Origin of the sequence: Maribellus luteus, from assembly GCF_003576475.1 — a bacterium.
Taxonomy (GTDB): domain Bacteria; phylum Bacteroidota; class Bacteroidia; order Bacteroidales; family Prolixibacteraceae; genus Draconibacterium; species Draconibacterium luteum.
The window spans coordinates 57,672-173,014 of the sequence record NZ_QWGR01000004.1; the positions used below are offsets into that span (position 1 = coordinate 57,672).

At 43.3% G+C, this 115,343-nt stretch carries 92 protein-coding genes, 1 tRNA gene and 1 pseudogene (2 of these 94 cut by a window edge); 37 read left to right on the forward strand and 57 right to left on the reverse strand.

Going from position 1 to position 115,343, the window contains the following annotated elements:
- Positions 1-802 carry the 5' portion of a glycine C-acetyltransferase gene (kbl, locus tag D1614_RS08425; protein ID WP_119437476.1) on the reverse strand. Its footprint begins 386 nt before the window's first position, so only the first 802 of its 1,188 coding nucleotides appear in the window; its start codon is at positions 800-802; its stop codon lies beyond the left edge, outside the window.
- A gap of 71 nt (positions 803-873) precedes the next feature.
- The gene (locus tag D1614_RS08430) at positions 874-1,248 is read right to left on the reverse strand and encodes a four helix bundle protein (protein ID WP_119437477.1); all 375 of its coding nucleotides are present in this window, start codon (positions 1,246-1,248) and stop codon (positions 874-876) included.
- A 248-nt stretch (positions 1,249-1,496) separates the two neighbouring features.
- On the opposite strand from D1614_RS08430, the gene gltX reads away from it, so the two are divergent.
- Positions 1,497-3,023 carry a glutamate--tRNA ligase gene (gene gltX, locus D1614_RS08435; RefSeq protein ID WP_175579273.1) on the forward strand — a complete coding sequence of 509 codons (1,527 nt, stop codon included), beginning with the start codon at positions 1,497-1,499 and terminating at the stop codon, positions 3,021-3,023.
- A gap of 114 nt (positions 3,024-3,137) precedes the next feature.
- Positions 3,138-4,307 (forward strand): ATP-binding protein, encoded by a 1,170-nt coding sequence (locus tag D1614_RS08440; RefSeq protein WP_119437478.1) that lies wholly within the window; start codon positions 3,138-3,140, stop codon positions 4,305-4,307.
- A gap of 94 nt (positions 4,308-4,401) precedes the next feature.
- On the opposite strand, the gene D1614_RS08445 is transcribed toward D1614_RS08440, so the two are convergent.
- The 5 genes from D1614_RS08445 to D1614_RS08465 are packed head-to-tail and all read right to left on the reverse strand — an operon-like array spanning position 4,402 to position 10,460.
- On the reverse strand, positions 4,402-4,644 hold the full coding sequence (locus D1614_RS08445; protein WP_119437479.1) for an LPXTG cell wall anchor domain-containing protein: 243 nt from the start codon (positions 4,642-4,644) through the stop codon (positions 4,402-4,404).
- Between the two features lie 11 nt (positions 4,645-4,655).
- Positions 4,656-6,608: a tetratricopeptide repeat protein gene (locus D1614_RS08450; RefSeq protein ID WP_119437480.1), complete on the reverse strand. Its 1,953-nt coding sequence runs from the start codon at positions 6,606-6,608 to the stop codon at positions 4,656-4,658.
- The gene (locus tag D1614_RS08455) at positions 6,601-7,581 is read right to left on the reverse strand and encodes a glycosyltransferase family 2 protein (protein WP_119437481.1); all 981 of its coding nucleotides are present in this window, start codon (positions 7,579-7,581) and stop codon (positions 6,601-6,603) included. Before D1614_RS08455 ends, D1614_RS08450 begins: the two co-directional genes overlap by 8 nt.
- Positions 7,582-7,586: 5 nt before the next feature.
- The gene (locus tag D1614_RS08460; protein ID WP_119437482.1) at positions 7,587-8,927 is read right to left on the reverse strand and encodes a Gfo/Idh/MocA family protein; all 1,341 of its coding nucleotides are present in this window, start codon (positions 8,925-8,927) and stop codon (positions 7,587-7,589) included.
- A 12-nt stretch (positions 8,928-8,939) separates the two neighbouring features.
- Positions 8,940-10,460 (reverse strand): SUMF1/EgtB/PvdO family nonheme iron enzyme, encoded by a 1,521-nt coding sequence (locus tag D1614_RS08465; protein ID WP_119437483.1) that lies wholly within the window; start codon positions 10,458-10,460, stop codon positions 8,940-8,942.
- Between the two features lie 232 nt (positions 10,461-10,692).
- On the opposite strand from D1614_RS08465, the gene D1614_RS08470 reads away from it, so the two are divergent.
- On the forward strand, positions 10,693-13,209 hold the full coding sequence (locus tag D1614_RS08470) for a LamG-like jellyroll fold domain-containing protein (RefSeq protein ID WP_119437484.1): 2,517 nt from the start codon (positions 10,693-10,695) through the stop codon (positions 13,207-13,209).
- Here D1614_RS08470 and tnaA read toward each other — a convergent pair.
- The gene (gene tnaA, locus D1614_RS08475; RefSeq protein ID WP_119437485.1) at positions 13,206-14,585 is read right to left on the reverse strand and encodes a tryptophanase TnaA; all 1,380 of its coding nucleotides are present in this window, start codon (positions 14,583-14,585) and stop codon (positions 13,206-13,208) included. The genes D1614_RS08470 and tnaA overlap by 4 nt on opposite strands.
- A 389-nt stretch (positions 14,586-14,974) precedes the next feature.
- On the opposite strand from tnaA, the gene D1614_RS08480 reads away from it, so the two are divergent.
- The gene (locus tag D1614_RS08480; protein ID WP_206609960.1) at positions 14,975-15,742 is read left to right on the forward strand and encodes a beta-phosphoglucomutase family hydrolase; all 768 of its coding nucleotides are present in this window, start codon (positions 14,975-14,977) and stop codon (positions 15,740-15,742) included.
- A gap of 17 nt (positions 15,743-15,759) precedes the next feature.
- On the opposite strand, the gene folK is transcribed toward D1614_RS08480, so the two are convergent.
- From folK to ileS, 8 genes are all read right to left on the reverse strand, one after another.
- The gene (gene folK, locus D1614_RS08485) at positions 15,760-16,128 is read right to left on the reverse strand and encodes a 2-amino-4-hydroxy-6-hydroxymethyldihydropteridine diphosphokinase (RefSeq protein ID WP_119437486.1); all 369 of its coding nucleotides are present in this window, start codon (positions 16,126-16,128) and stop codon (positions 15,760-15,762) included.
- The gene (locus D1614_RS08490) at positions 16,125-16,478 is read right to left on the reverse strand and encodes a dihydroneopterin aldolase (RefSeq protein ID WP_119437487.1); all 354 of its coding nucleotides are present in this window, start codon (positions 16,476-16,478) and stop codon (positions 16,125-16,127) included. The genes folK and D1614_RS08490 overlap by 4 nt, the downstream gene beginning before the upstream one ends.
- Positions 16,479-17,210, reverse strand: coding sequence for an SDR family NAD(P)-dependent oxidoreductase (locus tag D1614_RS08495; protein ID WP_119437488.1), 732 nt, complete (start codon positions 17,208-17,210; stop codon positions 16,479-16,481).
- A gap of 103 nt (positions 17,211-17,313) precedes the next feature.
- On the reverse strand, positions 17,314-17,925 hold the full coding sequence (locus D1614_RS08500) for a riboflavin synthase (protein WP_119437489.1): 612 nt from the start codon (positions 17,923-17,925) through the stop codon (positions 17,314-17,316).
- A gap of 125 nt (positions 17,926-18,050) precedes the next feature.
- On the reverse strand, positions 18,051-19,529 hold the full coding sequence (gene cysS / locus D1614_RS08505) for a cysteine--tRNA ligase (protein ID WP_241558094.1): 1,479 nt from the start codon (positions 19,527-19,529) through the stop codon (positions 18,051-18,053).
- A 78-nt stretch (positions 19,530-19,607) separates the two neighbouring features.
- Positions 19,608-20,264, reverse strand: coding sequence for a lipoprotein signal peptidase (locus tag D1614_RS08510; protein WP_119437490.1), 657 nt, complete (start codon positions 20,262-20,264; stop codon positions 19,608-19,610).
- An 85-nt stretch (positions 20,265-20,349) separates the two neighbouring features.
- Positions 20,350-20,727 carry a TraR/DksA family transcriptional regulator gene (locus tag D1614_RS08515; RefSeq protein ID WP_119437491.1) on the reverse strand — a complete coding sequence of 126 codons (378 nt, stop codon included), beginning with the start codon at positions 20,725-20,727 and terminating at the stop codon, positions 20,350-20,352.
- A gap of 92 nt (positions 20,728-20,819) precedes the next feature.
- Positions 20,820-24,254, reverse strand: coding sequence for an isoleucine--tRNA ligase (gene ileS / locus D1614_RS08520; protein ID WP_119437492.1), 3,435 nt, complete (start codon positions 24,252-24,254; stop codon positions 20,820-20,822).
- 176 nt (positions 24,255-24,430) lie between these two features.
- On the opposite strand from ileS, the gene D1614_RS08525 reads away from it, so the two are divergent.
- Positions 24,431-24,928, forward strand: a complete 498-nt coding sequence (locus tag D1614_RS08525) for a hypothetical protein (protein WP_119437493.1) — start codon at positions 24,431-24,433, stop codon at positions 24,926-24,928.
- Between the two features lie 106 nt (positions 24,929-25,034).
- A complete protein-coding gene (locus tag D1614_RS08530; RefSeq protein ID WP_119437494.1) occupies positions 25,035-25,433 on the forward strand; it encodes a hypothetical protein in 399 nt (132 codons plus the stop codon).
- A gap of 147 nt (positions 25,434-25,580) precedes the next feature.
- Here the strand turns inward: D1614_RS08530 and D1614_RS08535 are convergent, their stop codons facing one another.
- Together D1614_RS08535 and D1614_RS08540 are read right to left on the reverse strand one after the other, a co-directional pair.
- Positions 25,581-26,702: an aldose epimerase family protein gene (locus D1614_RS08535; RefSeq protein WP_119437495.1), complete on the reverse strand. Its 1,122-nt coding sequence runs from the start codon at positions 26,700-26,702 to the stop codon at positions 25,581-25,583.
- A gap of 171 nt (positions 26,703-26,873) precedes the next feature.
- On the reverse strand, positions 26,874-27,662 hold the full coding sequence (locus D1614_RS08540) for a BtpA/SgcQ family protein (protein ID WP_119437496.1): 789 nt from the start codon (positions 27,660-27,662) through the stop codon (positions 26,874-26,876).
- Positions 27,663-27,815: 153 nt separating this feature from the next.
- Here D1614_RS08540 and D1614_RS08545 point away from each other — a divergent pair, with 153 nt between their 5' ends.
- Together D1614_RS08545 and D1614_RS08550 are read left to right on the forward strand one after the other, a co-directional pair.
- Positions 27,816-28,523, forward strand: coding sequence for a 3-keto-disaccharide hydrolase (locus D1614_RS08545; RefSeq protein ID WP_147384121.1), 708 nt, complete (start codon positions 27,816-27,818; stop codon positions 28,521-28,523).
- 127 nt (positions 28,524-28,650) lie between these two features.
- Positions 28,651-29,589, forward strand: a complete 939-nt coding sequence (locus tag D1614_RS08550; RefSeq protein ID WP_119437498.1) for a CPBP family intramembrane glutamic endopeptidase — start codon at positions 28,651-28,653, stop codon at positions 29,587-29,589.
- Here the strand turns inward: D1614_RS08550 and D1614_RS08555 are convergent.
- The 6 genes from D1614_RS08555 to D1614_RS08580 form a co-directional block, all read right to left on the reverse strand.
- Positions 29,586-30,404, reverse strand: a complete 819-nt coding sequence (locus tag D1614_RS08555) for a hypothetical protein (protein WP_147384123.1) — start codon at positions 30,402-30,404, stop codon at positions 29,586-29,588. The two genes, D1614_RS08550 and D1614_RS08555, sit on opposite strands and share 4 nt — an antisense overlap.
- A 150-nt stretch (positions 30,405-30,554) precedes the next feature.
- Entirely contained in the window at positions 30,555-31,316 is a 762-nt protein-coding gene (locus D1614_RS08560; RefSeq protein WP_119437500.1) for a succinate dehydrogenase/fumarate reductase iron-sulfur subunit, read from the reverse strand.
- 40 nt (positions 31,317-31,356) lie between these two features.
- Positions 31,357-33,297 (reverse strand): fumarate reductase/succinate dehydrogenase flavoprotein subunit, encoded by a 1,941-nt coding sequence (locus D1614_RS08565; protein ID WP_119437501.1) that lies wholly within the window; start codon positions 33,295-33,297, stop codon positions 31,357-31,359.
- Positions 33,298-33,310: 13 nt separating this feature from the next.
- Positions 33,311-34,000 carry a succinate dehydrogenase cytochrome b subunit gene (locus D1614_RS08570; protein WP_119437502.1) on the reverse strand — a complete coding sequence of 230 codons (690 nt, stop codon included), beginning with the start codon at positions 33,998-34,000 and terminating at the stop codon, positions 33,311-33,313.
- A gap of 295 nt (positions 34,001-34,295) precedes the next feature.
- Positions 34,296-35,183, reverse strand: coding sequence for a homocysteine S-methyltransferase family protein (locus D1614_RS08575; RefSeq protein WP_119437503.1), 888 nt, complete (start codon positions 35,181-35,183; stop codon positions 34,296-34,298).
- An 11-nt stretch (positions 35,184-35,194) separates the two neighbouring features.
- Positions 35,195-35,863, reverse strand: coding sequence for a cobalamin B12-binding domain-containing protein (locus tag D1614_RS08580; RefSeq protein WP_119437504.1), 669 nt, complete (start codon positions 35,861-35,863; stop codon positions 35,195-35,197).
- Positions 35,864-36,067: 204 nt separating this feature from the next.
- Here D1614_RS08580 and D1614_RS08585 point away from each other — a divergent pair, with 204 nt between their 5' ends.
- The 4 genes and pseudogenes from D1614_RS08585 to D1614_RS08605 all read left to right on the forward strand — a co-directional run bounded on the left by D1614_RS08585 (position 36,068) and on the right by D1614_RS08605 (position 39,243).
- Positions 36,068-37,426 (forward strand): GntP family permease, encoded by a 1,359-nt coding sequence (locus tag D1614_RS08585; RefSeq protein WP_119437505.1) that lies wholly within the window; start codon positions 36,068-36,070, stop codon positions 37,424-37,426.
- An 81-nt stretch (positions 37,427-37,507) separates the two neighbouring features.
- A pseudogene (locus tag D1614_RS26465) lies at positions 37,508-37,872 on the forward strand (endonuclease domain-containing protein).
- A 169-nt stretch (positions 37,873-38,041) separates the two neighbouring features.
- On the forward strand, positions 38,042-38,494 hold the full coding sequence (locus D1614_RS08600) for a GNAT family N-acetyltransferase (RefSeq protein ID WP_119437508.1): 453 nt from the start codon (positions 38,042-38,044) through the stop codon (positions 38,492-38,494).
- Positions 38,495-38,499: 5 nt separating this feature from the next.
- Entirely contained in the window at positions 38,500-39,243 is a 744-nt protein-coding gene (locus tag D1614_RS08605; protein WP_147384127.1) for a hypothetical protein, read from the forward strand.
- Here D1614_RS08605 and D1614_RS08610 read toward each other — a convergent pair.
- Positions 39,240-39,656 (reverse strand): zinc ribbon-containing protein, encoded by a 417-nt coding sequence (locus D1614_RS08610; protein ID WP_119437510.1) that lies wholly within the window; start codon positions 39,654-39,656, stop codon positions 39,240-39,242. The two genes, D1614_RS08605 and D1614_RS08610, sit on opposite strands and share 4 nt — an antisense overlap.
- 144 nt (positions 39,657-39,800) lie before the next feature.
- Here D1614_RS08610 and D1614_RS08615 point away from each other — a divergent pair, with 144 nt between their 5' ends.
- From D1614_RS08615 to D1614_RS08640, 6 genes are all read left to right on the forward strand, one after another.
- Entirely contained in the window at positions 39,801-40,364 is a 564-nt protein-coding gene (locus D1614_RS08615) for a peroxiredoxin (protein ID WP_119437511.1), read from the forward strand.
- A 39-nt stretch (positions 40,365-40,403) separates the two neighbouring features.
- On the forward strand, positions 40,404-40,811 hold the full coding sequence (locus tag D1614_RS08620) for a hypothetical protein (protein ID WP_147384129.1): 408 nt from the start codon (positions 40,404-40,406) through the stop codon (positions 40,809-40,811).
- Positions 40,812-40,889: 78 nt separating this feature from the next.
- On the forward strand, positions 40,890-44,255 hold the full coding sequence (gene mfd, locus D1614_RS08625) for a transcription-repair coupling factor (RefSeq protein ID WP_119437513.1): 3,366 nt from the start codon (positions 40,890-40,892) through the stop codon (positions 44,253-44,255).
- A gap of 137 nt (positions 44,256-44,392) precedes the next feature.
- On the forward strand, positions 44,393-45,112 hold the full coding sequence (locus D1614_RS08630) for a fibronectin type III domain-containing protein (protein ID WP_119437514.1): 720 nt from the start codon (positions 44,393-44,395) through the stop codon (positions 45,110-45,112).
- 150 nt (positions 45,113-45,262) lie between these two features.
- Complete coding sequence (locus D1614_RS08635; RefSeq protein ID WP_119437515.1) at positions 45,263-45,658, forward strand: BlaI/MecI/CopY family transcriptional regulator; 396 nt, start codon at positions 45,263-45,265, stop codon at positions 45,656-45,658.
- Positions 45,643-47,283 carry a M56 family metallopeptidase gene (locus D1614_RS08640; protein ID WP_119437516.1) on the forward strand — a complete coding sequence of 547 codons (1,641 nt, stop codon included), beginning with the start codon at positions 45,643-45,645 and terminating at the stop codon, positions 47,281-47,283. The genes D1614_RS08635 and D1614_RS08640 overlap by 16 nt, the downstream gene beginning before the upstream one ends.
- A gap of 47 nt (positions 47,284-47,330) precedes the next feature.
- Here D1614_RS08640 and D1614_RS08645 read toward each other — a convergent pair whose 3' ends face one another.
- The gene (locus tag D1614_RS08645; protein ID WP_119437517.1) at positions 47,331-47,984 is read right to left on the reverse strand and encodes a transposase; all 654 of its coding nucleotides are present in this window, start codon (positions 47,982-47,984) and stop codon (positions 47,331-47,333) included.
- A 130-nt stretch (positions 47,985-48,114) separates the two neighbouring features.
- Here D1614_RS08645 and D1614_RS08650 point away from each other — a divergent pair, with 130 nt between their 5' ends.
- Positions 48,115-48,684 (forward strand): YdeI/OmpD-associated family protein, encoded by a 570-nt coding sequence (locus tag D1614_RS08650; RefSeq protein ID WP_119437518.1) that lies wholly within the window; start codon positions 48,115-48,117, stop codon positions 48,682-48,684.
- 343 nt (positions 48,685-49,027) lie between these two features.
- On the opposite strand, the gene D1614_RS08655 is transcribed toward D1614_RS08650, so the two are convergent.
- The 5 genes from D1614_RS08655 to D1614_RS08675 all read right to left on the reverse strand — a co-directional run bounded on the left by D1614_RS08655 (position 49,028) and on the right by D1614_RS08675 (position 58,055).
- Positions 49,028-50,890 (reverse strand): alpha-amylase family protein, encoded by a 1,863-nt coding sequence (locus D1614_RS08655; RefSeq protein WP_119437519.1) that lies wholly within the window; start codon positions 50,888-50,890, stop codon positions 49,028-49,030.
- Between the two features lie 83 nt (positions 50,891-50,973).
- The gene (locus D1614_RS08660) at positions 50,974-52,812 is read right to left on the reverse strand and encodes a glycoside hydrolase family 13 protein (protein WP_241558095.1); all 1,839 of its coding nucleotides are present in this window, start codon (positions 52,810-52,812) and stop codon (positions 50,974-50,976) included.
- Between the two features lie 82 nt (positions 52,813-52,894).
- On the reverse strand, positions 52,895-55,204 hold the full coding sequence (locus D1614_RS08665) for a family 65 glycosyl hydrolase domain-containing protein (RefSeq protein ID WP_119437521.1): 2,310 nt from the start codon (positions 55,202-55,204) through the stop codon (positions 52,895-52,897).
- Positions 55,205-55,213: 9 nt separating this feature from the next.
- Positions 55,214-56,734: an MFS transporter gene (locus D1614_RS08670; protein ID WP_119437522.1), complete on the reverse strand. Its 1,521-nt coding sequence runs from the start codon at positions 56,732-56,734 to the stop codon at positions 55,214-55,216.
- Positions 56,735-57,035: 301 nt separating this feature from the next.
- Positions 57,036-58,055 carry a LacI family DNA-binding transcriptional regulator gene (locus D1614_RS08675; protein WP_119437523.1) on the reverse strand — a complete coding sequence of 340 codons (1,020 nt, stop codon included), beginning with the start codon at positions 58,053-58,055 and terminating at the stop codon, positions 57,036-57,038.
- A 430-nt stretch (positions 58,056-58,485) separates the two neighbouring features.
- Between D1614_RS08675 and D1614_RS08680 the strand changes: the two genes are divergently transcribed.
- From D1614_RS08680 to D1614_RS08700, 5 genes are all read left to right on the forward strand, one after another.
- The gene (locus D1614_RS08680; RefSeq protein ID WP_119437524.1) at positions 58,486-61,455 is read left to right on the forward strand and encodes a SusC/RagA family TonB-linked outer membrane protein; all 2,970 of its coding nucleotides are present in this window, start codon (positions 58,486-58,488) and stop codon (positions 61,453-61,455) included.
- A gap of 19 nt (positions 61,456-61,474) precedes the next feature.
- On the forward strand, positions 61,475-63,037 hold the full coding sequence (locus tag D1614_RS08685; RefSeq protein ID WP_119437525.1) for a RagB/SusD family nutrient uptake outer membrane protein: 1,563 nt from the start codon (positions 61,475-61,477) through the stop codon (positions 63,035-63,037).
- A 21-nt stretch (positions 63,038-63,058) separates the two neighbouring features.
- Entirely contained in the window at positions 63,059-64,144 is a 1,086-nt protein-coding gene (locus D1614_RS08690; RefSeq protein ID WP_119437526.1) for a SusF/SusE family carbohydrate-binding protein, read from the forward strand.
- Positions 64,145-64,146: 2 nt separating this feature from the next.
- Positions 64,147-66,171, forward strand: coding sequence for a SusE domain-containing protein (locus D1614_RS08695; RefSeq protein WP_119437527.1), 2,025 nt, complete (start codon positions 64,147-64,149; stop codon positions 66,169-66,171).
- Positions 66,172-66,252: 81 nt separating this feature from the next.
- Positions 66,253-69,018, forward strand: coding sequence for an alpha-amylase family glycosyl hydrolase (locus D1614_RS08700; protein ID WP_119437528.1), 2,766 nt, complete (start codon positions 66,253-66,255; stop codon positions 69,016-69,018).
- Positions 69,019-69,084: 66 nt separating this feature from the next.
- On the opposite strand, the gene D1614_RS08705 is transcribed toward D1614_RS08700, so the two are convergent.
- From D1614_RS08705 to D1614_RS08720, 4 genes are all read right to left on the reverse strand, one after another.
- Positions 69,085-69,588, reverse strand: a complete 504-nt coding sequence (locus tag D1614_RS08705) for a DUF4252 domain-containing protein (RefSeq protein WP_119437529.1) — start codon at positions 69,586-69,588, stop codon at positions 69,085-69,087.
- A gap of 92 nt (positions 69,589-69,680) precedes the next feature.
- Positions 69,681-71,252, reverse strand: coding sequence for a PspC domain-containing protein (locus tag D1614_RS08710; protein ID WP_119437530.1), 1,572 nt, complete (start codon positions 71,250-71,252; stop codon positions 69,681-69,683).
- Between the two features lie 33 nt (positions 71,253-71,285).
- Entirely contained in the window at positions 71,286-71,618 is a 333-nt protein-coding gene (locus tag D1614_RS08715) for a PadR family transcriptional regulator (RefSeq protein WP_119437531.1), read from the reverse strand.
- A 62-nt stretch (positions 71,619-71,680) separates the two neighbouring features.
- Positions 71,681-72,097, reverse strand: coding sequence for a hypothetical protein (locus D1614_RS08720; RefSeq protein ID WP_119437532.1), 417 nt, complete (start codon positions 72,095-72,097; stop codon positions 71,681-71,683).
- Between the two features lie 781 nt (positions 72,098-72,878).
- On the opposite strand from D1614_RS08720, the gene D1614_RS08725 reads away from it, so the two are divergent.
- The 4 genes from D1614_RS08725 to nadA all read left to right on the forward strand — a co-directional run bounded on the left by D1614_RS08725 (position 72,879) and on the right by nadA (position 80,882).
- Positions 72,879-76,145, forward strand: a complete 3,267-nt coding sequence (locus D1614_RS08725) for a TonB-dependent receptor (RefSeq protein WP_119437533.1) — start codon at positions 72,879-72,881, stop codon at positions 76,143-76,145.
- A gap of 67 nt (positions 76,146-76,212) precedes the next feature.
- Positions 76,213-77,679, forward strand: a complete 1,467-nt coding sequence (locus tag D1614_RS08730; protein ID WP_206609961.1) for a BACON domain-containing protein — start codon at positions 76,213-76,215, stop codon at positions 77,677-77,679.
- A gap of 174 nt (positions 77,680-77,853) precedes the next feature.
- Positions 77,854-79,758 carry an endonuclease gene (locus tag D1614_RS08735; RefSeq protein ID WP_119437535.1) on the forward strand — a complete coding sequence of 635 codons (1,905 nt, stop codon included), beginning with the start codon at positions 77,854-77,856 and terminating at the stop codon, positions 79,756-79,758.
- A 134-nt stretch (positions 79,759-79,892) separates the two neighbouring features.
- Complete coding sequence (gene nadA / locus D1614_RS08740) at positions 79,893-80,882, forward strand: quinolinate synthase NadA (protein WP_119437536.1); 990 nt, start codon at positions 79,893-79,895, stop codon at positions 80,880-80,882.
- Positions 80,883-80,921: 39 nt separating this feature from the next.
- Here nadA and D1614_RS08745 read toward each other — a convergent pair whose 3' ends face one another.
- The 6 genes from D1614_RS08745 to D1614_RS08775 form a co-directional block, all read right to left on the reverse strand.
- Positions 80,922-81,383 (reverse strand): helix-turn-helix domain-containing protein, encoded by a 462-nt coding sequence (locus D1614_RS08745; protein ID WP_119437537.1) that lies wholly within the window; start codon positions 81,381-81,383, stop codon positions 80,922-80,924.
- A gap of 478 nt (positions 81,384-81,861) precedes the next feature.
- The gene (locus D1614_RS08755) at positions 81,862-83,517 is read right to left on the reverse strand and encodes a S41 family peptidase (RefSeq protein WP_119437539.1); all 1,656 of its coding nucleotides are present in this window, start codon (positions 83,515-83,517) and stop codon (positions 81,862-81,864) included.
- A gap of 42 nt (positions 83,518-83,559) precedes the next feature.
- On the reverse strand, positions 83,560-83,985 hold the full coding sequence (locus tag D1614_RS08760) for a deoxycytidylate deaminase (protein WP_119437540.1): 426 nt from the start codon (positions 83,983-83,985) through the stop codon (positions 83,560-83,562).
- Positions 83,986-84,191: 206 nt separating this feature from the next.
- A complete protein-coding gene (locus D1614_RS08765) occupies positions 84,192-84,671 on the reverse strand; it encodes an SPOR domain-containing protein (protein WP_119437541.1) in 480 nt (159 codons plus the stop codon).
- A 134-nt stretch (positions 84,672-84,805) separates the two neighbouring features.
- On the reverse strand, positions 84,806-85,078 hold the full coding sequence (locus D1614_RS08770; protein WP_119437842.1) for a hypothetical protein: 273 nt from the start codon (positions 85,076-85,078) through the stop codon (positions 84,806-84,808).
- A gap of 102 nt (positions 85,079-85,180) precedes the next feature.
- Positions 85,181-86,005, reverse strand: a complete 825-nt coding sequence (locus D1614_RS08775; protein WP_119437542.1) for a 3'(2'),5'-bisphosphate nucleotidase CysQ family protein — start codon at positions 86,003-86,005, stop codon at positions 85,181-85,183.
- A 209-nt stretch (positions 86,006-86,214) separates the two neighbouring features.
- On the opposite strand from D1614_RS08775, the gene D1614_RS08780 reads away from it, so the two are divergent.
- Positions 86,215-88,593, forward strand: a complete 2,379-nt coding sequence (locus D1614_RS08780) for a Bax inhibitor 1 family protein (protein ID WP_119437543.1) — start codon at positions 86,215-86,217, stop codon at positions 88,591-88,593.
- Here the strand turns inward: D1614_RS08780 and recO are convergent.
- From recO to D1614_RS08800, 4 genes are all read right to left on the reverse strand, one after another.
- A complete protein-coding gene (gene recO, locus D1614_RS08785; RefSeq protein WP_119437544.1) occupies positions 88,587-89,312 on the reverse strand; it encodes a DNA repair protein RecO in 726 nt (241 codons plus the stop codon). The two genes, D1614_RS08780 and recO, sit on opposite strands and share 7 nt — an antisense overlap.
- 192 nt (positions 89,313-89,504) lie before the next feature.
- The gene (gene porZ / locus D1614_RS08790; RefSeq protein ID WP_119437545.1) at positions 89,505-91,823 is read right to left on the reverse strand and encodes a type IX secretion system anionic LPS delivery protein PorZ; all 2,319 of its coding nucleotides are present in this window, start codon (positions 91,821-91,823) and stop codon (positions 89,505-89,507) included.
- Positions 91,820-92,410, reverse strand: a complete 591-nt coding sequence (locus D1614_RS08795) for a non-canonical purine NTP diphosphatase (protein ID WP_119437546.1) — start codon at positions 92,408-92,410, stop codon at positions 91,820-91,822. The genes porZ and D1614_RS08795 overlap by 4 nt, the downstream gene beginning before the upstream one ends.
- A 131-nt stretch (positions 92,411-92,541) precedes the next feature.
- Positions 92,542-92,844 carry an ArsR/SmtB family transcription factor gene (locus tag D1614_RS08800; protein WP_119437547.1) on the reverse strand — a complete coding sequence of 101 codons (303 nt, stop codon included), beginning with the start codon at positions 92,842-92,844 and terminating at the stop codon, positions 92,542-92,544.
- A gap of 171 nt (positions 92,845-93,015) precedes the next feature.
- Between D1614_RS08800 and D1614_RS08805 the strand changes: the two genes are divergently transcribed.
- A complete protein-coding gene (locus tag D1614_RS08805) occupies positions 93,016-93,990 on the forward strand; it encodes a polyprenyl synthetase family protein (RefSeq protein ID WP_119437843.1) in 975 nt (324 codons plus the stop codon).
- Between the two features lie 188 nt (positions 93,991-94,178).
- On the opposite strand, the gene D1614_RS08810 is transcribed toward D1614_RS08805, so the two are convergent.
- From D1614_RS08810 to D1614_RS08820, 3 genes are all read right to left on the reverse strand, one after another.
- Positions 94,179-94,976, reverse strand: coding sequence for a DUF2797 domain-containing protein (locus D1614_RS08810; protein ID WP_119437548.1), 798 nt, complete (start codon positions 94,974-94,976; stop codon positions 94,179-94,181).
- Between the two features lie 69 nt (positions 94,977-95,045).
- Entirely contained in the window at positions 95,046-95,813 is a 768-nt protein-coding gene (locus tag D1614_RS08815; RefSeq protein ID WP_119437549.1) for a hypothetical protein, read from the reverse strand.
- Positions 95,814-95,958: 145 nt separating this feature from the next.
- On the reverse strand, positions 95,959-97,434 hold the full coding sequence (locus D1614_RS08820; protein ID WP_119437550.1) for a M28 family peptidase: 1,476 nt from the start codon (positions 97,432-97,434) through the stop codon (positions 95,959-95,961).
- Positions 97,435-97,644: 210 nt separating this feature from the next.
- Here D1614_RS08820 and D1614_RS08825 point away from each other — a divergent pair, with 210 nt between their 5' ends.
- A complete protein-coding gene (locus D1614_RS08825) occupies positions 97,645-98,055 on the forward strand; it encodes a hypothetical protein (RefSeq protein WP_119437551.1) in 411 nt (136 codons plus the stop codon).
- A gap of 88 nt (positions 98,056-98,143) precedes the next feature.
- Here the strand turns inward: D1614_RS08825 and D1614_RS08830 are convergent, their stop codons facing one another.
- The 4 genes from D1614_RS08830 to D1614_RS08845 all read right to left on the reverse strand — a co-directional run bounded on the left by D1614_RS08830 (position 98,144) and on the right by D1614_RS08845 (position 103,613).
- Positions 98,144-99,049 (reverse strand): glycyl-radical enzyme activating protein, encoded by a 906-nt coding sequence (locus D1614_RS08830; RefSeq protein ID WP_119437552.1) that lies wholly within the window; start codon positions 99,047-99,049, stop codon positions 98,144-98,146.
- A 93-nt stretch (positions 99,050-99,142) separates the two neighbouring features.
- Complete coding sequence (hypD, locus tag D1614_RS08835; protein WP_119437553.1) at positions 99,143-101,605, reverse strand: trans-4-hydroxy-L-proline dehydratase; 2,463 nt, start codon at positions 101,603-101,605, stop codon at positions 99,143-99,145.
- A gap of 258 nt (positions 101,606-101,863) precedes the next feature.
- Positions 101,864-103,000 carry a formylglycine-generating enzyme family protein gene (locus tag D1614_RS08840; protein ID WP_119437554.1) on the reverse strand — a complete coding sequence of 379 codons (1,137 nt, stop codon included), beginning with the start codon at positions 102,998-103,000 and terminating at the stop codon, positions 101,864-101,866.
- A 538-nt stretch (positions 103,001-103,538) separates the two neighbouring features.
- A tRNA-Arg gene (locus D1614_RS08845) sits at positions 103,539-103,613 on the reverse strand.
- Positions 103,614-103,749: 136 nt separating this feature from the next.
- On the opposite strand from D1614_RS08845, the gene pheS reads away from it, so the two are divergent.
- Positions 103,750-104,769: a phenylalanine--tRNA ligase subunit alpha gene (gene pheS, locus D1614_RS08850; protein ID WP_119437555.1), complete on the forward strand. Its 1,020-nt coding sequence runs from the start codon at positions 103,750-103,752 to the stop codon at positions 104,767-104,769.
- A gap of 333 nt (positions 104,770-105,102) precedes the next feature.
- Positions 105,103-105,270 carry a hypothetical protein gene (locus tag D1614_RS25645; protein WP_155523334.1) on the forward strand — a complete coding sequence of 56 codons (168 nt, stop codon included), beginning with the start codon at positions 105,103-105,105 and terminating at the stop codon, positions 105,268-105,270.
- 84 nt (positions 105,271-105,354) lie between these two features.
- On the opposite strand, the gene mgrA is transcribed toward D1614_RS25645, so the two are convergent.
- Complete coding sequence (gene mgrA / locus D1614_RS08855) at positions 105,355-106,341, reverse strand: L-glyceraldehyde 3-phosphate reductase (protein ID WP_119437556.1); 987 nt, start codon at positions 106,339-106,341, stop codon at positions 105,355-105,357.
- Between the two features lie 141 nt (positions 106,342-106,482).
- On the opposite strand from mgrA, the gene rbfA reads away from it, so the two are divergent.
- The 4 genes from rbfA to rsgA all read left to right on the forward strand — a co-directional run bounded on the left by rbfA (position 106,483) and on the right by rsgA (position 110,317).
- The gene (gene rbfA, locus D1614_RS08860; protein WP_119437557.1) at positions 106,483-106,827 is read left to right on the forward strand and encodes a 30S ribosome-binding factor RbfA; all 345 of its coding nucleotides are present in this window, start codon (positions 106,483-106,485) and stop codon (positions 106,825-106,827) included.
- Positions 106,828-106,858: 31 nt separating this feature from the next.
- Positions 106,859-108,091 (forward strand): ABC transporter permease, encoded by a 1,233-nt coding sequence (locus D1614_RS08865; RefSeq protein ID WP_119437558.1) that lies wholly within the window; start codon positions 106,859-106,861, stop codon positions 108,089-108,091.
- A gap of 138 nt (positions 108,092-108,229) precedes the next feature.
- On the forward strand, positions 108,230-109,258 hold the full coding sequence (gene tdh / locus D1614_RS08870; protein ID WP_119437559.1) for an L-threonine 3-dehydrogenase: 1,029 nt from the start codon (positions 108,230-108,232) through the stop codon (positions 109,256-109,258).
- Positions 109,259-109,366: 108 nt separating this feature from the next.
- Complete coding sequence (gene rsgA, locus D1614_RS08875) at positions 109,367-110,317, forward strand: ribosome small subunit-dependent GTPase A (RefSeq protein ID WP_119437844.1); 951 nt, start codon at positions 109,367-109,369, stop codon at positions 110,315-110,317.
- A 16-nt stretch (positions 110,318-110,333) separates the two neighbouring features.
- Here rsgA and mnmA read toward each other — a convergent pair whose 3' ends face one another.
- The 4 genes in view from mnmA to mnmG are tightly spaced (at most 27 nt apart) and all read right to left on the reverse strand, a layout consistent with a single transcriptional unit that may run on beyond the window.
- Positions 110,334-111,389: a tRNA 2-thiouridine(34) synthase MnmA gene (mnmA, locus tag D1614_RS08880; RefSeq protein WP_119437560.1), complete on the reverse strand. Its 1,056-nt coding sequence runs from the start codon at positions 111,387-111,389 to the stop codon at positions 110,334-110,336.
- A complete protein-coding gene (gene uvrC, locus D1614_RS08885; RefSeq protein WP_206609962.1) occupies positions 111,376-113,205 on the reverse strand; it encodes an excinuclease ABC subunit UvrC in 1,830 nt (609 codons plus the stop codon). Before uvrC ends, mnmA begins: the two co-directional genes overlap by 14 nt.
- A 3-nt stretch (positions 113,206-113,208) precedes the next feature.
- Positions 113,209-113,730 (reverse strand): adenine phosphoribosyltransferase, encoded by a 522-nt coding sequence (locus D1614_RS08890; RefSeq protein WP_119437561.1) that lies wholly within the window; start codon positions 113,728-113,730, stop codon positions 113,209-113,211.
- Positions 113,731-113,757: 27 nt separating this feature from the next.
- On the reverse strand, positions 113,758-115,343 hold the 3' portion of the coding sequence (gene mnmG, locus D1614_RS08895; RefSeq protein WP_119437562.1) for a tRNA uridine-5-carboxymethylaminomethyl(34) synthesis enzyme MnmG. Its footprint extends 295 nt past the window's final position; 1,586 of the gene's 1,881 nt are visible here — the last part of the coding sequence; its start codon lies beyond the right edge, outside the window; the stop codon is at positions 113,758-113,760.

Consider the following 115,343-nt stretch of genomic DNA (forward strand, 5'->3'; position numbering starts at 1 on the left):
GACGCGAACGCTGACGCAACATATCAATGATTTCTTTGCGGCCCGAAGTACATCCTCCGTTTCCGCCACCCATTGCTTTTCCGAAAGTGGTGGTGATGATATCTATTTTTCCAAGCAGATCATAGTGCTCTGCCGTACCGCGGCCAGTTTTGCCGATGTAACCCGTAGCATGCGATTCATCTACCATAATCAAAGCATCGTATTTTTCAGCGAGGGCAACAATTTCAGGCAGTTTTGCCAGGTCACCGTCCATTGAGAAAACACCGTCAGTAACAATCAGTCGGTAAGTGGCTCCGGCAGCATCTTTCAAACACTGCTCCAACTCTTCCATGTTCGAATGCTTGTAACGAAAACGCTGCGCCTTGCACAAACGCACACCGTCAATAATCGAAGCATGGTTCAGTTCATCAGAAATAATGGCTGAATCTTCGCCCAGCAATGGTTCAAAAACCCCGCCGTTGGCATCAAAACAGGCACAGTACAAGATGGTGTCTTCGGTTCCCAAAAACTCAGAAACCTTTTCCTCCAGTTGCTTATGAATATCCTGGGTTCCGCAAATAAAGCGCACCGACGATAGTCCAAAACCCCAGTCGTTCATAATATCCTGTGCAGCTTTCACCACCTCCGGATTGTTGGCCAGTCCCAGGTAATTATTGGCACAAAAATTCAATACTTCTTGCCCCGTAGACACACTAATTTCTGAACTTTGAGAAGAAGTAATGATCCTCTCTGTTTTATACAAGCCCTGCTCTTTCAGCTGTTCAAGCGTTTGCTGAAGGTCCTCTTTAATTTTTCCGTACATGTTTCTATTTAATTTTTTGAATCCTAATCAATTGAATGAAAATTGGCAGTAGGCAAAATACAGTAAGCAAGTTATGAACGCGGCATATACTTCTCAGGATTCTCTACCATATGATGCAACAAACGACCAACTTCTTCTGACTTTTCCAATAAAGTTTTGTATTCCTCTTCGGAAACATAACCACAATTTAAAGCAAAATCCAATGAGACTTGTGTTTCCGTATTCTCCATATCCGAATCGCTCATTTTGCTCGAAAAGTGTTTCGGATATTGACGTTTTCGGTAACCTTCTCCAATCGCCCGACATACTGCACGTGATGATCTTCTGATTTGGTCCGTAAGCTCATATTTTTCCTGGGATGGAAACTTCTTTGTTATTTCAAAAATCTCCATGGCAAGATCAAAAGCTTTTCTGTAAACCGTTAGTTTTCGAAATCCACTTACCATTATCTCGACTCATTCTTCAATTGCCTATTGCAACTCTGCCAATTGCCAATTTGCAATAGCCACGCCACAAAATAACAAAACCCCCAATAAATAAAGAGTGATAAAAAGCAGAAAATAAGTTTCACCTCAGTAGTATTAACACAACACTCGTTTTTACAGATACATTTTCCATTTCTTTAGAGGAATGCAGATTCCAATCTTTAATCATTCCTAAATTTTTATCTTTGCACCGAATTAATACCAAGATAATGAGCGAAAGAAAAGTGAGGGTACGTTTTGCCCCCAGTCCAACAGGACCTTTGCACATGGGAGGTGTTCGCACTGCCCTTTTTAATTACCTGTTTGCCAAAAAACACGGAGGTGATTTCATCCTTCGTATTGAAGATACCGACCAAAACCGTTACGTACCCGGCGCCGAAGAATACATCATTGAAAGCTTGACCTGGTGTGGACTAAATCCGGTGGAAGGCCCCGGAATTGGCGGAAACTTTGGCCCCTACAGACAAAGTGAGCGTAAAGAAATTTATAAAAGATATGCTGATCAGCTGGTTGAAAGTCGCTGGGCTTACTATGCTTTCGACACTCCGGAAGAGATTGAAACACTGAGAAAAGAGGCAGAAGCCAACAAAGAAACATTCTCGTACGGAATTGGTACCCGCGAGCAACTCAACAACTCATTGAAGCTTTCAACAAAAGAAGTTGAGGATAAAATTGCCGGTGGGGAAGCCTATGTTATCCGTTTTAAAATGCCCGAGGACACTGATGTAACGGAAGAAGATTTAATTCGAGGCAGTGTAACTTTTAATACCACTAAAAGTCTGGACGACAAGGTTCTTTTCAAATCTGATGGAATGCCAACTTACCACCTGGCCAATGTGGTGGATGACCATTTGATGGAAATCACACATGTTATCCGCGGCGAAGAATGGTTACCATCGATGCCATTACACGTTTTGCTTTACAAAGCATTCGGATGGGAAGATACCCGTCCGCGCTTTGCCCATTTACCCCTGATTCTGAAACCAGTTGGCAAAGGAAAACTTAGCAAACGCGATGGCGATAAAATGGGCTTCCCCGTATTTCCACTGCTTTGGACCGACCCGGAAACAGGCGACATTTCACGCGGTTACCGCGAAGATGGCTATTTCCCGGAAGCATTTATCAACTTGCTGGCTTTGCTGGGCTGGAGCCCGGGCAACGACCAGGAGTTCTTCTCAATGGAAGAATTGAGCGGATTGTTTAGCCTCGACCGTGTGGTGAAATCAGGATCGCGCTTTGATCCAGAAAAAGCCAAATGGTTCAACAAACATTACTTTCAGCAAAAGGCAGCAGAAGAATTGGCTCAGCTATTTAAGCCCGTACTTGAAAAGAAAGGCGTAACGGCATCCGACGAAAAGATACTTGCGGTGGTTTCAGAGGTAAAAGAACGCTGCGAATTTGTTACTGACATCTGGGAACAGAGTTCGTATTTCTTCCTGGCGCCTGATTCGTACGACGAAAAAACCATTAGCAAACGCTGGAAAGAAGATACCCCGGAGAAATTACTCGCCATTGCAGATGTTTTTGCTTCGGTTTCTGAGTGGAAAGCCGATGCGATAAAAGAAGCATTTTCAGCCTTTATGAACGAAAAAGAATGGGGTTTTGGCGTGGTTATGAACCCGCTTCGTCTGTGCCTGGTAGGAGGTAACATGGGGCCCGATCTGTTTGTAATCTGCGAACTTCTTGGACAAGAAGAGTCCATTGACAGAATAAAAAATGCGATTGAAGCCATCTGAGATTTAAATCATCTGTAGATAGTAAATATTGATTATCCGCGAAAATTTAAAATCACATTTTAAATTTTCGCGGATAATTTGTATATTCTACCACAGTATATTAAAATCAAGGACATGAATCTTATTCCCCGTAAACTACTAGAGGACCTAAAAAGTTCACTTTCGTATTTCCCTGTGGTAGCCCTAATAGGACCAAGACAAGTTGGAAAAACCACTCTGGTTAAACAACTTATGACAACCTTGGGAAAAGAATGCATATATCTTGACCTTGAAAAAGCATCGGATCTAAACAAGCTGACAGACGCGGAATTGTTCTTCTCCCAAAACCGCAATAAGCTAATTGTTATCGACGAGATTCAGATAAAGGGGGAACTTTACACCACGCTACGATCAATCATTGACGAAACCCGTAACCCGGGACAATTTATCCTTTTAGGCTCAGCATCACCTGAACTGATTCGCGAAAGTTCTCAAACATTGGCAGGAAGAATCGCCTATCACAGACTGTATCCACTAAGTCTGGCAGAACTCCCAAACGAATTCACTCAAAATGAATTATGGATAAAAGGTGGTTTTCCGAATTCACTGCTTGCTCCAAAACCGGAATTATCCTGGCAATGGATGGAGAATTTTATTTACACATATCTAAACCGCGATTTGCTACAATTAGGATTGAATGCGCCAAGTAAAACAATCCGAAACCTTTGGTCGATGCTGGCACACTCTTCCGGTCAAATTCTGAATATTTCCACATTTGCAAAATCATTGGGCATTACTTCACCAACAGTAAAAAAATACATCGATTTTTTAGAAGACGCATTCCTCCTGCAAACTTTACCACCATTTGCTGAGAACCTGAAGAAACGACTGGTAAAAAGTCCCAAGATTTACCTCACCGACACAGGTATTCTACATCACTTTATTGGTATTGAAAGTTTTAATGAATTGGCCGGAAGACCCAATGCAGGAGCTTCGTGGGAAACGTTTGTTCTGTCGCAAATTATGGCAGGAAAAAAACCGGCACAGAAATTATTTTTCTATCGGACGCATCATGGGGCTGAAGTTGACCTTGTGATAACAAAAGGAGAAAAAGTAATAGCCACAGCAGAGATAAAATTCACAAATTCACCAAAACTAAGTAAAGGAAACTATATCGCTTTTGAAGACCTTGGTGCCTCAATCAACTTTATTATCACACCTTCTTCTGACAACTATTTAATCGCTGAAAAAATTAGAGTTTGTCCTCTAAAAACATTTATCAACGAATACCTTCCTGTGTTGTAAATGCTACAAATGCCATTGATCCGGGACACACAACAAAAAACCCGGTCTTAAAGCCGGGTTTTTTATTTCAATCACTTGATAAAGAAATAATTATTTACTTTTTCTTTTTCTTCAAAAGGAAAAATGCAACAGCGGCCACAACTACCACCACCACGATTACAATAATTACGGTTGAATTTGAACCCGATGACTGTTGAACCGGGCTTAACAGATCCTCTTCCATGTACGAACTGTCCTGCGCTCCCAAATTTTCAATGTAGGTTCCCTGTTCCTGGGCCATTAACAAAGTGGGTAAACTCATAATAAACAATCCGATCAAAGCAATTACTCTTTTCATTTCAACGTTTTTTAATTCTGATTTATACTTAATTTTTCTTTCACTTTTCTCAACAAAGGGCCGGCACTTGCATACCGCGGATTTACTTCTATCAACTGGTTCAAAACGGCCATACTCTCCGGGTAACTTCCCTGATCGTAAAGCTTTTGTGCCTCGATCAGATACAAGGGTTCATAAAACGGATGTATAGCCCTTCCCTTTTGAAGCCACTTGTCCACCTCTGCAAACTTACCCTGAGCCAGTTTAAGGTTGGCCAAATTTACACAGATCCAAACATTATTCGGCTCATCTTCAAATGCTTTTTGTAATATTTTCTCCCCTTCGTCCCAGTTCCCGCTTTTTAGGGCCTCTATCCCCCACAGATCGTCTTTTTCTCCGCGCTCCAGCAAAACCACCAACGGATTTCCCATGTGATAAAATACTTTTTTGATTTTTGCCGGCTGCCAGGTATCATGTTTCAGCTGCCATGGATGAATGTAGTTTACTCCAAACAGGGCATAATCCCAGTCGCTTGAGCTACGTTCAAGGTAGCGGGTGTATTGAAACGAAACGTTGGGTATTTTTTCAAAATAATTCGGCAACTGACAATTCATAGCCACTATCACGTTTTCATCGCCTATCTCATCTAAAAGATAGTCGGTAGCCTCCTTCATCCCATGGAAATAGTAATCGTATTCAAAGTTGCTCCAGGCCTTTTTATTTCCACCGTTTACATGGTTAAAATACACATAGTCGACCGGGAAAGTCTTTGCCTGATGCACCATCGGCAACAACATCAATCCAAAAAACAAAAGCAAATAAGGAATCTTTCTTCCCCTGTTTTTTTGCGACCGTATCATCTTGTAAAAACCAAGCGAGGCCAATACGACCATTACCGGCACAACAAACAACATTTGACGTATTCCGCTGTAAAGATTCGAGCCTATAACAATGACGTAAACAACCGGGAAAACCAGCGTAAAAAACACGAACAACTCTAAAAAGAGTTGTTCGTCAAATAGCTTAGTAAACATATAGGTTAAAAAGGCGATAAAATATATCAAACCCAGTAAGACAAACTCGGGTGTTGCTATCCAAAACCAGTGTGGAAGATACTTCCACGGCAACTGTGTACTCCAGTTTACCGATCCTTCAAAAATCTGTTTGATGCTCACCTTGTAGTGTTCCATCATTGAAAGACTTTCAAGCGGATGGTGCCAGACATCCTGCAAGGCGAAGGGCCAGAATAACAGCCCGATAAAGTAACCGGTAACCGCTATTACTGTAATCTGGCCCGCAAGCCTTACAAAACAAGATTTAGTTGAAATAAAATATTTAAGTAAAAAAGGCTTTACAAATAAGATAGCGAGTAATCCCAGGCCCAGATAGGCAAAGAGAATCAGCCCGCCAATGCGCACCGAACAGGTAAAGGCAATGCTTAATCCCAACAGAATGGCTGTTTTCCATTTGGGTTGCGGCAGTTCTTTTAGAAAACGAATGATAAACAGTACCCCGGCCAGGTATCCGGTGGCAAACGGAATGTCTTTCAGATTGCCAAAGGCCTGTCCGAAAAGCCGTGGTGTTACCATCAGCGAAAGCACCACCAGCGCCGACACCCAGTACGAGCCACTCAATTCTTTTCCCAAAAGTCCAGCTGCCAGAAGTAGCAACCAAAAGAAAAATGCGCCGGTAAAATGCCGGGTAAGAAATTCATTATCAACCGAGAAAATACGATTAAATAACGCTGTAAAATTGTCAACCGATTGCCCGTAATACTTGAGATTGTCAACCGGCGTATCCAGACACGACGCATCCTCACCGCCCGTATAGTACCAGTTTACTACTTTTTTAGCGTGAGGATAGTGTAGCATTTCATCCACATTCACAGCGGCTTTGGGAGCCAGCAATGCCAGTATTGCCCCCGCCAAAATCAGGCTGAAGACAAACATATTACGTGCCGTGAATATGTCGGATGTTTTATGCATCAGATCTTTTTGTTGGATTTATTTTAATATTGACTTCATGGTCGTTTGCAGTATCATCAAAAACCTGTTTCACCAGGTACACAGGCCGCTTTTGAACTTCTTTGTAGATGCGGAAAATGTATTCGCCAATCAGCCCCAGGAAAGTAAGCTGCACCGATCCAAAAAAGCTAATGGCCAAAAAGGTGGAAGACCAGCCAAAAGGAGCAAGCCCGGTGAATTTCGAAACAAGCGTATAAACAATGGCCAGCAGGAAAACGACCACTCCCAGCAAACCCAGGTAAAGGCAGGCTTTTATCGGCCACTTCGAGAAGGAATAAATAGCATCGGCAGCCAGCGAGAATAATTTTCTGCTGGTCATCTTTGCTTCTCCCTCAGCACGGTCGGCACGGTCGTACATTACAAACTCGTGCTGAAACCCGATGAAATTCCGGATACCCGGAAAATACCGGTTTCGCTCCGAAAAAGCCAAAACAGACTGAACGGCTTTGCGGCTTAACAAACAGAAATTTCCGCTTTGCTCTACCTGGTTCCCTTCCGAAATGTTGCTGAATATTTTATGAAAAACTCTGATAAAGAAACGCTTGCTGAAGTTTTCCATTCGCTTGCTGCGAACGGCAGAAACAACATCGCAATTGGTTTCTTTCATTTTCTGAAGAAGCTGCGGAATCACTTCCGGAGGATCCTGTAAATCGCCATCCATAATCACTACCCTTTCTCCTTTGGAAAACTCCAGTCCTGCGGTTATAGCAGCCTGTAGACCAAAGTTTCTGGACAACGAAATCACTTTCACCTCCGGAGCTTCCTTTCTGAACATCAATAATTTGCTCAGCGTATCGTCTGTACTTCCGTCGTCAACACACACCACCTCGAACGGCTCTTTTTCAGCCTTTACATTTTTGATCACCTTCTGCAAAAGTCGGTCGACCAAAATGCTTTCGTTGTAAAGCGGTATCACTACGGAAATCATTTTCATTCTTTCTAAGCTTTATGTGCCGTTCCGGGCACCGGCACCGGAAATTCCATATCCACTGCTCCCATTTCATATTTTTCAGGCCCCAGTTTCATGTTCGAGGTCATCATCTCTTCCCACGTTACTTTCTGCCCCGTATAAGCGGCTGTTCTTCCCATAATGGCCGTTAACGTAGAAACAGCTGTCCGTTCTGCTTCCACCACCGGCTTGTTGGTTCTGATAGCTGTAACCAGGTGAATATGCTCCTGTACATAGGGTGAAACTTTTACCACTCCGGTTGAGCGGCCATCTTTATCTTTCGGATATTCGTAGGTCCACTTAACCGACCCGTCAGGATTGTAAATCGTATTTTTACAATTGGTGTAGCCTTCCGTTCCCATAATCAGCTCGCCCAATTGGTTGGCACATCCATCAATCTGACGCGAAAAACTATGAGAGAAAACACCGTTTCCAAAATCAAAATCAATGGAAAAGTAATCGTACTGGTCGCCGGTCAACCGGTGAGCGCGGCCCCCAAAACCGACCGCCTCTTCCGGATGTTTTCCCATAAACCAATTTATGATATCGATATTATGTACATGTGTATCCAGGATATGATCGCCACACAGCCAGCAGAAATTATTCCAGTTGCGCAGCATGTATTCCATGTCGCTCCAGCCCTCTTCGCGGGTCCGGAACCAAACGTGCGACTGCATCCAGAAAGCTTTGGCAGCAACCAGATCGCCGATTGCACCACCTGCTACCTGTTTGTAGGTTTCCAGGTAATCGCGCTGATGGCGCCGCTGCGTTCCGGTGATTACAGTTAATCCCATGTTCTCCGCCTTTTTAGCCGTAGCAATAATCTGGCGGGCTCCCACCGGGTCAACACAAACCGGTTTTTCCAGAAACACATTCTTTTTGGCCTGAATGGCCGCATCGAAATGTGCCGGTCTGAAATGCGGAGGCGTTGCCAGGATCACCACGTCCAAATCCAAAGCCATCAATTCCTTGTAAGCATCAAAGCCCCAAAAACAATTTTGCTCCGGCACTTCCACCCGTTGTTTCATCAGCTTATTCCGGCAATCCCACACTTTGTCTTCAAAAACATCGGCCAGGGCTACCAAATGTAAATCATGCCCGGCTGCCAAAAAGTTAAGTGCCGCACCGGTTCCCCGGTTTCCGCACCCCACCAAACCCGCCTTTAAAGGCTTTCCGTCGGGTGCCAGGTCGAGCAATGGAGGAAATTCATAATCAACCGTTTGGTTTTTGGCAGAACAAGAGCTCAATGCACTCATTCCGATCACACCGGCTGCTCCAATTATGGCCGATTTTCCGAGAAAATTTCTACGTGATAGTTGATTCTTATCCATGGTTGATTGTTTTTATTTTTCTGTATTTTTTAATTCATCAGGATGGTACTCGCAAAGCACCCTAAAACCTACACTCTTAACATCGGAGTACCACCAGATGCTTTTGGGTATTTGCGGGTCGGTTACCAGCCAGTCAGTAGTTCTGGTAAAATCGCGACGTGCCAGCCTTAAATCCTTAGGTGTATTTTTGAACGAGCCTCCGCGAACCACATGCTCGTTACCGCTCCTTGGTCCGCGCGGGTTATGAACGACTCCCTTGGGGTACTTTCCGTAAACCGAAGGATCGTAATAATCCAGACAGAATTCGGCTACGTTCCCTAACATATTTTTTAACCCAAATGGATTGGCCTCCACAACATCAGGCTGTTGTGTTTTCCCGGGGCTGTTGCCGTTCCAAACCACGTACTGGCTGAATAATTCGGTGTTGGCCCCCAGCAGCTTTTTCAAGAAACCTTCGGCCTCATAATCTTTCGGAGAACCCTCAAAGAAATAAGCAGTCTGGCTTCTGCCGCGTGCAGCATATTCCCATTCGGCCTCTGTTGGCAGACGGTATTTCCTGCCGGTTACCTGGCTCAACCAGCGACAGTATGTTTCTGCGGCATGGTGGCTCATGGTAATTGCCGGACGGCTTCCTTTTCCCCAGCCCTGATCGGGTGCACCCCAGGGTGGTGTTGCGCCTGAAACTCCATCGGTTTCTTCATCAACTTCAACCGTCTCTTTTCTTCCCTGCGAACTCGTAGCCGAGAAAAACGCCAGGTACTCATCCCACGAAACTTCAATCTCTGCCATCCAGAAACTATCAACGGCCACCTCACGCACGGGTCCTTCATCTTTCCTGCGGTAAGGCTCGTCTTGCGGACTACCCATTTTAAATTGGCCCCCTGGAACTGCCATCATCTTAAACGACACATCTGTTCCCGGAATCTTCTCTTCAAAAGTTGCGAAATCTGTTACAACCGTAAGTTCTTTAAAAACTTCTTTCGGAGTTTCGTTGTCCTCATCAGCAAAGCCGGCATTTTCACCCCGGTAATGCCCCATCTCGTGATGACACTGTAAACAAGAATTTTTTTCAGGTTCGCGAATGTATTTTAAGTGTTGCTGTCCGCCCTGTGCACTCAATGTACTTGGGAAAAGATTTGTATGACATTTTACACACCCGTCTTCGTAAACGAACCGTTTAGCCGCCTCGTTTGATCGCTTGGCTTCCCAGTCAATCTCATCGGCATCTTTTGTAAGATATACATACAAATCGTGAAATCCGTGATAGGCTTTTCGGGTAAGGTAATAGGCTGTTTGATCTTCTGGAGGCAAATGACAATCGACACATCTTACCGATACACCGCTTGAGGTATTGTTATGAACCGATAACCGCCAGCTTGCCTCTGCGTGTGTGTGAACATGACAACTGTTACAAAACTCATCGGTAGAAGTATATTCTACGGTTTTGTTAAAAAGCAATATAAAAAGGATAACGCTTAGTCCTCCCGCTATAAAAATAAGGTAATGCCTTCGTTTGATTGTTTTATCTGTCATCCCAAATTAAAATTGAAGCACCAATATACACGCACACGATTAGCACGACCTTAACCAAAACACCATCGACAACTTAAATAGGTCTTAATTTTCTATTAATATGAAACGCAAATTATTGATTAAAAATTTATTACAAAAACTTAACTTTTATTGTCAAATATTTCAGTTATGCTCATTTTTGATATATTTGAGGGAAAAATAATAGCAAATTAAGGAATAAGCGACTGTTAAGATGAACAAGACCAGCTGTTATATCGGAATCATTTTTACCTGGATGAGTCTGTTTCTGACCATTTCATCCAGCGCTACTGATTTTGCCGACAACACTTTCCTTATTGCCAACATCAGCGAAAATGATCTTTCCAATAACCGCTTGTGGAGCTTTGTGGAGGCGAACGATTGGGTAGGTATTGAGCTTGAAATAGACAGCACCGGAAGTTATGCCTACCTGCAAAACAGCACCATCGAAATGACAGCTGTTTTGGACAGAATAAGAGGTATAATAGATAAAGAAGAATCCAAAATAGTTCCGATCTTCATTCATTTCGACGGGAACATTCATTTTCTGGACTCAGTAATTAACGCCTCTTCGATCTCTGATCGTATTTTCTATTTGCCGCAGGGAGAAACATGGCCCTCCATCAATTACCTGGTACAAGCGAACCGCCGTATTATATTTTTTGTGGAAGGCAACACCACCAACGAAAGCAGAATCCTTCACCCGGTAAAAAATTATGCACTGGAGATATCGGCCAGTCAGATTACACCCAACTCCGTAATTCTGAGTTCCGAGTCAAACATCAACAAAGAGCTTTTTAAGATCAATGATTTCCAGAACCTTCCGACGGGTGTTGTACCCAACAGGCTGGGAAAAAACCAGGTGCCCGATTATGTGAACTTTCTGCTTGACAGCTGGACCAAGTACGGCAAGAAACCCAATTTCATCAGTGTTGGCAATGCGATCATTAGTTTTGATTTTTTGGTATCACAGCTAAACTCATTCAACGATGTAAAAGGGCAGGTTCGTACGGTTGGAAAAAACCTCGAACGCGTTTACTGGAAAAACCCCGAAGTTCTGATTTCAGGCGGTAAATTCAGTTTTCCGATACGCGGAGGAGAAGAAGTAATTCTTTCACCTTTTGCTCCCGGTTACAGCATGACGCCCGCTCAACTAATTGTTACCGCCGAAATGGCGCTGCCCGAGGAATATTCGGTATTGGCCTCGCCGCTTGGACTTAACCAGGGATTAACCGCCAATTTCAACTTCGACGGAAACCTGACGGACAATGTCAATCCGGAGAAAAAATATACGGGAACCAATTATTCTTTTAGCCAGGATATTGACAGAGGAACTGTTCTGAAACTTCCTGAAAATGCACGAGTTTTTATCGGAAATCCGGAATTGTACAGGCTCCCCAACAGCAGTTTTACGGTTAGTTGCTTTGTTAAATTCACAGATATCCTGGAATTTGGAGACAACGCTATTTTAGGCAACAACGAGCAGGGCTATCGTCGCGGTATGCACTTGGTTTTGCGCTCTGGCCATCCGTATTTCGGCTTGTGGTCGAACGATTACATGTCTGACGAAGTATTGAAAAGCAATGTTTGGTACCACCTAACCTGGCGTTATATTATTGAAACCGGGCAACAAGCTATTTTTCTGAACGGAAAAAACGTTGGCGGCTCCGATGGCCATCCACCGTATTCGGGCACAAGCGACCTGCACATAGGTAGTGCACTTTCGGATGGTGCAAGCATGCGGGGATACATCGATAACCTGAACATCTGGAACCGTCCGCTTGGAAACGAGGAAATCAGCCGGCTGGCGTTGGATGAAGAAATCCTCGCATTACCGGAGAAGGATAAGAAACAACGAAATTTTATTCAACCACTTTATATAGGTTTTTCCTTACTGATCCTCTTGGTATTTGTCCTTCTTTTCTGGGTAATGATCATCCGGAGAAAGACAAAGAACCACTACCAAAGATTTGAAGTACAAAAACCCAGCTCCGAAAATCACATACGTCTTTTTGGTGATTTTCAGGTAATGAACAACAAAGGAGAGGACATTTGCTCCTTGTTCACCCCAAAGGTAAAAGAGCTCTTTATTTACGTCCTGATAGGCTCAGTGCGCAACAAAATGGGGGTTCCGATTTCGGATGTTGATTCTTGCTTGTGGGCAGGAATACAGGACCGAAAGATTGCCAATAACCGGGCAGTAACGCTTAATAAGCTCCGTAAAATACTTGTTCAGTTAAATACGGTTGAAATCAACTCGAACAATGGCTTTTTACAATTAAAAGTTTCCGGCAACCTGTCGTGCGACTACCTGGAAGCCTTTAAGTTGTGTACAATTCCTGAAGGAATGACCCGAAAACAGCTCGATACTTTTTACTTGCTGGTGAAAGATGGCAGCCTTTTAAAAGGAATTGACTGGCCCTGGCTCGACGATATTCGCGGATTTATCGGAAACCAGGTGATGGACCACCTGTTGAAACTGGGAACCTATTTGCAAAAAGAAAACCGGATCAACGAGGTGGAAAAAGTAGCCCAACGGATGCTCGATTACGACGAGCTAAGCGAAGAAGCCGTTTCGCTGCAAATTTGGGCGCACCAGCAGGCCAACAATCTGTACCTCGCCAAGTTTCAATTTGAGTCGTTTTGTACCCGTTACAAAAAAAGCATGGGGGAAAACTATGGCATGAACTTCAACGAGTTCATTGAAGAACATGCCATGAAAAAGAATTAATCGATTCTTTCAAGCTCCACCGTAAAGTGCCGCATAATGGGCGCTTCTTTTTCAATTCGGAAGCCGTGAACGATCTTTTCCCGGCGGTCAAAGATATTTTTCAGCGCTACTGCCACCACATCCATGTGGTTGTTGGTGTAGGTTCGGCGCGGAATTGCCAGGCGTAACATTTCAAGTTTCGGGAAACGGTTTTCCCCCGATTTCGGGTCGCGGTCAGCCAGCAAAGTACCTACCTCAACCCCGCGCACACCCGCTTCAAGATAAAGTTCAATCGCCAGGGTTTGCGCAATGTATTCTTCTTTCGGAACCTGTTTCAGAAATTTCCGGGCATCCACAAAAACGGCATGTCCGCCAATTGGTTTCTGAACCGGAATCCCCCACTCCATCAACCTGTTTCCCAAATACTCCACCTGTTTAACACGGTTTTCGAGGTAATGCTCGTCGGTTACTTCGTTCAAGCCAACAGAAAGCGCATTCATATCGCGTCCGGCCATTCCGCCGTAAGTATTAAAGCCTTCGTACATAATGTTGAATACCGAAGCATTTTGAAATAGCTCCTCCTCTTTCATGGCAATAAAACCACCGATGTTTACAATGCCATCTTTTTTGCTGCTCATGGTCATTGCATCGGCATAGGAAAACATTTCAGCCACAATTTCACGAATGGATTTTTCTTTGTACCCTAGCTCCCGTTCCTTGATAAACCAGGCATTCTCTGCAAAACGGGCCGAGTCGAATACGACTTTAATCCCGTATTTTTTTGAAAGCCTGGAAACGTCTTTCAAGTTCTGCATCGACACCGGTTGCCCGCCCGAGGTATTGCAGGTAAGCGTAACAATCACCATCGGAATTTCATCGTGCTGATAAGTGGAATAAACACTTTCCAGCTTTTCCAGGTCGATATTGCCCTTAAACGGATGCAGCGATTCGGTATCGAACGCCTCGTCGATTGTGCAATCAATTGCTGAAGCATTTCTGAACTCGATGTGCCCTTTGGTGGTATCAAAGTGACTGTTTCCGGGCACCACATTTCCGGGTTTCACCAAAACCGAAAACAAAACATTCTCGGCTGCCCTTCCCTGGTGTGTCGGAAGAAAATACTCAAAGCCCAAAATAGCACGAATGGCATTTTTCAGGTTGTAATACGACGAAGATCCGGCGTAACTTTCATCTCCCGTCATCATAGCAGCCCACTGGTTGTGGCTCATGGCACCGGTTCCGCTGTCGGTAAGCAAATCGATGTAAACCTGTTCGCTTTTCAGGTTAAATAAATTGTAATGCGCTTCTTTGATCCACTGTTCTCGCTGCTCGCGGGTACTTCTGAAAATGGGTTCCACCATTTTTATTCTATATGATTCTGCAAAAGGTAATTCCATTAAAATCTGATTTATGAATGATGATCAACGATTGAAGAACTATGATGGTTCCATATAAAACCAAACATGCAATTCGAAATCGATGTTCTTTTGTAAGAAAATTAAATAATGATTTACGAAATAAAATTACGATGGTTAACTGCATACGAAATCTGAAATCCTAAATCACGAATCTGAAATCTACAATCTAAAGGAATCCCTGTTTTTGATATTCAGGTAGCGGCGGTTGTGAAGAAATATGGCCAGTAAAAAGTTAAACATGTCCAGTATTTCGAACAAAGGTAAGAAGCTTTCCGGCAATTTCCACAGGACAAATATCAGTTTTGCAGTCATTTCATTATCATCTAAAAAAACCACTAATTTTGCACAGGAAATAAAAACAACAGAAAATGGGAAAACTGGCATTCGAAACGGTAATTTTTGACATGGACGGGGTAATCACCAAAACAGCCATTACACATGCGGCTGCCTGGAAAAAAATGTTTGATGAATTTCTTCAGGCCCGGGCAAACAGGAACAACGAAAAGTTTAATGAATTTACCCAAAGCGATTACCTCGCTTATGTCGACGGCAAACCGCGCTACAAAGGTGTTGCCTCATTTCTAGAATCCAGGAAAATTTCCATTCCTTTTGGCGATCCTTCGGATGAAGCGGGAAAAGAAACCATTTGCGGTCTCGGAAACCGCAAAAACGATGCTTTTAACGAAGTAATTGCACGCGACGGAGTGGAGGTTTACGAATCCACCGCAAAGTTGCTGAAGGACCTTACAGCTGCGGGAATTAAACTCGGAGTAGCTTCGTCAAGTAAAAACTGCGCGCCCGTTCTGGAGGCTGTCGATCTGTTGTCGGCATTTGGTGCCCGTGTTGACGGCGTGGTTTCTGCAGAGCTCGGATTACATGGAAAACCAGAGCCTGATATTTTTACCACAGCCTGCGAAATGCTGGGATCAACACCTGCGAAATCAATTGTGGTGGAAGACGCTGTTTCGGGTGTTCAAGCCGGTGCAAAAGGCAAATTTGGATTGACGCTCGGTATTGCACGCGAGAACAATGAAAAGGAACTCGCCGAAAACGGGGCCGATTTCGTAGTAAGCGATCTGGAGGAAATAAACGGAATAAACGGTCTGAACGAACTGTTCCTAAAAAACCAGGCGTAGCAGGAGGCTCGCAAGCTTCACTGAACTTCTTCTACACTTTTCTGTAAAAAATCGCGTGTGTAGTAGTCCTTATCTACTATTTCACCGTTCCAAACCACAATGTCGAGATCCATGGTCCGGGGCCCGAATTTAGGCCCGGTCCGGTCGCGTCCCAGTTGGTCTTCAATCGATTTTAACAACTTCGTCAGGTCCTTCCGGTCTCGCTCCGTATTTATTTTTACCGCACCATTGGTGTAGTCCGGCTGATCGGTAATCCCCACCGCTTTGGTTCGGATCATATGTGAAACTTTTACTACTTCCACTTTCGTACGAAGTATTTCCATCATTTGGGGAATGTTTTTCTCAGCATTGATGTTCGATCCAATGCCGACAATCACCGTATTCATCTTTTAGCCTCCATTTCCAATGAAACCGATTCGGCAAAACGCAAGGCATGTGGCTTGTCTACTTCCACTTTTGCCCGAATGACACGCTCATCCTCCATCACCAGATCAAGAATATTCCGCGTCAATACTTCCAGCAACTTAAACCGCCCTTCCTGAACAAAAACAATTACTTTTTTGGTGATGGTCTTGTAATCAAAAATACCATCCGGTTCATCCGACTCCAGCGCCGAAGCCGGAATATCTGTTTCAATTTCAATATTGATCACCACATCCTGCTTGTTTACCAACTCTTCAGGATTGAACCCGATGTAGGTTCTGATCAACAGCTTTTTTACACGTATTATCGCCATCTATTCAATGTTTTTTCCAAGGTTTTCACCCCCGTCTGCAAACAAAAGCTGCCCGGTCAGGTGCGTATTTTTCAGAATAAAATCAATACTGTCCAGAATCGGTTCCACACCACCCGGCTTTTTCATCGGGATATTTTGTGCAAGATTTTGAAGGTAGTTTTCATCCTCGTCAACCGGAGCCAGTGTAACCCCTGGGGCTATGGCATTCACCCGAATTGCAGGCGCAAACTCCAAAGCTGCCATTTTTGTCAGCTCCCACAAAGCCTTTTTCGACAGGGTGTAAGCTGCAAAATTGGACGTGTTTCCGGTAATTCGGGTATCCACAAAATTGATGATGTTTCCTTTTTTACAATACACTGCAAAGTCGCGAATCAGCAAAAACGGAGCCTTTAGATTGACATCCAGCTGGCTGTCGAACAGCTTTTCCGATGTTTCGCGCAGGTAAGCTTTGTCAAAAACCGAAGCATTGTTGACCAGCAAATCAAAAGGACCTGATTTTGAAACAATACTCGGAATCAGGCCTTCCACTTCATGCCCTTCGCTCAAATTGGCTGTAACCGATGAAAACAGTTGTTTCGGGTACTTTTCGCCCAACTCCCGGACAAGGGTGATCGCATCTTCTGCCGAACGGTTAAAATGAATGATTACGTTCCATCCGTTTACTGCCAGATGTTGCGAAATAGCCTTGCCTATTCGTTTAGATGCGCCTGTTATGAGTGCTGTCGGATTCATGTCTCTAAGTTACCCAATCTTCCGCAAATAACAGATACTTGTGCGCTTGGTTCAAAAAAAAGGCCCGAAAAACGGGCCTTCTGCTATTTCTTTTTGAAATTACTTAGCTACTGTAAGAATTCAACTTGCTCAGGTATTTTCCGATGATGTCGAATTCGAGATTGATCACCGACCCTTCTTTAAACGTATGAAAGTTGGTTACTTCATGCGTAAACGGAATAATCGCCACCTGGAACGAATTGTCCTTTGAATTCACCACGGTAAGGCTGACACCATTAACAGTTACCGAACCCTTTTCTACGGTCATATAACCTTGCCTTGCCTTTTCGATATCGAAATCGTATTCAAAAGTGTAGTACCAGCTGCCATCAGCTTCTTCCACTTTTCTACACACAGCAGTCTGATCCACATGTCCCTGAACGATATGGCCATCCAGACGGCCATTCATCATCATGCTGCGCTCGAGGTTTACTTTTGAACCCACTTCCAGTAAGCCCAGGTTCGACTTCAAAAGCGTTTCCTTAATCGCTGTTACTTTGTATTTTTTCTCTGCCTTATCCACCCAAACCACGGTTAAACAAACGCCGTTGTGCGATAAGCTCTGGTCAACTTTCAATTCATCGGCAAACGAACAGGTAAGTGTAAAATGAACGTTCTCCTGATCCTTTTCGATGGCAACCACTGTTCCGTATTCTTCTACTATTCCTGAAAACATAACTAGTTTAAAGTTTAGAGTTTAAAGTTCAGAGACTCTCTTACTCAGTTTATTTTTTCAATGTTACAACGAATAAAATACCTTCGTCAATCATCAATCGTTAATCATCATTCTAAAATCTGCCTTTATTTAAGGCTCCATTCCACCCCGTCCTTGGTGTCTTTCAGCTCAATACCAATGGCACTCAAATCGTCACGGATTTTATCGGCAGTAGCCCAGTCTTTATTGGCTTTTGCGTCCCTGCGAAGATTAATCAGCAATTCCATCGCTCCTGCCAAAGCCTGGTTATCCCCCGCATCGGCAGCTTCCTCTTCTTTCAGACCAAGCACATCAAAAACAATGTTTTGATAGAAAGTCTTGAGCTCTTCCAAATCACTCGCCGAGATCTTCTCGTTTCCGGCCTTTATTGAGTTGATCATTTTCACTCCGTCGAAGAGATGAGCAATCGCAATCGGACTGTTCAAATCGTCGCTTAAGGCAGCAAAACACTTGTCTTTCAGCGAAGCCACATCCACGGTCGACTGATCAGATGCACTTAGCTCACCCAGCGTTTTTACCGACGCCATCAGTCGTTCCAAACCTTTCTCTGACGCCTGTAACGCTTCGTTGGAAAAATCGATGGTACTGCGGTAATGCGCCTGCAAAATAAAGAAGCGAATCGTCATGGGTGAATACGCTTGCTGCAACATGGCGTGCTTGCCCGAAAACAGCTCTTTTAACGTAATAAAATTACCCAGCGAACGCGCCATCTTTTGTCCGTTGATGGTGATCATGTTGTTGTGCATCCAGTACCTTACCGCTTCCCGGCCGTTACTGGCTACGTTTTGTGCAATCTCACATTCATGGTGCGGAAACGTTAAGTCCATTCCTCCCCCGTGAATATCAAATTGTTCGCCGAGGTATTTGGTACTCATCACCGAACATTCGAGGTGCCAGCCCGGAAATCCTTCGCTCCATTTCGACGGCCAGCGCATAATGTGCTCAGGCGAAGCTTTTTTCCACAAAGCAAAGTCGAAAGAGTTTTTCTTTTCGCTTTGCCCGTCCAGTTCGCGGGTATTGGTTTTTATATCGTCCAGGTTACGGCCCGACAAAATCCCGTATTTGTACTTCTGGTTGTATTTTTCCACGTCGAAATACACCGACCCTTTGGATTCGTAAGCAAAACCATTGTCGAGTATTTCCTGAACCATTTGCTGCTGCTCAATAATGTGGCCGCTGGCACGCGGTTCGATGCTCGGAGGTAACACGTTCAGGTTCTCCATATTGTGAACAAAGGAGTTCAGGTACTTCTGAACCACTTCCATTGGCTCCAGTTGTTCGAGCCTTGCTTTTTTGCCGATTTTATCTTCGCCGCTTTCTTCCGCTTCGTTTTCCAGGTGACCAACATCTGTAATGTTACGGACATAGCGTACTTTGTAACCTAAAAACGTTAGGTAGCGAAACAAAAGGTCGAAAGTGATGTTCGGACGGGCATGTCCGAGGTGCGAATCGCTGTAAACCGTAGGACCGCATACATAAAGCCCCACTTTTCCTTCCACCAGCGGTTTAAATTCTTCCTTCTTCCGGCTTAAGGTATTGTAAATAAATAGTTGATTTTCCATCATATCTTATGATTCCCAATAATGGTGCAAAGGTAAGATAAATAAGGGATTTCCGGCCCAAGAAAACAATCCGGGGCGCTCCTATTCCTGTGTTGCCGGATCAACGGCTTTGCTTTCTTCTTCGTGCATTTCAGCCTTGTTGAAATACCTGCGGTAAAACAACAAAATGGAAAAAATCCCTACCGTAATCGAAGAATCGGCAATGTTAAACACCGGGCGGAAAAAGATAAAGGGATTACCTCCCACACTTGGCACCCACTCCGGATAACGGCCTTCAATCAGTGGAAAGTAAAACATATCTACCACCTTGCCGTGCAAAAAGCTGGAATAGCCACCTTCGGCCGGGAAAAGCGTTGCCACCTGCCCCCAGCTGTGATTGAAAATGATTCCATAAAACAAGCTGTCGATGATATTACCTATGGCACCGGCAAAAATCAATGAAATACATGCAATGAATCCGAACGGAATTTCCTTGTTTTTGGCAAGTTTGAACAGATACCAGCCAATGGCGACAACCGCCAGTATACGAAAAATACTCAAAGCCATTTTACCGTATTCTCCGGCAAACTCGAATCCAAAAGCCATTCCGTTGTTCTCTACAAAATGGAGGATAAACCAGTCTTTAAAAACGACGATTTCATCACCTATTGCCAGGTGTGTTTTGATCCAGATCTTTAGGACCTGATCTACTATCAAAATCAGAAAAATTATAAGCAGCGCTTTTTTGGTCCGCGACATATTCTGTTACATTAAAATAAAATGCTCTCCGAATGTCAGTTCATGCTGGTTTCGAAGAGCAAATTAAAATCTTTGTTTCATTTACTCAGGCCTGTCCTTTTTTCGCGTCAATACTGAGCGTTGCATGGGGGACAGCCCGCAATCTTTCTTTTGATATCAATTTGCCCGTTTCGCGACAAATACCATATGTTTTGTTTTCGATACGAACCAAGGCAGCCTGCAAGTGTTGAATGAACTTTTGCTGACGTTGAGCCAGCTTTCCTGCTTCTTCTTTCGAAAGGGTGGCTGCTCCTTCTTCCAATACCTTAAACGTTGGCGAAGTGTCCGAAATATCGTTCCCATCGCCCTGAGTGATCGAATTCTTGTACATCTCGTAATCGGCCTGTGCTTTTTCAAGCTTCCTCAGGATAAGATCTTTGAATTCAACCAACTCGTCATCCGAATATCTGTTTTTAACTCCCATAGCTCTTGGGTTTTAGTTCATTTCTGTTTTTCAAGAAGCTCCTAAAGTAATAAAAAAAACCTATCAAATCCGGCGCTTCTGTGCAATTATTTCTACAACCTTTCGATTTCGATTTTTGCCATTACATCTTTGTCGATCTCCACTTCTTTTGCAAGTGCCTGATCTGCTTTATCCACCAGTGTCAGGGCATCCGCAAGTGTTTGCGAACAAATGTATTCGCGGTGGTTTTTCAGGGCTTCTTCAAAAGCTTCATTTTTTTCGATCGAAAGTTTAATCCTGTCGGTCACTTCAAAGTTGCTTTCCTTGCGCAGGTTCTGAATTTTATTGATGAATTCGCGCGCAACTCCTTCCTGCCGCAACTCTTCGGTTACATTAATATCCAAAGCAATGGTCATCTGCCCTTCGGTGGCTACTGTCCAGCCCGGAATATCTTCTGTCTGAATTTCCACATCTTCGAGTGCCAGCATCACTTTTTCGTCTCCCACCACCAACTCGTATTCACCGTTGCTTTCGATCGTTGAAATGGTAGCCTGATCAAACTGATTCACCGCTGCTGCGATCTGTTTCATGATCTTGCCGTATTTCGGCCCAAGTGTTTTGAAATTCGGCTTGATCTTCTTTTTGATCACTCCCGCAGTATCCGTCAGGAATTCAACTTCCTTCACATTTACTTCTGCCAGAATGATGTTCGCAACTGCTTTGAACTGCTCTTTAAAGTGAGGATTCAATACCGGCACCATAATTTTGGCCAGCGGCTGACGTACTTTCAGTTTCTCTTTGCGTCGCAGTGCCAGGATCATTGATGAAGCACGTTGTGCTATGTCCATTTTTTCTTCCAGATCCTTATCGATCAGTGTTGCGTCATACCCCGGGAAATCGAGCAGATGCACACTCTGATCCGCTTCTTTTCCAGTCACTTTGTTCAGGTCAGAGAAAAGCAGGTCGGCATAAAACGGTGCAATCGGCGCCATTAATTTGGCTACTGTTGTCAAACAAGTGTACAAGGTCTGGTAAGCCGAAATTTTATCCTGAGAATACTCACCACCCCAGTAACGTTTGCGGCTCAAACGCACAAACCAGTTACTCAGATTTTCGGTTACAAACTCAGAAATAGCACGGCCTGCACGGGTTGGCTCGTAGCTTTCGTAGCTTTCGCCCACCTCTTTTACCAGCGAGTTCAGCAGCGAAATAATCCAGCGATCGATCTCCGGACGCTGAGCCACCGGAATTTCGTCTTCGGCATATTTAAAGCCGTCAACATTGGCATAAAGCGAGAAGAAACTGTACGTATTATAAAGTGTTCCAAAAAACTTACGTTTTACTTCTTCCACCCCGGCAATGTCAAATTTCAGGTTATCCCACGGTTGCGCATTGGTGATCATGTACCAGCGCAGCGGGTCGGAACCGTAGTTCTCGATGGTTTCGAACGGATCGACTGCATTGCCCAGACGTTTCGACATTTTCATGCCGTTTTTGTCGAGCACCAGCCCGTTCGAAATAATATTTTTGAAAGCTACCGATTCGTCGATCATAGTAGCAATGGCATGCAAAGTAAAGAACCAGCCACGTGTTTGGTCAACACCCTCGGCAATAAAATCAGCCGGGAACACACTCTTGAAGTTCTCTTTCCACTCAAAAGGATAGTGACGCTGTGCATACGGCATCGCACCCGAATCAAACCAAACATCGATCAGGTCCGATTCGCGGTACATTTTCTGCCCGCTTGGCGCAACCAAAACGATTGGGTCAACATGCGATTTATGCAGGTCTATCTTTTCGTAGTTCTCCAGCGAGTTGTCGCCCACTTCAAAGCCATCAAACGGATTTTCGGTCATGAAACCGGCTTCCACCGACTTCTGAATTTCGCTCATCAACTCTTCTACCGAGCCGATACAGATTTCTTCTGAAGCATCTTCGGTACGCCAGATCGGCAGCGGAGTTCCCCAGAAACGTGAACGGCTTAGGTTCCAGTCCACCAGGTTTTCGAGCCAGTTTCCAAAACGGCCGGTACCTGTTGAAACGGGCTTCCAGTTGATGGTTTTGTTCAACTCCACCATCTTGTCTTTCACCGCGGTTGATTTGATGAACCACGAATCCAGCGGATAATACAACACCGGCTTATCCGTACGCCAGCAGTGCGGGTAACTGTGCACATGCTTTTCTACTTTGAAAGCTTTGTTTTCCTGCTTCAGCATTACGGCAATGTCAACATCCACTGTCGAAGCATCTTCTTCCAGCTTATCGTCGTATTCGTTTTTTACCGGGCGACCGGCAAATTCGTGATAGCTTTCGGTGTTGACATATTTTTCAACAAACTCCGGATCCAAATCGATGGTCGGGTAAAAACGTCCTTTTCTATCTACCAGCGCCTGCATTTTCCCGTCGGTGTCTTTCACTATCAGCGGAGAAATTCCGTGTTGTTTGGCCACGCGGTCGTCATCTGCACCAAACGTTGGTGCAATGTGAACGATGCCGGTACCGTCTTCGATGGTTACAAAATCACCCGTAATTACTTCGAAAGCTTTTCCTTCCGGTTTTACCCAGTCGATCAGCTGCTCGTACTGAACACCTTTTAGTTGCTCGCCGGTATATTCAGCCAGCACTTTGTAAGGAATATTTTTATCGCCCGGCTTGTATTCTTCCAATGCCAGCTCGGCATTTTTTGCGGGAAAATAAACCGGGAAAAGGTCTTTTGCCAGGATCAAAGTCACCGGCACTCCGGTGTATGGATTGAACGACCGAACTTTTACATAGCGGATATTTGGCCCCACACACAAAGCGGTGTTCGACGGCAAAGTCCATGGAGTAGTCGTCCACGCCAAGAAGTGCAGATCGGTATCCAGCCCTTCAAACAAAAATTCGGAACGCTCGTTGCGAACCGCTTTGAACTGCGCAATGGCAGTGGTGTCTTTCACATCGCGGTAACAACCCGGCTGGTTTAGCTCGTGCGAACTCAAACCTGTTCCAGCGGCCGGCGAGTAGGGCTGAATAGTGTAGCCTTTGTACAATAATCCTTTTTGGTAGATCTGTTTCAGCAACCACCAAACCGACTCAATATAGCGGTTGTCGTAGGTAATATACGGATCGTCCATATTGACCCAGTAGCCCATTTTACGGGTGAGTTCTTCCCACTCGCGGGTGTACTTCATCACCTCCTTTTTACAGGCCTGGCTGTATTCTTCAACGGTAATTTTTTTGCCAATGTCGTCTTTGGTAATACCCAGCGCTTTTTCAACGCTCAGTTCCACCGGAAGTCCGTGCGTATCCCAACCGGCTTTGCGGTGAACACGAAATCCCTGCATGGTTTTGTAACGACAGAAAATATCTTTGATAGCACGCGCCATTACGTGGTGAATGCCGGGCATTCCGTTCGCCGATGGCGGGCCTTCGTAAAATACAAAAGTAGGGTGCCCCTCACGCGTTGAAATACTCTTGTGAAAAGTATCATCATTTTCCCAACGCTCCAGCACATCTTTATTGATCTGCGATAAATCTAATTGTTTGTATTCCTGAAATTTATTACTCATAAGAAACTCTTCCTAATCTGCTGATTTTAAAAAATATGCAAATATAGAAATTTTTTTAGGGGCTGAACTTAAAAATGAGCTTATTGGCAGAATGTTAATTGCACACTTTACAAATTAAAAACCGATGTCACGCAACCAATCCTTGGCAGAATTCATCTTTGGAAAAACAAGCCAACATGAGAACGACCAAATTATTAATATTCTCACTCTCATTACTTTTACTTATTTCCTGTCAAGAGAGCCCTGAGTCAGAATCAACCTGTTACAGAAAAAGTGATCCCCCAAGAAATTCGGAGAAAGTTACAATAGAACAGGGATTATGGGGAGACGTTTGGTTTTGGAGCGGAGACTTCATGCCTGTTGGTCGGGGTGAGATATGCCAGATAATACGGAAGGTTTTGATTTACGAATTAACGACCAACGAAGACGTAGAAAAAGTTGATTATTCACCCTTTTACACAAAAATCCATACAAAATTAGTTACATCTGTTTATTCCGACAGCCAAGGTTTCTTCGAGCTTGAACTAGAGCCAGGTACTTATAGTATTTTTATCCAGGAAGGCGATAAAATCTATTCGAATCGTTTCTCTTCTCAGGGTATTTTCCCGGTAACCGTTAAATCCGGAGAATTGAGTGAGATCAGATTTGATATCAACTACGAAGCAACATTCTAATTCAAAAAAATGAAATGAGCATGATGTTAATTCAACATGATTATCCATCAATTGACAGATTTATGAATTACAAACCATCGCAGTAATTACAAACAAATTCAATCCTATGAAACAGCTGATCACTCTTTTATTACTTTTTGTTGTTTTGAGTTGCTCCAAAGACGATGACTCTCCGAACAAACAAATCATTGGCAAATGGGAATGGACGGAAACGATAAATCCCTGGACCGGAATAAAATACACTCCCCAATCGGAAGGTTATAGCCAAATCTCAGTTTATAAAGCTGATAATACTGTGGAGTATTATAAAAACGGGGAATTGACCGGAACAGAGTCCTACCAGATCGAAGAAATTCAAAATCCGCCCGAAAGCTCAATCGGTGCAAAAACCACTTTTTTAATTATCAATACTACAAAAATCCCATTCACGATTCAGAACGATTTCTTGGTTCTTAATCAGGCTTATGTTGACGGGCCGACAAGCATTTACAAAAGAATCCAATAATCAATGAAGTGTAAACACCATATAATCGCCCCCTTTCACCAGCTATACTTCTGGTAAACAAGCAGCAATATCAAACTTGCAATCTAATCTAGAAAACAAAAAGGCCCGGAAACCTCCGGGCCTTCGCAATATCTTTGAAACAAGGTATTATTCCACACCAAATTTATACACACAAATGGAGTAGTATTCGTTTCCCGGCTCCAAAATAGTCGACGGGAATTCGGGTTTGTTCGGACTGTCAGGAAAGTGTTGGGTTTCCATGCAGAAAGCACCTCTGAATGCATAAGGAACACCTTCTTTTCCAACCGCCTTTCCATCCAGAAAATTACCTCCGTAGAACTGCATACCGGGTTCGTTGGTATAGACTTCCATGGTACGTCCGGTTTGTGGTTCCACTACTTTAGCGGCAAAAGTAAGACCGTTGGCCGCCTGGTTTAGCACCCAGTTGTGGTCGTAACCGTTACCCAGTTTCAGCTGCCCGAAATCATCATTGATACGGGCGCCAATAGCTGTCGGAGTTCTGAAATCCATGGGAGTTCCTTCCACCGGAGCAATTTCACCGGTTGGGATCAATCCTGCATCTACCGGCGTGTAATTATCGGCATTGATCTGAACGACGTGCTCGTTTACATCGCCTTGCCCGGCGCCTTTCAGGTTAAAAAACGAGTGGTGAGTCAGGTTCACCGGAGTCGCTTTATCGGTAGTTGCCCAATATTCTATTTTCAGTTCGTTGGCGTCGGTCAGTTTATACTGAACTTTCACATCCAGGTTTCCGGGGTAACCTTCTTCCCCGTCCGGAGAATGATACATAAGTACCAGCGTTTGATCATCGGGTTGCTCTGCATCCCAAACCACGTTGTTGTACCCCACAATACCTCCGTGCAAGGCATTTTCGCCGTTATTTTTAGCCAGTGTATAAACGGTGTCATTCAAAGCGAACTGCCCGTTGGCAATCCGGTTTCCGTAACGGCCGATCAACGAACCAAAGTATTTCTCACTGGTTTTCAAGTATTCATCTATTGTATTAAAGCCCAGCACAACATCGCCAAAGTTCCCTTGTTTGTCAGGTGTCCACAACGACACAACCTTTCCGCCAAAATTAGTGATTTGTGTTACCACGCCCTGACTGTTTTTCAGGGTATAAAGATTTACCGGTTTTTCATCTACTTCTTTCTGAAAATTAGCAGCAGGTATCAGTTCCGGCATTTTTTTTTCAGGAGCACATGCAAACGAAAGTACTAGCAACAGAGCTACAATCGAGTTTTTCATAGTAGTTTTTTATAATTATTTTGAACTGTAAATTTAATGCGAATACAACGCTATACCCTATTTGATACGCCTAAAATTAATCAGGATAAATTATACGACAAAACCGCCTGCTATTAACAAGCAACCCGGCAGAGCAAGTACCCACAAGTGCCAGGTATCAAATTCCATAAGTTATTTGCTAAGTTGGTTTATAGTTTTTATAAAATGTTTCACACGTTCCCGCTCTACTTTGTTCTCCCAGTTTCCGTCTTTCTTTAGCGACGATCCTACAATAAATCCATCCGCCCAACTCCAGTATTCGTGGATATTCCCGGCGTCGATGCCCGAACCGATCAGCACCGGAATTTTAACCGAGCGTCTCACTTCTTTTAACTCCTTCAGCGATGGTTTTTCCCCGGTTGAACTTCCGGTAACAATCACCCCATCCGAAAGAAAAAACCCGGCCGCTTTGGCCGTTTCTGCAATCGAAACATCAGCCGAAACAGCGTGCGAGGAATGCTTCTTTTTAATATCCGTGAATATTTTCACCCGTTCAGCCCCTATATGTTTCCGGTACCGCAGCAATTCTCCGGCGTCACTGTTCATCATTCCTTCGTCGGCCAAATGCCCGAAAACAAAACCTTCGGCCCTGATAAAATCAAAACCGGCAGCCAAAGCTACCGCAAGTGCCGCTTTGTTGGCACCCGCCAGAATTTGTATCCCCAATGGAATTTTTATTAGGGAACGCAGTGCACAGGCAATCGCGGTCATCGACGCAACGATCTCGGGCCCCACTTCCCGATTCAGGTAGGGCCTGTCGTGCATGTTCTCGATCATGATGGCACCTACGCCTTCTTCCTGAAGCACTTGGGCATCGGCAAGTGCATCGGCAATCATCTGTGCAAGCGAACGATCGTTTCGGGGTGTGCCGGGCAAAGCCCCCACATGCACCATCCCGATTATGGTTTTATTCAGTTCCAAGCTTTACTTTATTTTTGATATTGCTTAAAATTAATCGGAATCCTACTAAATACCGCATTCTTGCCCCAGAAAAAGAAAGCGTTTTTGCCCGGCTTGTTTCATACCGAATTTGTATTTTTGAAGCTTATTAGAAATCCTAAATTCAGTTACCTAATGAAAACATTTACCGGAATTTTTGCACTTGGAATTATTTTGCTGTTTGCTTCGTGCCAAACAGAAGAAAAGCCGAACACGCTTACCAAAAAAGAGATCAAAGAAGGCTGGGAGCTGCTATTTGATGGCAATTCGCTCGACAACTGGAAAACCTTTAACGGAGGTAAAGTTACCGGCTGGAAAATTGAGGACGGCGTATTACACAATTCAGGTGTTGGCTCTGACCACGGTGGCGACATTGTTACCAAAAAAGAATTTACCAATTTTGAACTGTACCTCGAATGGAAGATTGCGCCCCAGAGTAATTCAGGCGTTTTTTACCATGTTCAGGAAGGGCTCACCAACGCTATTTACGAATCGGGTCCGGAGTATCAATTGATCGACGGGAAAGGCTGGCCGGGTCAATTGGATGCCGACCAATACTCGGGCGCCAACTACGCAATGAATGCTCCCCAGAATGCAGAAGTTAAACCTGTGGGAGAATGGAACACCACCCGTATTGTTGTGAACGGACCGCATGTTGAACACTGGCTCAACGGAACAAAAGTAGTTGAATACGAATTGTGGTCGGATGCATGGGTAGCCCAAAAAGCCAACAGCAAATGGGCCGATGCACCCGAATACGGAATGGGCAAAAGCGGCCACATCGGCTTGCAGGACCACGGCGGCTTAACCATGTTCAAGAATATTAAAATCAGGGAAATATAGTTCAGCACAATAGTCATTCCCACTTTCGTGGGAATCTTAAACATGAGCAGATTCCCGTTGACACGGGAATGACTAACGCTTTTCTGAACTCAGGCAAAAAATTATCTTTACTCCAAAAACAAAAAATATGGCAATTACTGCATTCAGGGGCATGAAGCCTTTTCCCCAACTTTTATTCTCCGCTTTTGTAATTTTGGTGTGTTTTCTGGCTTTCCTGATCCTTTCTTTGATAATTGCCGTTCCCGTTTTTGGATTCGACTCCATACTCAGTCTTCCCACTCTTGGCGATCTGGAAAATCCGCAGAGCCTGATCGTATTAAAATACTTTCAAACCGTTCAGGCCATCGGTTTATTTATTCTCCCCCCGCTAATTCTCGCTTACCTTTACCAAGGCAGCATTTCGAAATACCTTTACCTGAATAAATCATTCCAGGGTTCCTCTTTTCTGATGGTAATTGTGTTGATGGTTTTTATGATGCCCTTTATCAATTTCACCGCCGAACTAAACAGCCGTTTGTCTCTCCCCAGCTGGTTGTCGGACGTAGAGCAATGGATGCGCAACTCGGAAGAGGAAGCTGCCCGTTTAACCGAAGCATTTTTGAATGTGAGAACCATTCCGGGACTGGCTTTCAACCTGTTTATGGTGGCGTTTTTACCGGCTATTGGTGAAGAGTTGTTGTTCCGGGGAGTTATTCAGAAAATTTTTACCCGGATGACCCGCAACCACCACTGGGGAATCTGGATCTCAGCCATCCTTTTCAGTGCCATGCACATGCAGTTTTTTGGCTTTATCCCGCGCATGGTTTTGGGCGCTGTTTTTGGGTATCTTTTGGTGTGGAGCGGATCGATGTGGCTCCCGATGCTGGGACACTTTCTAAACAATGCAATCGCTGTTACCGCCATGTTTTTGGTGAACAACGGAACCATTGGTGAAGGAGTGGAAGATTACGGTTCCACCAGCTACTACGCGGCTACCATCAGCCTTGTAATTATTGCTGCACTTTTATTTCTGATAAAAAGGGAAAACGCCGGCAACAAGATTGTTGCAAGCGAAATTTTGTACTAGTTAAACTGCATAAAAAGATCGCGCTGCACAAACGTTGGCTTTTCTTCTGCTTTGCCTTCCAATGAAATTTCTTCTTTTGGCTCCTCAACGTTTTCAACCTCCTCCTGTTGTTGCAGCAATTTTCGTTCTTTTCTGCGTAATACGTAAACAATCCCAAACTCTTCGGCCAGGGCACGTTTTTCTTCTTCCGACCCCGCTTCCAACTCCAGGTGACTTTCTATTTCGGTCCACAACTGAGAGATAAAGTCGTTGGTGGTTTTACGTAGCTGCTGCATTTTCTCGAAGGCTCTCAGCGTATTTCGTTTCAGATTTTGCTGAAATATAGCTGCATCGCTGAACTCTTCCAATTTGAATTTTACCAACGCAATCGACGGGCTGTAAATGGCACTTCCGCCCTGCCGTACACGGTTTTGTTCTCCGTTAACAATAGTACGCCCCCATTCCAGTATTTCCTGTTCTGTATTCAGCGCAGGAACTTTACCTCCCAAGTCCAAAAGGCTGCCATAATATTTTAATCCGCCATTTATTTCGCCTCTTTCCGAAGCAAATAACAGTACCTGGATAAAATGAGAAAGATACAGACGTGCGGTTTCCTGGGTGGCTTTATAATGTTTGTTATTGTCCGATTGCTGTTTGATATTCAGCTCGTAATGCTTCAACGTATTTTCGAACTGGTTTTTTACGCTCTGCAGCTCTTCGATCGAATGTTTGGCAAAAGGGATATTTCGGGTTGTAATGGCGTTTACTTTTTTCAGGGCTGCTTCCAACGCGCGAAGCCTTGCCTTGTCCGTCGTGGGTAATCTTCTGTATGGCATAAGTCCTCCTTGTTTTTGCGAATTTAAAGAATCGCAAGCTCAGATACAGGCCTTCGCCTTGTAACTTATGCACATCCGGTTGTGAATTATATGAAAAAAGAAAGCCTTTTCCGCAAAGAAAAGGCTTTCAAACTATGATAAGTTAACAAACTATCTGCTCAAACGTGCTTTTAAGTACTCGCGGTTCAGGCGGGCAATGTTCATGATAGAAATGCTTTTGGGGCACTCAGCTTCACAAGCGCGGGTGTTGGTACAACCGCCGAAACCAAGTTCATCCATTTTTGCTACCATGCTCATGGCACGTGTATCGGCTTCCACTTTCCCTTGCGGCAACTTGGCCAGGTGAGAAACTTTTGCAGATACAAACAACATCGCCGATGAGTTTTTACAAGCCGCTACGCAAGCTCCGCAACCAATACATGCAGCTGCATCCATTGATTCTTCCGCATCTTCGCGCGACACCGGAATAGCGTTTGCATCGGGCACACCACCTGTGTTAACCGACACGAAACCACCGGCCTGAAGAATTTTCTCAAAAGCACTGCGGTCTACCACCAGGTCTTTAATTACCGGGAAAGCACGCGCACGCCAGGGTTCAATAATGATGGTTTCGCCATCTTTGAACTTACGCATGTGCAACTGACAGGTAGTTACCTCGGTGTCTGGTCCGTGCGGGCGTCCGTTGATGTACAAGCTACAGGTTCCGCAAATACCTTCGCGGCAATCGTGGTCAAAAGCGATCGGGTCAATTCCTTTTTCAATCAGGTCGTTGTTTAAAATGTCCATCATTTCAAGGAAAGAAGATCCGGTCGAAATATTCTCGATCGTATAAGTCTCGAATCTTCCTTTGGATTTAGCGTTCTTTTGCCTCCAAACTTTTATTTTGAGTTGTTTCAGAATTTTATCAGCCATTTCTTTTCGATTTTAAGATTAATAGATTTGAGTCGTGAGACTACTTGTAACTACGTTGTGTGAGTTTCACATTCTCAAAAACCAAATCTTCTTTGTGTAATACCGGCTCCTGGCCTTCTCCCTTGTACTCCCAGCACGAAACGTAAGTAAACTGTTCGTCGTTACGTTTTGCTTCGCCCTCTTCGGTTGCCGATTCTTCACGGAAGTGACCTCCGCAAGACTCGTTACGATCCAGTGCATCGCGTGCCATCAGTTCGCCAATATCCAGGAAGTCAGCAACACGACCTGCTTTTTCCAGTTCCGGATTCAGGTTATCCAGTTCTCCCGGAATACGAACGTCTTTCCAGAATTCTTCGCGGATTACCTTGATTTCCTCAATGGCTTTTTTCAGACCTTCTGCATTACGCGACATTCCCACGTAATCCCACATAATATGTCCCAGCTTTTTGTGGAAATAATCCACCGGCTTGGAACCTTTTACATTGAATAGCTTTTCAATTCTGTCAGTCACCGCTTTTTCTGCTTCCACAAATTCCGGAGCATTTACATCGGTTTTCGGCGTCATAATTTCGTCAGCCAGGTAATCACCAATGGTGTAAGGCAATACGAAATATCCGTCAGCCAATCCCTGCATCAAAGCAGAAGCACCCAAACGGTTGGCACCGTGATCCGAGAAGTTGGCTTCACCAATCGAATACAAACCGGGAACGGTTGTCATCAGGTTGTAGTCAACCCAGGTTCCACCCATTGAATAGTGAATAGCCGGGTAGATCATCATCGGCTCTTTATACGGATCAGTATCGGTGATCTTTTCGTACATCTGGAACAAGTTTCCGTAACGGGCAGTAATCACATCTTTACCCAATCTTTCGATCGAATATTTGAAATCGAGGAATACAGCTTTTCCTTCGGCGTTTACACCAAAGCCTGCATCGCAACGCTCTTTGGCAGCACGCGAAGCAACGTCACGCGGAACCAGGTTACCGTACGAAGGATACCTTCTTTCGAGGTAAAAATCGCGATCCTCATCAGCAATATCATTCGGGCCGATCTCGCCCTTCTGCAATTTTACTGCATCTTCTTTTTTCTTCGGAACCCATACACGACCGTCATTACGCAACGATTCCGACATCAAAGTCAGTTTTGATTGCTGGTCGCCGTGTACCGGAATACAGGTCGGGTGGATCTGTACAAAACAAGGGTTCGACATGAACGCTCCTTTTTTGTAGCATTGCCAAGCTGCCGATCCGTTACTTCCCATCGCATTGGTTGAAAGGAAGAATACGTTTCCATAACCACCGGTTGCCACCACTACTGCGTGTGCTCCAAATCTTTTGATTTTTCCGCTTACCAGGTCGCGGGCAATAATCCCACGAGCTTTTCCATCTACAACAACCACATCCAGCATTTCGTGGCGGTTATACATTTCCACACTGCCTTTGGCAATCTGACGGTTCAAAGCCTGGTACGCACCAATCAGCAACTGTTGTCCGGTTTGTCCGCGCGCATAAAACGTACGGCTTACCAACACCCCACCAAATGAACGGTTGTCAAGCAAACCGCCGTATTCGCGACCAAACGGAACACCTTGTGCCACACACTGGTCGATAATGTTGGGTGAAACTTCGGCCAAACGGTAAACGTTGGCTTCGCGGGCACGGTAGTCGCCCCCTTTGATTGTATCATAAAACAACCGGAAAACCGAGTCGTTATCGTTTTGGTAGTTTTTTGCAGCGTTGATACCACCCTGTGCTGCAATCGAGTGCGCACGACGTGGGCTGTCCTGGTAACAAAATGCTTTTACCTTGTATCCGAGTTCGGCCAGTGAAGCAGCTGCCGAAGCACCTCCCAAACCGGTTCCAACCACGATAACTTCTAATTTACGCTTGTTTGCAGGGCTCACCACTTTGATGGCCGATTTATGCTTGGTCCACTTTTCGGCCAATGGGCCCTGAGGTATTTTACTATCTAAAATGCTCATAATTCTTTCCTTTTTAATTGTTCAATCCAAACATGAAATAAAGCGGAATAATCGCAAAACCAAGGGCCACAACTACGGCATAAATCTGGCCAATAACCTGCCATCTTTTTAACCAGTACTTGTTGTTCAACCCCAGTGTCTGGAATGATGACCAGAATCCGTGTGAAAGGTGTACACCCAACAAAATTCCACCGATGATGTAGAAAATGCCCAGCGCAGTGCTTTGGATAAATGCTGTAGATACAAGTGCATACGCATTTTCCATGTGAACTCCCTTAACCACTACTTCTTCCAGCAAGTGATGCCCGGTGAATTTCATTTTCACAAAGAAATCGAGGATGTGAATGATCAGGAAAACCAGCACCAATCCACCCAGCACCAGCATGTTACGCGAAGCCCATGTACTGGCACCACTCATGTTCTTTTTGGCGTACTTCACCGGACGTGCTTTCCAGTTCTGGTACTCCAGCATGAACGACCATAAGATGTGAACTATGAATCCCAATCCTAAAACGGGTTCCATTACTTTAATAAGTGGGTTGGTTGCCATAAAATGAGCCCCCTGATTAAACAAATCACCACTGTCATCAAAAATAAGTAACAGGTTGATGCCTAAATGGACCGCAATGAATACCATCAGGAAAAGACCCGACACACTCATTATGAACTTTCTTCCAATTGAGGCAGTTAAAAATTTGCTCATAATCTATTTATATTTTGGTTGATTTAATAACTCTTTAAAAGAGCATCACAAATGTAGATGAACCCCCTATTATCCGCAAAAAAGGCGATCTAAAATAGCTAATTTAAAATGTTTCTACAAACAATTTAATTTTGGGTTTAAATTGAAGTTTGAACTAGAGTGAGTTATGCCGTAAATAATGGAAATATTGCATAAACAGAAGCGGCAATTTTTCACCTAAAAGCGCATTTGGCAATTTTTAAGCTCCAGAAAATACTCTTCCGTTGACCGGCGCAGTATGATTCTAATCGCAAAATCAACACCGAGTACTACTCAATACCTCCCGCACCTTGCGGATATGTTCAGGCGTTGTTCCGCAACAACCGCCGATAATATTCGCACCGGCACGCAGTAATTCCGGAACAAGTCTCGCCATTTCTTCGGGTGTTTCCGGAAAATGGGTTTCACCGTCGCAATAAACCGGCATTCCGGCGTTGGCATGTACCAGCACCGGAACGGCAGAATTTGCCTTTCGGATTTCTTCTACAATACCGATCATATTGGCAATGCCGTTGCCACAATTGGCACCTATCAGTTCGGCGCCGGCATCCACCAGCGTGTTTACCATATCGGTTGGGGAGATTCCCATCATCGAGCGAAATTCTCCGCTAAGCGTTTTCTCAAACGTCATGGTGCAGAAAACTTCGCACTGCGTATTTTCTTTTGCTGCCCGGATGGCAATTCGTGCTTCGTCCAGGTCGGTCATCGTTTCAATCATAATCGCATCGGCCCCACCGGCCTCCAAGCCCATCGCCTGCTCTTTAAAAGCTTCATACATCTCGTCTTCGCTTACATCGCCCATCATCAGGATTTTTCCGGTAGGCCCTACCGATCCCAACACAAACTTATTGCCCGCTGCCTTGCGACTTAGTTCAGCAGCTGCCTTGTTCAGCTCAAAAACCTTATCCCCCAGGCCATATCTTCCCAGCTTAAAACAAGTACCTCCAAAACTATTGGTTTCCACCATATCAGCACCCGCTTCAATATAACTTTTGGCAATGTCATACACATCATCCGGATGCGAAAGGTTCCACTCTTCGGGGCATTCGCCGGCTTTCAATCCTTTTTGCTGAAGAAATGTTCCCCAGGCTCCGTCCGACACCAGGATCCTTCCCTGCATGATCTGATCAACGATCTTTCCCATTTCTGATTGTTTTAAGCAACTAACGAATTCAGGAACTCCACCAACCCTTGGGGATCTGCCGAATAGGCATCGGCACCAATCCGGTCACAAAAGTCCTGCGTTACCGGCGCTCCGCCCACCGCAATTTTTGCCTCCGGAATTTCAGCCCGGATCGCTTTGGCAATCCGCTCCATATTTACCATGGTAGTAGTCAGCAAGGCCGAAAGCCCCACAATCGCATTTTCATGTTTCTTTAGCGCTTCAATAAAAGTTTCGGCTTTTACATCAATTCCCAGGTCAATCACCTCCCAGCCATTGCCTTCAACCATCATCGACACCAGGTTTTTGCCAATGTCGTGCAGATCGCCTTCCACCGTACCGATGATGAAAGTTCCTTTTTGCTTTACTTCCCCTGTCAGAAAAAACGGTTTAAGATGGACCAAGGCCGTACTCATGGCTTTTGCCGCCATCAGCACCTGCGGAACAAAAACCTTGTTTTCCCGAAACTTTATCCCGATTCTCTCCATTCCGGGCATCAATCCCTTGGTCAAAATATCCTGGGCCGAAACGCCCTCTTCCAGCGCCTGCCGCGTGAGTTCATCGGCACCCTCCTGATCTTTCATATGAGGAGGATAGGGCGCTGCCCTGTTAATTTTGCCGAATTCCACACACCCGGCAATTTTAGATAAGATCTCGTTCATGGTCGTATTGTATCTGCTTGTGTAAAGATTATGAAATCGTTTAGATAATCGAAAAAAAGCACCGGGAAATTTTGAAAAGGATAAGCACAAAATCAACGAAAAACATCCGAAGGTGCCAAAGTACTTTTATTACGTTCAGCATCTACATCCGGTTGGAATAAACCGACTGAAATTCTAACTTTAGCACCACTAAATCAAAAACCTATGAGTACGCCTTTCCTTTTGTTTATTATATTTTCGGCGGTAGCACTGCTTCTTTTCCTGGTACTGAAATTCAAGATCAGCGCTTTTATTTCCCTGCTGATCACAGCCATCTATGTTGGAATTATTTCCGGAATGCCACTGAAAGACATTTCAACTTCCATACAAGAGGGAATGGCCGGAACATTGGGTTTTGTAGCTACGGTGGTGGGGCTGGGAGCCATTTTCGGACAAATGCTGGAAAGTTCGGGCGGAGCAGAAGCACTGGCGCACTACCTGGTCAAGAAATTTGGCACCGACCGTGCTTCGTGGGCCATGGTTATCACCGGGTTTATTGTGGCTATCCCGGTATTTTTTGACGTTGGTTTTATCATCCTCGTGCCAATTATTTATGCTTTGTCGCGCGACACAAAAAAATCACTTTTATACTACGGAATTCCCTTGCTGGCTGGTTTAGCTGCCACGCACAGTTTTATACCCCCCACTCCCGGACCGGTGGCTGTGGCCGATATTATTAATGTACAACTTGGCTGGGTGATTCTTTTTGGCGCCATTATCGGTTTTCCAACCGCAGTAATTGCTGGCCCGGTTTGGGGAAAATACATTTCAGGAAAAATATACCTCACGCCCCCGCCCGAACTGGAAGCCAACAATGAAAAATCGTACGATCCGAACGCGCTACCCTCCTTCCGGCTGATTGCCGCCATGATTGCGATCCCGTTGTTACTGATTCTTGTGAATACTTTTACCGGGCTTGCTGTTCAAAAAGAGATAATCGCCCCATCTGTCTGGACAGATTTGCTCGAATTTCTCGGACACCCCTTCACAGCCCTTATTATTGCGACACTGGCAGCTATCTACTTTCTGTGCATCCGTCGCGGAATGGACAGGCAGAAAATACTCGACCTAAGCACCAAAGCACTGGGCCCCGCAGGAATTATCATTCTGATAACGGGCGCGGGTGGCGTGCTCAAACAAATGCTGGTTGACAGCGGAATCGGAAAAATAATGGCCGAGTCCATGGCGAACTCAGCACTTCCGCCCATTGTGCTGGCCTGGTTGCTGGCAGCCGTTGTTCGTGTTACGCAAGGCTCTTCAACTGTTGCCATGATCACCGCCGCCGGAATTATTGCTCCCGTTCTCGAGGAATTTGCGTTAAGCGATCCGCACCGCGCACTGGTGGTGATTGCCATTGCTTCGGGCGCTACTTTGCTTTCGCACGTAAACGACAGCGGATTCTGGCTGGTCGGAAAATATTTCGGGATGAACGAAAAACAAACCCTCCGCTCGTGGACCGTCATGGAATCGATCATTGCCGTGTGCGGACTGATTTTTACCTTGCTGCTGAGTTTATTCTTCTAAATTTATACGAGAAAGAAGTTCAGAAACGCTCCCTTTTTAAGGGGAGCTCCCGACAGGGTGAGGGGTAAAAAAATAAACAAAATGCGCTACGAACAAATAAAACAAACCGCCCGAAAGTTAAGACACGAAGCTACTCCTGAAGAACGAAAGCTCTGGAGATACCTAAGACGCAATCAATTAAAGGGTAGGAAATTTCTACGACAACATGCCATTATATACGACTCCATCGGAGATGAGCATTTTTTCTATGTTCCTGATTTTTACTGTTTCAAAGAAAACCTGGCGATTGAACTAGATGGAAAGATTCACGAATTCAACAAAAAAAGGATCAGAGACGCGATGAAATTTTGAAAAACATGGGTATAAAAATACTTAGATTTAAAAACGCAGAACTCGATAATATGGACAAGGTTGTACAACGAATTATTTCAGCCTTTACTGCTTAATTTTCTCTCTCTCTACCCTTTTGTCTGTCGACATTTTCCCTTACAAGGGAAAAACGAAGAAAGTAAGAACACCATCTAATTACCTCATTGTCTGCAAGAAATAAATATCTCTAAGTAGATTCCATTCTAATAAGAATTTTTATAGTCTTGAAATTTCTAACTTCGACTCATGAAATTCGAATTCAAACATTTTTCGGAGCTTACAAACGAAGAGCTTTACGGTATTATGCAACTTCGGGCAGAAGTTTTTGTGGTGGAACAAAACTGTGTTTACAACGACCTGGACGGCCACGACAAAGAAGCCATTCACCAGTTTCTCAGAAAAGACGGAGTTGTGGTTGCCTGTTCCAGGCTTCTAAAACCCGGGTCACGGTTTAGCGATTATTCGATTGGGCGGGTAGTGGTAAAAGAGTCGGAACGGGGAACGGGCCTGGGAATTCAAATGATGGAGGAAGCCAAAGATTTCATGTTAAAGGAATGGAACGCTGAAAAAATAAAAATCAGCGCACAAAAATACCTGCAGAAATTTTACGAAGAGCTTGGATTTGTTGTAATCACGGAAGAATACCTGGAAGATGGGATTCCTCATTTCGGCATGTTGCTCGAATATAAAAAGCAGTAACCCAAATGGCGAAGAGCTTTTTCACCAGCCTATTTCTTCTTCTGCTCATCCCTTTGCACCCTAAAGCACAGGATGACCTTAACAACCGTATTTTTCGATTAACCTACAACCAGCACTACGACTCGGCCACCGTTCTGCTGACTTCCAATCAGCCAATCATCGATGCCTATTACTACGCAGTACTCGACATTGACCTGAGCTACTGGAAAAACGTAACCGGAACTGACACTCCCAACTACCCGGCGTTTGAGCAAACACTCACCAAATACAACCTTCGTTCGGTTGAAACCTTTGATCAAAAAGCAATTCAGCTGATCATGCTTTCTTACCAATTGCGTTATCAGCTAAAACGTTACCGGGTTTTTGACGCCATATTGACCCGGAAAAAGACATTGATTCTTTTCAACGAATTAAAGGACCGATCAACACTGCTTACTTCCGACCAGCAGGAACTATTTCGCTTATACAGTGCATTGATCCTGTATTTCGACAATTACCTGAAGCCATTTTTCATCGCCAATAAAAAGGAAAACAGAATTGCAGCGCTCACTGAAATGGAAAAACTCACCCATTCGGAAAACAACATCACGGCCACCCTTTCAACCTATTTTGTTGGAAAGATTTACCTGGATTATGAAAAAGAATTCAGAAAAGGAGCTCAGCATTTCCAAACACTTAGTGCCGATTATCCGGCCAACAACCGGTTTAAGAAATTATACGAAGACTGCCTCAGCAAAGCCGCCAATTAATCCCACAAAGCCAGATAAGTGTGATTTCGATGAAAGGTGCGCCGGTGACACTTGGGGCAGATCGCTTTTTTAAGGCGGTGAATATTGGTAAGTTTCAGACGCGATTTACATTGATTGCATCTGAATTCCGTTTTGTGCACCACCTCATCATCATCATAAACCGTTACTTCAATCTTGTCGTGCAACGTTTTACAGTGCGGACATTTATAAATCTGGAAACCGGCTTTTAAAAACAAGGGCCTGTTTTCCTGCGCCAGTTTTTGCAGCAAGCGATGGGTTTTATAGTGAAAGATCTGCAAAGGCTGCTTCAGATAGTCGCGTAAAGGCTGGGAATGGACCAAAAACCCGTGTCCCTGGTTAAAATTTTCCTCGTATCCACAGTGATCGCATTGATATGAATAAGCTTGCCCCATGCAACAGTGATTTTGCTAAAGTTAATCATTTTCAGATGGTTTAAAAACCTTTCAAAGCAACAGAAAGTAGTTTTATAACAGCATTTTGCAAGAACTTTTTTTATTTCTGTTTGTATTAATAGCAAAAGTTGAAAAATTATAACAATGAAAACAATTTTTGCACTTATGATACTACTATCGGTTTTTGCAACAAACGCTTCTTCGCAGGAGTTGAATCCGGGTGATATGGCCCCTGAATTCGTAACACTGGCCGACGACGGATCAAGTTGGGATCTGAAAGATTACGTTGGAAAAAAGTTCATCGTTGTGTATTTCTACCCCGCTGCAATGACAGGCGGCTGTACCAAACAGGCTTGTGCTTACCGTGATTTCAAAACTGAAATCTCCTCAGCCAATGCTGTTGTAGTGGGAGTTAGCGGCGACAATGTGGAAGGTCTGGCACTCTTCAAAAAAGCAAACGACCTGAATTTTACGCTTCTTTCGGACGCGGACGGCAGTATTGCCAAAAAATTCGGAGTTCCGACACGCGAAGGAGGCAGCATCACCCGCGAAATAGGCGGGCATGATTTTGACCTCGTCCGTGGAGTTACCGCCAGCAGATGGACATTTATCATCGATAAAGCAGGCAAAATCGTCTATAAAAACACCGAAGTAGATGCCACAAAAGACACCCAACAAATATTAGAATTCATTAAAAACAATTCTTAAATTAGCACTGATTTGCAGCCCTGCTTAAAGATTGTGATAATGAAGAAAATAATCTTTCTATTCTTAGTAAGCTTTGTGCTGATGTTTGCCAACGAAGCAAGATCCCAGGCAGTCGTAGATTTTTCAAAAACATTAACCTTGCAGATTCCACACCCCGACCGGGATAGTCCCAAGATCGAAATCGAGGCTCTTAGTTACACTACCGTTGTGTCGCCTTCGGGAAACATTACAAAAATTGCGCACTTCCAACTACCGGACGGTAATTTTCTAATCCCAAAAAACGGCATGAATTACATTGCATTGACACATCCGCTAACTTTCGATGACACTGGAAAAGCCATTGAATTTATGGTTGACGACAACGTAAAAATCAATAGCAAAGGTGAGTTTCGGGTAAGGTTCCACTCTAACGGAGCAGGAAATGTATTTCCAAACTGGACTTGGTAAAAGCTAATTTTATATTTAGATACCAAAGGGGCATTATTGCTCCTTTTTTTGTTCCGGACTTTCGGGTAAAAACTATCTTTGCGAAAAATTTTGGTTTTGGAAACCAACTCGTTTTTAAAATATTTCGAAGGGCATCCCGGCTTTTCAAAAATTGAAAAGAAGCTGCTTGCCCCCCCGGGTGAAAAAGTTCACCTGCAGGGGCTTATTGGCTCTGCCAAAACCATTTTGCTCGCCAAACTCTTTCAAAACACCGGAAAGAATTTTGTAGTTCTGCTTAACGACCGTGAAGAGGCAGCTTATTTCTACGACGATCTGAATAACCTGGGACTGTCGGACCAAATGCTGTTTTTTCCTTCTTCGTACAAACGCTCGGTGCAGTACGACCGGCCCGAACAGGAGAACATTGTTCAACGTACCGAAGTACTCAACCTTCTGTCGAAAAAAGAGAATTCGTATTTACTGGTTTCTTATCCCGAGGCTTTGGTTGAAAGGGTGATTTCGAACGAAGGCCTTGAAAACAATACCTTGCAGGTAAAAACCGGCGATAAACTCTCGATCGAATTTGTCAACGAGTTTTTGTATGAATATGGCTTTGAACGCGTTGATTTTGTGTACGAACCGGGGCAGTTTTCGGTGCGCGGAAGTATCGTCGATATTTTTTCGTTTTCGCACGAAGATCCGTATCGTGTCGATTTTTTTGGCGACGAAATTGACTCAATCCGCAGTTTCGACATCGAAAATCAGCTGTCAAAAAAACGGTTTGACAAAATAACGATTGTTCCCAATATCCAGGATTCGGAGATAGAAGGCAACCGGGTATCGCTGGTACAATTTATTCAGGACGATCCGTTTTGGTTTGGCAACGGCCTTCATATCTTTTTCGACCGTGTTTCGGATATTCACCGACAAACAATTATAAGCCGGGAAGAGGAGGATTTTTCAAGCCTGATAATTTCAGGAAACGAACTGGAGAAAGAATTTGCTTCTTTAAGCGTTTTTGACTTTGGCACCGATCTGGCTTTCACCCCGGCTGAAAAAATCAGTTTTTCCAACTCGGTTCAGCCCGTTTTCAATAAAAACTTTGAACTGCTGGGCGCCAACCTGGTGGAACATCAAAACAATGGGTACGAGCTTTTTATCTTGTCGAGCCAGGAAAAACAATTTGAGCGTTTACAGGCTATTTTCAAAGACACCAACGTTCGTGTTCGCTTTAATCCCATTCCCTTTGTTCTGCACGAGGGGTTTATCGACCACGACATAAAAGCATGTTTTTATACTGATCACCAAATATTTGAACGCTACCACCGCTTCAAACTCAAAACCCGCAAAGCACAGCGCGAAGCCATTTCGTTGCAGGAATTAAACAAGCTTCATCCCGGAGATTATGTGGTGCATATCGATCACGGAATCGGGAAATTTGCCGGGCTCGTAAAAACCGAAGTGAACGGCAAAATTCAGGAAGCCATCCGTTTGGTTTACCGCGATAACGATTCGCTGCTGGTGAGCATTCATTCGCTGCACCGCATTTCGAAATACAAGGGAAAAGACGGAGCAGAGCCCAACATCAACAAATTGGGAACAGGCGCCTGGCAAAAAATGAAAAACCGCACCAAGGCAAAAGTGAAAGACATTGCCAAGGAGCTGATTGCCTTGTACGCCAAACGCAGGGCTGAAGAAGGTTATGCGTTTTCGCCCGACTCATACCTGCAAACCGAGCTTGAAGCTTCGTTTATTTACGAAGATACACCCGACCAGGAAAAAGCAACGACTGCCGTAAAAAGCGACATGGAGAAAAGCATTCCGATGGATCGTCTGGTGTGCGGCGACGTGGGCTTTGGTAAAACAGAAGTGGCCATTCGGGCTGCTTTTAAGGCTGTGGCCGACAGCAAACAGGTGGCTGTTTTGGTCCCAACAACCATTCTGGCACTGCAGCATTTTAAAACATTCTCAGAGCGCTTGCAGGATTTCCCGGTGAAAATCGACTATGTAAGCCGTTTAAAATCCACGGCCGAGGTAAAAAATTCACTCAAAGAAGTAGCCGATGGCAAAACTGACATTATCATCGGTACGCACCGCCTGGTAAGCAAAGATGTGAAATTCAATGACCTTGGTCTGCTCATTGTTGACGAAGAACAAAAATTTGGCGTTTCGGTAAAAGAAAAGCTAAAGGAAATAAAAGTAAACGTTGATACACTGACGCTTACCGCGACCCCGATTCCGAGAACACTCCAGTTTTCGCTGATGGGAGCACGCGACCTTTCCATTATTCAAACACCGCCTCCCAACCGCTACCCCATCGTTACCGAGGCTCATGGCTTTAACGAGCAGATGATTCGCGAGGCCATTGAATTTGAACTCGACCGGAACGGACAGGTTTTTGTCATTCACAACCGCGTTCAGAACATTTTTGAAGTAGAAGATGCCATCAAACGAATTGTTCCCGGAGCGAAGACAGTGGTTGGTCACGGACAAATGGAAGGTCCGAAACTCGAAAAAGTAATGCTCGATTTTATCAATGGAAAATTCGACGTTTTAATTGCCACCACCATCATCGAGTCGGGACTTGATATTCCCAATGCCAATACCATCATTATCAACAACGCCCAAAACTTTGGATTGAGCGACCTGCACCAGCTGCGCGGGCGTGTTGGGAGATCGAATAAAAAAGCATTTTGCTACCTCATCACTCCTCCGCTGGCAACTTTGAGCCCCGAATCCAGAAGAAGAATTCAGGCCATTGAGCAGTTTTCGGAACTCGGCAGCGGCTTTAACATTGCCATGCAGGACCTCGACATTCGCGGCGCCGGAAACATGCTGGGAGCCGAACAAAGCGGTTTTATTGCCGATATTGGTTTTGAAACATATCACCGCATTCTGAACGAGGCCATCCAGGAATTGAAACAAGAAGAATTCAGCGAGCTGTTTGCCGAACAGGACGACAATCAGTCTCAGGCTTTCCTCAATATTAAATACGTGAACGACTGCGTGATCGATACCGACATGGAGTTGCTCTTCCCCAGCGATTACATCCCCGGAAACTCGGAAAGGATGATGTTGTACCGCGAACTCGACAACATCGAAAACCAGGAACAGCTGGAACAATACACAAAAGGACTGATCGACCGCTTTGGGACCCTGCCGGCCGAAAGCCGCGAACTGCTCGATGTGCTCCCCTTACGCTGGAAAGCCATCGATCTTAGCATGGAGAAGATCATTCTCAAAGAGAAGAAAATGATCTGCTATTTTGTTTCCGATCAGCGTTCCTCATTTTACCAGTCTGAACGGTTTATAAAAATTGTTCAGCATATTCAAAAGGGAAAAACAAAAGGAAAAATGAAGGAAGCCAACGGAAAACTCACACTTTCTTTTGCCAATGTCCCCAACATTGAAACAGCCGATTATATTCTAAAAGAGATAATTACAGACACCATTCCAACAAATTGAATGGGTAACAAAATTTTTTTTCTAAAAAAAACGTTATCCTTACGCAACCAAATCCAATTAGTCGCATCTGTGTAAACAGAGACTAAAAACAGAAGAAGAGTCTTATATTATTTGTTATTAAATTAAATCTTATTCAAATGATTACTATTCAGAAAATTGGAAAGTTATTTATGGTGTTCCTGATCGTAGCAGGGATGGCTTCGTGTAATGATGATGACGACAAGGCACCTTTTACAGTAATTGGCGAAACCGTGACACTTAAGAAAATGGTTGACGATACAGCCCGCTATGCGGTTGCTTATTATGCCTATGGAAACTACGCTATGACTTCAGCTGCAGTAAAATTTCCCTCAGGTGATTCAATTGCGCTAAGTGCCATGGAAGGTTACAAACAAACCTTTTACAAAGATCCAGCTTCAGCTGATTATTCAAAAGATACTCCGGAAGAAGGTACATTTACCTTTACTGTAGTTAACGAAGGAATCACACACACGGCAACTGACGAGTTGGAAGTGAAAAACTTTGACGTTCCAACCATCACCGAAGTTACTGCCAATACCGGCAATACTTCTATTACCGTTAAATGGGACAAAGTAACCAATGCCGACGGTTATGTGATCCGCTTAATGAATGATGAAGACGAAGTTGTTTTTATCAGCACGTTTATCCCTAATACTTCGGACAATTTTGTTATCAGCAGCAATACAGGGTTAAAAGAAACTCTTGAGTCTGGGAAAACGTACACAGTAGATTTGCAAGCGTTGCTATATGAAGATTCTGCAACTGCTTCTGATCGCGGCTGGAACGTTGAGATGATCTCAATTGCAAGTGAAGATGTTGTATACGCTAACAATTAGCATCAACCAATAGAGACTTAAACCAGCTGAATATCAGCTGGTTTTTTTATGCCCAAACTTACGCCTACTATTTTTTTAGTATTTTTATTATATCAATAGTTTTTCCGTATAATTTTAATTACTACATTTGTAGTAGAAATTAATAGAAGAATGAAGACACTTACAAAAGCAGAAGAGCAAATTATGCAGATCCTCTGGAAACTAAAAGAGGCAGTGGTAAAACAGGTGGTAGATGAATTTGAAGACCCAAAACCGGCCTATACCACTGTTGCTACCGTTTTAAAGGTGTTGGAGAAGAAAGGTTTTGTTCAGAGCAAAAAGGTAGGGAACGTAAATCTTTTTTTTACCGAGGTAAGTAAACAGGAGTATACAAAAGTTCAGTTCAGCTCCTTGCTAAAGAACTATTTTAACGGCTCTTTCCCGAAAATGGCCACTTTTTTTGCCAAAGAGAACAACCTGAGTCTTGAAGAGCTGGAAGAAATTATGAAGATAACGGAAGAAGAGATCAAAAAAGAGAAAGAAGAAAAGCCATGGAAACGCTATTAAGCTATTTAATCAGCGCCTCAGCCGGTATAGTTCTGTTTTATTCAGTGTACTGGCTGTTCCTCCGGAAAGAAACGTTTCACCAAGCCAACCGTTTTTTTCTTTTGGCGGCCTTGCTTACCTCAACACTCCTGCCTGTTTTTCCCTTGCAATATACGGTTTTGGCAGAAGCCGGTACCAACGCACCGGTTCGTACCATTGCCGATACGTTCAAAAACATCCCGGTTACAGAAGCTATTAACAACAATGGTACGGTTTTCAATTGGCAACACGTGCTTCTGGTTATATACCTCACCGGAGCTGCCATTTTCATGTTGCGCCTGCTCATACAAACGGGCGTGTTATTGTCACTGATGATCAAACACCGGATGAAATCATTCGAAGGTGTCAGAATTATTGAGAATGAGAAATACGGTCTACCGTTCTCGTTCTTCAACGTAATATTTATCAATCCGAAATTTCACACACAGGACGACCTGCCGGAAATTCTGGCTCACGAAAAAGTGCACATTCGTGAGAATCACTGGTTCGACCTGCTTTTTATAGAACTGTTAACAGTCATCTTTTGGTTCAACCCATTTATTTGGTTCTTTGAACGATCCATTAAACAAAACCATGAGTACCTGGCCGACAAAGGTGTTCTTGCGCAAGGACACACTGTAGCCCGCTACCAGGCTTTATTAGTAAACCAGTTAATGGGCATGCAGATTATTGGCATTACCAACAACCTGAACTTTGCTCTTAACGCAAATCGATTAAAAATGATGACGAAAAAGAAAACACCGCACATACGCGGAGTAAAATTCATGTGGGCACTACCTGCCCTTGCGCTCTTACTGTTTGCCTTTGCCGAGCCGGAATACCAAGTCACCGCCCAGGAAAAGGAGACCGGTGAAGTACAAGCAAGCAAGTTAATTTCACAAAAAACCATCAAACTAAATGGTACGATTGTGGATGAAAATGGTGACCCAGTACCCGGAACATCGGTAGTTGTTAAGGGAGGAACTGTTGGAACAGTAGTTGACAGAGATGGCACATTCTCACTGGATGTCCCGGAAAATGCAAGCATCGTTCTTTCTTTTGTCGGCAAGAAAACCATCGTGGATTCCTATGCTGAACTAACATCAGAAAAACAAAGAGACGGTTCATTTGCCAGAAAATACACACTAAAAGATGCTGTCATTGAAATTTACAACCGTTCTGCGGAAGGAGAACAGCTGGCTCCACCACCACCTCCTCCACCTGTAAAAGGAGCAAAAAGCTCCGGTAACGAATCGGCGCTGACACCACCGCCTCCACCACCACCTGCAAAAAGCGGAGAAACAGAAGTATTTATAGTAGTGGAAGACATGCCCCAATTCCCCGCCGGTTATGAAGCAATGCAGGATTACATTGCAAAAATGCAACAGAAAATAGCGCAGGAAAAAGGCGTAAAAGGAAAAGCAAAAGTTGCGTTTACCGTAAATGCTGCGGGTAAAGTTACCGACATCAAAGTAGTTGAAAAAGACAATGATGCCGCCGCAAAAGGAGCCATAGCAATAGCCTCCAACATGCCGGAATGGAAACCCGGGAAACAGCGAGGTAAAGCTGTTCCGGTAAAATACCTGCTTCCGGTTGAGTTCAAATAACAGAAAACAGGAAAAATAATTTTTCACCCGTTCTTTCACCCGTTGACTTAAAAGTCACCGGGTGAATTTTCGTTTAAAACAAGACCGAACTCCTTTCCCTTACTTCTGTTTACTAAACTCCCTCTTCTCAACCCGATTAAATCCAGACAAGAAGAGAACTCCCATTCTTCAGGTCGTTTCACCAATTTCCCATCTACCGGATTAGAGTGGATATAACTAAAACAAACTTGTGGATAGCTTTTCGTTGGATCTTCAATATTAATTACTGTTCCAAAATTCGAAGAAAACCATGCTGGAGTATTTTGAGAATTATCCGTTAAACATTTGGCTTTTGTGGACATCTGGAAAAGTGATCCAGTGCGATTCTCCTGATTATTTATCGCCCGAGTATATGACCGAAGCATTATAGCAATTGAGTGATTAAAATCTCTTTCGCTGCTAACAGCAGTTCCCCATTTTACACCAAATTTATCTTGACTCTCCCCCAGTACGCCATCAAACCTTAATTCTGTGATCTTCACATAAACCATTAAATGAAAATGATTCGGCATCAAACACCACGCTAAAACATCAGCATATGGCAAAATATGTTTCCTGATCTTTTCAAGGAAGAAAAGATAATTATCTCGTGTAAAGAATATGTTTTGTGAATTGTTTCCACGATTGTAAATATGATAAATGTGATTGGATTCAAAATACATAAACAATGGTTTTCTTACAAGTTACAAAACCTGCAAAAAAATAGTACACTATTCACGGGGTGAACTATAGTCGCCGTGAATATCCAATAAATCAATATTTTCCTTAATTTGGCTTGTCATTTCAGTAATTATGAACACTACGTTTTTCGAAACATCCGAACAATGGGAAAGCTGGCTGGAGCAAAACCACGACACCGAAACTGAATTGTGGTTGGTATACTTCAAAAAACATACAGGTGTTCCCGGAATTTCTTACGAAGAATCGGTTCAATCGGCTTTATGCTGGGGCTGGATCGATGGTTTGGTAAAAAAGCTGGATGAAGATCGCTATGCCCGAAAATTTACTCCCCGGAAAGAGAACAGTGTTTGGTCGGAATCCAACAAAAAGCGGGTGGCAGCATTGTTAAAAGAAGGGAGAATAAAACCTGTTGGTCTGAAGAAAATCGAAGCCGCCCAACAAAACGGCAATTGGGACAAAGTAAACACTCCTCCTGAAATAGACCTGACAATTCCGCAGGAACTTAAAGAAGAATTCGAGAAACATACAACAGCCGCAGCATATTTTAACGGGCTCAACAAAAGACACCAGAAGGAATACCTTCTCTGGATAAAAACCGCCAAACGACCGGAAACACGCGCAAGACGCGTAAAAGAATCGATCGAACTTCTGCTGCAAAAAAAGAATCTGGGGTTAAGATAACCACATATAAAACAATCATGATTCTGAGGAATCACCAACAGAAACGAAAGTTAAAATGTATGCTCCTATCCGGGATTTGTTTTTAATGTTTAATGCAGAATATCCAATCCGGAATATCCAATTTTCCAGATTTTGTTGGATATTTTACATTCAAAATTGAGAATTGGATATTTTTTAAGATTGACTTTCAGAAAAAAAGAAAGGTTGGTAGTGTACCAACCTTTTCTCAATCAACCTAAACCTAAACTAAACCAAAAACCAAACCACCTCTATGGTGAGTAATTTTTATCAATCTTAGTTATTATGAAACAACCGCTTACCCAAAAAGGTTTAAAGGGTGTTTCTATTTTTTTACTTTTAAAATATGCGATTCAAGACCCGGCAAAACGAGGTCAATATAGCCTTGCCCATTTTTAACCACCAGACGCAAGTCTTCCTTTCCACTCAGCTGATCCACGAGCGGATAAGTACCATCTTTCAGACGCCATGCGGCCACAGTTTCCGCATCCATTTTTAGCTGAAATGCATGTTCTGCCTCCTCAAAATTACTGACCACAATAAGCCGCTCATCACCTTTCCAGCGAACAAACGAAAACAACTTATCGGTGTAACCTTTGGTATTTTCCCGGTTGTAAGAATGAATCTCTTTGTACGCTCCCAGAAGCGCTTCCGAATGTGCTGAAAAGCTCAGTAAAGTCTTGTAAAAATCGTTTAAATATTTTTCTGAAGGACTTAATTGTCCGCCATCAAATTTTCCGTTGTTCATCCAGCGTTGGTGGGCCGGAACTCCGCAGTAATCAAAAATCGACGTTCGCGATTCGTCGCCAAAGCCCATATCTCCGTCACCCCGTTCGCCAACATTTTGCCCAAAATACAGCATGGTTGGAGAAGTGCTCATGCAGGTGGATACAACCATTGCCGGTTTTCCTTTTTCCGCTTTCCCGGCAAAAGGGGCACTGGCAATACGCTGTTCATCGTGGTTTTCCAGGAAATGCAACATATGATGCTCGATATCGGCCAGACCATCGTAAATAGCAGGAAGATGATCGGTGCTTCCGTGGCCTTGCATAATGTGTTTCAGCGTATCATACAGTTCCACCTTGTCGTACAGATAATCCATTTTCCCCTTGAAAATATAATCGCGGTACAAAGCCGGATTATAAACCTCGGCCAAAAGAAAAGCCTCCTTGTTTTTCATTTTGATGGCTGAGTTCATGTAACTCCAAAACTCAACCGGCACCATCTCAGCCATGTCGTAACGAAAACCATCTACGCCTTTATCGAGCCAAAACAGCGCAATATCTTTGAATTTCTCCCACGAATCCGCGACGTCCTTGTCTTTCCAGAATTCAAAATGCTCGCGATAATCCTTTTTATCAAAACCTTCAGGCAGAAGTTCAAAATCGTAGCTTCCATCCGGACGAACTCCGTAATTTACTTTTACGGTTTCGTACCAGTCGTAAAAATCGGGCTGAGCTTTTCGCGAACCGTTACCCGTCCATTTAGCCGGGTATTCATCAAACTTACCGTCTACCAGCGGGTGCTTTTCGCCACCCAAAGGCAAATAGCCATTTTTACTTTCGGGCACCTTAAAAGCTTCGCCCGGGATGTAGTAAAAATTGTTATCCCGTGCATATTCCACCGAAGTATCATCCTTCTCGCCAAAATCAGCCACACCTTCCGGCCTCGAAATCGACTGGTAGTTCCGAGCAACATGATTGGGAACAATATCTATGATCACTTTCATCCCGTGCTGATGTGTACGGTAGATAAGCGCTTCAAATTCTTCCATTCGTTTGGCCGGATCAACCGCCAGATCGGGGTCCACATTGTAGTAGTCTTTGATCGCATAAGGCGAACCGCCCCGGCCTTTTACCACATCCGGATCGTCGTTCGAGATGCCGTAAGCGGTGTAATCGCGAATCACATCGTGATGCGGAACGCCGGTATACCAGATATGGGTTACTCCCATCGATTTGATCTCGTCGAGCGCACGGTCGGTAAAATCGTTGAATTTACCAACCCCGTTCTCTTCCATCGTTCCCCACGGTTTATTGGTGGTGTTTGTATTTCCAAACAAGCGGGTAAAAACCTGGTAAACCACCTGTTTCCCCTTAGGAGCCGCCGGCTGATCTGTTTCTTGCTTTTGAGGAGATTGGCAGGCAGAGAACGCCCAAAAAATAAGTAGGATGGATAGTTTCTTCATAATAATGGAACGCTGATGAAGCAGATATAACTGACAACACAAATTACAACGGCGAAAACTTGTGTTATCAGTGTTCTTATTTGTCATCTTTTCAATTCAACAATAACCGCCGATTTTGCCGGAACAGTTACTTTACTGATATCTGAAATTTCCTTGCCGCTTATAATTTCTTTTCCTGAAGTATAACCATTTGTCACTTCTTTAAAGCGATCCGTAGCAATCGCTTTCTCTTCTGCATTTTTATTCAGAATGACCATCACCGCTTCGTTATCAGTATAACGGAAATAGGTATAAGTCCCGTTTTCAGGAATAAAATGCAGCAGTTTCCCGTCGTGAATCACATTGGCCGATTTGCGCCAGTTCTGAATGTTTGCCACGTATTTTTGCATGTCTTTGGCTGCATCGCTCAATCCTTCGCCGGTAAATGCATTAACCTTGTCGCCTTCCCAGCCACCGGGAAAATCAGCGCGGATATCGCCGTGCTCGCTTCCATCGTGTCGCATCAGTATTTCGGTTCCGTAATAAATCTGCGGAATTCCACGTGTGGTTAGAAAGAAAGCCACTCCCATTTTCAGCAGGTCGGCATCTTCTCCCACCTGCACATAAAAGCGCGACATATCGTGATTATCCGGAAAAATCGTCAGGTGAAACGGATCGGGATACAGAAAGTCGTTTGATAAAGCTTCGTAAACCTGGATTAACCCCGTATCCCAGGTTTCATCGTTTTTCAGACCACTGGCAACTGCACTCTGCAACGGAAAATCCATCATACTGGGCGCATGGTTTTTATATCCATCCTGGTTGTATTTCCCTTTTTGCCAGTAAGAAACAATGGCCGGATTCACACTCCATTCTTCACCAACGATATTAAAATTGGGATATTCTTCGAGCATTTCTTTGGTCCATTCGCTCATCATGTTTTTATCAGGATAAGGCCAGGTGTCTTGCCGGATGCCTTCCAGTCCCACATATTCTGTCCACCAAATGCTGTTTTGAATCAGGTACCGGGCAACAAAAGGATTCCGCTGGTTCAGGTCGGGCATGGCGGAAACAAACCATCCGTCAACCAGGGCGCTAATGTCAGCCTTCGAAGCATGTGGATCTTCGTGTACAGTCCGCCGGTGGTTGGTGATTTTCATTTCCGGGTAATTGTTGATCCAGTCTTTCATGGGCATATCGTGCATCCACCAGTGTTCCGAGCCGCAATGATTAAAAATCATGTCCATAATGAGCTTCATTCCCCGTTTGTCGAGCTCCTCATTTAATTCGCGGTATTCGTCGTTGCTGCCAAAGCGCGCATCTACCTTGTAAAAATCGGTTGTTGCATAACCGTGATAGGATGACTCGGGCATATCGTTTTCCAGCACCGGATTCAGCCAAACAGCGGTATAACCCAGGTTTTGCAGGTAATCGAGCGAGTTGATAATCCCACGAATATCACCTCCGTGACGTCCCCATTTATAGCTTCGGTCCAATCCTTCTTTCATACCCGGCACTTCGTCGTTACCCGGGTCTCCGTTCACAAAGCGGTCGGGAGTAATCAGGCAGATCACATCCGAAGAGTTAAATCCGGTACGGTTTGCTGAGTTTGCTTCCCGCTCCCACAACTCGTAGGAATAAGTGGCCACCAGCTTCTTCCCTTTTTTGAACTCTATGTTGAATTTTCCGGGTTCAACATTGCTTGCCAGCTTCAAATCTACAAACAGGTAATTTGGGTTTTCAACCTTGGTTACCGACTCCAACTCAACGCCCGGGTAACTTAGTGTTACGTCGGTTTGTGAAATATTTTCCCCGTGAATCAGCAGTTGAAGATGTGTTGTTTTCATTCCCACCCACCAGTTGGGCGGCTCTACGCGATCTAAATTCTGGGCACTGGCAACAAGTGCCAGCAATGATAAACAGAATGTTATAAATGGTTTCATCATGACGATTTTATGAATTTATCCGAGCCTTACCAGCTCTTCTTTTATATTTTTTGAAAGAACATTTGTGCTGTTCTTATGCTTACTTTTTAAACGCAGTTTCAGTTTTCCCTTTTATCAGCGATTCGTTTTCCCAAACCGTTACCGGCACATCCACATCCGAATGATTGATGACCGTAAAAAGATCCCGGTTCTTTTTCACCTCAAGATGAGCGCCTCCAAAGTTGACCCGAAAGCTGTAGGCATTCCATTTTTCAGGCAGAAATGGGCGGAAAGTGAGCTTCCCGGCTTTCACACGCATTCCTCCAAGCCCCATCACAAAAGCCATCCAGGTTCCTCCCATGCTGGTGATGTGCAACCCGTCTTCGGTGTCGTTGTTGTAATCATCCAGATCAAGTCGGGCAGTGCGCAGGTACATTTCGTACGACTTTTCGCTGTACCCGATTCGCGCCGCCAGAATGGAATGCACACAAGGCGAAAGCGAAGATTCATGAACCGTTAATGGCTCATAAAAGTCGAAATGCCGACGTAATTCTTCCTCGCTAAAATTCTCCTGAAACAGGTACAAACTCTGAAGCGTATCGGCTTGCTTTATGTACGGCGCCCTTAAAATGCGGTCCCACGACCATTTTTGGTTGATCGGCCGGTCTTTGGGCGAAAGTTCCGAAACCGGGGTGAGGTCTTTGTCCAGAAATCCGTCTTGCTGCAGGTAAATCCCCCGTTTTTCATCGCGCGGAAAATACATGTTCTGAATAATATCAGCCCAGCGTTCTGTTTCCTGAAGTTCATTGAATTTCCATTTCTGAATCAGCTCTTCAAACAAATACGGGTGTTCCGTTTTCAGGTATTCAATAACTTCCAGTGTATATTTTAAGGTCCACACAGCAATGTAGTTTGTGTGGAAATTGTTGTTCACGTTGTTCTCGTATTCGTTGGGGCCGGTCACTCCCAGCATTACATATTTCTGCTTGTCTTGCGACCAGTTAACGCGCTGGCTCCAAAACCGGCTGATTCCAAGCAATACCTCAAAGCCCTGGGGTGCCAGGTATTCCTTGTCGCCCGTGTAGTTCACATAATCGTAAACAGCGTAGGCAATAGCGCCATTCCGGTGAATTTCTTCAAAAGTAATTTCCCATTCGTTGTGGCATTCTTCGCCGTTAATGGTTACCATCGGGTAAAGCGCAGCACCGGACGTAAAACCGAGTTTCTCTGCATTTTCAATGGCTTTCTGCAGGTGTTTATGCCGGTAAATCAACAGGTTCCTCGACACAATCTGCGAAGCTGTACTCAGGTAAAACGGGAGACAATAGGCCTCAGTATCCCAATAAGTTACACCGCCGTATTTTTCGCCGGTAAATCCTTTCGGGCCGATGTTCAACCGTTCATCTTCACCCGAATACGTTTGATTCAGCTGAAAAATATTAAAGCGAATTCCCTGCTGGGCAGCCACGTCTCCTTCAATGCGAATATCGCTGGTTTCCCATTTCCCGAGCCAGTGGTTTTTGTGGCTTTCGAACAGCACATCAAATCCGGCGGATGCCGCCAACTCAATCGCTTCCTTTGCTTTGCGCACCAACTGCTCTTTTGAATAATACAGTGACGAAACCGTTGATGAAAGCTTTTCAACCACCAGCTCATCACCCTTATTTACCGCCACTTTCTGAGTGGCTTCTACATATTTTTCCTTGTTTTTATAAGTAATTTCGGTGTTTACCTTCTTTCCGTTTTGAGTTAGCTCGAACCACATTCCGGTACATACGTGAAATTCCGTTTTGAGCGTTTCAACGGTTAGGTAACCTTCCTGACCACCAATAGCGCGGGAAACTTCCACCCAAAATTTTTCATCGTAGTTCGAATCTTCGTTCTCCACATCACCATCCAGGTAAGGCGAAAATTCAATCTCGCCCGAAAAATTCAATGCTTTTACTGAATAGCGGATCGCCCCAATCTCTGTGGCATTGATGCTTACAAAACGATGCGAACTCACTTCTACCTGGTTCCCGTTTTTTAGTTCAGCAACAAAGCGGCGCGAGAGCAAACCATGTTGCATATCGAGCTCGCGGACAAACGAAAGCACCTTCGCTTTAGCCAGGTCCAGTTCTTCGCCATTAATCCGAACATTAATTCCAATCCAGTTCGTGGAGTTAATGATTTTGGCAAAATATTCCGGATAGCCGTTTTTCCACCAACCCACGCGGGTCTTGTCCGGATAATAGATTCCGGCCACATACGTTCCGTTCAGCGAATCGCCCGAGTACTTTTCCTCGAAATTGGCACGCTGCCCCATTTTCCCGTTTCCAATACTGAAAAGACTTTCAGAAATACGGTTGAAAGCAGGATTGAACCCTTCTTCTATAATTTTCCATTCGTGATGGATTATGTACTCCTTCATTGTTTCTTTCTAATAAGTTTGTTTTTCTGCTGCTACATCTTTCACAAAAAGCACCATTACTGCGGCAACTGCCATAGATACCCCGCCAAAAACCAATGCATAAATGGCTTCTCCGTTGAACAGGTCCTGTACCATGAATCCGAGAACAGTGGCTGCCAGAATCTGAGGAATAACGATGAAGAAATTGAAGATCCCCATGTAAATTCCCATTTTTTGGGCCGGCAAAGACCCCGTAAGAATGGCGTAAGGCATGGAAAGAATACTCGCCCAGGCAATACCCACTCCCACCATCGGCAGAATCAGCCAGTTCGGATCTTCTATGAGGTAAATGGCTGCCAAAGCTATCCCGCCTATCGCCAAACTGATGGCATGCGTAATCTTCCGGCTGGTTAGTTTTGCCAACACCGGAAGCGCAAAAGCAATCAGTGCGGCCACCCCGTTGTAAACGCCAAAAAGCAGGTTTACCCAATCGGCGCCGTCGTTGTACAGTTTCGACGTAGTGTCGGAGGTGCCATAAACATGACTCGTGATTCCGGCAGTTGAATAAATCCACAACGAAAAAAGTGCCATCCAGGTAAAGAACTGCACCAGCGCCAGTTGTTTCATCGTGAGTGGCATCCGAAGCAAGTCGCTAAATATTTCCACCAACGCACTCTCTTCTCCTTTTTTTGACTTCAGCACAACTGCTACCAGCATCAGCACAGCAAAAAGAAGTAAGATACCTCCCAGGATATAAAGCTCTTCTTTCAGGTGCAAAAAGCGGGTGAGTGCAACAATCAGCAAACCTACCAAACCAAAAGTTCCACCTACTTTTATGAACTGGCTGCCCGCAACTTCCTTCTCGTGGTACAAGGTTGAAGTTTCTTTGGTTTTCATTTCGTCCGCTTCAAACTCCTTCAGTTTCTCGGGTGAATATTCTTTCGACGATACGACTGTCCAGAGAATAGCCGCAAAAAAGACGGCCGCTCCAATGTAAAACGACCACCTCACCGACGGCGGAATAATGCCTTCAGCAGCCGTATTCGGAATATTTAGCCAGTTGGTCATCACATACGGAAGCAGCGACCCAACCACCGCACCTGTACCGATAAAAAAACTTTGCATTGCAAATCCCATCGTTCGCTGCTCGTCGGGAAGCATATCCCCCACAAATGCACGAAAAGGTTCCATCGACACGTTGATGGAGGCATCCATGATCCACAGGGTACCCGCAGCCACCCACAATGCGGGTGAATTCGGCATTACCAGCAAGGCAAGCGAGGCAAAAATAGCCCCCAAAAGAAAGTACGGGCGCCGACGCCCCAACCGATTCCAGGTTTTATCGCTTGCATGACCGATCAGCGGTTGAACGATCAAACCGGTTACCGGAGCTGCAATCCATAATATGGGAATGTCTTCAATATTAGCACCCAGCGTTTCGAAGATCCGGCTGACGTTGGCATTCTGCAGTGCAAATCCAAACTGAATGCCCAGAAAACCAAAACTCATGTTCCAAATCTGCCAAAAGCTTAACGTAGGTCTTTTACTCATAGCAATTGTCTTTAGTGTAGTTTAGCTGTAAAAATTAAAATGAAAATTACAGCAAATGAACTTTGCCGTTGAAAATGAAATGGGAGTAATCGTTGATTTTGCCGAAACAAATATAAAACACAATGTCCTTAATTTCCAAATCGGGATACACCCCAAACACCTTTAAACAGTTAGATTACGGACCAAAACACCCATTTCAAACGTTTGCAGAAAATGAAAATATATTCTACAACATATTTTCAGAAATGTCTCCAAAAGATTTCCGCAAAGCAGTTTAAAATGAATTTCAGGAGAAAATAGCTTATAAAAACACCGAAGATCCACGCACAATCAGGTCGGCGTTCAACACGCGGGTTTCATACGGATAGTCGCTGTTCTCGCTGGTTATTCTTCGCAAAAGCATTTCGGTAGCTACCGTCCCCATTTCGTAACCATGCTGGTCAACCGAAGTAAGCGTAGGGTCTGTAATTCCGGAAAAGCGTCCGTCAGAAAATCCAACCACCGCAATTTCGTCCGGAATCTTAAATCCCCTTTTTTGAATGGTTTGCATGGCTCCGATGGCAGTAAGATCGTTGGTGGCAAACACCCCGTCAAATTTCTTTTTCTCGTTTAAAAGACGCATCACCGCCAGACGCGCTTTTTCAAAAGAATCGGCTTCAATAATCAATGAAGGGTCCACTTCAAGCCCCGCTTCCTCCAGTGCTTTTACATAGCCGTCTTTTCGTTGCCGGCCAATCAGCAATTTTTGAGGCCCGGCAAAATGCACGATGCGCTTTCGCCCGGTTTCAATCAGGTGGCGGGTTGCACGGTACGAAGCATCCAGGTCATCAATAATAACCTGATCGGCTTCCAGCCCGGGTACAATCCGGTCGTAAAAAACCAGCGGAATATTGTTGTCCTGCAAATTATGAAGGTGCTGAAAATCTTCGGTATGTTTTGAAACGGACACCAAGACACCATCCACGCGGCTGGCCAGCAAAGTACGGGCATTGGCAACCTCCCGCTCGTACCGCTCGTTCGACTGACAAATAATTACGTTAAAACCCGCATCGTAGGCTACGTCCTCAATCCCGCTAATTACCGAGGAAAAAAAGTAGTGAACGATCTCCGGAATAATCACACCGATGGTATGGCTACGTCGTTGCTTCAGGCTTAGTGCCACTGCATTGGGCTGGTAATTGAGCTTTTGTGCCAGTTCATTCACTGCACGTTTGGTCTCCTCACTAATATCAGGATGATTTTTCAGCGCACGCGAAACTGTTGAAGCAGAGATATTCAATTCACGGGCTATATCTTTTATGGTAACAAGTCCGCTTTTCATAATTTATACCCGACAAAAACAGGGAAAAAGCAAAATGGTTGATTCCCGGTTTTGTTGTCGTATGTACAAATATACATTTTTAAACCAATCTTCTACATTTAGAAACCAGCTACCGGGTTGGCAAAGCATACGAAGGAATAAATTGACTGCAATACAGTTCCGTTTTCAAAAATTACCTCATTAAAACCCGTTTTTTTACCCCACCAGCAACTACCTGTTTTATAACATATTTGACGCAAACGACACCGCAAACGTTTGCAGTAATGCGACGCTCGAAAAGCCCGGATTTTTGTTAACATTTCTTATAATTTCGTTTCAGAATTTGGTTTTGTTGGATATGGAACAAAATGTAATCGGTTGATTTTTTGCCATTTAACCAGTTAAAGATTATTTAACAAAAACGAAGAGTTATAAACTAATAGAATTAAAAATGAGGATCATTCGTAAAAACCTTAAAGTTGTCTTGTTTTTGATTGCCTTGCTAAGCTTTAGCTTTAGTTATGCGCAAGTAAAAACAATAACAGGTAAAGTTACCGACGCTCAAACCGGCGAGGCTTTACCAGGTGTGACCATTGTGGTAAAAGGTACCACCAATGGAACCATTACCAATTTTGATGGCGACTTCAATATCAACGCGGAAGAAGGACAAATTCTTTCTTTCTCATTTATTGGATACATTACACAAGAAGTAGTTGTAACTGCATCGGATGTAATTAATGTAAACCTGGCACAGTCAATCGAAAAGCTTGAAGAAGTAATTGTAATCGGTTACGGGCAGGTACGTAAAGAAGATGCAACCGGTTCGGTGGCAACAGTATCTTCTTCTGACTTTAACCAGGGAGCAACTAGTTCTCCGCAAGACCTGATTTTGGGAAAAGTACCGGGAGTAAACATTCAAACCGAAGGTGGAGCACCCGGTTCTGCAGCAAAAATTCGTATTCGTGGAGGCTCATCCATGTCGGCAAGTAACGATCCGCTAATCGTAATTGACGGAATGCCGATTGATAACCGCACCATTGATGGAATGAGCAATGTACTCTCTTCAATAAACCCGAATGATATCGAAACTTTTACAATTCTAAAAGATGCATCATCAACCGCGATTTATGGTTCACGCGCGTCAAACGGGGTTATCTTAATAACGACCAAAGAAGGCGCTAAGAATCAGGAATTGAAAGTTGAAATTGAATCAAAAGTTAATATCAGCGAAATTAAAAAATACATTGACGTATTGAATGCCGACGAGTACAGAACACTTGTAAATCAAAGAGCTGCCATCAGTTCGGCTGTTAATCCTGCATTATTAGGAGATGCCAATACTAACTGGCAAGAAGAAATCTTCCAGACTGCAGTTGGACACGAACATAATCTGGGGGTTTCCGGCGCAGTAAAAAATATTCCTGTCCGTGCTTCGATAGGTTATACTGACCAATTCGGTATTCTAAGAACATCGTCGATGGAAAGAAAAACAGCAACATTAAAAGTTAATCCGAGCTTTTTCGAAAACCATTTGAAAATAACAGCCGGTATTAAATACATGAATGTTGACAACCGCTTTGCCGATAAAGGTGCCATTGGCAGTGCCCTGCGCTTTGACCCAACAAAACCGGTATTCAATAAAACCGGTATTTATGGAGGCTATACAACCTGGCTTACAACCGATGGTTCGAGAAACATAAACGGAACCAGAAACCCGGTAGCCCAATTGCAACAAAAAAGTGACGTATCAGATGTAAACCGCTACATTGCTGATGCTCAAATAAATTATAAGCTACATTTCTTCCCCGATATTACAGCCACATTAAAAGTTGGTCTCGATAAATCGGATAGCGAAGGCTCCATAAATACTGATCTGGATGCTTCGTGGGTGCGCACAGCTTCGTCGGGTGTAGCCCGCGATTATACCCAGGAAAGAAAGAACGAATTACTGGATTTCTACCTCAACTATAAGAAAGACCTTCCCGGAATTGAAAGCCGGATAGATGCAATGGCAGGTTACGAATGGCAGCATTTCTGGTCCGCAGCATCAGCTTATGAAGTTGACAGATTTAATACTGTAATCGTAAACTCAAAAGATGAAACTGAAAACTATCTTGTTTCATTTTTTGGAAGAGCAAATTACTCGTATAAAGACAAATACTTACTTACAGGTACTTTAAGAAACGACGGTTCATCAAGATTTCAGAAAAATAACCGTTGGGGCTGGTACCCATCAGCGGCTTTCGGATGGAGAATTATTGAAGAACCCTTTCTGAAAGAAATAAAAAGTCTTAGCAACCTAAAACTAAGGTTAGGCTACGGGATTACCGGTCAGCAGGAATTAAACAAAGGCGACTATCCGTACATGGGGATTTACCAATTAAGTGACAGCCGAACACAATACAAGTTGGGAGACAAATATTATACGCTGATCCGTCCGAACGGATATGATGCAACTTTGCAGTGGGAAAAAACCACTACTTACAACGTTGGTATCGACTTTGGCTTTTTTGACAACCGCATAAGCGGCTCGATTGATGCCTACAAACGCGTTACCAACGACCTTTTGAATACCATTCCTGTTCCGGCCGGAACAAACTATACCGACCTTTTGCTGACCAATGTCGGCGACCTTCAAAATACAGGTATTGAATTTGCCATAAATGCAATCCCGGTATCTACCAACGACCTTACCTGGCAGGTTAGTTTCAACCTCACACACAACAAAAACGAGGTGACGAAACTTACCAACTACGACGACCCTAATTACAAAGGGATAGATGTGGGAAACATTAGCGGCGTTGGCGTTGGAAATACCATTCAGAAACATACTGTTGGACATCCACTTAATACCTTCTACGTGTACGAACAGGTGTACGATGCAAACGAAAAACCAATTGAAGGATTATACGTTGACCGCAATAACGACAATACCATAAATGAAGATGACAAGTATTACGCAGACTCACCTGCTCCCGATGTATTCATGGGATTTTCTTCCATGTTGAACTACAAAAACTTCGACTTTGGATTTAACGGACGGGCTGCTATTGGCGGACAAATATACAACAACGTAATAGTAGGAGCACGTTACCAGGAAATGACGGTTAACGAATACCTGACCAACCTGCCTTCTGAAATCAATAAGTCGAAATTCGAGACGGCACAACAGTACTCCGATTATTTTCTCGAAGACGCTTCATTCTTCAGGATCGACAACGTAACCCTGGGGTATAATTTCCGTGATATAATAAAAGACACCTTTGGGTTGAACCTGAGTGCAAGACTATATGGTTCAGTACAGAATGTACTTGTAATTACCAATTACTCCGGGTTAGACCCTGAGGTTGATAATGGTATTGATAACGACATTTATCCCCGTCCGAGAATATACCTGATGGGTCTAAACATCACCTTTTAATTGCTAAACAATTATTACAATGAAAACAAGAATTAAAATTTCATATACAATAATGGCGATCGTGTTCTTCATGTTCACTTTTGTCTCATGTGTTAATGATTTAGACACCCTGCCGCTCGACGAGGACCTGCTCACAGCAGACAAGCTAACCGATGATGCTTCGTATAAAGGAATGTTGGCCAAATGTTATGCAGCACTGGTTGTTGGCGGGCAAAAAGGAGTGGATGACGATCCTGATATTAGTAGTATCAACGGTGGGTTTTCATCTTACCTCCGCCAGTTGTGGAACCACCAGGAACTGACTACCGACGAAGCAATTTGCGCATGGAATGACGGAAACCTTCGCGATTTACACGACATGGACTGGACTCCTTCCAACGAGTTTGTTAAAGCCATGTATTACCGCATTAACCTGGAAATTGCCTATTGCAACAACCTGGTTAAGCTAACCAACGGGCAAGACGAATATAAAGCGTACAACACCGAAGCACGTTTTCTCAGAGCCTTGTCATACTGGCACATGCTCGATATGTTTGGCACCGGACCGTTTGTTACCGATCAAGACCAGATAGGTTCCTTCTTCTTCCCGGAACAGGCAACTGCTCAGCAACTTTTCGACTACATTGAGTCGGAACTTACTGCAATAGAAAACGAACTGGCCGCTCCCAGAACCAACGAATACGGACGTGCAGACAAAGCTGCTGCCTGGATGGTATTGTCGAAACTGTATTTAAATGCTGAAACGTACATTGGCACACCAAAATACACCGAGTGTATTACCTACACCAAGAAAATAATAGATGCGGGCTACAGCCTCGAAGCGAACTACCAAAACCTGTTTCTGGCTGATAACAACCTACGTACCAACGAAATTATTTTCCCGATTGTTTGCGACGGTGAGCACACCCAAACCTGGGGAGGGATGACTTTCCTTATCCATTCGACCATTGGAGGCGATATGCCGGCTTCTGCTTCAGGTGTTGATGGTGGCTGGGGAGGAAACCGCACCACAAAAGCATTTGTAAATATTTTTGAAGACATCAGTGGCGAAACCGACAGCCGGGCTATATTCTGGACTGAAGGACAAAACTATGAGATTGCCGACATTTTCAATTTCAGAGACGGTTACGCTTCTCAGAAATTCAAAAACGTCACTTCTGCTGGGGCAGTTGGTTCCAACCTTTCTCACCCCGATACCGACTTTCCCTTATTCAGATACGCCGATGCATTATTGATGTATGCCGAGGCCGTTGTTCGTGGCGGAACAGGTGGAGATATGGGAACTGCAGTTGGGTATATTAACGACATCAGAGAACGCGCTTATGGCGACGATTCCGGAAATATTGCACAGGCAGATTTGGACCTCGACTTTATTTTGGATGAACGCGGACGCGAGCTTTACTGGGAATGCCACCGTCGTACCGACCTGCGACGTTTTGGAAAACTAAGTGGAGGATCTTATATATGGCCATGGAAGGGTGCTGTTGCCGAAGGAAAATCAGTGGATGCAAAATACGATTTGTTCCCGATACCTGATTCGGATATAAATGCCAATCCTAACCTGAAACAAATTAATTATTAACCCTGATTAATTTTATCAACGATGAAAAATATTAGATATATAATCATATCGCTCCTTGCAGTATTTCTCTTTTCGTGCAACGAGGATGATATAATACAATTAAATGATTCAGAGTATGTCCCAGTCGCCAATATTCAAGGATTTGGTACAACGCTGGAGATATCAAAAGATAGGAAAGCGGAAATGCTTACCATATCTTATACTCCTGCCTCCTATGGCGTAGACATTGTTACAACAGACAAACTCCAGTTTTCTGCATCAAGCGATTTTTCAAACCCGGTTACTTTCAATGCTACTTCTTCCGACAATACTTTTTCATTCTCGGTGGGTGCACTTAACGAGTTACTTACAGAAACATTAGCCTTGCCAGTTGATGTAGAAGCTTCCATTTCAGCAAGAATAATCACTTATTCTGTGAACGGAGTTGATACCTTGCATTCTACTCCGGTGAATTTTACAACCACTCCTTACCTGGATATTCTTTTTGCTCCAAATACCTTCTACCTCTTTGGAGATGGCGTTGGACGTGTGGCTCAGAACAATAAACTCAAATTCCACAAAGTCCACAGCGAAGAAGATGTCTGGACTATTGTATGGATGGAAGCTACCGGAAGTTTTAAACTTTGTTCTGACGTAAACTACAAGGGCGTAATCGGAAAAATTGGAGATCCTGCAAGCGGGGAATATACATTAGGAACCGTTGACAACAGGGGGGAAGATATTCCGGTACCCGGAACAGCAGGATACTATACTGTTGGGATAAACCTGGCAACCAATAAACTCCTTATCGAACCAACCAATGTGTACATCTGTGGCGACAATGTGGGCGGCTGGCCGACCAGCACTGTAGTTGAAGAAAACAGGTTTAAACAGGATACCGAAAACAAAACCATGACTTTAACCAGAAGTCTGGCCGGTGGCGAACTAAGGTTACACGTAACACATCCATACATCTCAGCTTCTGACTGGTGGCATGCCGAATTCTTATTCTTCAATGGCATTATTCAATACAGAGCAGATGGAGGAGATCAGGATAGAGTAAGCGTCAACGCAGGTGAACGCACTATTACACTTGACTTTATTAATCAAACTGGTAAAATCGAATAGAAATGAAGAATCTAAAATATATTCTAATAGTTGTCCTGGCGGCTTTTACCCTCTCATGTGAAGAAGACTTTATGACACCACCGGTAACATCGGTGGTTGACGGCACTCCTCCGGAATGGACAAATGTGCCTTCATCCGACATGGATACCGTACTGTTCAAAAAGAACGAAAAAGAAACCCTTCTTAACCTGGCTTGGGCAGCCCCGGTATATGCCGATAAAGTGGGAGTACGCTATTTTCTGCAAATCGATTCGAAAGGGAGTAATTTTTCAAACCCGATTGAATTCGACAGAATATCAGCAACCGAAATGAGAGTTACCATTGGCGATCTGAACACAGCCTTAATAACACGTTTTGCTCCGGTCGAAAAAGTGGAAATTGAGCTACGGATCAGGGCAGTATCCAACGAAGACCTTGCCGACTTATATACAAGCCCATTTTCGATGAAAGTTACGCCATATCTGGACGTACCTGTTCCCGAAGCATTGTTTATGACCGGAACGGCAACCTCGGTTGGTTTCGACAATTTACTATCAGCAGGCAAAGATGGAGATGTATTTACAAAATACCTTCAACTTACAAAAGATGGATTCTTCCGTTTCACCGACAAAGAGAGCGATGGCTTTACCTACAACTTTGGCAAGTTTGCCAGCCTTTCTTCGAACATTGTTGCAGCAGAAGACGAAGACAGCAACTTTAAATTTACCGGAGAAACAGGGTGGTACGAAGTAAAAGCCGATTTCGCCAACAGCGAATTAACCATTGCTCCGTATATGGTTGGTGCAGTCACTTATACACACAACCCCGCTGAAGTGTTCCTCGTAGGCGATTACAATGCAGACGTACCAGCATGGAGCCCTGACAATTCGCCACAAATGACCCAAAAATCAGAAGGGCTTTACTCCATTGAAACGACTATTAAAGACGGGGCAATGTTGAAATTTGTTGGCCAGCCAAGCTGGGGCGACCTCGACTGGGGTAACCTGGGTGGCGATGGAGCCGGCGGAGTTATTGGCCCGAAAGGCAAAAATGGTAATATCACCTTCGATGGCGGAGACAAGACCTACATTATAACCCTTGATTTAAACAAAGGAACATATACGATAGAAGAAGCTGCGATATACATCGTAGGTTCAGCAACAGAGGCTGGCTGGGATATTGATAATGCAATTGAACTAAAATGGCGCTCGGGTCAAAATGCCTACATGGGATATATTCCTTTAAAAAGCGGTGATTTTAAATTCTTCCCGGTAAAAGGCAGTTGGGCAAATGGCATGGGTAGAGCTTCCGACACCGAAGATCCTGAAGGCGGTTCTTTAGGCGGCGAGAACAAGGATATTCCAAGCATAAATACCTCTTCTGATTATAAATTATACCGGATTACAGTTTGGTACGATACAGAGGCCAACTCTTATAAATATTCTGTTTTAGATGCCGAGATGATTCTTGTTGGAGATGCGACACCCGCTGGCTGGTCCATCGGAAATGGGTACAATATGGTTTATGCCGGAGAGGGCAAATGGGTAACATACGTTGACATGAACGCATCCGGAGGCTTTAAATTCTTCTACGAAACCGAAAACTGGAACTCGGGCTACAAAGAGTTTGATGCTACGAATAAACCCGGAGAATTATCTCTTGAAGGTGGAGATCCGAATATATCAACACCTGGAGAAGGATATTATAAGCTGACAATTGATACTTACAATATGACTTACACCAAAGAGCTCATTGCAAACAGAAAGATGTATTTGGTGGGTTCTCCCAATGGATGGGCAATAGGTGCAGGCATTGAAATGAGCTGGGATGAAGCGAACAAAGAATGGACGCTTACCACAGACCTTGCAGCAAACGATGCTTTCAAAATCTTTGCGGAATCAGGAAACTGGGATAGTGGCTTTAAGTTCAAATACGGGATGCTTAGCTTTGAGCCCGGAGATCCGAATATATCAACTCCGGATGGTGCAGGAAATTACACCATCAAATTTAGTCTGGCCAAAAGAACTTTGACTTTTACGAAAAACTAGTAGAATTTAATAGCTTCAAGCAGAGACCTCTTCTCTAATTCGAAGAGGTTTCTGCTTTTTTTACTAAAAAACTTTAGTTGTATGAAACGCTTATTCTCTTTGTTATTAGCTGGTTTGATTTTCACAAACCTTTTGGCACAAGTAACCACCGATCCTGAATTTCCGGTAGCTGGCGAAACAGTAAAAATAATTTTTGATGCTACACAGGGAACCGCCGGATTACAAGACTATTCAGGCGATATATACGCACACACCGGCGTTATTACCGACCAAAGTACGTCCGGATCAGATTGGAAATATGTAATAGCCGATTGGAATGTAAATACCGATAAAGCAAAGCTAACACGCATTTCAACAAATATTTATGAGCTTGAAATCACTCCGGATATTGCCTCTTTTTACGGAGTCCCTCCTTCCGAAAAAATTGAGCAAATGGCCTTTGTTTTCCGTAGTGCCGATGGCAGTCGCGAAGGAAAAGCAAGCGGAGGCACCGATATTTTCGTTGATGTTTATGAACCCGGATTAGTGGTTGAAATTACCCAACCGGCAGACAACCAGATACTGCAGAAAAGTCAAGCGGTAAACATTTCGGCAAGCTCTTCTATCGAGGCAGATCTCAAACTTTATTTAAACGAAAGTCTTATCGCAGAAAACACCGGAAATACAATTTCAACAAACTACACTTTTACAGAAGGGGGCAGCAACTGGCTTATAGCCGAAGCAAGCGCAGCCGGCACCACACTTCGCGACTCTGTTTCTGTTTTTGTGCGTGAAGAGGTGATTACAGAAACAAAACCGTCCAGCTACAAAACCGGAATCAACTACCCCTTAGATAATTCAGCAGCCCTTGTTTTATGGGCTCCGCAAAAAGAATTTGTATATGTCCTTGGTGATTTCAACAACTGGGAAGTCGGAGAAAACTTCCAAATGAAAAAAGACGGCGATTATTTCTGGCTCGATATCCCAAATCTGGAAAAAGGCAAGGAATATGCGTTTCAGTACTTGATTGACGGCAAGCTAAAAATTGCCGATCCTTATGCAGAAAAAGTACTCGACCCGTGGAATGATTCTTTTATAAGTGATGCTACCTATCCCAATCTAAAAGCCTATCCCGAAGGCAAAACAGATGGTATTGTTGCTGTGCTGCAACCCGGCCAGGATGAATATCAGTGGGAAATAAACGACTTTCAAACTCCGGCAAAAGAAAAAATGGTGATTTACGAATTGCTAATCCGTGATTTTACGGAAGAGCATACCTACACGTCGGTGATTGAAAAACTGGACTACCTGGAAGATCTTCGGGTGAATGTACTGGAATTAATGCCGGTAAACGAATTTGAAGGAAACAACAGCTGGGGTTACAACCCGTCGTTTTATTTTGCCCCCGACAAATATTACGGCCTAAAAAACGAACTGAAAAGGCTGATTGATGAATGCCACAAACGCGGGATTGCTGTGGTAATCGACATGGTGCTGAACCACAGCTACGGTCAAAGCCCCTTCGCTCAAATGTACATGGACAACTGGACCATTACCGAAGACAATCCCTGGTACAACATTTCATCGCCCAATTCCACTTATTCGTGGGGTTACGATTTTAACCACGAATCGCAAGCTACACAAGAGTTGGTCGACAGCGTAAACAGCTTTTGGATCAGCGAGTACAAAGTGGATGGTTTCCGCTTCGATTTTACCAAAGGATTTACCCAGAAAACAGGCGACGGCTGGGCTTACGATGCCTCCCGTATTGCTATATTGAAACGCATGGCCGATCAAATTTGGGCACGCGATCCCGACAACCTCATCATTCTCGAGCACCTGACCGATAATTCAGAAGAAAAAGAGCTGGCCAACTATGGTCTAATGCTCTGGGGAAATATGAACAATAATTACGGAGAAGCCGCCATGGGTTTCAATGAAAGTTCAAAATCGGATTTAAGCTGGGCTGTGTACACCAACCGTGGCTGGAGCCAACCAAACCTGGTTACTTATATGGAAAGCCACGACGAAGAGCGGCTTGCCTACAGATGCCTGAATTACGGGAATTCTGACGCGAATTACGATACTAAAACGCTTTCGGTGGCACTCGACCGCCTCGAACTAAGTAGCCTGTTTTTTCTTCCACTTCCGGGTCCTAAAATGATCTGGCAGTTTGGAGAGCGCGGTTATGATTTATCCATTAACCGTTGCGAAAACGGAACCATTAGCAACGACTGCCGAACCGCACCGAAACCACCCTATTGGAATTACCTTGACAATAGCGATCGCACGGATCTTTTCGAGGTAATGGCCAAATTAAACGAGCTTAAGCAAAAGTATGAGGAATTTTCTCCTGAAAGTTATTCATACAGCCTCAGCAATGCCATAAAATGGTACTCGCTAAGCAACAATGGAAACCATGTTCTGGCTGTAGGAAACTTTGATGTAAAACTAAATACTCCTACTATTTCTTTCCCGCAAAACGGAAAATGGTACGAGTTTTTTACTAGTGATTCTTTAAATATAACGAGTACCAACCGTACCCTCATTCTGCAGCCCGGAGAATACCGGCTCTATTCGACCCGAAAATTTGCAGAGCCGCACATAACTACCGATGTAGACGATATTCAGTCGCCGGAATACCAGCTGAATGTCTACCCAAATCCGGTACAAAGCACGCTTTTTGTTTCGGCTGAGAAATGGATCGATCAGGTAGAGATTTATTCGCTCACCGGAAAACTGATGAGCAGAAACACCGCCCGAAGCAAAGAAAAGCAATTGAGCGTGGAGGGCTTTTCGCCGGGCATCTATCTTTTAAGGGTTATTCTGGACGGCGAGCTTGTTTCACGAAAAATTGTTGTTCAGTAAAAAGCAAAAGGTGCTCTGATCAATAAAAACCAGAGCACCTTTTGCTTTTTTATTTCTTGTTTTCTGCTATTCTTCAGAGAAGCTCTTCCCTGTTTCCTTTAATTCTTCCAGATCGTTTACGTTAAAATCGCCGTAAAAAGAAACGATAAAAGAATTGCCTTCCTGATTCTCGTTCCGAATAAAAATATGACACTCTGTGTACTTGCTTTTTTTGCCTAAAAGCCAGATTTCGGCATTCGAATCATCCCCGTCATCTTCGAAGCGATGATACTTTGACGAAAGCATGGATACTGCCTTGGCAATAAAAGCATCTCCGCTCCACTCTCCCTTTTCAGGGTTGTAAGTCATAAAACGCACCTGTGTCAAACTGCCGGTTACATTACTCTCGTCACCGTTATCTCCCAGATCAATGTTAAACGCATCGCTAAAATCTTTTGATAAAGTAAAGCTGGTCACCCCATCGGCGTCGGTAAATGCATCGTACATTTTATCAGCCTTGCTTTGGCCCGAAGTAAACAGCGTGGCCAGCAAGAGTCCGAGAAGAAAAAAAAGTGTAGTTAATGTTTTCATAAGTGTATAATTGTTTAATGATGGCACTTAATGAACCGGGCCGAAGTCAGCGGTCTGACTTTCGGCATACCGGTTTCTTTTTATAATCGTTCTTATTTTGCTTCTTTCAAGGTTAATCCTTCCGGCATCATTTCCCAGTACTTCCCAATCATGTCCTTATCCCAGGTATTGGAAGTATTTTCAATGTCGTAGATTATTTCCTGCATTCCTTCTCCCAGGTAAATGGTTTTTCCTTCAGGTACTTTCACCGTAATAAAAACTTCCTGGTTTCTCCATTTATCATCTTTGGCAAGGAAAAAGTAAGGATCAAAAACAATGGTCGAGTCGTTCGAATTGAAATGATAGATCACCCGCTGGCTGTTTTCTTTGGCTTCGTCTCTCGAACTTCCGCGCGAAACACTTTTCACGGTAACTACAAATTCGTCGGAACTGGAACGAACCACATCCAATTCGGGCTCACCCACAAATACTTCTTCGCCATCTACCACATACACATCAAAGCCTTCGATATCTGCATCGAGCTTGGTGTAATCTTCGTACTTGTTTTCAGCAATGTTGAGATACAATGTCTCGCAAGAGTCGCAATCAATTACCTGGCTTGTTGTTATGGACGAGCGGTCTTTGAAATGTTTTACCTGCGTGGCCGAGAGTGACAACAGTACGATCAGCGACACAAACCAAACCCCGATCATCGACAACACAATGGCTGCGTTGTTTGACTTATAACGAAACACCAGTTTGGTTCCGAAGAAAAGAAGGGCCAACAAAGGCAAGCCAATTAAAACCCCTACCAAAACCAACCCAAAAGTAACGGTTCCGGGCTCAACAAAATAGTTCAGAATGTCCGGAACATATACTTCAGGACTCCAAATCAAAGGCCAGCTGGATACAAACGAATGACCGATTACCATAGAAGAAATCAATCCGAGCAAACCGAAGAATCCGGAAATAATCAGCACTACGCCAAAAATCACCACAAATACTTTCAGTATTACCTTAAATATGTTGTAAACCACGTCGCCGGCACCTTCCACCGATTTTCTTCCTTTTGAATAGGTGTCCGATTCTTTGAATTTCTGATAGCTTTCTTTTACTTCCTTTACTTCTTCCTTTATCGATTTTTCGATATTTTTCACCGTAGCTTCCTGTCCGCGCATTTCCAGGCGCTGTGTTGTACTGGAAGCCTTGGGAACTGCAATCCACAAAATAATGTACGCCAGCAATGCAGCGCCGGTAGTAGCAAAGAAAAGGATGGCAAAAATGATTCGCAGAATAACCGGATCCATATTGAAATAGGCCCCCATACCGCCGCAAACACCTCCAAGTACCCGGTGTTCGGGGTCGCGATACAGGCGACGTTTCCGCTTGGTTTCCGACACGATGGAATCGTCCTCGCCTTCTTCTTCAGCAAAATCTTCCGGAGTACCCATGGTTTGGATTACTTCGTTCACCCAGTCCAGTGTAATTACATTTTTGTCGTTGTCCGATTTGGCACTGAAAATCTCAGCAATACGGGCTTCGATGTCAGAAAGTATCTCTTTTCCTTCTTCATCGCCTCCAAAATGATTTTTAAGATTGATCAGGTACTTTTGCAGTACTTCGTAAGCATCTTCTTCGATGTGAAAAATAGTCCCGCTTATATTGATTGTGAATGTCTTCTTCATTTTGTTTTTTGTTTGAAATTATCCGGTAACGATTTAAGCATTCTTGGTTTTTATCATCTCAATGGCATTTACCAACTCACTCCACGAATCGCCGAGTTCGACCATTAAACTGCGGCCCGAATCGGTTAGTTCATAGTACTTTCGCGGTGGCCCCTGTGTTGACTCTTCCCAGCGATATGCCAGTAATCCGGCATTTTTCAAGCGGGTAAGCAGGGGATACAATGTTCCTTCCACTACTATCATTTTGGCTTCCTTCAGTGCCTCAATAATATCGCTGGCATACAATGGTTTTCCATCAAGAACGAGCAAGATACAGTACTCCAGTACCCCCTTCCTCATCTGTGCTTTTGTGTTTTCTAACTTCATAACGTGTCCCTCGTTAATTGATCCTTTGTTGTTAATCTCCCTAAGCTCTGTTTATCTGTCTGCTAAATATTCCACATTGCATCAGATACCATCCAGTCTTCCAGCTCCAGCGCCTTCTCGGCAGGTTCAAACAGACTTTCGTCCATCATCCAGGGCTCAATTGTCAGCTCAGTATCGCTTGCTGCTTCAATGTGAAATGCTGCGGTGTTGAATTTTGAGTAATCCATCATCCAGCTTTCCAGCTGCAAGGCCGGCTCTGTTTCTATGACAAATTGCGCATTCCCTGTATTTGCACCGGCAGCTTCTACATTCATTTTACCGGTCTCAGTCAATGCAATGGCAATATCGCCAAAACTACTGTTAGATAATAATCTTTCCCAGAACCCCTGGGCACTTACGGTATAACTAATCAGCACAAGACTTACTATTACGGCTGCTGATCTTAATACTGCTTTCTGAACATTGTTTTTTGTTTTCATGGTGATCTGTTTTTAGTTTTCTGCTTTCTGTTAATTGTCTTTTGTTTTCATGGCCTGTTTTCAGGCTTTTCTGCTTCTTGTTTTCTGTTGTTAAGACGATGTCTTTTTGTTTCCGTTACACTGTACAAAGAACTTTTTTAAAGAAACTACTAAGTTTTACATTGTTATTTGCATTACAAATATATGTATAATTTCTAGTACCATGCAACACATAGTACCATATTTTTTATAAAATAATTTACATATATTTCATATTAACCTAAATATAAGTAACTTAAGCAACACATAGTTGACAAATAAAATTTGGAAATCTTGAAGTGCCTTTTTTGTATTTAACAATAACGCACGGTTTGATCTTTCAAAAACATAAGATAAACAGGGTGCACCCCTGTTGAAAACACCTTTATAACTTGTTAAAAACTATGTTAATTTTTTTAACAACTATATATGCGTTCATTTGTTTTTAAATACTTTTAATAGCAAATTTATTCGCACAACGGTTGGGCTGAAGGGAAGAAAAACACATTAAATAATTTAACTTCTGGTTAATATAAAGTTCACAAAGAAAGGTTTCCTTTACCCTGTTGTTAGAACACTAAATAACAGGAAAGAAGAAGGAATAAAAACGCACTGTTATCCACATGAATTTTGGTTATTTAGAAATAAAGCAAATACACGATTCGAAAACCCTGCCAAGGCCATTGGCGTACTTCAAACTCAAACACTTTATAACCTTATATTGAGAAATATTTAATTCTATAATTATTTAAAATCCAAATCTATGATTAAAAAAATCAGTTTTTTATTAGTAGCACTCATTCTATTCTCGGCTACTATAATGCAAGCACAGGTGACCACATCGAGTATGAGTGGGCGCGTTACTGATGCTGAAGGAACTGTGATAGGTGCGACGGTGATTGCCACACACGCCCCTTCAGGAACAACTTATGGCACTGTAACCAACGTGGAGGGCCGATTCAACCTAAACGGAATGCGTGTAGGCGGACCTTATACTGTACAAGTTACTTTCATTGGATATGGTGCATATACACAAAACAACATTACGTTGAGTTTAGGTGAAAACTATGTAATGAATGTTTTACTCTCTGAAGAAGCTTTATCATTAGATGAAGTTCTTGTTACGGCAACCCGCACAAAGTTCTCTAATGAGAAAACCGGAGCTGTGACCAACATCACAAACGACCAGATCGAAAATTTGCCTACAGTAAACCGCAGCATTATGGACATTACCCGTCTTTCTCCTTATGGAGGTGACGACATGAGCTTTGCCGGCACAGATGGTCGTACGGCCAACTTTACAGTAGATGGAGCTAATTTTAACAATAACTTCGGTTTGAGTGACGCTCTTCCTGGTGGAGGTAACCCCATCTCTATTGAAGCTATTGAAGAATTGCAGGTTGTAATTGCTCCGTATGATGTGCGTCAAACGAACTTTATTGGTGGTGGCGTAAACGCTATTACAAAGTCTGGTACAAATACCTTCAAAGCCAGTGCTTATACTTATCACAGAAATGAAAACATGCGCGGAGATGCTGTCAGAAATCAACAAATCGATGGAGCGCGCGAAAAAGACCGCAATACAACCTACGGTTTCACGATCGGTGGCCCGATTATCAAAAACAAATTATTCTTCTTCGTAAACGCTGAAAAGGAGAAGACACCAACAATTGTAAATCGTTGGAGAGCCTCGACTGATGGTGTGGCCGATCCGGACAATTTTATTTCCCGCACAACAGAAAGCGACCTCAAGACGGTTTCTGACTTTGTAAGAAGTAAATATGGATATGAAACAGGATCTTACACGAATTTCCCTGCGGATGAAAGCAACAAAAAATTTCTTGCCCGTTTGGATTGGAATATCACCGACAAACATCGTTTAGCATTACGCTATAACTACACTAAGAACGTTTCGTGGAGATCACCGAACGCTTCTTCTATGGATGCCGGCACTCGTATGTCTGAGGCCAGAATGTCACAGGCCTCCATGTCATATGCCAACTCGATGTATTCGATGGACAACCTTGTTCATTCATTCTCTTTTGACTTAAACAGCCGTTTATCGGAAAACATCTCCAACCAATTCCTGGCAACATTCTCTAAACTTGACGATATTCGCGGAACAAATTCTGATGCATTTCCTTTTATCGACATTTTGAAAGACGACCAGGCATACCTCTCTTTGGGTTACGAGCTATTTACCTGGAACAACGGTGTTCACAACAATGTATGGAACATTAAAGATGAAGTGACCTATTATTTAGGTAATCATAAAATTGTTGGCGGTGTTGCTTACGAATACAAAATGGCCGATAATGCTTACATGCGTAATGGTACAGGTTACTATCGCTACACAAGCCTTGAAGATTTCTTAAACGAAGAAGCTCCTGAAATTGTAAACCTGACCTATGGCTATGACGGAGAAAGCAACCCTGCTGCCCGTGTAACAACAAACAAAATTGGAGCGTATGCTCAGGATGATTGGAGTGTGAACGAAAGATTCAAACTTTCGTACGGTCTTCGCCTTGATGCACTTTTCTTTAACAACAGTGATCTGATTACGAACCAGGCAATCAAAGATCTTGATTATTCTGGTCGCAGTATTGATACAGGCGAGTGGCCTTCTACCAATATCATCTTCTCTCCCCGTGTAGGTTTTGTATGGGATGCTTCCGGCGACAAGAGTTTGAAAGTTCGCGGTGGTACCGGTCTTTTCTCAGGCAACTTACCGCTTGTATTCTTCACCAATATGCCTACAAACGGCGGAATGGTACAATACCAGGCACAGATAAATGCAAGCAATGCTGCAAAAAAAGGTTTCACAATGGATGAATTTGCCGGCGGACTTGTAACGGATGCAGACGGCAAGGCCACAATAGCAGCACTGCATGATAGACTGGCAGCCTTAGGTTATCCTACAACCATTTCACCTGAAGATGGGACAGTTTCTGGTACTATTGCGGCGGTAGATCCAAATTTCAAAATGCCACAAGTATGGAAAACATCACTCGCTGTTGATTATGCATTTCCAACATCTTTCCCATTCTCTGCAACAATTGAAGGAATCTACAACAAAACAATCAACGGTGTTTCTATTTCTGACTGGAGTATTCCAACAGTAGGTGGTTTCGCCCGTTTTAACGGTGTTGACAATCGCCCGATTTATCCTGATGGTTACCGTACCGGCACAAAAGCATTTATATTGGAAAACACAAGCCGTGGTTACGGTTGGTCTGGCAACATCACCCTTAATGCCCAACCAGCAGAATGGATCAGTTTGATGGCTGCTTACACACATACAGTTGCTAAAGATGTAACTGGCATGCCGGGATCTAATGCAGAATCTGCATTTACCTACGTTCCTACAGTGGAAGGTCCTAACCACATTAAATTGCACAATTCTCAATACAACACACCCGATCGTCTTGTGGCGTCGATTACTGCCCACGATAAAAGCGGTAACCACTATGGCATTATCTATGAAGGATGGCGCGGTGGAGCTAACGAATCATTTATGACCGTTAACGATATCAATGGTGACGGTTATAACTACGATGCAATCTATGTTCCCACAGATGAGGAAGTGGCAAACAACGAATTCCGCTTTGTTTCTGCAGACGATCAAACTCGTTTTATGGACTACGTACATGCCGATGATTATTTGAAAGATCAACAAGGTAAGTATGCCGAAGCTTATAGCGTTTACTCTCCCTGGGTACATCGCGTTGACTTCAGCTACAAACATGATTTTGCTTTCAAAGCAGGTAATAACGGACACAAACTGCAACTTAGCCTGGATATCAAAAACGTGATGAACTTCTTCAACTCCAATTGGGGCGTAGCTAAATATCTGAACCCGGAAATTGGTTCGGAAGCACGCATCCTCAAATACGAAGGTGTTGATGCTGACGGTGTGGCTACATTCTCTACACCCGCTTCAATCCATGGCAATACCAAAACATTCACACCAAGCTATACATTGGGTCAAACCTGGTATGCTTCCATTGGTATCAAGTATATTTTCAACTAATTAAAAAGCTCTGACAATTATGAAATTAAAAAATATATTTCCATTTTTCGTTGCAATGCTTGCTCTAATGACAAGTTGTAACGATGAAGAAACGATGACCTTGCTTCCTGAAATTCAGGTATCGTCGTCGTTCGTCACTCTCCCGCAGGACGGAGGTTCTACATCCATTACCGTAACGGCTAAAGATAGCTGGACGGCAGAGAAAGTAACTACCGAGAAAGACGCCGTTGAATGGCTAACAATCTCTTCAACTACCGGTGCTGCCGGTGAGACCGAGATTAGCTTTTCTGCCCCATCTGCCATAGATGGCCGCACTGCTGAGGTGTTACTTAACTGTGGTGGAAAAACCCAGAGAATTAACATCATGCAAGGTTTGGCACAGATTTCCGAAGCTACAGTTGAAGAGGCAAAAGCTGCTCCCGACGGAAAAACTCTCCGCATAACAGGGGTTTGTACCAACATTACCAACACACTTTATGGCAACTGGTATTTAACTGATGATACAGGCGAATTGTACATTTATGGTACGCTTGACAAAAAGGGCGGAACAAAGAATTTCGAGAGTCTGGGTCTTGAAGTGGGAGATGAAGTTACGATTGAAGGTCCAAAAGGTTCTTACAAAGGAGACCCTCAAATGGTGAATGTAATGGTTATCCAAATCAACAAATCACTGGTGAAAGTTGATTCGGTACAAAACGCAGTACTTACTGACCAAGGTGGCGAATTTGTTGCCTACCTTACCTGCAAAGGACAAGGCGTATCGGTAGAAATTCCTGAAGATGCCAAGTCTTGGTTATCCATTTCTTCTATCCAATCAGCAGGAACCAACACAGTTGTGAAATTCAAAGCCGAAGCGAATAACGATGAAGATCGTGAAACTACGCTCACTTTCCGCACTACCGATGGATCTAAAAACTATAGCACACAAACAACTATTAGCCAGGCAGGAGCGATTGTAGATGCAACGATTGCAGAATTCCTGGCAGCTCCGGTTGGAGACAGACAATATCGTTTGTCAGGAGTTATCTCTGATATTTCCGATGCTACATCCGGCAAATTAAACCTGAGAGACTTCTCTGGTGAAACCTATGTTTATAAAGTTCAGGATTTTGCCACAAAAGGGTTAAAAGAAGGTGACATCATCACAATTGTTGGAAAACGTGCTGCATATCAGGGATCACCACAGGTAAGTGGCGCTGTGTTGGAGAGCTCTATTTCTGTAACTACGGCTACAATTGCAGAGGTACTGACTAAACCCGACGATGCCAGTACTTACTTTATGGTAACCGGTGTAATTACAAACATTGATAATCCAACATACGGTAATCTTTATTTCAGAGACGGTGACAGCGAAATCTTGCTGTATGGCTGTTATCCGGGTTATGGTGCAACTGGCGACGATCGGAAATACCTGTTGGCAGACAAAGGCATTAAAGTTGGTGACACACTAACAGTAATTGCAACAAAGGGATCCTATAAGGGAACACCTCAACTTGCACATGGCCTTTATTTCAGCCACGTAAGTGCAGAATAAAATGTACTATTCTTCCATTTTAATTGAATGGAGTAAATAAAAAGAGGCTGTCCAAAAAGTAAAATTGGACAGCCTTTGTTTTTATCTTGATTACAGTAATTTTACCTGTTATTTTTGAAACCGAATAAAATAAAATACTGTTATTTGTCTTGCTAATCTTTCAAAATAAATAAAATGCGTCACTCAATAAGTTGGAAAAAATCAGTTGTCATTACGTTTTTGATGTGCCTAAACGGAATTCTTCTGGCCCAGCCAGTCGGGTATTATAATGGAACAGAAAATCTCTCGGGAGAAGAATTGAAAACAGCCTTGCACAATATTATAAAGGACCATGTGGATTTTTCGTATTCGTACGCCCGGGATATCATTAATTACTCCGATGCTGATCCCAACGATCCCAAAAATGTGATTCTCTTTTATACCCAGGTGTCGCGGAATGCAAGCAATTACGGAACCGGCGGTGACTTTATTAATCGCGAGCATGTTTGGGCCAAATCACACGGGTATTTCGAAGATATACGCTCGATGAATGGCGACGCACTTAATCTTCGTCCGGCTGATGCATCGGTAAACGAAGATCGCAGTAACCTGGATTTTGACAACGTTCAACCCAACGGAACCAGGCACCCCGAAGCCACCGAATGCTGGTACACTTCTAACGCCTGGGAACCCGGCCCGTTAACCAAAGGACAAGTGGCGCGCATCTTGTTTTACATGGCCACCCGCTACGAAAGTGATGGCGATGAAATTGATCTGGAACTTGTGGATCAACTCAATACTTTCCCATCGGCTAAATTCGGGAAATTGTCAACCCTCATAAAATGGAACAACGACTACCCTCCTTCCGATTTCGAGCGCCGGAGAAATGAACGCATTTTCCGCATTCAGCAAAACAGAAACCCCTTTGTTGATCATCCGGAATTTGTTGATCTCATTTGGGGCAACCGGGAACCCGCAACAACGAGCATTGGCCAATTAACTATGCAACCCGAAAAACCTCTTCCGGGCGAAAATGTAACCATTTCCTGCCAGGTTTCATCTAACAATACTCCCGACAGCGTTCTGCTTTACTGGGGGCCCGACTACGATTCTGATCAACAGTTTATCCGATTAAATAAAACGGACGATCTCTATTCGGGCAATATTCAAATCAACGAGCTGCCGAACAAAATGATTTACTTTAGAATCAAAGCCCGCTCAGGTGAAGATTCTACAGTTATGAGGGGCAGTTACCTCATCCCGGAAATAATTCAGGCTGAAAACATCACCCCTATAAAAACAGTTCAGGGAACGGGTAGCGCAAGCCCGCTGCTGAATCAGCAAGTTACTATTGCAGGCCGCGTAACTGCCAATTTTGACAACTCGCTTTACCTGCAAACAGGAAACGAATTACGTTCGGGCATAAATGTTTATGGCACTTTATTTACCGGTAAAGTGGGCGACAGTTTGGTTGTTCGCGGAACGCCATTGGAATACAACGGACTCACGGAAATCATTAATCCAGGCTATATCTATAATTTCAACAACAACAAGCCGGTTGAACCTCTTGTGATTACTGCTTCGCAGCTGAACGAAGATTATGAAGGTATGCTTGTACAAATAAATAACGTTACCTACAATAAACCCGGCAGCGTTATTCCGGAAGAAAATGCAACGTATACCGTTACAGATAATACCGGAAGTGTAGTGATTTATATTAATAGAAGCTCGCGTCTTATTCAAAAAAAATTTCCATCGACAGCCAGTAATTTAGTCGGTGTGGTGAGCGAATACAATGGAACCTACCAGATTCTTCCGCGTGAAATAAAAGATCTGGATGTTCCAACAGCCATTCATGACATAGCTCAGTTAAAAGAAGCGATCACGGTTTATCCAAACCCGGTTCAGAATATTCTTCATATTTCTGATGCCTCAGACCTAAAATACATTCGCATTTTTACGGTACAAGGTTCTCTGGTTTTTGGGAAAGAGATGAAAACGAATCAGGTAGATGTCAGTTCATTAACTACAGGAATTTACCTCGTTCAGTTTGAAACAACAAAAGGGACAAACGCATTTGCCAAATTCAGCAAACAATAAGCTCCTGTAGTTTACTAATTTTAAATTTGTGCGGATAAGAATTCATTTATAGTAAACCAGACCCGATATAGTAATGTTATTTTTAATGAATTATTACTTTTGCAGTCTTTTAAAAGAATTCTAAAAGGGAAACGATGGAACAGGCAAGCATCAATAACATGTTGGAAGAAAAGGGATTCATAGAGGAAGCGATTGATCCAACATTAAAACTGGCAGAAGAAATCAAGCGCCTGAAGAAGGAGAAGAATGCGGTAATCCTGAGCCACTTCTACGTAGATGGCCCCTTACAGGATATTGCGGATTACGTAGGCGACAGCCTCGGACTGGCTCAGGCAGCTGCCGAAACCGATGCCGAAATGATCGTTTTTGTAGGCGTTCATTTTATGGCCGAGACAGCCAAGATCATCAATCCTTCGAAGAAAGTTATTTTGCCCGACCTGAAAGCAAGCTGTTCGCTGGCAGAATCGGCTCCTGCCGATAAATTTGCCGCTTTCAAAGCCCAGTATCCCGATCACAAGGTGGTGACTTACATTAATGCTACAGCGGCTCTTAAAACCATGTCCGACATTGTTTGTACTTCGGCGAACGCTGCGAAAATTGTAGAAAGTTTCCCCAAAGACCAAAAACTGATTTTTGCCCCCGATAAAAACCTGGGGAACTACATCAACAGCATTACCGGCCGCGATATGGTGCTTTGGGATGGCGCCTGCATGGTACACGAGCAATATTCGGTGGAACGAATTATCGAATTGATGGAGCAACACCCTGATGCTGAATTTATCGCGCATCCGGAGTGCGAAAAACCGGTTCTTTTACTGGCCAAACACATCGGTTCTACCACCGCTTTGCTGAATTATGTACAGAAAAGCGATGCCCGAAAATTTATTGTGGCGACCGAAAGCGGTATTCTGCACCAAATGACCAAGGCTTGCCCGGATAAGATTTTTATTCCGGCTCCGTCGGCCGATTCAACCTGTGCCTGCAACGACTGCTCGTACATGAAACTGAACAGCCTGCAGAAACTATACATCTGTTTGAAACACGAACTGCCGGAGGTTACGCTTCCCGAAGATGTGATCGAACAGGCCCGGATACCCATTCAGCGCATGCTCGAAATTTCGTAGTAATCCTGTTTTGCGACGAGCGTTTAAGCGGGAAAGGACTCAGAAAAAGAAGTTTTGCTTTTTGCCGTGCTTTTTAAGGCTTCGGTATTCCCAGGGCTGCATGTGCGCGTACGCCTTGAAAAACTGGGAAAAACTACTCTGCGAGAAGCCCAGTATCTTTCCAATTTCCTTGAAATTTAATGTGGTTTTAGCCACCAAATCGCAGGCCACCAGGCGCAGGTATTCGTTTACCCAACCGTGGGCACTCATACCGGTCAGACAGCGGACAGCGCCGTCGAAATGACGAAATTCAGCTCCCATCATTTGCGCATAATCATTCGCCTGCCGCTTTCCGTAACGGCGCACCAGGCCGGCAAATACATCGATGTAATTATTTCCGCCAGACTTGTTTTCCAACACCACATCGGTCAGCTTTCGGGCATCGGGATTCGCTTCTATGTTCTCTGCCAAACCTACATATACGTGTTCGGGTAGAATCGGTGTGTAATTGATTGTGGGCATCACTTTGTTTTTTTATAAAAATAGCAACTATCGAGTCAATTTACATACTACTCATGCGTTAAAATTATAAGCCTATCATTCTACGAAAATGCCCTGAAAGGACTTTCGACTGTGCTTATTTATGTTTAAAACAAAATATTAGCGTCTCCCCGGGTAATTCCCTCATCCACCCGCTTATTCTTTAAGAACCTGTATATTTTGATAAAACATTTAAACCTATACTTTATCAAAAAGAACACTTTCCTAAAGTTTACAAAGCTTTTCTACGAGAAGAATATTCGGGGGAGCCAAAATTCGTATCAATACTTTAGGAAATTGTACAAGCTGATAAAATATTACTGCCATATCTTTATGAAATCATACATTTTCATAAAAAATACAAGCATGGAAACGATGCCAGCAAGTGCTGGCAAGGTATTTTCTTTTACTGAGGAAAGAATCGCAGCCCAAAGAGCTGCTTCCGGATGCTTTGAAGTAATTACTTTGCTGCCGTGTGGCTGATCGTTGAATCTGCTTCGATCAGGTTCTGCACCAGCAAATCCTGCCGCGAAATTTCGATGGCCCGCAACAGGGTTTTGTCAATCTTCTGAATGATCGGATAAAAACCCGTTTCGCCGATTATGTTTCGCGCGATGTAGGCTTTCAGCTGCGTGTTAATGATCTTGCCAGACACCTTTAACCCGGCAGCATCCTTTGCAACGCCCTTTTCGGCAGCGTATTTAACAAAGTCGTCGATTACGTGGTGTTGCTCCAGGTAAGCATCGAACGCATCAGCAGCGGTCAATTCCGCCAGTTCTGAGCGGTGCTGGTCGGCATAGGCGTAGGCATACGAATAGATCAGCCCGCGCCGGTACAACTTGCCGTAATACTCCGAATTACCTGTGGTATCCACCGGCACAAAAAAGTCGGGCATAATTCCGCCACCGCCATAAACAATACGGCCGCCCTTGGTGGTGTATTTCAGCGAATCATCAAAATGAATACTGTCGGCCACCAACTGCTCCATGTTGTGGAAACGCTCGTAAATATGGTTGTAATACTCCTCGTTGCCGTCTTCGTACGAACTTTGAATACAACGTCCGCTGGGTGTGTAAAAACGCGCTACAGTAAGGCGAAGTGCCGAACCATCGTTGAGCGGAATTTGCTCCTGCACCAGCCCTTTTCCGAACGAACGGCGGCCGATTACAATTCCGCGGTCGTTATCCTGAAGCGCACCGGCAAAAATCTCGCTGGCCGACGCCGAAAACTCGTCGATCATTACATACATCTCCACATCGCCAAAAGACCCTTTTCCGGAGGCATTGTAAGTTTTGCGTGGCTGATTTTTACCTTCGGTATAAAGCATTGCCTCCCCTTTCTCCAGTACTTCGTCGAGCATCTGCAAAACGCCCATCAAAGCACCGCCGGGATTTCCGCGAAGATCCACAATCACCCGTTTGGCGCCTTCCTCTTTTAAGACGGTCATTCCGTCTACAAACTCCTGGTAAGTGGTATTGGCAAAGCGGCTGATTTTTATGAACCCGGTTTCCGGATCGATCATATACGTCACATCCACACTGTAAAGCGGAATGTCTCCGCGGGTAATTTCAAACTCCAGTTCATCGTCCTCCCCCTTTCTCTGAACTCCGATGCGCACTTTCGAGTTTTTCTCGCCCCGGAGCAAATGAAGAATGTCGTTACTCTCCTTGCCAACTCCGGCAATCAGTGAATCGTTCACGGTTACAATGCGGTCGCCGGGCTGAATGCCCACCTGACTCGAAGGCCCTCCCGAGATCACTTCAATTACGCGTACTGTGTCTTCCATCAGCGAAAACTGGATACCGATTCCCGAAAAGTTTCCCCGCATTTCTTCGTTTACTTCCTGCATGTCGCGCGCCGGAATATAGGAGGTATGCGGATCGAGCTTTTTGAGTATTTCCGGAATGGTTTCTTCCACAATCTCGCCGGTATTTACACTGTCGACATAACCGTGATCAACCAAATCAAGTATGGTCGAAATTTTATTGGGCTGACTCATCGCCAGGCCGCTAAAACCTGTGCTAGAGTTGGTTTTCATCATGTTCCCGATCAGGATACCAATGGCAATTGAAATGGCAATTAAAAGGGGAACCAGTATAACTGTTTTCTTATTCATTGTTTCTTTTCTTCCTGTTAAAAATAATGGGCCGCTCGCTACTTAAATATCTACCTGTACGACCTCAATTCCGGCTCTTCGAAGCAGGTTGATCCCGTCTTCCAGCCTGTAACTTTCGGTAAATACCACCCGCTTGATACCTGCCTGGATAATCAGCTTCGAACATTCGAGACACGGCGAAGAAGTTACATACAAGGTGGCTCCGTCGCTGCTGTTCCCCGATTTTGCCACTTTGGTGATGGCATTTGCTTCGGCATGCAGCACATAGGGCTTTGTCTGGTTGTTCTCGTCTTCACAAACATTCTCAAAACCTGCCGGCGTTCCGTTGTACCCATCCGAAATGATCATCTTGTCTTTCACGATCAAGGCTCCCACCTGTCTCCGTTTACAGTAAGAATTCTGAGACCAGATATCGGCCATTTTGAGGTAACGCTGATCGAGCAGTTGTTGTTTATTATCCTTCGACATAGTTATGTATTGTTCTTAAATAGGTAGCGTTTTCTACTCCTGATTACAAAAGTAACATTGATTTTAGAAAAACGGCTTAATTATAACGCACTGAGCCACTCAGTGTTTGATTTTAATTTTTTTTAATGCTTTTACCCTAAAAACCCGGGTTTCAGCAACAAAAAACGCCGCAAATTGCGGCGTTGAAGTATCAAAATACTGAATGATTATTCTTTGATCAATAACCAGACATCCGAATATTTTTCGAATGATTGTCTGATTTGTGCCACCCGGCTTCTGGCTTCTGCCTCTTGCTTGTACGAGTTTACACAAACGCGGTAGTAACCTGTTTCGCTGTGTAAAATAATCGGGGTGAAACCTTCCTGTAACAAGGTAGTCCGGTAATTTTTTGCGTTGTCAAGCTGTCCGAACGAACCAAGAATCACAAAATAGGTGTTTCCTTCGTTTTTGCTTTGATCCAGCTGATCGGTAAAAGAAACCTGTTCCTTGCGGATGGCGATTGGTTTTTCATCAGCCACAGTTTCAACCGGCTTGCTTACTTCTGTCTTGGTTTCCGATCCGGGAACGGTAAATACTTTGGTCGGAACTGTGTTGTCGCTGGTGTATTCCGACTGTGCGGGTTGCTTCACTGTTTTACAAGCGCCAAGCACCACAACAAGTGCTACAAAAAATGCTATTCTATTCATTTTATTCCTGTTTTTCAGTTATTGAACAAAGCGAAGATACACATTAAGCGTACCATCAATGCACGAAACCCGGGCAAGTTTTACACAGAATTCTGTTTGCAACTAAAAACGGAAGGGGTTGGGTGTTTATTTTGTTAACATCTTGCTTTTGCGCCACCACCGCCAAAAAATAACATCACTCCCAGCAAAAAACCAAAGTTGTACCACCCGCCCGCATTGGGAAAGGCATAAATCTCATAATCAGTAAAAAGGCTGGCAATAAAGCTGAACAGCAAAATGAATCCGTGGAGCAATCCCTTTAAAAATCCGGGAGGATCGGTAATGTTTTGGAAAGACTGGGTTGCGCACCCCGTGAACAGCAAACCGGCCGTTAACACAACAAGCAGAAGCGGAAGGTATCTTTTCATATGCGAAAAAGTATTGAATGGTGAATATTTCTGAATCTGAATCACCTTCAAGGTATTATACTTTGCACGAAAGAGCAAGCGAAAAGCAAAGAAAATAACTGGTTACTCCCGGATGATTTCCTCCATAAAGCCGATAAACGCCGGATTATTCAAGCGCGCATTCAACATCACAAAGGGAGGGTTGATCAAGTCCTTCCGGTTGTATTGCAGGGTTTCAAAACTGTCGTGACGTAAAACTGCGCCGCCAAATTCTTCCACCATTAGTTGCCCAGGGGCTGTATCCCATTCCGAGCAGGGGCCGGCTTTCAGGTACATATCGGCATTGCCTTTTACCATCTGCACCTGTTTTCTGGAACTTCCGCAATGCAGTATCTCCACCTGAAAATTCCGCTGTATCTTTTCGATCAGTTCCGCCTCGCGCGGCTTAAAAAACGAGCGGCTGGCTGCAATGCAAATCACATCGCGGTCGATAAGTGGCTGCTTAAGCTGATTTGTTTCTCCTTTTGCGTTGAATTCCAGTACCCCTTCTCCCCTTTGGCAATACCAGCCGGTTCTTATCAGGGGCTGGTAAATCCATCCGGCCTCGGGTGAAGTTCCTTTTATGAGCGCCAGGTTGATGCAAAACTCCCCGTTTCGTTTTATAAATTCCTTGGTTCCGTCGAGGGGATCAATTAAAAAGTACTGTTTCCAGTTTTTCCGGATATCGTAGGCAGCAATGGGGTTTTCTTCGTCCATGATCGGAATTTCAGGAAAGAGTTTTTTCAAGCCCTGGTTTAATATCCGGCTCGAAGCTTTATCGGCACGGGTAACAGGCGTATGGTCTGCCTTGGTTTGAGCAGCAAAATCCTTGCTGTTGTACACCTCCACAATCGCATCGCCGGCCGCAGCAAGTAATTGAAATATCTTCTCCTGTACTGATCTCTCCATCCCGGAATAATTGGTTTCTGTAAATTTAACCCGAATCGGGTCTTTTCAGATTCTTTGGGCCGACAAATCAAAATCATTTAAATGTTTGTTTACAATGCTTAATGTTTACCTTGTTCCTTTTCTTCTATTATTGATTGATAGATTATCGCTTATTGTTGTTGCTGAACAAAATTGATACCTTGTGCAGCAATTTCAATATCCCATAAATAATGAACCAAAACTTCCTTAAACCGAGAATTCAAATAAAAGAAATTGTATTCTTACTAATTATAACCATTGTAGTGGTTATTGGAACTTTCCCTGCTAACGACTGGTCATTTTCGGTGGGTATTGACCCTCCTTTAATGTGGGTATTTAATACCTTTTTCGAAAACGGATTAAACGCCGGCCAACACATTCTCTTTCCACATGGGCCGCTGGCTTTTTTTATGTATCCGCTAAGTGAAAATATTTTACTCGCGACATTGGTTACTGCACTTTTGAAAGCCTTGCTGGCACTGAATACCTATGGTTTATTATATAAATCAGAACATTGGATTAAGTGGCCAATAATATTGATTTTCACATATGGAGTTTCTATTATCTCCGGCTTTAATCAATTACTCCTGGCAAATGTAATAATGCTTTACTGCAACTACTTTCATTATAATTTAAAGTATACTAAGCTTGCAGCATTCTTCATTACCGCTCTGGCTTTTTACGTAAAAGCTTATGTAGCAATTCTCACGGGAACCATGTTTGTTTCGGTTGTAATTTACTCCTTGATTACTAAAAAAAATCTTCGTGAATTCATTTTCGATGCTTTTGCCATGTCAGGTTTTATACTTCTATTCTGGTTGTTCATGTATGGAAGTATGAACGGATTCTTCCACTATGTTTTTGGAATGCTCAATTTGGCACAGGATAATTCCGCTGCTGCTGCTGTTTATCCGTACAACAACTGGTGGCTACTTGCCTTTGCCATGATCGCACTGGCAGTTTTAGCAGTAGTCAACCGTTCTTCTAAATCCGTATTTTTCTTTTTAATCATCGGACTCAGCCTTTTTGCTGCCTGGAAACACGGAATGGCACGCGAAGATTTTTACCATGTAAGGGGACTGTTAAATTATATCATTATTTCACTGGCAGTGTTCTTGTTATTTGAGCAAAAAAAGCATTTCATTAACGTGCCATTGGTTATCCTAATTGTTGTTTTATTCTCGTTAAACCTGAAAAATTGCATGAACTATCTTCCTCTAAAGTATGAGTATTTTGGAACGAAGAATTTTGCTGAATTTATAACTGATTTCAACAACCTGAAAGCTCAGGCTCATCAGAAAACGGCAGAACACCTGCAACAAAACCGACTTCCACAAAACATGCTTGACACGATAAATGGTGCCACCGCAGATGTTTATCCGTGGGACTATTCCATCGCAGCCATTAATAACCTTAACTGGAAACCCAGAGTGGTTATTCAAAGCTACGCTTCTTACACTTCGTGGCTCGACCAACAAAATGCAGATTATTTCAGCTCTGACAAAAGCCCTGAATTCATTATTTGGGAAAAGCAAAAAATAACGAACGACATTAATGGCGGAAATTTTAACAGCATCGACTATCGCTATTTACTGAACGACGAACCTCAAACCTTGATTCAGATAATGAGTAAGTATGAACCTTGCTGTGTAAATGAGAAATTTCTTCTGCTGAAAAAAAGAAATGCTCCCCTTTCATTTCACACTGAGGCAATAGATTCTCAACAAACAAATTGGAATAGATGGATTGACATTCCTACATCTGAAATGGGACTTCTACGAGCAAAATTATCTTTCAAAAAATCACTGCAACAAAGCATAAAAAGTTTCTTTTACAAAGACGAACAGTTTTGGATTTATCTGAAACTCGAAAACGGTAGTATACACAAATACCGAATTGTCCCTAAAAATGCAAGTGACGGACTTTGGATAAGTCCTTATTTCTTTGACTTTGAAAAACATCATGCCGTGAAACAGATCATGTTCAAAGCTTCCCGTTCTGAGAAACTAAAGCAAAAACTATTTGTTGATTGGGATCAAACAGCATTCAGAAGTTCCCCAACTTACCCTTTTTCATTTTTCCGAATACCACATACTCAGGCAAACACCATCGTTCATGAAAGTTTGAATGATTTTGAAACGCCAGAAGTTGAAAACTGGAGCACTGTTAAACATGACCAAATAAGTAAAACAGCGTTTCACGGAAGCCAGGGATTTGATTTGAATAAAGCAGAATTCTCTTGCACTTACAGTCTTTCGTTGGACAGCATTCCAAAAGGAAAAATCAGAATTGAAACCGATGCCTGGGTCCTGTCTCCCGACTACAATCAGTCCAAAAGCATTTCCTTGGTTATCGCAATAGACGATGAGAATGGCCAAATCTTTTATAAAGCAGTAAATATTGACGAGCAATTAATCGATCAGAAAAACTGGAACCATATTTTCAACTTGGCTGAAATTAACCATACAAAAGAGCATTGTATGATGAAAGTGTATTTTTGGACTCGGGAAAATAAACAGTTCATTATAGATAACTTCCGAGTGCGAATTGTAAGCCAGAAGTCTCAATGAAAAACCTCTTTCAAAACATTCAGTGATTTTATTTCCCCCAGGTTTTCGAAATGAAGTTGGTAATAATCAACCAATACCGATAGCAAGGTATCGCGCATGGAGCGGGAAATATGAAACTGTCCCAGCTCGTTGACTTTTAACCCGGAAAGCGTAAGCAGATGTCCGGTTGCCTCTTTATTGGCAAACAAGGGATGAGAAGGCTCGTTGGCCACCACCGCTCCTTTCCGAAGATCGAACCACGACTCAAAAGCCGTTTTTCGGGTGTCGGGCATAAAACCAAAATACTCTGTGAGCCGAAAAAGAAAATAAAGATGAAAATTCTGCCAGCCTTCTTCCATCAGGTCGAAATACAGCAAGCTGCCTTTTATAAAGTCGTACAACTCGGGATTGCTTTCCTGTTCATGAATGGTCTTGTAAAGCATTTCTGACAGAAAAATAGCCTGTGTTGCTTTCTTAATGTCAAAGGGGATGTTCTGGTAAGCGTGTAAACTTTTGAATTCCTTCACGCGCTGAATATCGCGCGATTGCTTTTGGTAAACCTCCATGTCGAGCAGGAAAAGCGGCTGCAAAAGACCGGCCTTATTTTTTGACTTGCGGCTGCGTGAAGCATTTACCATGTAACTCTGCCGGCCAAATTCGCGGGTAAAAACAGTGGCAATCACACTGCTTTCACCGTATTTGATGAAATGGAGTACAATTCCTTCGGTGGCAGCGAGCATACTTTAGTTTAGAGTTTAAAGTTCAGTGTTCAAAGTAGACTATCATGGGATATGTCAATAATTGAGTCCATTTTAGTCCGTTCCAATTATTTTCTATTTACGCATTATAGCATTTCTGCATTCCCGCATTCACAAACTCAATCCCTCAATCCTTCAGTCCATCAGCCTTTCAGTCCTTCAGTCCCTCAATCCTCAATGAATAAACAGCAACTTGGTAATGTGGGTTTCGTTGCCCTGTTTGTCATTACACAAAACCAGGTATACACCTGTTTTCACCCGGTTTCCGTTCAGGTTCCGGCCATCCCAGCTTGCCTGGCCGCCAAGCGATGTTGTTTTGTACACCAGGTTGCCGCTTATATCTGTAATCTTAATATCAGTATCGGCAATTAAACCGGTGATCGTAACCGGACCATCGTATGTTTCGCGCACCGGGTTCGGGTACACATAAACATTGCTGTAGGTATTGTTGCCTTCGTTGGCATCGCTCTGATACGAGATCAACCCTTTATCGGTTCCGATGAAAACTTCGCCCGATTTATCGTTAATGGCAAGAGCTGTGATACTGTTCGACAGCAGCGGACTGTTTTCGGCGGTAAAATGCAGGATCTCTTCTTCGCCCGATTCCGATACCAGGTACACTCCTGAATTTTTGGTTCCCAGCCATTTCCGGTTCGCGCCATCCACGGCAATGGCCGTTACGGTTTCGGTAGATAACAAGGGATGATATATACCGTCTTTCAGGTCAAGGCCAGGCCGCGAGGCATAAAAAGGATTGGTGTTCCAAATCCGTGAAGGGTTGTTATAAACGGCCACTCCTACCGAAGTCCCCACCCATATGGCTCCTTCTTTGTCTTCTGCAATCGAGTAAAGGTCACTCATTTCTGTACGTATCTCATCTTGTCCGTTACTAAAATAGCTGGTCACTGCCAGCCTTTTTTTATTTGTCCCGGTTTTATCTACCACATAAGCGTTGTTGTTACGCGGAACCAGTATCCACTTGTCATCGTCACTGTTTACCAGCAACTGCCCCGTAGCTTTACCAAGTACTTCGGTCATGCTAAAAGACTCCCATTCGCCGGCTGGGCTTAACTTGTGTAAGTTATTGCCTGAAACCGCCCAGGTGTTTATCCATAAATTTCCTTCTGAATCAAAATCCAGGCCTCCGATCCGGGTAAACGGCTCATCGGGTTGTTGTGGTAAGGCCGATTGCAATGGACTGTTTTTATTTGTATACCGAACCACAAATTCATCATTTCGGAATTCCAGCAAGCCTCCTCCCCAGCTTCCAACAAAAATGTGATCCGGATCGTTGGGATCTACAGCCACACAAACAACATCCCAGAAATTATCCAGTTCGGGTATTTCCTTTTTACTGAAATTGGTCCATTCGCCTCCTCGCAGCCGACGAAAACCAGGGGCCATCCAGCTGTTGTTCCAAACATTGGTCCTTCCTCCGGCTGTCACCCAAAGATCAGAACCCGCAGCTGTCAATGAAAAAGTATGATTGTCGACAGGACCATTCGGAACCATGGATTCAAACTGATTCCCATCGTACCCAACCAAAGCGTTCCCTCTGTCTGCAATCCAAATCATTCCATCCGCGGCAATGAAGGTACTTTTGGGATAAATCGGGTTGACTACCTGCTCTCCTAACTGATACGAATTAATTTTCCCGACCATAACATTCCCGGCATCCAATAAAACCACTTCGTACTTGCCAGTAATACTCAGGTAGTTCCCGGTTGAGCGCATTTCCAGCACTTCGTTCATCCCTGAGTAATAGCTCGACCACGAACTGCCATCAAAACCAAACGATTCATCTCCACCATTAGACGGCGAATAAGTGGCAATCAAACGCTCTGAATGAACTTCAAGCTGAATAAACCTTTCTCCGGCATGCGGCACCAAATCTTCCTCCATCCAGGAGGTATAGTCAAGCAAATTGGCACCACTTTCCGGAGCTTTCAATACTCCCTTTTCGGTGGCGGCATAAATCATTCCCTGGAAAAAGGCGACATCATTCACGGCCAGTTGTCCACCATCGGCACCGATAAAATAGGTGTCTTTGATCTCGGATTTGTCCAGATTAACCACAACAATTCCAAACCCACTTGCCAGGTAAGCATTGCTTCCGCGAAATGTGATGTTGTTAATCGTTTTATCTCCCGTAATCGATTTTCGTTTTATGTCAGAAAGATTAATTACGTTGCCGTCTTTCAAAATATCGATATTGCTGTTGGAATAAGCCACCACCAAAAGATTGTTTTCCGAACTGTAAGCAATGGTTTGAATTCCGAAATCTGAAAGATTGTTTACCTTATTCAGGCTGTTGTCCTCGGTGTCGAAATAGTACAAACCTCCTTCGGTTGCACAATAGACTTTATTGCCCGAGGCATCTACTTTTACTGCGTTCGAATACGACAGGTAGTCTTTCCATTCTCCCAGAATACTCTGAGAATACGTTGCAGACCAAACAATTAATCCCAGCAGAGATAGTACAAATTTTCTCATAAATTTTTATGTTCGGTTTCTTTCAGGTATTCGACCAGCTTCTGAACGGCCCGTCCGCGATGGCTGATTTTATTCTTTTCCGAAAGTTCCATTTCGGCAAACGATTGATCCTTTTCTTCGGGTTTAAAAACAGGATCGTAACCAAAACCCGCATCCCCTCTTTTCTCGGTCAGAATTTCACCATTCACGATTCCTTCAAAAAGAACTTCCTTGCCGTTTATTACCAGTGAAATCACGGTTCTAAAACGGGCATTTCGGTTATTTATTTTAGCCAGCTTAGTCAGAACTTTCTGCATGTTTGCCTCCGGGTTCTTTTCTTCTCCTGCATAACGGGCCGAATAAACACCCGGCTCGCCGTTAAGCGCGTCTATTTCCAGGCCGGTATCATCAGCAAAACAATTGTATCCGTATTTGTTGTAAACATAAAATGCTTTTTGTGATGCATTTCCTTCCAGCGTTTCCTGTTCTTCCGGAATATCCTCGTCACAACCAATGTCGTTTAAACTAAGCAGCCTGAATTCATCTCCCAGAATGGATTGAATTTCTTTTACTTTATGTGCATTATTGGTAGCAAAAACCAGTTCCATCTTTCAAATTTTTCGTAAAAATAAAGAATTCAATCAGGTGCACACCCGAAATACAATATTCTTTACCTCTTTAAAAAGAAATACGGGGAACGAAAAAAGAATAATAACCTGCGGATAAAAAGATTGTAATGCTATTCGCAGGTACAAGTATGAAGACAATCCACGATCTGGCTCAGAATATCAAACTTCAGATAATAGTAAGTATTCTTTCCGTCGCGTTTTGAACAAAGGACTCCCTTGTCACGCAGAATTCCTAGGTGATGAGAAGTAGTGGATTGCTCGATTTTCAGAAGTTCGTGAATTTCTGTAACTGTCAGTTTTTTCCCTCCTTCCAGGTGCTTCAGAATGGCAATACGCATAGGATGAGCCATTGCTTTTAACATGCTCGCCGCTACCTCCAATCTTTCAACATTTAGTTCCTTTACCTCTTCCATCTTTGTACTTTTACGTCTGCAAATATATAAATAATTAAGTATAACCGACTTCCTATTTGGGTAAAACCTTTAATACCAGCACAATGATAAACTTTTTTTTATGAAACAATCTTTTTTTAAGTGAAATTGTTTTATGTTCGTTCACCAAAAGAAATCAGGACAGTTCAGAGAATGAAAGCATTACAAAAGATAAAGAGCCCAATTGAGCAGGAGTTAATTGATTTTGAACCATATTTCAAAAAATCGTTACAAAGTGATATTCCACTTCTGGCCACCATATTAAATTATCTGTACCGAACCAAAGGCAAACAACTTCGCCCCATGTTTGTATTCCTTTCGGCCAAGTTACACGGAGGCACCAACGAATCGTCAAAGCTGGCGGCCTGCTCGGTGGAGCTGCTTCATACAGCCACCCTGGTGCACGACGATGTGGTAGACGAATCGTACGAACGCCGCGGAATGTTCTCGGTAAAAGCACTTTGGAAAAACAAACTGGCTGTTTTAGTGGGCGACTACATCCTGGCAAAAGGCTTGCTGCTCCAGCTCGAAAACAAGAAATACAACTTCCTTCACCTGATTTCAAGAGCGGTTCAGGACATGAGCGAAGGTGAAATCCTGCAAATGAAAAAGAGCCGGAAACTCGACATCGACGATGATACTTATTTTGAAATTATCCGCAAAAAAACAGCTTCGCTTATTGCAACAAGTATGGCGATTGGAGCTGCTTCGGCTACCGAAGACGAGGAAATAGTGGAGAGAATGTACCGCATTGGTCAGGATGCCGGTATTGCCTTTCAGATAAAGGACGATATTTTTGACTACCAGTCGAAAGGCATCATCGGGAAACCGATCGGAAACGACATCAAGGAAAAGAAGATCACTTTGCCCCTGCTTCACATTCTGAATAACTCGGACAACTCGGAAAGAAAGCGGATTTTGCGCATGGTAAAACGCAGAAACAAAAATACCCAGGCAGTAAAAGAGCTCATCCAGCTGGTTATTGACCGCGGCGGACTGGAATACGCCGAGTTACGTATGCTCGAGTTTAAAGACAAAGCCGTAGCCGGGTTAATGGAGTTTCCGGAAAGCGATGCACGCGAATCGCTGATCGAACTGATGGAATATATTACAACCAGGAAAAAATAGAATCAGCCGGGGCAGATTAAAAATCGTATTTCTCACAATTTTATTTGGTGGTAAAAATGCACTTAGCAGGTACTGGCATTTTTTATGCGCTAAGCGGTTCGAAACCGCTAAGCGCCTAGATGCCGAATATTCAAGCAATCACGCATTCTAGCATTCAAAACTCATGTAATACCAACAAATGCATCTTTTTATACTTCCAAGCGGATGAAATAGCCGTTGTGTTTACGCATGTTCAACACATTGTTTTCATCCAGTATCAGGTACTGCCCTTTAATACCGGTCAGTGTTCCTTCAATCACGGGCTGTTTGTCGAACCCAAGACTGGTGATTTTTTCAGGATATTTTTCAACCGGGTAGTCAATGGCAATCACCTCATCATCCGGTTCGGCATATTTCCGAAGTTCTGCCGGCAACAGATCCATTACCTTTTTCTTTTCGGCAGGAAGATCAAAATCCTGTAAAACCTCGTTTTTCAACATGGCCCGCCAATTGGTTTTATCGGTGAAATGATCTTTCAGAAACACCTCGATCACTCCCGCAATATGACGGTTGGGTGTTTTCGCAATTTTAATGGCAAAGCTGGCCCCCTGGTCGATCCAGCGGGTAGGAACCTGGTGATTCCGGGTAACACCTACTTTCAGTTCACTTGAAACAGCCAGGTAAACATAGTGATCGATCAGATCGTGCTTTTCGGCCCACTCCATGTCGCGCGCCATTCCGAAATGCGATTTCGATAATTCGGGACGCATGATCGATTCGCTTGCTTCGGGAGCCGTTTGCAGGCAGTTGTAGCAAAATCCCTGGCCAAACGATGTTTTGGTTTGCTTTCCGCACGAGATACAGTTAATCCGCCCGTCAAACTGCATTTTTATATTTTTCCCGATCAGGGCATTCATATCCACCAGCTGGTCGCCCACAGGTAATTTATAGTGAACCGGGCTTGCAAGCTCGGTGGTCATTTTCAGGATGTTGCCTTCGTATTGCATAAAATGTAAGTCAAATTTTTCAGAGGTGAAGGTAGTACAGAACTTGTACTATACAAAGTCTGTAGGTGTTTAATCATCGAATCCCGGGCGTTTAAAATCCATCACCCCGGGAAATGCTTGCAGCAATTGCTTTTTGATCGAGGATAGTTCTAGGAGAAAATTCAGAATGTCATCCTCCTTTTCTTTCCATTCAGCATAAAAAACCGACAAGGCATCCATCGACCGCTCAATGGCAATGATGGCAATTTTAGCCGACCCCAGGTTATCAGAATAAACGTTGTACTCATCATCCGGGTCGTTTTGACGTTCTTCCAGATCGAGATGCGCACGGTGAACTTTGGCTCCGATAAAAAAGTAATACCACTCGATCACTTCCAGTGCATCTTTGTATCTGACAATCGATGCTTCATCGTTGATCATTACCAGTTCTTCGGCTTTTTCAGCCATAAATTCGCTGTTGGCCTCCAGCCATTTGTGCATTTTTGTCCCATAGTTGTTGGCCTTCACTTCCAGCGGAGTTTCAATGTGTTCCGGTATTTCGACGTCGGGAATACTATCCAGATCGATTCCCAGCCGCCCGGCATCTTCTTCAATCAATTCCATGGTAACTTCCCAGGCCAGCCGAATCTGTTCCCAAAAATTCTTGTTTTCCGCATCGGGATTCTGCTGATCCTGATCTTCCTTCATCTCCTGTTCGTGCAGGTAAGTCAGGCATTTTTGCGTCAGGGTACAACGTTCGCACCAACGATCGCAAAAGTTATAAATACCGGGCACAAGATTTTCATTGTTGGCCAAGTCAAGCAGTGATTGTTTGTAGTGTTCTTTTTTCGATTTCATCTGTTTATAATTGCCTATTTTTGGGTAACAGATGGAACTCCCATATCCGCCAGCCGACGGATTCTCATGGTCGTTTCATTGTTGATCAATCTACAACGATAACAAGACAAATCTCCAAAAAGTTGAACAAACACTACAAAGAAAATCAGAGCGTTTCATCGTTGGCAACTCCCATCACCCCCAGGTAAAGCAGTTTGGCGGCATCTTCCATAATTTCAGGTGTCAACACATTTGTTTTATCCATCGGGTGATGATAATACACGGGGTGAACACTGCCCGATGTCCACAAACCAAAAGTAGGGATTCCGGCATTTTCGAAGATGGAAGCATCGGAACGCGGACGGCCGTAATTTTTCCGTACTTCGTTGGTTTGCATTTTTCGGTGTATCCATTCGTTATTGGCCGTTTCGAAATGCCGGAACAAGCTGGTGTAGGTTTTACCACCCGTTAAATAAAATCCTGTTCCGTTGCCGACCATATCCAGGTTGATCATTAAACGGGTTTTAGAAATTGGAAAGAGCGGATTTTCGGCATAAAACTTCGAACCATACAAGCCACATTCCTCGCCACCTATCAGAATAAACAGAACGGAGCGTTTGGGTTTGATTTCAGAAGTTGCCAAAGCTTTGGCTGCCCCCAGAATATCAGCCACACCCGAGCCATTGTCGAGCGCACTGGGAAAAACCACATCTCCCATTTTTCCCTGACCATCGAGATGACCTCCGATAATGATCACTTCTTCTTTCAAAACCGGGTCCGAACCTTCGATCCATCCCACTACGTTGCACGACTGCGCATCGGGGAAATACCTGGTTTCAGCAGAAATCTTTATTTTTTGCCCTGGGCCAAAGGCAAACGAAGGAATTTCGCCGTTTTGCAGCTGTTTTTTTGTTTCCGCGTAATCCTTTCCTGCATCCGAAAAAATCTGCTCCGCCAACCCCGGACTCACATGCGCATAAACAAATCCATCCAGGTTGACCGTGTTCGGGTTCGCAATCAGGTTTGGGTAAACCATCCCAATTGCACCGTGTTTCACTGCATTTCTGAATTTATACCGATGCTCTGCATAGGGCGTCCACTTCATCATTGTGGTATCGTTTTTTGTGTAAGGAATTCCGGGCTCCAGCACAATTATCTTCCCTTTTACATCCACATTTTTATAATCGTCGTACCCCAACTCGGGCGCGGTTATACCGTATCCTACATAAACCAGGTTGGCTTCCACCGTTCCGCTTGCAGAATTGGAACCCGGCAGGTAATCCTCCGGAAATTGCAGAATTTGCCGCTTATTGCCATTTGAATAAACAAGCTCACCCAGCGACGGAACTTCGGAATATGCATTCTGGAAATACTGAAAGTAACTTCCTTGGTTGGCAGGCTGAATCCCCCACTCCCGGAACTTTCCGGCACACCACGCGGCGGCCTCCAGGTATTCGGGAGATCCCGATAAACGCCCTTTGTATTGCGGTGCGCTTAATTCTTCCACATACTCCAGAATCTCGTTGCTCGATATGGAATGAAAAGTGCTTCTTATTTTCTCCTGATCGGTTGTTTCCTGCGCTTTTACAAGGGTTACGCTTGTCAGCAATAGCAAACTGACGGCGAATGTTACTGTTTTCATGTATATCAAATTTTCGAAAGGACTAAAAATACAATTTTTTGAACGGACAGTATCTGAGACATAGAAAATCTAAAATAGTTGAATTGCAAGTTCGAAAATTGATGGTTCACACCAGCACTTAAATCACCACAGCATAGTTTTTAACTCGCTCTTTTACTGACGAAAGCGTCTTTTACATAACTTTCATACGCTAACATAAAAACGAAAAACATGAAAATTTTAAAAGGGACCATTTTTGGTGCTATTGCCTTCTTTTTTCTGGGCTGGCTGGTTTGGGGAATCCTGCTGATGGATTTTTCGATGAACAATTACAACACGGAGATTTATCTTCCTGAAGACGAAATAATCTGGTGGGCCATGATTGTTTCCAACCTGGCATTGGCTCTTATGTACACACTCATTTTGAAATGGGCCGGTGCCAAAACACTTGTCGACGGTGTTAAAATTGCAGCCACTATCGGGGCGCTGTATGCGCTTAGCATTGATCTGGGGTATTACTCCATGACCAATGTGATCCTGAATCTTTCGGCCATTGTTGTTGACACGCTGGCTTATTTGGCGATTTCTGCCATTACCGGGTTAATAATAGTAGCAACGTGGGGAAAAGACAAAGCTGCATGATTCTGAAAAATCACTATAAACGATAGTCCGGAGGATGGTTCAAAAGCGGCAGAATCAGTATAAACACTTCTTTTGATCCGTCCTCTCTTTATCCCCCAACCTCTACTTCCACCCCGTACGAATTAAATATTTCGATTGCCTTTTCTATTTCCTTTTCGGAAGGTTCAGCCATATCCAACTCTTCGTAATTTGAACCAAGTTTGTTGTACTTGTGTGCTGCCATGTTGTGGTAAGGTAACAAACTCACAAGTGGCGTTTCACCGGGTAGTGCATCTATAAATTCGGCCATCTTTGAAACCTCATATTCCGAAGTATTCACATTTTGTATGAACGGAACCCGAATGTTGATTGCAGCAGCTGTTTCTGCCAGTTTAACCAGGTTTTCAAGAATGAGTTGATTATCCTTTCCTGTCCATTTTTTATGCTGAACAGGATCCATTAGTTTTAGATCGTATAAAAACAAATCGGTGTGTTTTGCCACTTCCAGCAATGTTTCTGCAGGCGCAAAACCACAGGTATCCACCGCACGGTGCAAACCGGCTTTTCCGCATTCCTGCAGCATTTCAAGCAGAAACCCGGGAAACATTAAGGGTTCACCTCCCGAAAAAGTTACTCCGCCTTTTGAGTGTTCGATGTGCACACGTTCGCGTTCAATAATCTGCATTAATTCAACTGCATTGTACAATTTCCCAGACATCTCAATCGCCTTTGTTGGACAGGCATCGGCGCACAAACCACAAAGTGTACATTTTTCAGCATCCGTCACAATTCCGTCTGGAGTCAGGGTTAATGCATCTTCCGGGCAAATTTCAATACAATCCTGCGCACCAATACACTTCGAAGCGGTATACAGTTTCTGCATTTTAGGCAGCTGGCTTTCGGGGTTGTGGCACCATTTGCAGCGCAGCGGACAGCCTTTAACGTAAAGAGCAATGCGAATTCCCGGGCCATCGTTAATGGCGTAGCGTTTTATATCGAAAATAAGTGGAATCATTTATTTAAGTAGTGAGATTTTGAGTAATGAGTAATGAGACTTCATATTTCTGTCAATTCTAATCTCAATACTCACTACTCTGTACAAAAATATCTAAAGTACCTCGTTCTCTGTACGATCGATAATCTCCTGCTGCAGATCGGCGTTCATATCGTTAAAATAGTCGCTGTAACCGGCCATTCGAACCAACAGGTCGCGGTAATCTTCGGGACAAGCTTGTGCAGCCAGCAGTGTTGCCGTATCCACCACGTTGAACTGAATGTGATGTCCTCCCAACGAGAAATAACTACGAATGAGGTGGCCCAGTTTTTCCATATCCTTTTCCCGCTTCAACAGGCTGGGTACAAAACGCAGGTTAAGCAATGTTCCCCCCGATTTAGTTTGATCGAGTTTACCTAGCGAACGAATAACATTGGTTGGTCCGTGTGTATCGCATCCGTGCGATGGCGATGTTCCGTCGGAAATTGATTTTCCGGAAAAACGACCATTGGGAGTAGCTCCCAGCACCAAACCAAAATAAACATGACAAGTAGTGGAAAGCATATTCAAATGAAAAACTTCGCCTTTGGTATTGGGCTTCCCTTCGATGGCATTCAGCAAATCGTTGTAAACGCGCAATGCAATTGCATCGGCATAATCATCGTCGTTACCAAAAAAAGGTGTCCGGTTCAGAATTCTTTGACGCAAGGCTTCTTCGCCTTCATAGTTCTTTGCAATGGCATTCAGCAAAGTATCCATGGTAAAGGTTTTATCCTCAAACACGTGTTTTTTTAATACTGAAAGACTGTCGGTAACCGTTCCCAAACCGGTACATTGAATGTAGTTGGTGTTGTATCGCGGTCCGCCGTTGTAATAGTCTTTTCCCTTCGAGATACAATCTTCAATCACCACGGAAAGAAAAGGTGCGGGAGCATATTTGGCAAACATCTGGTCAATGTAATTACTGACACGAACTTTCTGATCGACGACAAAATTCAGCTGTTTCAGAAATGCTTCATACAGTTCTTCATAGCTTTTGAAACTCAGAGGATCGCCGGTTTCAATACCGGCAACTTTTCCGCTTAGCGGATCAATTCCGTTATTCAGCGTTATCTCCAGAATTTTTGGAACATTTAAATAACCTGTCAATAAATAAGCTTCTTTACCAAATGCACCCACTTCAATACAACCACTGCAGCCGCCTTCGCGGGCATCTTGCAAACTCTTTCCCTGGTTCACCAGTTCCTGAATGTAGGTATCAGGATTGAAGACAGAAGGATAACCGTGGCCCTGACGAATCAGGTGCACTGCTGCGCTCAGAAATTTATCGGGCGTTACTTTGCTGATATGAACCGAGTTTCCGGGCTGAAGAATGTGCAGTTCTTCAGTCACTTCCAGCATCATGTACGAAACCTCGCTAACCGCGTTAGTACCATCTGGTTTAACACCTCCGATGTTGATGTTGGTAAAGTCGTTGAAAGTTCCGCTTTCGCGTGCGGTGATTCCTACTTTTGGCGGCGCCGGGTGGTTGTTCACTTTTATCCAGAAACAGGAGATCAGCTCTTTTGCCTGGTCGCGGGTGAGTGTACCTTCAGCAAGCTCTTTTTCATAAAACGGTTGCAAATGCTGATCGAAATGCCCCGGATTCATGGCATCCCAACCATTCAGTTCCGTAACTGTTCCGAGATGCACAAACCAATACATCTGAATGGCTTCCCACATATTTCGGGGTGCATGAGCCGGCACCCAACGACACACTTCAACAATGCGTTTCAGTTCCCCGACACGTTGCGGATCTTTCTCCGTTTTAGCCATTTCCTCAGCCAACTCAGCATGACGTTCAGCAAAAACAATAGCAGCATCGCACGAAATGTCCATTGCTTTCAATTCTTCCAGTTTGCTGGTTGCTTCCGGATCATTCAGAAAATCGAGTCGTTGAATATGTGCATTTATCTCTTGTTTAAAGTCGAGCATTCCCTTTTGGTAGATCGTTCCATCCAGTGCTGTATGACCAGGAGCGCGTTGCTCCATAAACTCGGTAAAAACACCGGCTTCGTAGGCCCGTTTCCATTCATTCGGAACATGATTGAAAATGCGTTCGCGCATCGTGCGGCCCTGCCAATAAGGAATAACCTCGCGTTCGTAGGTATCAATATCTTCCTGCGAGATGGTATAACGTTGCTGGTCGCGTGTGTTCAAAACATGAAAATCTTCCACACTGTGACAGGTTAATTCCGGAAAAGTGGGAACCGATTTTGGTTTTGGACCACGTTCCCCAACAATGAGTTCACCATTGCCAATATAAATGGTTTTTTGTTTGCAAATATCCAGGAAATTCAGGGCGCGCATTACCGCTTCTGAATATTTTCCATAATTCTCACGATAGAAAGCAGTTGTAATTAAAGCCCGTTCAATAGACAACGATTCCTGGGTTTCAACGCTTAGTTTACGCAAGCGCTGAATACGTTCATTCATTCCGGGGCCTATTTTTTGGGTTTGGGTAGCTTGATAGAAATTACCTTCTACTCCGGCGGGGCGTTCAGGCGCTTTTTTGGTTTTTATTTCAGCAAATGACATAATACCACTTGATTAAATTCAACAATAATAAAAATGATTAGGAAAAGAGGGGAAGCAAAAACTAGGCATAGAACATACGGCATTCGAACAGGCACTGGTACGAATCGTGTAAATGTGATATGTGTTGCTGTACTGCCACTGTTTTTTTATTGCGACAGTAAAAATAAAAAATTATTTGTTAGATTTTACCCCGATCAGAACAAATAAACACCACTCGCTCAGTACGATATAATTGGTTAAACAAAATCAGGATACGAACTATGGAGCATCTTTTACACAACGAAAACCGGTATGGCTCATTCCGGTATTCACCTCGCCACGCATGCGGGCTGCAACCCGGTAACTCGAACAATAACTGTCGTTGCAAAGAAAAGAACCACCACGCATTGTTTTTTCCAGTTCGACACCAGACGACTCTGCAGGTCCGGTCGGATTGACAGTTTCCTTATCAGTTGACAAAGTTTTGTAATACCCCGGATCATACCAATCGGCTGTCCACTCCCAAACATTTCCGGCCATATCGTATAATCCATAGGCATTGGAGGCGTATGATTTTACGGGAGCGCTTGTAAAAAAGCCATCGCGCAGTGTGTTCTGGTTTGGAAAATGTCCGTTCCAGGAATTGGCTTTTGGCATTCCGGCTTCAATGTGCTCATCTCCCCAGGGATATATCTTGTTTTGCAACCCTCCCCTCGCGGCATATTCCCATTCAGCTTCCGTTGGAAGTCTCTTTCCTACCCATTTGCAGTAGGCAAGCGCATCGTAGTAACACACCTGCACTACAGGGTAGTTTTCCAAACCGTCAATGTTGCTTCCAGGGCCCTGTGGATGCTTCCAACTCGCTCCTGTAGTCCAGGCCCACCATTGCGAAAAATCGTTTAAGGGCACCGCCTGACCGGGAGGATTAAATACCATTGCTCCTGCTTTTATGACACTGTCTTTGTCAAAACCGTTGTTCATGCTTCCGGGTTGAAGATTTTTCAATACTACCTCCTTTTCGGCCACAGTTACATAGCCGGTAGCTTTTACAAATTCGCTGAATTGAGCATTGGTAACTTCGTGTTCATCCATCCAGAAGCTTTTCACCCTTACCGGGTGCTTCGGATATTCATCAGGACGCGCCTGCCCATTATCTGCACCCATTTCAAAAACTCCCCCTTCAATGAAAACCATCCCGTCAGAACCTCCTTCTCCTGGCGCAATTTCCGGTGTGCCGGAATCAATTCCCTTACTGCGGGGAAGATCTTCACCCTCGCAACAAGATTCCATTTTGTCGGCAAAAACCAGAGTATCCTGAATATTCTCTTTTCCCGGGGCAAGCGTTTGTTTGGGTTTCGTTGAACACCCTGCATGAAGCAGAAAAACAATAATAACCACTGAATATCTTCTCTTCATTTCTGTTCAATCCTCCTTTAAATTTATGGATGTTCTGCTCGCTGACTCACTTCACAACCTAAAATAACCAAGGTTTAGAAAAAAAGTTTAGATAGTTAAACAGAAGGCCGATCCTCCTGACCGGCCTATGAATGTGTTACCTTAATGCATCTTTGTCTATATACAGCGCATTAAGTACTACTTATACAAGTTAAGAATTTAGAAAAATCAGGTCAATTTATTCGCCCTTTTTTTGAAGGCACGCAAAAAACTTAAACACTAATCCTGTATTTGAAAAATGAAATATATTGGTATTGAGTCATATAAAAGAAGAAAGGGCAGTTCAACAACTGCCCTTTTACTAATGTTAACCCCCAAACACACATCGTGCTGAACGCACGATGATACAAATGAACAAAAAAGTTCCGAGTAATCAAAACAATCGGGAATTTTTTTTAACAACTTCTGTAGGATTTTTTAATTGCTTAAGAAAGCTAAATTGACTATGGTTCAAAAAAATAAGGCTACCGGATTGTTTATTATACCGATAGCCTCTCTTTGGTAGTCCCGACGGGAATCGAACCCATATCTACAGTTTAGGAAACTGCTATTCTATCCGTTGAACTACGGGACCAAATTTCCGGCGCAAAAATATACAAAAACCTATTCTCCCACAAATCGTTCTTGAATATTCTGCTTAATCCGCATCCACTTCCATGGAATTCTTTGAATTGAATGATTATCTTTGCGGATCAATAAAATAGCGGATAATGTTAGACAAAATCAAAGCATTACAGGAGGAGATCGATAAAATTGTCGCTTCAAGTAAGGAAGAAGTTGAAGAATTACGTATAAAATACATCAGCAAAAAAGGCCATATCAGCCAATTATTCAACGACTTTAAAACGGTTCCACCGGAACAGAAAAAGGAAGTTGGACAAGCAATCAATGTACTTAAGCAATTTGCGCTTGATAAAATAAACGGACTCAAAGAAGGTTTTGAAAACAACGGCAGCGAATTATCGGGCATTGATTTAACCATGCCGGGTGAACCGATGAAACTTGGCACCCGTCACCCGCTTTCGCTGGTAAAAAACGAAATATTGGGTATTTTCTCGCGTCTTGGTTTTACAGTTGCTGAAGGACCTGAAATCGAAGACGACTGGCATGTATTTTCTGCGCTGAACTTTGCTCCTGAGCACCCGGCGCGCGATATGCAGGACACTTTCTTTATCGAAAAAGATCCGGATGTGCTGTTGCGCACACACACCTCAAGTGTACAAATACGTGTGATGGAGCATACCCAACCGCCCATCCGTATGGTTTTCCCGGGACGTGTATTCCGAAACGAAGCCATATCAGCGCGTTCACATTGCATTTTTCACCAGATAGAAGGTCTGTATGTGGATGAGAATGTTTCGTTTGCCGACCTTAAACAAACACTGCTTCAGTTTGCAAAAGAGTTGTTTGGCGAAAATACCAAAATTCGTCTTCGGCCATCGTACTTTCCGTTTACCGAGCCAAGTGCCGAAATGGATGTAAGTTGTTCGATTTGTGGTGGCGAAGGCTGTAATGTTTGCAAATATACCGGCTGGTTAGAAATTTTAGGCTGCGGAATGGTAGATCCGAATGTACTGGAACTTTGTAACATCGACAGCCGCAAATACACCGGTTTTGCCTTTGGAATGGGAATTGAACGAATTACGATGTTGCGTTACGGCATAAAAGACATTCGTCATTTCTTTGAAAACGATGTTCGCTTTTTAAAGCAATTTGAATCCGCTACATAGAAAGAAATCACTAAAATATAGCATGAAAAAGGAGTCCTAAACAGGCTCCTTTTTTTGTATTTTAACTCGAGATATTTCTTCCCCGATAAACAACATTTCATCCAAAAATTACGTTTGTTTCATCTAACTATCACGTTAACACGAATTTAACAAAACTGTTTTTTAACACATGTTATATAGCATGTTATAAATGAATGTTCTAACTTTGCTGAATACTTTTTAGTCTTTTATTGGCTTTAGAGCTTGATTTTAACCATCCGGGATTGGATTACAGAGAGAAAACAAACAAGAAGCATCTAATTTTTAAAATCCTGGATATCAAATAGAAAACAGATGAAAACTCAAACAGATCAGAATCAGATCGTCATTAAAACCGACACTGAAAATGAGAAGAAAATGTTGCCCATGAACATGCTGTTCACTTTGGCAGCTGGAGCAATTGCCGGAGTGGCAGTTATCTTCGGCCTCTTTTGGGCCGTAGAAAAATTACTCGGAATGTAATTTCTGTACAATACACAACTGAAAAGCTTGCCACTTGGCAAGCTTTTCTTGTTTTATAGCGTTTTCAATTTCTCCCGGTTTTATTTATCCTTTCAAAATACGTTCAATCTCGGCCAGTTCTTCGTCGAAGAATGAGAGCTTTTTAAGCGTTTCTACGTTGTTTTCGATCTGCCGAACCGAACTGGCTCCAACTAATACTGAAGTGATGCGTTTGTCTCTTAAAACCCACGCCAAAGCCATTTGTGCCAACGACTGACCGCGTTCCAACGCAATTTGATTCAACTTTACAATTTTTTCGTAGGCAGAATCAACATGCTCTTTCTTTAAAAACACTTCGCGGGTAGCCCTCGAACCTTCCGGTATTCCGTTTAAGTATTTATCGGTTAAAAGTCCCTGTGCCAGCGGCGAAAATGGAATACAACCAATGCCTTCGTGCTCCAGCACATCCAGTAATTCGTCCTCCACCCACCGTTCAAACATCGAATATTTGGGCTGATGAATTAAGCAAGGTGTCCCCAATTCCTTTAAAATACGGGCAGCTTCACGCGCCATTTCTGCCGGGTAATTCGAAATACCAACGTAAAGAGCCTTCCCGGATCTGACCGCCTGATCGAGTGCCATCATCGTTTCTTCCAGCGGCGTATCCGGATCGGGACGGTGCGAATAAAAAATATCGACATACTCCAGCCCCATTCGCTTCAAACTCTGATCAAGACTCGACAATACATACTTGCGACTTCCCCACTCTCCATACGGTCCCGGCCACATTAAATAACCGGCTTTGGTAGAAATAATCAGTTCATCGCGGTAAGGCTTAAAATCCTGTTTCAGAATCTTGCCAAAATTTTCTTCAGCCGATCCCGGTGGCGGCCCGTAATTATTGGCCAGATCAAAGTGCGTAATACCCAGGTCGAATGCCCGGTGCAGAATTGCCCGTCCGTTTTCAAAAACATCAATTCCTCCGAAGTTGTGCCATAAACCGAGCGAAACGGCAGGTAGTTTAAGCCCCCATTTGCCACATCGGTTGTATTTCATGGTATTGTAACGACTTTCTTTTGCGATATACGTCATAATTCAATGTTTAATTTGTACTAAAATTAACCATTTTATCGCGGGTTCGTTCAAATGATCGGCTGTTCTTTGAATACTCACCCCGAAAGAAGCCCGGTATTCATTCATTTTCATTAATTTTGAAGCCAATAACAGACAATCATGGAACAATTCAGCACTCGTCAAAATAAAATTTCAAAACTCGTCCATCGCGAAATGGCCGACATTTTATTAAAAGTCAACAAAACGCAATTTGCAGGAAAATTAATTAGCGTAACCGTTGTAAGGGTTACCAAAGACCTGGGTATTGCACGTGTTTATCTGAGTATTTTCCCTTCAGAATTTGCCAAAGAAATACTGAAAGAAATACAGTTAATCAGTAAACAATTAAGGGGAGAACTTGGTAGAAAGGTTGGAAAAAGCCTGCGCGTAATTCCTGATCTTGAGTTTTACATCGACGACAGTCTGGACTATATTGAAAACATCGACAACCTGCTGAAAGTGTAAATTCTTCGAATAGTTACCAACAGATACTACTTTGAACTTACCATTTTTTATTGCCAAGAGATACCTGGTTTCCAAAAAGAAACAAAATATTATTAACATAATATCAGGAATTTCAATGGCAGGAATTGTTGTGGGTGCCATGGCCATAATCATTATCGTTTCGGTGATGAATGGTTTCACACAACTGATAGGCATTTTTTACAGCGATTTCGATCCGGATCTTAAAATCACTCCGGCCGAAGGAAAAATGTTTGATCCGGCTGAAATTGACGTTCAGAAAATAAAGGAAGTTCCCGGGGTTGTGTCGTATTCCGAAGTAATTGAAGAAGTGGCCATGCTAAAGTACGGGAAACAACAATACCCGGCTACCGTGAAAGGCGTTCCGGCCAACTATAACCAATACACCAATATAGAAAAGCTACTTACTGAGGGCTCGTATTACTTTGAAAAACAGGGTATCGATTATGCCATCGTCGGACAAGGTGTTGCCAACTACCTTAGCGCAGGAGTTTCGTTTCTTGATCCTATTGATATTTATGTTCCTAAAAAAGGCCGGCAATTTTCATTAAATCCTTCCCGGTCCATAAATCATGGTTACTTATATCCAGCAGGCATTTTTTCGGTTTTGGAAGAAATTGATGCGCAATATATTCTGGTCTCGGATACGTATGCAAAAGAGCTTTTTGAAAGCGGAAATAAAGTATCTGCCATTGAATTGGATGTGGACGATTCAGCCTCAATCAATGAAATTCAGAAAAAGATTCAGGGAATTTTAGGTGAAAAGTTTCACGTGAAAAACAAGGAAGAACAGCACGACCTGGTATTTAAAACCATGAAATCGGAAAAATGGGCCGTTTACTTTATCCTTATTTTCATTTTGCTGCTTGCCTCAGGGAATATGATCGGCAATTTAACCATGCTTTATATCGATAAAAAGGAAGACATTACGATATTAAAAAGTATGGGATTAACCACTCAAAACATAAACCGTATTTTTTTATACCAAGGTTGGATCATTTCTTTTGTGGGAGGTACTGTCGGAACATTGCTTGGAATCTTTGTTTGCTGGCTTCAGATTGAATTCGAACTGATAAAACTTCCCGGCGCAAATGGTTCTTTTGTAATTTCTGCCTATCCGGTTAGCATTATGCTTAGTGACGTTATTCTCGCCTTTCTGGCTGTCCTCTCAATAGGTTTTTTGGCATCCTGGTACCCGGTAAAATTCATGTCCCAAAAACATCTCTCCGAAACAAATATTAATTAGATGAAATTCATCAGCGAATTTGCTCTTTGTTTGTTCTAACTTTAGGTCAGAAATTAAATTTATACTACTTACTTTCTAAATATTTAACAAAGTTTTATTCTTTTGCAGAAAGAAAAGTAACATCAATTAAATACGATTATGAAGGCAATTGTTAAAAGTAAACCGGAAAGAGGTTTGTGGATGGAAGAAGTACCAATTCCAAAGCCCGGCCCCAACGATATATTGTTAAAAGTAAAAAAAGCAGCCCTTTGCGGTACCGATTTGCATATTTACAAATGGGACGAATGGGCCCAGCAAACCATTAAAACGCCTGTTATTATTGGTCACGAATACATGGGAACTGTTGTGGAAGTTGGCTCGGAGGTTGACCGTGTAAAAGTTGGTGAACGCGTAACCGTTGAAGGCCATATTTCATGTGGATTCTGTCGTAACTGCCGCCGTGGCCGCCAGCACATTTGTGACAATACGATTGGAATTGGTGTGCAACGCGACGGCGGTTTTGCTGAATACATTGCAGTGCCGGCTAAAAACGTGCTCCACATCGACGACCGTATTTCAGACGAAATGATGGCCATTATGGACCCGCTGGGCAACGCAACGCACACTGCCTTATCGTTCCCGCTTTTGGGAGAAGACGTACTGATTACAGGGATTGGTGGCCCGATCGGAGCCATGGCTGTTGCTATCTGTAAATTTGCAGGTGCCCGTAATGTTATCGGAACCGACTTAAGCAAATACCGCCGTGATTTGGCTCGTAAAATGGGCGCCACGCGCGTGATCGATCCAACCAAAGAAAGCATTAAAGAAGCAATGGCTACCCACAATATGATAAGTGGTTTCGACATTGGTCTGGAATGTTCAGGGTCTCCCATCGCCTTTAACGACATGGTTAACCACATGTACAACGGCGGAAAAATCAGTCTTTTAGGTCTGCTTCCTCAAAGTACCCAAATCAACTGGAGCCGTTTGATTTTTAAAGGATTAACACTGAAAGGCATTTACGGCCGTGAAATGTACGAAACCTGGTATCATATGGAAATGATGCTTACTTCGGGATTAGATATTTCGCCCATTATTACTCACCGTTTTAAGGCTGAAGATTTTCAACAGGCTTTTGACATCATGGAAAGCGGTGAATGCGGTAAAATTATCCTTGACTGGGAATAACACTGTTTCACGTGAAAATATACTAAAGGGGAGTCGTAGTTGATTCCCCTTTTTATTTGAGTTTCGGTGAATTGGTATTTCGACTACCTTTGCAGCAAAAGAAATATTTTGAAACAAGGACTGGTCATAAAATCTACGGGAAGCTGGTATACAGTTGAGGACGAACAGGGAAATACTTTTGAATGCAAGATCAAAGGGAACTTTCGCATTAAAGGCATTAAAAACACAAATCCCGTCACAGTAGGCGACAGGGTAACCTTCACCCTGCAATCGGTATCTGCCGACGAGAAAGAGGCTAAAATAGGCCTTATAAGCGCCATTTCGGAGCGAAGGAACTACATTATCCGGCGCTCGATAAATCTTTCAAAACAAGCACACATTATTGCGGCGAATATCGATCAGGCAGTTCTTATTGCAACTATCGATTACCCGGTTACCACAACTACTTTTATCGATCGTTACCTGGCTTCTGCCGAAGCTTACCGCATACCGGTTATGTTGGTTTTCAACAAAACAGACAGATACGATTCCGCACAACTGGAAAAAATGGAAGAATTGATTTCGATCTATGAAAATATTGGATATAAATGCCTGACAACATCAGCAGGTAGTGGCGCAGGCGTAGAAGAACTCAAAAATGCCCTTAAAGACAAAACAAATGTAGTAAACGGGCATAGCGGAGTAGGAAAATCAACCTTGATCAATTTGATCCAACCTGGGCTAAACCTTAAAACCATGGAGATTTCTGATCTGCACAAAACCGGTAAACATACTACCACCTTTTCACAGCTTTTTAAGCTGGATTTTGGCGGCTATATTATCGATACTCCGGGAATAAAAGCCTTTGGTATGCTGGAGATGGAACCGTGGGAAATTTCGCATTATTTTGTAGAAATATTCAAAATCTCTAAAAATTGTCAATACAACAATTGTTCGCACACGCACGAACCGGGTTGTGCGGTTAAGGCAGCGGTAGATAATGGAGAAATTGCTCCGTCGAGATTTATCAGTTATTTGGGTCTTTTGGAAGGAGACGAAAAATACCGACCTGCTTTTTAAAAACAATAGATAAAATCTATTCCGACGATTCTATAAAACCCCCACCCACTAATCGGTCGCCATCATAAAAAACAGCGGTTTGCCCGGGCGAAATCATCGCCTCAGGTTTTAATAATTCGACCTCTGCCCTAGCCTCGTTTAAAATACGCAATCTACAGGGCGTTTCCTGAAGCCTGTACCTTACCTTTACTGTAAGCTCCATACCTCTAATAACAGCCTCTTTATCAATAAAATAATAGTCCTTCAAATAGATTTTACTCCGGTATAAATCCTCGTATTTTGCCAACACAATTTCGTTGCTATCCAGACGAATTTCGGACACAAAAACCGGAAAATTGAGATTTAAACCTAAGCCTCGGCGTTGTCCGATCGTATAATTGGCTATCCCTTGATGTATCCCTAAAATTTCACCATTATGATAAATAAAATTTCCGGGACGAGATTGAATTCCGTTTTCTTCGAGAAACTTTCGATAGTTATTCCCTTCAATAAAACAGATACCCAGGCTATCTTTTTTCTCAGACAAACGAACAAATCCTTTTTCAAACGCCTGTTCTCTAACCTCACTTTTTTGATACTCGCCAAGCGGAAAAAGTAAACGGTCAACGATTTCCCTTTTCAGTCCCCAAAGAAAAAAAGTCTGATCTTTATCCGGATCATCTCCTGCAAACAAGAACTTCTTATTATTATAAATTCCTGTTTTTACATAATGACCGGTTGAAATATTATAGCAGTTATTATCGTTTGCATACTTCTCCAGGTAATGAAATTTCAATTGTGGATTACAGTAGGCACACGGAAAAGGAGTTCTTCCCTGAAGGTATTCGTTGATAAAATAATGTATGATTGTATTTTTAAACTCTTGCCTTAGATCAACGATAATATGCGGAATATCGAGTTTTTGGGCCAACTCTTTTGCATCTCTAAAATTTCCTTCGCATTGTTCGTCGGAACCACTAAATTGAAAGCTTATGCCGGTAACATCAAAACCATTTTCCTTTAAAATAACAGCCGACATAGAACTATCTATTCCGCCGCTCATTCCCAGCAAAACCCTTTTATTTGCTTCCATGTTCAGCTTTAAAGTAGGTAAAAATGACTTTTGCTTTTGACTTTCCAATAACCTTAGCGATGGAATCCACGGATTGCTCTCTAATATTTTTTACTGATTTAAACGCCTTCAAAAGTTTTTCAGCCGTTTTCTCCCCTACCCCTTCTATCGTATTTAGTTCGGATCCAATAAAACTATTTGAACGTTTATTGCGGTGAAAAGTAATTCCAAAACGGTGAGCTTCGTCTCTTAATTGCTGGATAATTTTTAATGTTTCGGAGTTCTTATTGATATAGACGGGAACAGAATCACCCGGAAAATAAATTTCTTCAAGTCGCTTTGCTATACCTATAATAGTTATTTTTCCCCTTAAATTAAGCTTATCTAACGCGTTTACCGCAGATGAAAGCTGCCCTTTTCCGCCATCAATTACGATGAGTTGAGGCAAAGCCTTTTCTTCGTCCAACAGCCGTTTATAGCGACGATAAACCACTTCTTCCATCGAGGCGAAGTCATTGGGGCCTTCCACCGTTTTAATATTAAAATGACGGTATTCACGCTTTAGTGGTTTCGCATTTTTAAATACAACACATGCAGCTACAGGATGCGTTCCCTGCAAATTACTATTATCGAAACACTCTATTAACTCGGGTAATTGTTGCAATTGAAGATCCTTTTTAATAGTACTCAATATTCGATCGGTACGAATTTGCGGATTCTTCAATACGGTTTGCTTCTCTTTTTCAAGCCTGAAATACTTGGCATTTCTTACTGATAAGTCTAATAATTGCTTCTTATCACCCCTCTGCGGAACCTTAAACTCAACATTTTCCAATATTTGATCCAGTTTAAAAGGCACCAAAATCTCGCGGGCGTTACTAAATATCTTTTGTCGAATATCAACAATACCGGCCATTAAAAGCTCCTTTTTGGTTTCCTCAAGCCCCTTTTTTATTTCGAGGGTAAACGTTTGAATAATGGCACCTTTTATAATTTTAAGGTAATTAATGAAGGCATGTGTTTCGTTTTCATCAATAGAAAACACATCAACATCGGTAATAACAGGAGAGACAACCGTAGAACGGCTCTGATATCTCTTTAACGAATCGTATTTTTCTTTGATTTTAACAGCCTCCTCAAACTTAAGTTGAGACGACATATCGGCCATTAAAAGCTCCAGATGTTTGATTACTCCTGAAACATTTCCCTTCAAAATATCAGTAATGTCCCCTATTCCTTCATTGTATTTTTCTTCAGAAATATACCCTTCACAAGGCCCCAAACAGTTTCCAATGTGATATTCCAGGCAAACTTTAAACTTACCTGAGTCGATATTTTCTTTACTTAAATTATAGTTACATGTACGCAATTTATACTCCGACTTAAACAAATCCAGTAGCGTTTGAACAGTATATATCGAAGTATATGGCCCAAAATACCGTGATCCGTCTCGAACTAAATTACGGGTTTTGAAAACCCTAGGAAAGGGTTCATTTTTTATACAAATCCATGGGTAGCTTTTATCATCTTTTAAGCGAATATTATAACGAGGCTGATATTTCTTAATCAGGTTATTTTCCAGCAACAAGGCATCTTGCTCACTTTCAACAACCATATGCTTTATATCTACTATATTCCGAACAAGCAATGCAGTTTTACGATGCTCGTGTTGCTTGGAAAAATATGAAGATACACGCTTTTTAAGATCTTTCGCCTTTCCAATATAAATGATGGTTCCGGAAGAATCAAAGAATTGATAAATACCCGGCTGATGCGGCAGAACCGCAAGCAATTCTTTTAAACGATCAATATTACTATTTGAAGTTTTGTATTTCAACTACTAGTTATATTTAACCAAAACCTGCGTTTCGTAATCCCGCAACAACTGCTTATTAGGAGTATCTATAAACTCAAGATCGCAGATAAAACTAAAATAGATTTGTTTTACTCCACACTTTTGGGCCAATTTAAGAGCGGCTACAGCCGTTCCTCCTGTTGCCAGCAAATCATCATGAATCAAAACAATATCCTCATTAGACAGGGCATCAGCATGCATTTCCACAACATCGCTCCCATACTCCAACTCATATGTTTCCTGTAAAATCTCGGACGGCAACTTACCCCGTTTACGTATGGGAACAAAACCAGCATTTAACTGATTCGCCACCGCCCCGCCAAAAACAAATCCGCGAGCTTCAAGGCCAACAACCTTGGTAATCCCTTTATCTTTAAAACCGTGATAAATACTTTCAGTCACATACCTGACAGCATCCCTGTTTTTAAACAAGGTTGTGATATCTTTAAAACTTATCCCCTCTTTTGGGTAATCAGCAATCTCTCTTATTTCCTTCTTTAAATCCATTTTAAGCTATTTGTTCCACGTGAAACGCTACCGACCCAACATAACCAAAAGGACGTTTATATCCGCCGGAGAAACTCCTGAGATTCTTTTAGCTTGTCCAATGGTCTTCGGTCTTATTTTATCTAATTTTAATCGTGCTTCGGTTGAAAGCGATTTTAATTCAAGATAATTAAACTTATCTTCAATAACTATATTGTCTAATTTGACAAATTTCTCTGCCAATTGTTTTTCCCGGTTAATATATCCTTCGTACTTAATGGCGATCTCAGCTCCTTCAATTATTTCGTTTTTTCTGTCTTCAGGCAAATCTCTGAGAAACGAATGAAACGGAGTAATGACGTCTACTAAATCAAATATTGAAATCTGAGGCCTCAAAATAATTTCATACAATTTCACCCCCTGCTTCAATTCGGAGGTACCCTTCTCTACCATTAAGTCATTAACAAACCTTGGTTTAACAGAAAAGTCCCTTGTGAAAGTGATAATACGGTTTATCCAGTCGTATTTCTCATCCAACAACCTGACTCGTTCATCACTGGCTAAACCTAATTCGTTGGATCGTCTCGTCAAACGAATATCAGCATTATCTTGTCTCAACAAAATTCGATACTCTGCTCTGCTGGTAAACATTCGGTAAGGTTCATCAACCCCTTTCGTCACAAGATCATCTATCAAAACGCCAATATACGCCTCGTCACGCCCTAAAACAAACTCATTCTTAGTACCTTGTGCTTTTAAATGGGCGTTAATCCCTGACATAATACCCTGAGCACCAGCCTCTTCGTATCCTGTAGTTCCGTTAATCTGACCAGCAAAATACAGATTGCTAACTAATTTGGTCTCAAGGGTGTGCTTAAGTTGTGTCGGATCAAAATAGTCGTATTCAATCGCGTAGCCTGGTCTAAAAATCTTTGCATTTTCAAGACCCGGTACCTTATTCAAAGCATTCAATTGAACATCCCAGGGAAGGGAGGAAGAAAAACCATTTAAATAATACTCGATTGTATTCTCCCCTTCCGGCTCCAAAAACAACTGATGTTGTTGCTTTTCCGCAAATGTTACAAGCTTTGACTCAATACTGGGACAATACCGGGGACCAGCACCTTGAATGGTACCGTCAAACATCGGCGACAGTTCGAACCCCTTTTCAAGCTCGCCATGAACGTCAGGGCTAGTATAGGTAATCCAACAGGACCGCTGCTTTAAAGCCGATTTAGCTTCAGGCAAATACGAAAACTTAAAGTATCCCTCATCACCTTTTTGCTCGGTTAGCTTACTAAAATTAATAGTCCTTCCGTCAATTCTTACTGGAGTTCCGGTTTTAAGACGCCCGGTTTTAAAACCGTGCTCAAACAACTGTTCGGTAATATTATACGAGGCAGACTCTCCTATCCTTCCACCTTGCATCTTTGACGCCCCGATGTGCATAAGGCCATTAAGAAAGGTTCCATTGGTAAGTATGACTGTTTCAGATTGAAACTCAATACCAATCTTGGTTCGAACACCAGTAACCTTCTTATTGTCAATAAGTAAACCCACAACCGCATCTTGCCAAAGATCCAGATTATCAATGCTTTCCAACACATTTCGCCATTCTTCTACAAAACGAAAAC

Excerpts from the sequence above, each read along its gene's own strand:
- D1614_RS08430 (WP_119437477.1), bottom strand. The coding sequence starts at position 1,248 with ATGGTAAGTGGATTTCGAAAACTAACGGTTTACAGAAAAGCTTTTGAT.
- gltX (WP_175579273.1), top strand. The coding sequence starts at position 1,497 with ATGAGCGAAAGAAAAGTGAGGGTACGTTTTGCCCCCAGTCCAACAGGA.
- D1614_RS08440 (WP_119437478.1), top strand. The coding sequence starts at position 3,138 with ATGAATCTTATTCCCCGTAAACTACTAGAGGACCTAAAAAGTTCACTT.
- D1614_RS08445 (WP_119437479.1), bottom strand. The coding sequence starts at position 4,644 with ATGAAAAGAGTAATTGCTTTGATCGGATTGTTTATTATGAGTTTACCC.
- D1614_RS08450 (WP_119437480.1), bottom strand. The coding sequence starts at position 6,608 with ATGCATAAAACATCCGACATATTCACGGCACGTAATATGTTTGTCTTC.
- D1614_RS08455 (WP_119437481.1), bottom strand. The coding sequence starts at position 7,581 with ATGAAAATGATTTCCGTAGTGATACCGCTTTACAACGAAAGCATTTTG.
- D1614_RS08460 (WP_119437482.1), bottom strand. The coding sequence starts at position 8,927 with ATGGATAAGAATCAACTATCACGTAGAAATTTTCTCGGAAAATCGGCC.
- D1614_RS08465 (WP_119437483.1), bottom strand. The coding sequence starts at position 10,460 with ATGACAGATAAAACAATCAAACGAAGGCATTACCTTATTTTTATAGCG.
- D1614_RS08470 (WP_119437484.1), top strand. The coding sequence starts at position 10,693 with ATGAACAAGACCAGCTGTTATATCGGAATCATTTTTACCTGGATGAGT.
- tnaA (WP_119437485.1), bottom strand. The coding sequence starts at position 14,585 with ATGGAATTACCTTTTGCAGAATCATATAGAATAAAAATGGTGGAACCC.
- D1614_RS08480 (WP_206609960.1), top strand. The coding sequence starts at position 14,975 with ATGGGAAAACTGGCATTCGAAACGGTAATTTTTGACATGGACGGGGTA.
- folK (WP_119437486.1), bottom strand. The coding sequence starts at position 16,128 with ATGAATACGGTGATTGTCGGCATTGGATCGAACATCAATGCTGAGAAA.
- D1614_RS08490 (WP_119437487.1), bottom strand. The coding sequence starts at position 16,478 with ATGGCGATAATACGTGTAAAAAAGCTGTTGATCAGAACCTACATCGGG.
- D1614_RS08495 (WP_119437488.1), bottom strand. The coding sequence starts at position 17,210 with ATGAATCCGACAGCACTCATAACAGGCGCATCTAAACGAATAGGCAAG.
- D1614_RS08500 (WP_119437489.1), bottom strand. The coding sequence starts at position 17,925 with ATGTTTTCAGGAATAGTAGAAGAATACGGAACAGTGGTTGCCATCGAA.
- cysS (WP_241558094.1), bottom strand. The coding sequence starts at position 19,529 with ATGATGGAAAATCAACTATTTATTTACAATACCTTAAGCCGGAAGAAG.
- D1614_RS08510 (WP_119437490.1), bottom strand. The coding sequence starts at position 20,264 with ATGTCGCGGACCAAAAAAGCGCTGCTTATAATTTTTCTGATTTTGATA.
- D1614_RS08515 (WP_119437491.1), bottom strand. The coding sequence starts at position 20,727 with ATGGGAGTTAAAAACAGATATTCGGATGACGAGTTGGTTGAATTCAAA.
- ileS (WP_119437492.1), bottom strand. The coding sequence starts at position 24,254 with ATGAGTAATAAATTTCAGGAATACAAACAATTAGATTTATCGCAGATC.
- D1614_RS08525 (WP_119437493.1), top strand. The coding sequence starts at position 24,431 with ATGAGAACGACCAAATTATTAATATTCTCACTCTCATTACTTTTACTT.
- D1614_RS08530 (WP_119437494.1), top strand. The coding sequence starts at position 25,035 with ATGAAACAGCTGATCACTCTTTTATTACTTTTTGTTGTTTTGAGTTGC.
- D1614_RS08535 (WP_119437495.1), bottom strand. The coding sequence starts at position 26,702 with ATGAAAAACTCGATTGTAGCTCTGTTGCTAGTACTTTCGTTTGCATGT.
- D1614_RS08545 (WP_147384121.1), top strand. The coding sequence starts at position 27,816 with ATGAAAACATTTACCGGAATTTTTGCACTTGGAATTATTTTGCTGTTT.
- D1614_RS08550 (WP_119437498.1), top strand. The coding sequence starts at position 28,651 with ATGGCAATTACTGCATTCAGGGGCATGAAGCCTTTTCCCCAACTTTTA.
- D1614_RS08555 (WP_147384123.1), bottom strand. The coding sequence starts at position 30,404 with ATGCCATACAGAAGATTACCCACGACGGACAAGGCAAGGCTTCGCGCG.
- D1614_RS08560 (WP_119437500.1), bottom strand. The coding sequence starts at position 31,316 with ATGGCTGATAAAATTCTGAAACAACTCAAAATAAAAGTTTGGAGGCAA.
- D1614_RS08565 (WP_119437501.1), bottom strand. The coding sequence starts at position 33,297 with ATGAGCATTTTAGATAGTAAAATACCTCAGGGCCCATTGGCCGAAAAG.
- D1614_RS08570 (WP_119437502.1), bottom strand. The coding sequence starts at position 34,000 with ATGAGCAAATTTTTAACTGCCTCAATTGGAAGAAAGTTCATAATGAGT.
- D1614_RS08575 (WP_119437503.1), bottom strand. The coding sequence starts at position 35,183 with ATGGGAAAGATCGTTGATCAGATCATGCAGGGAAGGATCCTGGTGTCG.
- D1614_RS08580 (WP_119437504.1), bottom strand. The coding sequence starts at position 35,863 with ATGAACGAGATCTTATCTAAAATTGCCGGGTGTGTGGAATTCGGCAAA.
- D1614_RS08585 (WP_119437505.1), top strand. The coding sequence starts at position 36,068 with ATGAGTACGCCTTTCCTTTTGTTTATTATATTTTCGGCGGTAGCACTG.
- D1614_RS08600 (WP_119437508.1), top strand. The coding sequence starts at position 38,042 with ATGAAATTCGAATTCAAACATTTTTCGGAGCTTACAAACGAAGAGCTT.
- D1614_RS08605 (WP_147384127.1), top strand. The coding sequence starts at position 38,500 with ATGGCGAAGAGCTTTTTCACCAGCCTATTTCTTCTTCTGCTCATCCCT.
- D1614_RS08610 (WP_119437510.1), bottom strand. The coding sequence starts at position 39,656 with ATGGGGCAAGCTTATTCATATCAATGCGATCACTGTGGATACGAGGAA.
- D1614_RS08615 (WP_119437511.1), top strand. The coding sequence starts at position 39,801 with ATGAAAACAATTTTTGCACTTATGATACTACTATCGGTTTTTGCAACA.
- D1614_RS08620 (WP_147384129.1), top strand. The coding sequence starts at position 40,404 with ATGAAGAAAATAATCTTTCTATTCTTAGTAAGCTTTGTGCTGATGTTT.
- D1614_RS08630 (WP_119437514.1), top strand. The coding sequence starts at position 44,393 with ATGATTACTATTCAGAAAATTGGAAAGTTATTTATGGTGTTCCTGATC.
- D1614_RS08635 (WP_119437515.1), top strand. The coding sequence starts at position 45,263 with ATGAAGACACTTACAAAAGCAGAAGAGCAAATTATGCAGATCCTCTGG.
- D1614_RS08640 (WP_119437516.1), top strand. The coding sequence starts at position 45,643 with ATGGAAACGCTATTAAGCTATTTAATCAGCGCCTCAGCCGGTATAGTT.
- D1614_RS08645 (WP_119437517.1), bottom strand. The coding sequence starts at position 47,984 with ATGTATTTTGAATCCAATCACATTTATCATATTTACAATCGTGGAAAC.
- D1614_RS08650 (WP_119437518.1), top strand. The coding sequence starts at position 48,115 with ATGAACACTACGTTTTTCGAAACATCCGAACAATGGGAAAGCTGGCTG.
- D1614_RS08655 (WP_119437519.1), bottom strand. The coding sequence starts at position 50,890 with ATGAAGAAACTATCCATCCTACTTATTTTTTGGGCGTTCTCTGCCTGC.
- D1614_RS08660 (WP_241558095.1), bottom strand. The coding sequence starts at position 52,812 with ATGAAACCATTTATAACATTCTGTTTATCATTGCTGGCACTTGTTGCC.
- D1614_RS08665 (WP_119437521.1), bottom strand. The coding sequence starts at position 55,204 with ATGAAGGAGTACATAATCCATCACGAATGGAAAATTATAGAAGAAGGG.
- D1614_RS08670 (WP_119437522.1), bottom strand. The coding sequence starts at position 56,734 with ATGAGTAAAAGACCTACGTTAAGCTTTTGGCAGATTTGGAACATGAGT.
- D1614_RS08675 (WP_119437523.1), bottom strand. The coding sequence starts at position 58,055 with ATGAAAAGCGGACTTGTTACCATAAAAGATATAGCCCGTGAATTGAAT.
- D1614_RS08680 (WP_119437524.1), top strand. The coding sequence starts at position 58,486 with ATGAGGATCATTCGTAAAAACCTTAAAGTTGTCTTGTTTTTGATTGCC.
- D1614_RS08685 (WP_119437525.1), top strand. The coding sequence starts at position 61,475 with ATGAAAACAAGAATTAAAATTTCATATACAATAATGGCGATCGTGTTC.
- D1614_RS08690 (WP_119437526.1), top strand. The coding sequence starts at position 63,059 with ATGAAAAATATTAGATATATAATCATATCGCTCCTTGCAGTATTTCTC.
- D1614_RS08695 (WP_119437527.1), top strand. The coding sequence starts at position 64,147 with ATGAAGAATCTAAAATATATTCTAATAGTTGTCCTGGCGGCTTTTACC.
- D1614_RS08700 (WP_119437528.1), top strand. The coding sequence starts at position 66,253 with ATGAAACGCTTATTCTCTTTGTTATTAGCTGGTTTGATTTTCACAAAC.
- D1614_RS08705 (WP_119437529.1), bottom strand. The coding sequence starts at position 69,588 with ATGAAAACATTAACTACACTTTTTTTTCTTCTCGGACTCTTGCTGGCC.
- D1614_RS08710 (WP_119437530.1), bottom strand. The coding sequence starts at position 71,252 with ATGAAGAAGACATTCACAATCAATATAAGCGGGACTATTTTTCACATC.
- D1614_RS08715 (WP_119437531.1), bottom strand. The coding sequence starts at position 71,618 with ATGAAGTTAGAAAACACAAAAGCACAGATGAGGAAGGGGGTACTGGAG.
- D1614_RS08720 (WP_119437532.1), bottom strand. The coding sequence starts at position 72,097 with ATGAAAACAAAAAACAATGTTCAGAAAGCAGTATTAAGATCAGCAGCC.
- D1614_RS08725 (WP_119437533.1), top strand. The coding sequence starts at position 72,879 with ATGATTAAAAAAATCAGTTTTTTATTAGTAGCACTCATTCTATTCTCG.
- D1614_RS08730 (WP_206609961.1), top strand. The coding sequence starts at position 76,213 with ATGACAAGTTGTAACGATGAAGAAACGATGACCTTGCTTCCTGAAATT.
- D1614_RS08735 (WP_119437535.1), top strand. The coding sequence starts at position 77,854 with ATGCGTCACTCAATAAGTTGGAAAAAATCAGTTGTCATTACGTTTTTG.
- nadA (WP_119437536.1), top strand. The coding sequence starts at position 79,893 with ATGGAACAGGCAAGCATCAATAACATGTTGGAAGAAAAGGGATTCATA.
- D1614_RS08745 (WP_119437537.1), bottom strand. The coding sequence starts at position 81,383 with ATGCCCACAATCAATTACACACCGATTCTACCCGAACACGTATATGTA.
- D1614_RS08755 (WP_119437539.1), bottom strand. The coding sequence starts at position 83,517 with ATGAATAAGAAAACAGTTATACTGGTTCCCCTTTTAATTGCCATTTCA.
- D1614_RS08760 (WP_119437540.1), bottom strand. The coding sequence starts at position 83,985 with ATGTCGAAGGATAATAAACAACAACTGCTCGATCAGCGTTACCTCAAA.
- D1614_RS08765 (WP_119437541.1), bottom strand. The coding sequence starts at position 84,671 with ATGAATAGAATAGCATTTTTTGTAGCACTTGTTGTGGTGCTTGGCGCT.
- D1614_RS08770 (WP_119437842.1), bottom strand. The coding sequence starts at position 85,078 with ATGAAAAGATACCTTCCGCTTCTGCTTGTTGTGTTAACGGCCGGTTTG.
- D1614_RS08775 (WP_119437542.1), bottom strand. The coding sequence starts at position 86,005 with ATGGAGAGATCAGTACAGGAGAAGATATTTCAATTACTTGCTGCGGCC.
- D1614_RS08780 (WP_119437543.1), top strand. The coding sequence starts at position 86,215 with ATGAACCAAAACTTCCTTAAACCGAGAATTCAAATAAAAGAAATTGTA.
- recO (WP_119437544.1), bottom strand. The coding sequence starts at position 89,312 with ATGCTCGCTGCCACCGAAGGAATTGTACTCCATTTCATCAAATACGGT.
- porZ (WP_119437545.1), bottom strand. The coding sequence starts at position 91,823 with ATGAGAAAATTTGTACTATCTCTGCTGGGATTAATTGTTTGGTCTGCA.
- D1614_RS08795 (WP_119437546.1), bottom strand. The coding sequence starts at position 92,410 with ATGGAACTGGTTTTTGCTACCAATAATGCACATAAAGTAAAAGAAATT.
- D1614_RS08800 (WP_119437547.1), bottom strand. The coding sequence starts at position 92,844 with ATGGAAGAGGTAAAGGAACTAAATGTTGAAAGATTGGAGGTAGCGGCG.
- D1614_RS08805 (WP_119437843.1), top strand. The coding sequence starts at position 93,016 with ATGAAAGCATTACAAAAGATAAAGAGCCCAATTGAGCAGGAGTTAATT.
- D1614_RS08810 (WP_119437548.1), bottom strand. The coding sequence starts at position 94,976 with ATGCAATACGAAGGCAACATCCTGAAAATGACCACCGAGCTTGCAAGC.
- D1614_RS08815 (WP_119437549.1), bottom strand. The coding sequence starts at position 95,813 with ATGAAATCGAAAAAAGAACACTACAAACAATCACTGCTTGACTTGGCC.
- D1614_RS08820 (WP_119437550.1), bottom strand. The coding sequence starts at position 97,434 with ATGAAAACAGTAACATTCGCCGTCAGTTTGCTATTGCTGACAAGCGTA.
- D1614_RS08825 (WP_119437551.1), top strand. The coding sequence starts at position 97,645 with ATGAAAATTTTAAAAGGGACCATTTTTGGTGCTATTGCCTTCTTTTTT.
- D1614_RS08830 (WP_119437552.1), bottom strand. The coding sequence starts at position 99,049 with ATGATTCCACTTATTTTCGATATAAAACGCTACGCCATTAACGATGGC.
- hypD (WP_119437553.1), bottom strand. The coding sequence starts at position 101,605 with ATGTCATTTGCTGAAATAAAAACCAAAAAAGCGCCTGAACGCCCCGCC.
- D1614_RS08840 (WP_119437554.1), bottom strand. The coding sequence starts at position 103,000 with ATGAAGAGAAGATATTCAGTGGTTATTATTGTTTTTCTGCTTCATGCA.
- pheS (WP_119437555.1), top strand. The coding sequence starts at position 103,750 with ATGTTAGACAAAATCAAAGCATTACAGGAGGAGATCGATAAAATTGTC.
- D1614_RS25645 (WP_155523334.1), top strand. The coding sequence starts at position 105,103 with ATGAAAACTCAAACAGATCAGAATCAGATCGTCATTAAAACCGACACT.
- mgrA (WP_119437556.1), bottom strand. The coding sequence starts at position 106,341 with ATGACGTATATCGCAAAAGAAAGTCGTTACAATACCATGAAATACAAC.
- rbfA (WP_119437557.1), top strand. The coding sequence starts at position 106,483 with ATGGAACAATTCAGCACTCGTCAAAATAAAATTTCAAAACTCGTCCAT.
- tdh (WP_119437559.1), top strand. The coding sequence starts at position 108,230 with ATGAAGGCAATTGTTAAAAGTAAACCGGAAAGAGGTTTGTGGATGGAA.
- mnmA (WP_119437560.1), bottom strand. The coding sequence starts at position 111,389 with ATGGAAGCAAATAAAAGGGTTTTGCTGGGAATGAGCGGCGGAATAGAT.
- D1614_RS08890 (WP_119437561.1), bottom strand. The coding sequence starts at position 113,730 with ATGGATTTAAAGAAGGAAATAAGAGAGATTGCTGATTACCCAAAAGAG.